Source organism: Aureimonas sp. N4 (assembly GCF_001463925.1).
GTDB classification, from domain to species: Bacteria; Pseudomonadota; Alphaproteobacteria; order Rhizobiales; family Rhizobiaceae; genus Aureimonas; species Aureimonas ureilytica_A.
This window is the reverse complement of the sequence record NZ_BBWS01000015.1, coordinates 1-91,318: the sequence shown is the minus strand read 5'-3', so window position 1 is coordinate 91,318 and position 91,318 is coordinate 1. Positions and strand designations below refer to the sequence as shown.

Annotated in this window: 86 protein-coding genes, 1 other RNA gene and 1 other annotated feature; of the genes, 75 read left to right on the top strand and 12 right to left on the bottom strand. The window is 65.9% G+C overall.

Features of this window, described 5'->3' with window-relative positions; translation table 11 throughout:
• The 30 genes from AUL28_RS05220 to AUL28_RS05075 form a co-directional block, all read left to right on the top strand.
• Positions 1–1,007: flagellin (locus AUL28_RS05220; protein ID WP_062230900.1), on the top strand; the 1,007-nt coding region annotated here is incomplete at its 5' end.
• Between the two features lie 264 nt (positions 1,008–1,271).
• Positions 1,272–2,975, top strand: coding sequence for a flagellar basal-body MS-ring/collar protein FliF (gene fliF, locus AUL28_RS05215; protein ID WP_062230911.1), 1,704 nt, complete (start codon positions 1,272–1,274; stop codon positions 2,973–2,975).
• A 3-nt stretch (positions 2,976–2,978) separates the two neighbouring features.
• Entirely contained in the window at positions 2,979–3,803 is an 825-nt protein-coding gene (locus AUL28_RS05210) for a hypothetical protein (RefSeq protein WP_062230899.1), read from the top strand.
• A complete protein-coding gene (locus AUL28_RS05205) occupies positions 3,800–4,942 on the top strand; it encodes a flagellar motor protein MotB (protein WP_062217412.1) in 1,143 nt (380 codons plus the stop codon). Before AUL28_RS05210 ends, AUL28_RS05205 begins: the two co-directional genes overlap by 4 nt.
• Positions 4,939–6,204, top strand: a complete 1,266-nt coding sequence (locus AUL28_RS05200; protein WP_156419891.1) for a hypothetical protein — start codon at positions 4,939–4,941, stop codon at positions 6,202–6,204. The genes AUL28_RS05205 and AUL28_RS05200 overlap by 4 nt, the downstream gene beginning before the upstream one ends.
• A gap of 5 nt (positions 6,205–6,209) precedes the next feature.
• Entirely contained in the window at positions 6,210–7,730 is a 1,521-nt protein-coding gene (locus AUL28_RS05195) for a flagellar hook-length control protein FliK (RefSeq protein ID WP_062230897.1), read from the top strand.
• A 238-nt stretch (positions 7,731–7,968) separates the two neighbouring features.
• Positions 7,969–8,640: a response regulator transcription factor gene (locus tag AUL28_RS05190; RefSeq protein WP_058600908.1), complete on the top strand. Its 672-nt coding sequence runs from the start codon at positions 7,969–7,971 to the stop codon at positions 8,638–8,640.
• A 179-nt stretch (positions 8,641–8,819) separates the two neighbouring features.
• Entirely contained in the window at positions 8,820–10,256 is a 1,437-nt protein-coding gene (locus tag AUL28_RS05185; RefSeq protein WP_062230896.1) for a flagellar hook protein FlgE, read from the top strand.
• 109 nt (positions 10,257–10,365) lie between these two features.
• Positions 10,366–11,820 carry a flagellar hook-associated protein FlgK gene (gene flgK, locus AUL28_RS05180; protein ID WP_058635621.1) on the top strand — a complete coding sequence of 485 codons (1,455 nt, stop codon included), beginning with the start codon at positions 10,366–10,368 and terminating at the stop codon, positions 11,818–11,820.
• 14 nt (positions 11,821–11,834) lie between these two features.
• On the top strand, positions 11,835–12,944 hold the full coding sequence (locus AUL28_RS05175) for a flagellar hook-associated family protein (RefSeq protein WP_062230895.1): 1,110 nt from the start codon (positions 11,835–11,837) through the stop codon (positions 12,942–12,944).
• 61 nt (positions 12,945–13,005) lie between these two features.
• On the top strand, positions 13,006–13,356 hold the full coding sequence (flaF, locus tag AUL28_RS05170; RefSeq protein ID WP_058600904.1) for a flagellar biosynthesis regulator FlaF: 351 nt from the start codon (positions 13,006–13,008) through the stop codon (positions 13,354–13,356).
• A gap of 2 nt (positions 13,357–13,358) precedes the next feature.
• A complete protein-coding gene (gene flbT, locus AUL28_RS05165) occupies positions 13,359–13,826 on the top strand; it encodes a flagellar biosynthesis repressor FlbT (RefSeq protein ID WP_058635619.1) in 468 nt (155 codons plus the stop codon).
• A gap of 2 nt (positions 13,827–13,828) precedes the next feature.
• Positions 13,829–14,251 (top strand): flagellar hook assembly protein FlgD, encoded by a 423-nt coding sequence (gene flgD / locus AUL28_RS05160; RefSeq protein ID WP_058635618.1) that lies wholly within the window; start codon positions 13,829–13,831, stop codon positions 14,249–14,251.
• A 2-nt stretch (positions 14,252–14,253) separates the two neighbouring features.
• Positions 14,254–14,520 (top strand): flagellar biosynthesis protein FliQ, encoded by a 267-nt coding sequence (gene fliQ, locus AUL28_RS05155; protein WP_058600901.1) that lies wholly within the window; start codon positions 14,254–14,256, stop codon positions 14,518–14,520.
• Between the two features lie 207 nt (positions 14,521–14,727).
• Entirely contained in the window at positions 14,728–16,818 is a 2,091-nt protein-coding gene (flhA, locus tag AUL28_RS05150) for a flagellar biosynthesis protein FlhA (protein WP_156418228.1), read from the top strand.
• Complete coding sequence (locus AUL28_RS05145; protein ID WP_058635617.1) at positions 16,815–17,570, top strand: flagellar biosynthetic protein FliR; 756 nt, start codon at positions 16,815–16,817, stop codon at positions 17,568–17,570. Before flhA ends, AUL28_RS05145 begins: the two co-directional genes overlap by 4 nt.
• The gene (locus AUL28_RS05140; protein WP_058635616.1) at positions 17,567–17,971 is read left to right on the top strand and encodes a hypothetical protein; all 405 of its coding nucleotides are present in this window, start codon (positions 17,567–17,569) and stop codon (positions 17,969–17,971) included. Before AUL28_RS05145 ends, AUL28_RS05140 begins: the two co-directional genes overlap by 4 nt.
• Before the next feature lie 26 nt (positions 17,972–17,997).
• A complete protein-coding gene (locus tag AUL28_RS05135) occupies positions 17,998–18,465 on the top strand; it encodes a rod-binding protein (protein ID WP_062230894.1) in 468 nt (155 codons plus the stop codon).
• Between the two features lie 192 nt (positions 18,466–18,657).
• Entirely contained in the window at positions 18,658–19,011 is a 354-nt protein-coding gene (locus AUL28_RS05130; RefSeq protein WP_058600896.1) for a flagellar protein FlgN, read from the top strand.
• Positions 19,008–19,523 carry a hypothetical protein gene (locus tag AUL28_RS05125; protein WP_058600895.1) on the top strand — a complete coding sequence of 172 codons (516 nt, stop codon included), beginning with the start codon at positions 19,008–19,010 and terminating at the stop codon, positions 19,521–19,523. Before AUL28_RS05130 ends, AUL28_RS05125 begins: the two co-directional genes overlap by 4 nt.
• A 97-nt stretch (positions 19,524–19,620) precedes the next feature.
• A complete protein-coding gene (locus tag AUL28_RS05120) occupies positions 19,621–21,756 on the top strand; it encodes a DUF1217 domain-containing protein (protein ID WP_062230893.1) in 2,136 nt (711 codons plus the stop codon).
• A gap of 90 nt (positions 21,757–21,846) precedes the next feature.
• A complete protein-coding gene (locus AUL28_RS05115; protein WP_153003775.1) occupies positions 21,847–22,107 on the top strand; it encodes a hypothetical protein in 261 nt (86 codons plus the stop codon).
• A 262-nt stretch (positions 22,108–22,369) separates the two neighbouring features.
• The gene (locus AUL28_RS05110; protein WP_192843403.1) at positions 22,370–23,158 is read left to right on the top strand and encodes a tetratricopeptide repeat protein; all 789 of its coding nucleotides are present in this window, start codon (positions 22,370–22,372) and stop codon (positions 23,156–23,158) included.
• 26 nt (positions 23,159–23,184) lie between these two features.
• A complete protein-coding gene (gene der / locus AUL28_RS05105; protein ID WP_058600892.1) occupies positions 23,185–24,594 on the top strand; it encodes a ribosome biogenesis GTPase Der in 1,410 nt (469 codons plus the stop codon).
• Positions 24,595–24,724: 130 nt separating this feature from the next.
• Entirely contained in the window at positions 24,725–25,861 is a 1,137-nt protein-coding gene (locus AUL28_RS05100; protein ID WP_062230892.1) for a cell wall hydrolase, read from the top strand.
• Positions 25,862–25,999: 138 nt separating this feature from the next.
• The gene (locus tag AUL28_RS05095) at positions 26,000–26,332 is read left to right on the top strand and encodes an AtpZ/AtpI family protein (RefSeq protein ID WP_244493417.1); all 333 of its coding nucleotides are present in this window, start codon (positions 26,000–26,002) and stop codon (positions 26,330–26,332) included.
• A gap of 118 nt (positions 26,333–26,450) precedes the next feature.
• Positions 26,451–27,200, top strand: coding sequence for a F0F1 ATP synthase subunit A (locus AUL28_RS05090; RefSeq protein WP_062230891.1), 750 nt, complete (start codon positions 26,451–26,453; stop codon positions 27,198–27,200).
• Between the two features lie 72 nt (positions 27,201–27,272).
• On the top strand, positions 27,273–27,497 hold the full coding sequence (locus AUL28_RS05085; protein WP_058600889.1) for a F0F1 ATP synthase subunit C: 225 nt from the start codon (positions 27,273–27,275) through the stop codon (positions 27,495–27,497).
• Positions 27,498–27,570: 73 nt separating this feature from the next.
• A complete protein-coding gene (locus AUL28_RS05080; RefSeq protein WP_058600888.1) occupies positions 27,571–28,179 on the top strand; it encodes a F0F1 ATP synthase subunit B in 609 nt (202 codons plus the stop codon).
• 12 nt (positions 28,180–28,191) lie between these two features.
• Positions 28,192–28,674, top strand: a complete 483-nt coding sequence (locus tag AUL28_RS05075) for a F0F1 ATP synthase subunit B family protein (RefSeq protein ID WP_058600887.1) — start codon at positions 28,192–28,194, stop codon at positions 28,672–28,674.
• A 145-nt stretch (positions 28,675–28,819) separates the two neighbouring features.
• On the opposite strand, the gene AUL28_RS05070 is transcribed toward AUL28_RS05075, so the two are convergent.
• Positions 28,820–29,509: a ribonuclease HII gene (locus AUL28_RS05070; protein ID WP_082640266.1), complete on the bottom strand. Its 690-nt coding sequence runs from the start codon at positions 29,507–29,509 to the stop codon at positions 28,820–28,822.
• Between the two features lie 212 nt (positions 29,510–29,721).
• Positions 29,722–30,879: a PA0069 family radical SAM protein gene (locus AUL28_RS05065; protein WP_058600886.1), complete on the bottom strand. Its 1,158-nt coding sequence runs from the start codon at positions 30,877–30,879 to the stop codon at positions 29,722–29,724.
• 132 nt (positions 30,880–31,011) lie between these two features.
• Between AUL28_RS05065 and AUL28_RS05060 the strand changes: the two genes are divergently transcribed.
• Positions 31,012–31,503 carry a hypothetical protein gene (locus tag AUL28_RS05060; protein ID WP_062230890.1) on the top strand — a complete coding sequence of 164 codons (492 nt, stop codon included), beginning with the start codon at positions 31,012–31,014 and terminating at the stop codon, positions 31,501–31,503.
• On the opposite strand, the gene moaB is transcribed toward AUL28_RS05060, so the two are convergent.
• From moaB to AUL28_RS05040, 4 genes are all read right to left on the bottom strand, one after another.
• Complete coding sequence (moaB, locus tag AUL28_RS05055) at positions 31,500–32,051, bottom strand: molybdenum cofactor biosynthesis protein B (RefSeq protein ID WP_062230889.1); 552 nt, start codon at positions 32,049–32,051, stop codon at positions 31,500–31,502. The genes AUL28_RS05060 and moaB overlap by 4 nt on opposite strands.
• On the bottom strand, positions 32,051–32,959 hold the full coding sequence (locus tag AUL28_RS05050) for a 4-(cytidine 5'-diphospho)-2-C-methyl-D-erythritol kinase (protein ID WP_062230888.1): 909 nt from the start codon (positions 32,957–32,959) through the stop codon (positions 32,051–32,053). The genes moaB and AUL28_RS05050 overlap by 1 nt, the downstream gene beginning before the upstream one ends.
• Before the next feature lie 8 nt (positions 32,960–32,967).
• Complete coding sequence (locus AUL28_RS05045) at positions 32,968–34,797, bottom strand: tetratricopeptide repeat protein (RefSeq protein ID WP_058600882.1); 1,830 nt, start codon at positions 34,795–34,797, stop codon at positions 32,968–32,970.
• Between the two features lie 163 nt (positions 34,798–34,960).
• Positions 34,961–35,986, bottom strand: a complete 1,026-nt coding sequence (locus tag AUL28_RS05040; RefSeq protein WP_062230908.1) for a polyprenyl synthetase family protein — start codon at positions 35,984–35,986, stop codon at positions 34,961–34,963.
• 132 nt (positions 35,987–36,118) lie between these two features.
• Between AUL28_RS05040 and AUL28_RS05035 the strand changes: the two genes are divergently transcribed.
• The 5 genes from AUL28_RS05035 (at position 36,119) to AUL28_RS05015 (ending at position 39,387) form a co-directional block, all read left to right on the top strand.
• On the top strand, positions 36,119–36,346 hold the full coding sequence (locus tag AUL28_RS05035) for a putative signal transducing protein (RefSeq protein WP_058600957.1): 228 nt from the start codon (positions 36,119–36,121) through the stop codon (positions 36,344–36,346).
• Entirely contained in the window at positions 36,324–37,112 is a 789-nt protein-coding gene (locus tag AUL28_RS05030; protein WP_082640265.1) for a tRNA1(Val) (adenine(37)-N6)-methyltransferase, read from the top strand. The genes AUL28_RS05035 and AUL28_RS05030 overlap by 23 nt, the downstream gene beginning before the upstream one ends.
• A 71-nt stretch (positions 37,113–37,183) precedes the next feature.
• Positions 37,184–38,065: a S49 family peptidase gene (locus AUL28_RS05025; protein WP_156419892.1), complete on the top strand. Its 882-nt coding sequence runs from the start codon at positions 37,184–37,186 to the stop codon at positions 38,063–38,065.
• A gap of 59 nt (positions 38,066–38,124) precedes the next feature.
• Complete coding sequence (locus AUL28_RS05020) at positions 38,125–38,316, top strand: hypothetical protein (protein WP_058600878.1); 192 nt, start codon at positions 38,125–38,127, stop codon at positions 38,314–38,316.
• A gap of 117 nt (positions 38,317–38,433) precedes the next feature.
• Positions 38,434–39,387, top strand: coding sequence for a glycine--tRNA ligase subunit alpha (locus AUL28_RS05015; protein WP_062230885.1), 954 nt, complete (start codon positions 38,434–38,436; stop codon positions 39,385–39,387).
• A gap of 64 nt (positions 39,388–39,451) precedes the next feature.
• Here AUL28_RS05015 and AUL28_RS05010 read toward each other — a convergent pair whose 3' ends face one another.
• Both AUL28_RS05010 and AUL28_RS05005 read right to left on the bottom strand, forming a co-directional pair.
• Positions 39,452–40,651, bottom strand: a complete 1,200-nt coding sequence (locus tag AUL28_RS05010; protein ID WP_062230884.1) for a lytic murein transglycosylase — start codon at positions 40,649–40,651, stop codon at positions 39,452–39,454.
• A 70-nt stretch (positions 40,652–40,721) separates the two neighbouring features.
• Positions 40,722–41,519, bottom strand: a complete 798-nt coding sequence (locus AUL28_RS05005) for a glycoside hydrolase family 25 protein (RefSeq protein WP_062230883.1) — start codon at positions 41,517–41,519, stop codon at positions 40,722–40,724.
• Positions 41,520–41,723: 204 nt separating this feature from the next.
• Here AUL28_RS05005 and AUL28_RS22980 point away from each other — a divergent pair, with 204 nt between their 5' ends.
• The 28 genes from AUL28_RS22980 to AUL28_RS04865 all read left to right on the top strand — a co-directional run bounded on the left by AUL28_RS22980 (position 41,724) and on the right by AUL28_RS04865 (position 73,583).
• Positions 41,724–41,951, top strand: a complete 228-nt coding sequence (locus tag AUL28_RS22980; RefSeq protein WP_058600874.1) for a hypothetical protein — start codon at positions 41,724–41,726, stop codon at positions 41,949–41,951.
• Positions 41,952–42,119: 168 nt separating this feature from the next.
• Positions 42,120–42,839 carry a J domain-containing protein gene (locus AUL28_RS04995; protein WP_062230882.1) on the top strand — a complete coding sequence of 240 codons (720 nt, stop codon included), beginning with the start codon at positions 42,120–42,122 and terminating at the stop codon, positions 42,837–42,839.
• Positions 42,836–43,591: a peptidoglycan recognition protein family protein gene (locus tag AUL28_RS04990; protein WP_244493416.1), complete on the top strand. Its 756-nt coding sequence runs from the start codon at positions 42,836–42,838 to the stop codon at positions 43,589–43,591. The genes AUL28_RS04995 and AUL28_RS04990 overlap by 4 nt, the downstream gene beginning before the upstream one ends.
• A 189-nt stretch (positions 43,592–43,780) precedes the next feature.
• Positions 43,781–44,341 carry a lytic transglycosylase domain-containing protein gene (locus AUL28_RS04985; RefSeq protein ID WP_153005440.1) on the top strand — a complete coding sequence of 187 codons (561 nt, stop codon included), beginning with the start codon at positions 43,781–43,783 and terminating at the stop codon, positions 44,339–44,341.
• Positions 44,342–44,389: 48 nt separating this feature from the next.
• An RNA gene (rnpB, locus tag AUL28_RS04980) (RNase P RNA component class A) lies at positions 44,390–44,779 on the top strand.
• 696 nt (positions 44,780–45,475) lie between these two features.
• Complete coding sequence (mraZ, locus tag AUL28_RS04975; RefSeq protein WP_058600870.1) at positions 45,476–45,937, top strand: division/cell wall cluster transcriptional repressor MraZ; 462 nt, start codon at positions 45,476–45,478, stop codon at positions 45,935–45,937.
• On the top strand, positions 45,934–46,965 hold the full coding sequence (rsmH, locus tag AUL28_RS04970; protein ID WP_062230881.1) for a 16S rRNA (cytosine(1402)-N(4))-methyltransferase RsmH: 1,032 nt from the start codon (positions 45,934–45,936) through the stop codon (positions 46,963–46,965). Before mraZ ends, rsmH begins: the two co-directional genes overlap by 4 nt.
• A gap of 8 nt (positions 46,966–46,973) precedes the next feature.
• Positions 46,974–47,333, top strand: a complete 360-nt coding sequence (gene ftsL / locus AUL28_RS04965) for a cell division protein FtsL (RefSeq protein WP_058600868.1) — start codon at positions 46,974–46,976, stop codon at positions 47,331–47,333.
• A complete protein-coding gene (locus tag AUL28_RS04960) occupies positions 47,330–49,051 on the top strand; it encodes a peptidoglycan D,D-transpeptidase FtsI family protein (protein WP_058635597.1) in 1,722 nt (573 codons plus the stop codon). Before ftsL ends, AUL28_RS04960 begins: the two co-directional genes overlap by 4 nt.
• A gap of 113 nt (positions 49,052–49,164) precedes the next feature.
• On the top strand, positions 49,165–50,616 hold the full coding sequence (locus AUL28_RS04955; RefSeq protein ID WP_062230880.1) for a UDP-N-acetylmuramoyl-L-alanyl-D-glutamate--2,6-diaminopimelate ligase: 1,452 nt from the start codon (positions 49,165–49,167) through the stop codon (positions 50,614–50,616).
• Positions 50,613–52,079 carry a UDP-N-acetylmuramoylalanyl-D-glutamyl-2,6-diaminopimelate--D-alanyl-D-alanine ligase gene (locus tag AUL28_RS04950; protein WP_062230879.1) on the top strand — a complete coding sequence of 489 codons (1,467 nt, stop codon included), beginning with the start codon at positions 50,613–50,615 and terminating at the stop codon, positions 52,077–52,079. The genes AUL28_RS04955 and AUL28_RS04950 overlap by 4 nt, the downstream gene beginning before the upstream one ends.
• 6 nt (positions 52,080–52,085) lie before the next feature.
• A complete protein-coding gene (mraY, locus tag AUL28_RS04945) occupies positions 52,086–53,168 on the top strand; it encodes a phospho-N-acetylmuramoyl-pentapeptide-transferase (RefSeq protein WP_058600864.1) in 1,083 nt (360 codons plus the stop codon).
• Between the two features lie 10 nt (positions 53,169–53,178).
• Positions 53,179–54,573: a UDP-N-acetylmuramoyl-L-alanine--D-glutamate ligase gene (gene murD / locus AUL28_RS04940; RefSeq protein WP_062230878.1), complete on the top strand. Its 1,395-nt coding sequence runs from the start codon at positions 53,179–53,181 to the stop codon at positions 54,571–54,573.
• 3 nt (positions 54,574–54,576) lie between these two features.
• Positions 54,577–55,743, top strand: a complete 1,167-nt coding sequence (ftsW, locus tag AUL28_RS04935; RefSeq protein ID WP_062230877.1) for a putative lipid II flippase FtsW — start codon at positions 54,577–54,579, stop codon at positions 55,741–55,743.
• A 5-nt stretch (positions 55,744–55,748) separates the two neighbouring features.
• Positions 55,749–56,852 carry an undecaprenyldiphospho-muramoylpentapeptide beta-N-acetylglucosaminyltransferase gene (gene murG, locus AUL28_RS04930; RefSeq protein WP_062230876.1) on the top strand — a complete coding sequence of 368 codons (1,104 nt, stop codon included), beginning with the start codon at positions 55,749–55,751 and terminating at the stop codon, positions 56,850–56,852.
• A 29-nt stretch (positions 56,853–56,881) separates the two neighbouring features.
• Entirely contained in the window at positions 56,882–58,294 is a 1,413-nt protein-coding gene (gene murC, locus AUL28_RS04925; protein WP_062230906.1) for a UDP-N-acetylmuramate--L-alanine ligase, read from the top strand.
• Positions 58,243–59,250: a UDP-N-acetylmuramate dehydrogenase gene (gene murB, locus AUL28_RS04920; protein ID WP_062230875.1), complete on the top strand. Its 1,008-nt coding sequence runs from the start codon at positions 58,243–58,245 to the stop codon at positions 59,248–59,250. The genes murC and murB overlap by 52 nt, the downstream gene beginning before the upstream one ends.
• 216 nt (positions 59,251–59,466) lie before the next feature.
• A complete protein-coding gene (locus AUL28_RS04915; protein WP_062230874.1) occupies positions 59,467–60,390 on the top strand; it encodes a D-alanine--D-alanine ligase in 924 nt (307 codons plus the stop codon).
• Positions 60,378–61,286 (top strand): cell division protein FtsQ/DivIB, encoded by a 909-nt coding sequence (locus AUL28_RS04910; RefSeq protein WP_062230873.1) that lies wholly within the window; start codon positions 60,378–60,380, stop codon positions 61,284–61,286. Before AUL28_RS04915 ends, AUL28_RS04910 begins: the two co-directional genes overlap by 13 nt.
• Positions 61,283–62,611: a cell division protein FtsA gene (gene ftsA, locus AUL28_RS04905; protein WP_062230872.1), complete on the top strand. Its 1,329-nt coding sequence runs from the start codon at positions 61,283–61,285 to the stop codon at positions 62,609–62,611. The genes AUL28_RS04910 and ftsA overlap by 4 nt, the downstream gene beginning before the upstream one ends.
• Before the next feature lie 122 nt (positions 62,612–62,733).
• Positions 62,734–64,341, top strand: coding sequence for a cell division protein FtsZ (ftsZ, locus tag AUL28_RS04900; RefSeq protein ID WP_062230871.1), 1,608 nt, complete (start codon positions 62,734–62,736; stop codon positions 64,339–64,341).
• A 320-nt stretch (positions 64,342–64,661) separates the two neighbouring features.
• Positions 64,662–65,603 carry a UDP-3-O-acyl-N-acetylglucosamine deacetylase gene (lpxC, locus tag AUL28_RS04895; protein ID WP_058635585.1) on the top strand — a complete coding sequence of 314 codons (942 nt, stop codon included), beginning with the start codon at positions 64,662–64,664 and terminating at the stop codon, positions 65,601–65,603.
• A gap of 231 nt (positions 65,604–65,834) precedes the next feature.
• Positions 65,835–66,752 carry an outer membrane protein assembly factor BamD gene (locus AUL28_RS04890; RefSeq protein ID WP_062230905.1) on the top strand — a complete coding sequence of 306 codons (918 nt, stop codon included), beginning with the start codon at positions 65,835–65,837 and terminating at the stop codon, positions 66,750–66,752.
• Positions 66,753–66,890: 138 nt separating this feature from the next.
• Positions 66,891–68,564 carry a DNA repair protein RecN gene (gene recN / locus AUL28_RS04885; protein ID WP_062230870.1) on the top strand — a complete coding sequence of 558 codons (1,674 nt, stop codon included), beginning with the start codon at positions 66,891–66,893 and terminating at the stop codon, positions 68,562–68,564.
• Positions 68,565–68,668: 104 nt separating this feature from the next.
• Positions 68,669–71,149 (top strand): NAD-dependent DNA ligase LigA, encoded by a 2,481-nt coding sequence (ligA, locus tag AUL28_RS04880; protein ID WP_062230869.1) that lies wholly within the window; start codon positions 68,669–68,671, stop codon positions 71,147–71,149.
• Between the two features lie 111 nt (positions 71,150–71,260).
• Positions 71,261–72,136 carry a 3'-5' exonuclease gene (locus AUL28_RS21990; protein ID WP_082640262.1) on the top strand — a complete coding sequence of 292 codons (876 nt, stop codon included), beginning with the start codon at positions 71,261–71,263 and terminating at the stop codon, positions 72,134–72,136.
• A gap of 443 nt (positions 72,137–72,579) precedes the next feature.
• Positions 72,580–73,287, top strand: a complete 708-nt coding sequence (locus tag AUL28_RS04870) for an AzlC family ABC transporter permease (RefSeq protein ID WP_062230868.1) — start codon at positions 72,580–72,582, stop codon at positions 73,285–73,287.
• Positions 73,284–73,583 carry an AzlD family protein gene (locus tag AUL28_RS04865; protein WP_062217311.1) on the top strand — a complete coding sequence of 100 codons (300 nt, stop codon included), beginning with the start codon at positions 73,284–73,286 and terminating at the stop codon, positions 73,581–73,583. Before AUL28_RS04870 ends, AUL28_RS04865 begins: the two co-directional genes overlap by 4 nt.
• A 70-nt stretch (positions 73,584–73,653) precedes the next feature.
• On the opposite strand, the gene AUL28_RS04860 is transcribed toward AUL28_RS04865, so the two are convergent.
• On the bottom strand, positions 73,654–74,640 hold the full coding sequence (locus AUL28_RS04860) for a Tim44 domain-containing protein (RefSeq protein WP_062230867.1): 987 nt from the start codon (positions 74,638–74,640) through the stop codon (positions 73,654–73,656).
• Positions 74,641–74,851: 211 nt separating this feature from the next.
• Between AUL28_RS04860 and AUL28_RS04855 the strand changes: the two genes are divergently transcribed.
• Positions 74,852–76,048, top strand: a complete 1,197-nt coding sequence (locus tag AUL28_RS04855; protein WP_082640261.1) for an MFS transporter — start codon at positions 74,852–74,854, stop codon at positions 76,046–76,048.
• Here the strand turns inward: AUL28_RS04855 and AUL28_RS04850 are convergent.
• Positions 76,023–76,691: a DapH/DapD/GlmU-related protein gene (locus AUL28_RS04850; RefSeq protein WP_062230866.1), complete on the bottom strand. Its 669-nt coding sequence runs from the start codon at positions 76,689–76,691 to the stop codon at positions 76,023–76,025. The two genes, AUL28_RS04855 and AUL28_RS04850, sit on opposite strands and share 26 nt — an antisense overlap.
• Positions 76,692–76,946: 255 nt before the next feature.
• Between AUL28_RS04850 and AUL28_RS04845 the strand changes: the two genes are divergently transcribed.
• Both AUL28_RS04845 and AUL28_RS04840 read left to right on the top strand, forming a co-directional pair.
• Entirely contained in the window at positions 76,947–77,567 is a 621-nt protein-coding gene (locus tag AUL28_RS04845; protein WP_082640260.1) for an SCO family protein, read from the top strand.
• 34 nt (positions 77,568–77,601) lie between these two features.
• Positions 77,602–78,480: a 50S ribosomal protein L11 methyltransferase gene (locus tag AUL28_RS04840; protein WP_062230865.1), complete on the top strand. Its 879-nt coding sequence runs from the start codon at positions 77,602–77,604 to the stop codon at positions 78,478–78,480.
• Positions 78,481–78,948: 468 nt separating this feature from the next.
• On the opposite strand, the gene AUL28_RS04835 is transcribed toward AUL28_RS04840, so the two are convergent.
• Positions 78,949–79,416, bottom strand: a complete 468-nt coding sequence (locus AUL28_RS04835; RefSeq protein WP_244493414.1) for a MerR family transcriptional regulator — start codon at positions 79,414–79,416, stop codon at positions 78,949–78,951.
• 271 nt (positions 79,417–79,687) lie between these two features.
• Between AUL28_RS04835 and AUL28_RS04830 the strand changes: the two genes are divergently transcribed.
• The 6 genes from AUL28_RS04830 to AUL28_RS04805 all read left to right on the top strand — a co-directional run bounded on the left by AUL28_RS04830 (position 79,688) and on the right by AUL28_RS04805 (position 88,247).
• The gene (locus AUL28_RS04830) at positions 79,688–83,650 is read left to right on the top strand and encodes a peptidoglycan-binding protein (protein WP_062230864.1); all 3,963 of its coding nucleotides are present in this window, start codon (positions 79,688–79,690) and stop codon (positions 83,648–83,650) included.
• Between the two features lie 118 nt (positions 83,651–83,768).
• Positions 83,769–84,698, top strand: coding sequence for a sulfite exporter TauE/SafE family protein (locus tag AUL28_RS04825; protein ID WP_062230863.1), 930 nt, complete (start codon positions 83,769–83,771; stop codon positions 84,696–84,698).
• The gene (locus AUL28_RS04820) at positions 84,695–85,504 is read left to right on the top strand and encodes a TIGR02186 family protein (RefSeq protein ID WP_062230862.1); all 810 of its coding nucleotides are present in this window, start codon (positions 84,695–84,697) and stop codon (positions 85,502–85,504) included. The genes AUL28_RS04825 and AUL28_RS04820 overlap by 4 nt, the downstream gene beginning before the upstream one ends.
• A gap of 4 nt (positions 85,505–85,508) precedes the next feature.
• Positions 85,509–86,003, top strand: coding sequence for a DUF3429 domain-containing protein (locus AUL28_RS04815; RefSeq protein WP_058600841.1), 495 nt, complete (start codon positions 85,509–85,511; stop codon positions 86,001–86,003).
• An 80-nt stretch (positions 86,004–86,083) separates the two neighbouring features.
• Positions 86,084–86,509 carry a thiol-disulfide oxidoreductase DCC family protein gene (locus AUL28_RS04810; protein ID WP_062230901.1) on the top strand — a complete coding sequence of 142 codons (426 nt, stop codon included), beginning with the start codon at positions 86,084–86,086 and terminating at the stop codon, positions 86,507–86,509.
• A gap of 37 nt (positions 86,510–86,546) precedes the next feature.
• Positions 86,547–88,247: an SDR family oxidoreductase gene (locus AUL28_RS04805; protein WP_062230861.1), complete on the top strand. Its 1,701-nt coding sequence runs from the start codon at positions 86,547–86,549 to the stop codon at positions 88,245–88,247.
• Here AUL28_RS04805 and pdeM read toward each other — a convergent pair.
• On the bottom strand, positions 88,211–88,930 hold the full coding sequence (gene pdeM, locus AUL28_RS04800) for a ligase-associated DNA damage response endonuclease PdeM (protein ID WP_058600839.1): 720 nt from the start codon (positions 88,928–88,930) through the stop codon (positions 88,211–88,213). The two genes, AUL28_RS04805 and pdeM, sit on opposite strands and share 37 nt — an antisense overlap.
• A 126-nt stretch (positions 88,931–89,056) precedes the next feature.
• Positions 89,057–89,109: a sequence feature (sul1 is cis-regulatory element that is thought to sense ions involved in sulfur or methionine metabolism; They are found in Alphaproteobacteria), on the top strand.
• A gap of 80 nt (positions 89,110–89,189) precedes the next feature.
• On the opposite strand from pdeM, the gene AUL28_RS04795 reads away from it, so the two are divergent.
• Both AUL28_RS04795 and AUL28_RS04790 read left to right on the top strand, forming a co-directional pair.
• A complete protein-coding gene (locus AUL28_RS04795) occupies positions 89,190–90,674 on the top strand; it encodes a SulP family inorganic anion transporter (RefSeq protein WP_062230860.1) in 1,485 nt (494 codons plus the stop codon).
• A 104-nt stretch (positions 90,675–90,778) separates the two neighbouring features.
• The coding region (locus AUL28_RS04790) for an HPP family protein (RefSeq protein WP_192843400.1) at positions 90,779–91,318 on the top strand (540 nt) is incomplete at its 3' end.

Genomic DNA, 91,318 nt, shown 5'->3' with positions numbered 1-91,318 from the left:
ACTCGACGGTCTATATCTCGACCGCCGGTGTGACGTCCGCCAACGCGGCCGCCGATATCTCGGCCTTCGTGACGAACGCTCAGGCGGCCGTTGATGCGGCTTTCGGCGCCGGCAAGATCGTCGTTGACAAGACCGGTGGCGGCAACCTGCGCTTCACCACCGTTGCGGTCGGCACGAACGCCACGATCACCGCTGCCAACGTTCGCGCTGTGGACGGTAACGGCGTGGTCTCCAATACGGCCGGTATGACCAACACGACGGCGGCCGGTCAGGCTGCGACCAGCCTCTCGGCGGCCACGCTGACGTCTGGTGCTGCCTTCGCCGGTCCGGTGACGTTCGGCGATCAGACCGTCTTGTCTTTCAACGTCTCGGTCGATGGTGGTACCGCGACCAAGGTGACGATCGACAAGGCGACCATCAACGCCGCCCTGAGCGCTTCGACGGGATCGACCGTCACGAACGGCACGATGACGAGCGCATCTGACTACCTCACGGTCGTCCAGAAGGCTCTTCAGAACGCCTCGCTGAACTCGGTTCTGACCGCGACGCTCGACGGCAGCAACCGTCTGGTCCTGACGAAGCAGACCCAGGGCGTCGGCTCCATCGCGATCGACCCGGCCTCGGTCGTGGCTTCGGCCGGTGCGGACTCGCTCTCGATCGATGGCATCGACATCAGCGATGCGACCCTGTCAGCCCGCGGCGTCAACGGAACCAACCGTGCGAACGTTCTCAAGGCCTACATCACGCTCGTCAACAACGCGATCACCAAGGTCACGTCCGCTGCCGCTGCACTGGGCTCCGTCGCCTCGCGCATCGACTCGCAGAAGTCCTTCGTGAACACGCTGATGGACACGATTGACAAGGGCGTTTCCAACCTGGTCGACGCCGACATGACCGAAGAGTCCACCAAGCTCCAGGCTCTGCAGGTCAAGCAGCAGCTCGGAACCCAGGCGCTCTCGATCGCCAACCAGTCCGCTCAGGGCGTTCTCTCGCTCTTCCGCTCGTAATTCGAACGGACGGGCCGGATCGGCGGGGCAACCCGCCGGTTCGAACTCTAGTCTCCAGCACCTCTCGGGCCGTAAGGCTCGGGAGGTGTTTTCGTTTTGGGGCGGGAACGAACACTGTGGCTCCGAGGCTCCGGGGGAGGGGATGCACCGAAACCGCAGCCTGCCGCAAACCTTGCCGCGCGGTTAAATTCATCACGCCCGCACAAGCTTAGCAGCCCAATGTCGGATCATCACTTCCCGCATCCGCAGGCGAACTCTATGGCGATGGTCGCTCGGGCCGAGGCCCAGAAACTTCTGTCCAATCTTCAGGCGCTCGGCGGCCGAAAGCTCGGCGCGCTGGCGATGGTTGGCATCGTGGCGGTGGCGCTGGTCAGTCTTGCCGCCTGGACCCTATCCAAGCCGACGATGGAGGTCCTGTATTCCGGCCTCGATCGGCAGGATGTCGCGCGCATCGGCGCGGCCCTGACAGAGGCCGGCATTCCCTTCGACGTGAACGCCACCGGCGACACGGTCTCCACCAATTTCTCCCAGACCGCCTCGGCGCGCATGTTGCTGGCCGAAAAGAGCCTGCCGCGCTCCGACAAGGCGGGCTACGAGCTCTTCGACACGATGGGCTCCATGGGCCTCACCACCTTCATGCAAGAGGTGACCAAGGTCCGCGCGCTGGAGGGCGAGCTGGCTCGCACCATCCAGACGCTGAAGGACGTGCGCGCCGCCCGCGTGCATATCGTCCTGCCGGAGCAGGGTTCGTTCCGCCGCGAACAGCAGCCGCCGTCCGCCAGCGTCGTGATCCGCACCGATAATGTCGAGGATTTCGCCAACGCACAGGCCATCCGCCACCTCGTCGCCTCGGCCATCCCCGGCATGAAGGTGGATCAGGTGACGGTGCTGAACACCGACGGCCGCCTTCTGGCCTCGGGCGACGACTCCACCAACGCCAATTCCACCAAGCAGCTCGGCATGGAGTCGATCGTCTCGACCTCGATCGAAGACTCGATCCGCCGCACGCTCGCCCCCTATCTCGGCGTCGGCAACTTCCAGTCCTCCGTCATCGCCCGGCTCGACACCGACCGCAAGCAGACGAGCGCCCGCAAGTTCGACCCCGAAGGCCGTGTCGAGCGCTCTGTGCGCACGGTCAAGGAAACCGGCCAGTCGACCGATACGTCGGGCAACAACCCGGCCACCGCCGGCCAGAACGTGCCCCAGGCCCAGCCGCAGGCGAACGCTCAAGGGAACAATTCCTCCGAGGCCAAGGACCGCCGCGAGGAACTGACGAACTACGAGATCAACGAGACCACGACGCAGACCGTGTCCGACGGCTACGACGTGAAGAAGCTCTCGGTCGCCGTGGTCGTCAACCGCGCCCGTCTGGCCGCAACGGTGGGCGAGAACGCCACCCAGGAGCAGATCGACGCGGCCCTGGCCGAAGTGCGCAAGCTCGTGGCCTCCGCCTCCGGCATCTCCGAGACGCGCGGCGACCAGCTGGAAGTGACGGCGGTGGACTTCGTGTCCAACGGTCAGGACCTCGAACCGGTGCCCGCTCCCAGCTATGCCGAAATGCTGCTCAAGCAGTCCGGCACGGTGGTCAACGCTCTCACCATCCTCGTGGTCGCGGTTCTCGTGATCTGGTTCGGCCTCAAGCCCGCCATTCGCGCCATCGCCGGCCCGGCCGCCAACGACAACACTGCCGCCGCCGGCGCACTCGGCTCGGACGATGCGATCGAGCTGCACAATCCCTCGCTCGACATGCCAGAGATCACGGGAATTCCTGGTGCCATGACCTTCTCGGAAGATTTTGCAGCCTCGCTCGGTTACGGCGACCCCGCCAGCTCCGACGACCTCCTCGACGAACTGACCCGCAACCGCGCCAACTCGCCCAAGGTGCGCCTCGAAAAGCTCGTCGAATTCGACGAAGCCCAAGCGGCAGCCATCCTGAAGCAGTGGATCCACGATAAAGAAGCGGCCTAATCCATGATCCCTCTCGCTCAGCTCCTGGCCGATCAGTCCGACGACGAATTCGTCCCCTTCCGCGCTCCGGCCCGCCGGCCCGCCCCGGCCCCGGTCGCCACCCGCCCGCTGCAAAGCAGCCTTCCTCGTATCACCGCGCCCGCTCCGGCTCGCGCCCCGGCCGCGCCCGCCAAGGCGCTCGCCGCCCCCAGCCGCCAGCAGGCCCAGCTGCGGCCCGTTACCGAGCCCCGCGTTCCCCTGCGCGAGCTGGAAGCCGAGCGTGAGGCCTGGGCGGCCGAGCGTGAAGCCCTGATCGAAGAGCGCGAAGCCGCGCTGGCCGATGCCCGCCGGCAGGCGGCCGAGGAGACCGAGACGCTGCGCCAGGATCTGGAGCGCGTGTCGGCCGACCGGATCGAGGAGCTTCGCCGTCAGCTCGCCGCCGAACATGGCGCCACCCTGCAGGACACCAGACGGAACTGGGTGGAAAACGAGGGCGACCGCCTGGCCGATCTCGTGATCCTGCAGATGGCGGTGTTCGAGGACGCGCTGAAGTCGACGCTCAACTCGCTGCTGCGCCCGCTCGTTCTCGACGCGCGCAAGCGCCAGACGGTGGACGAGCTGGCCGGCGCGGTGAAGACGATCGCCTTCGACGGCTCGTCGGTGAAGATCGCGGCATCGGGTCCGAGCGACCTGCTTCAGGCTCTGGAAAGCAAGCTCGGCGACCATGCCCGCCACGTGTCCTTCGATACGAACGAGACGGACACGGATGTGCGCATCGACGCCAACCAGACCGTGATCGAAACGCGCCTGGCCGCTTGGCTGAAGGCGGTTGAAGAGGCCCTCTCGTGAGCAGCGATTCCGCACACGATCACGGCAGCATCATCATCGTCCGCCGGGGTGGCGGCGATCATGACGGTCACCACGGTGGCGCCTGGAAGATCGCCTTCGCCGACTTCATGACGGCGCTGATGGCCTTCTTCCTCGTGATGTGGCTGACCGCCGTGTCCGATCAGGCGACGAAGAAGCAGATCGCGCAATATTTCAACCCGATCGAGTTGAACAGCGACGTCCCGCCGACGGACGGCCTGACCAAGACCGACGCGGCGCCCTCCGGCCCGCCCGAGCAGAAGACCGGCCCGAACTCGCAGCCCGGTCAGCCCGGCGGCAAGCCCGTGGGCGGGACGGCCGAAGGCGGCGAGGATCAGGCGCTGTTCCGCGACCCCTATGCGGTTCTCGCCGAGATCGTGGCCGAAGGTGGGCCTGCAGTGGAAAAGGGCACGGCCAAGGGCAAGCCCGATGGCACCGGCCTTCCGGGTCTGAACGGCGGCGACGCCTATCGCGATCCGTTCGACCCGACCTCCTGGCAGATGCAGCCGAACATGGTGGCAAGCGCCAACGATCTGGCCGACAAGCCGCTGACCGAGAACCTTCCGCCGCCTTCGGCCGATGAGTTCAAGACGGTGGCGACGGTCAACACACCGGCTCCGCCCAAGCCGGCAGCGGCTCCGCGCACGGCGCAGGAAGCGGACGCGGCCAAGATCGAGAAGGAAATCGAGGCCAGCGCTCCGGGCGCCGGGGCGGATGTCGCGGTCAAGGCCGGCGCTCCGGGCTCGGGCACGGTGACGATCTCGCTTGCCGACACGCTCGACACCGGCATGTTCCAGATCGGTTCGGCCCGCCCGACCGCCGATGCGATCCATCTCATGGAAAAGATCGCGGGCATCCTGAAGTCCCGGCCGGGCAAGATCGTCATTCGCGGCCATACCGACGCCCGTCCCTATGCTCAGAACAAGGGCGAGTTGGACAATTGGCGCCTTTCGACCGACCGCGCGCACATGGCCTATTACATGCTGATGCGCGGCGGGCTCGACGACAAGCGCGTCGAGGCCATCGAGGGCGTCGCCGACCGCCAACCCAGCAACACGTCCGATCCCGAGGCCGCCAGCAACCGGCGCATCGAGATCCTCCTGAAAGAGCCAGCAGCGTGAAAACAGTTCTCGGAGTGGCCCTCTGCGCCTTGATCCTCGGTTCCGGAGCCCTCCGGGCCGAGGACGGCGGACAGGCCGAAGCGGCCGCTTCGAGCGGCCACGAAGTTGCGGCGCCCGCCGAAGGGGAAGCCAAGGCGGATGCCGGGACGCAGGGAGAGGCCACCGCGCAATTTGCCACGACGCGCGCGCCCATGCCTTTCGACGTCATGCGCTCGGTGCAGTTTCTTCAGGATCAGGTCGCGCGCGGCAATGACCGGGCGATCCGGGTGCAGGCCCTTCTCCTGCGCCGTTTCGGGCGGACCTTCCTGGAGGCCGATCCAGCGGTCTGGCGCGATCCGCGCAATTTCCGCGCGGCGATCCTCTTCTCGCTGAGCGGCGGAACGCCCGACGTCCTCGACCGCCTGACGCGGGAAAAGCTTCTGGACGAGTCCCAGACGGCGCTGATCGAAGGCACGCTGGCCTATGTCCGCAACAATCTGGAAAAGGCCAAGAAGCGCCTTGCCGATGTGCCGCTCGCAGAGATGGAGCCGGTTCTGGCGGCCCAGTTGCATCTGGTGCTGGGTCAGATCCATCAGGGTGACAATCCCAAGGACGCCATCGCGCATCTCGATCAGGCCCGACTTCTGGCACCCGGCACCCTGATCGAAGAGGCATCCTTGCGCCTGGGCGCCATGCTGGTGGACGCCAGCGGCGACCATGCCCGCGCCGATCAGCTCGCGCGGCGCTATTTCGATCGCTTCGCCAACAGCTCCTATGCCGGCAATTTCGAGGCCCGCTTCAGCGCGATGGTGACGAGCCGCGGCTCGGCCAATGCGGAAGAAGCGCTGGCCGAAATGTCCGACGTGATCGCGGCCCTCTCGGGCCCGCGCCAGCAGACGCTTTATCTCGCGGCGGCGCGGCGCTCGTTGGTGGAAGGCAATCTCCAGTTCGCCGCCGCTTCGGCCGAAGCGGCGCTGGCGATCCCCGGCCTGTCGGGACCCGACCAGAGCCGAGCCGAACTCTACAAGACGGCCTCCTCGCTCGGCTCGCTGAAGCCGACCGAGGCACGCCAGACGCTCGACCGGATCGAACGCGCCGAACTGCATCCCGAAGACGCCACCCTGCTGGACGCCGCCTATACCGTGCTCGACCAGATCGACGCGACGCTGGCGGCCATGCCGGCGCCCGCCCTGAACGTCGCGTCGGCCAAGGCCGATGGGCCCGCCGTTCTGGCACGCGCGGAAGCCGCTCTCGCCCAATCCTCCCAAGCTTTGAAGCCTTAAGGTCCATGAAGATCGATCTCTCTCCGCCGATGCCGGATCGTGAACCGCCACTTCGGACCGCGCCACGCGACGACGATGCGCGCCGTGACCAGGGCCGCGCCTTCGACGCGGCCGTGCGGGATGCCAAGCCGCCGCAGCGCGACACGGCGAATGCCGACAATCGCGCGTCGGCCCCGTCCGCGCAGAGCGACGCGTCCGCCAAGCCAACGACGTCGCAGTACGCTTCGAGCGCGCGAGCGAGCGAGGCGAAAGCCGGCGAGGCGACGTCTGCAAAGCGCGATGCGGGGGATGGCAAGGACACCGATCCCAACAAGGATGCGGACGCCGCCGATTCGACGCAGGCCGAGGGCGCGGACAAGCGCGCGCTCCAGTCCCTCTTGGGCCTCTTGAATCATTCGGGCCAGCCCAGCGACGACAAGCGCAAGGCCTCCGAACAGGACGCCGCGACCCGAACGCTGGTGCCCAGCGGAGCGGAACAGGGGCTCGATCCGACGGGCGGGGAGGGGACAGGGGGCAAGAGCGTTCGCCTCGAAGTCCTGAAGATGGAAACGCATTTCGAGCCGCATCAGGACGGAATGGTTCTCGTTCAGGCGAAAGGCGACGAGGCCGCTCGGAAGGCGGCGGCGGATGCCAAGTCCGCGGGTGTCAAGACCACCACCGAATCGTCTGCCAGCGCGGTTCTGGCAAGCCTCAGCGACAAGGCCAAGGCCAGTTCGGAGCGCGTGTCCACCAAGGGCGCGGCGGCGACAGGCGACGGCCAGCAGCCAAGCGAGGCGCCGCTGCCTTTGCGCTTCGACGAAGCCCTGGCACGTTTGTCCGATCGCGGCCGTGCGGGCGCGGATCAGGGTGGCGAGCGGCGCAGTGATGCGCAGCGCGCGGCTTCGCTGGACGCGGCCAAGGGCAGCGATACCGCAACAGGCGGCAAGACCTTGACGGTCGATGCTCTGGCGGCGGGCGGCAGTGGAGCGGGCGGGCTCGGCATCGCCACCCAGATTGCCGACCGGATGCTCGAAGTTCTGGGCGAGCCCAACGCACGGCCCTCCAGCGCGGCGACGCCCGATCAGGATGCGCATCTGCGGATGCGGGCCGGCGGCGCGGCGCTGAAAACGCTTACGATCCAGCTCAAGCCCGAGCATCTGGGCACGCTGGACGTGTCCATGCGCTTGTCGGAAGGCAAGCTCACGGTGGAACTTGCGGCCAGCCGCGCCGATACGGCGGTGCTTCTGGCCGAGGATCGCGGGGCCTTGCGTCAACTCTTGGAGCGCGCGGGCTTCTCACTCGACGATGCCGCGATCACCGTGGTCGCCAAGGACATTCAGGCCAACGCCCCGCGTGCGGCCGATGGATCGACCGGTGCGGGCAACGACAATTCGAGCTCGAACGGAGCGTCGGGACAAGCTGCCAGAGACGGCTCCCCATCTCGCGACGAGCAGCCGAACGGGCGCCGTTCGCCCGAGACCCCGACTCGCGAGGGCACCGTATCGCAGGACGCTTCGCGCACTCGCCGAGCGTCCACCTATCTCTGAAAAACCATCTCGTTTCTGCAAAACAGACCAAGGGCGGAAAGGGTCTCCTTTCCGCCCTTTTTTGCGCCGCAAAAATATAGGCTCTGTGGCCTTGAAAGGGTTAACGAGTTGAAACTCCGTCGACTTTTATGCAACGCCCAAGCTTGCGTTAACCCTATAGTGATTTTTGGGGATAGGCCGATTCGAGGGGTGCAGGTAACTTTTCCCTAACGAAACGCAAGACATTCGGTGGGGCCAAATGATCGTAGTCGTGGATAACCGGGAACTCGTGACCAACGGCTACAAGTCGCTTTTCTCGCAGGAAGGCGTCTCGTCAGCGGGCTTTGGAGTGGACGAGTTCCGCGACTGGGTCGAGTCGGCCTCCGAGACCGACATCTCCGCCGTCGAGGCGTTTCTGCTGGGCGATTTTCCCGAGCGCAGCACCTTCACCCGCCTCGTGCGGAGCCGCTCCACCGCGCCGATGATCGCTCTGGCCGAGACCAAGGCCCTCAATTCCACGCTCGATCTGTTCGCCGCCGGCATTGACGATGTGGTGGCCAAGCCGGTCCACGTCAAGGAAATCCTGGCGCGCGTCGGCGCCATCCGCCGCCGCGACGTGGCGGTCGATCGCAACCGCAACGCGATCGACGAGATCTGCGTCTTCACCGATGGCCGCGACGCCGAAGTCGGCGGCGAGCCGCTGGTACTGCCGCGCCGCGAGCGCCGCATTCTGGAATATCTGGTCGCCAACAAGGGCCGCCGCGTGTCCAAGCAGCAGCTCTTCAGCGCGATCTACGGCATTTTCGACGAGAACGTCGAAGAGAACGTCATCGAAAGCCACATCTCCAAGCTGCGCAAGAAGCTCAAGATGCGCCTGGGCTACGATCCCGTGTCCTCCAAGCGCTATCTCGGCTACGGCATCGGCGTCTGATCCGCCTAAAGCTCAAGTATTAACAAAAACATTCAACCCGGCGCTTGCGTCGGGTTTATTTATATTTACTAATAAAAGATTAATTCCGTATCATCCTTTACACTTCGTAATGCAGTTTGACGCAAGCCAGTCCCGATACCTTTGCCACAATTCCCCGGTTTGGTATTGAAGGAGCAGGCATGAGCATCGGCGGACTAATGCGCACGAGCGTTTCGGGCATGGACGCGCAGGCCACGCGCCTCAGCGCCGTCTCGGAAAACATCGCGAACGCCAATACCAACGGCTACAAACAGACGACGACGGAGTTCACGTCGCAGATTCTGGCCCATGGTGCGAACCAGTATAATTCTGGCGCGGTGGAAGCCAATGTTCGCACGCTGGTCAGCGAGCAGGGCGGCATTTCCTATACGGCCAATTCCAGCAACTCCAAGAAGATCGATCTCGCCATCCAGGGCAACGGCTTCCTCGTCGTCAACGATGGCAGCACGAAGGGCGGCTCCTCCGGCAACTACCTGACGCGCGCCGGCTCCTTCACCCAGCAGGCCGACGGCACGCTGGTGAACGCGGCCGGTTATACGCTGATGGGGTATCCCGTTACGACCGGTGGGACCGACTACACGCTGAATGGCTTTGCCGGCTTGCAGCCCGTCAACATGCGGGCGTCGCTCTTGAGCGCAACGCCCACGACGAAGGGCGATTTGACCGCGAACCTGAACAAGGAAGCGGCAAAGATCGATCCGACCGCTGCAGGCGTGACCACGCCCGGCGAGATCACGACGACGCCGACCGCAGCCTCGAACACCGTGATTTCCTACACGTCCGCAAGCTCGATCACCACGTATGACAATACGGGCAAGGCGGTTCAGCTCGACGTCTATTATACGAAAATCGACAACAACAAGTGGGAAGTGGCGGTTTTCAATAAAGCAGACGCGTCGTCGACCACGGGCACGAATCCGTCCGCGACCGCGCCCTTCCCCTATGCTGCTGGAACGACCGCGCCGAAGGGGCCTCTGTATACGGGGACGATGACATTCGATGCGTCATCGGGCAAACTCGCGTCGATTACGTCGGGAGGCACCACGTCGACGGTCGATACCGCTGCGCGCAACGGCTTCTTGAACATCGATCTCCGCTCGACCAACGCCAATGCGATCAACGCGCTGAACGGCTCGCAGATCGCGCTGAACGTCAGCGATTTCACCCAGTATTCCAAGGATTACCTGCCGCTCGCCGCCACGGTGAACGGCAATCCGGCCGAAGTGATCGACAAGGTTTCGGTCGGTAAGGACGGAACCGTCTCCGCCACCTTCACCTCGGGCACCTCGCGCAATCTCTACAAGATCCCGCTCGCCATGGTCGCCGCCCCAGACAATCTGACGGGCGTTTCGGGCAACGCGTATTACGCGGGCGTAGAGTCGGGCACGATCCTGATGGGCTTCGGCGGCAGCGGTGGCCTCGGGACTCTTCAGTCCGGGGCACTGGAAAACTCGACGGTCGATCTGGCGAGCGAACTGACGACGATGATCGAATCGCAGCGCTCCTACACGGCCAATTCCAAGGTCTTCCAGACCGGTTCGGAAATCATGGACGTTCTGGTCAACCTGAAGCGCTAACGCCATCGGGGCATGATTTCGAGAGGCGCCGGCGGCGCTTCTCCCTGCGAGGGCGCGGCCGCGGATCGGCGGCCGGCCAACGATCGATTCTCCTTTGCGGACGCCCACCATGACCCTTTCGTCTGCCATCAACACGGCGACGTCGTCGCTTCAGGCCAGCCAGACTCAAACCGCTCTCGTTTCGCGCAACATCGCAAACGCGAATGTGGCCGGCGCGACGCGCAAATACGCCAATGTGGTGACCGGCGCGGACGGGCGGCTTGAAATCCGTTCGGTTTCGCAGTCCGGTAATACCGCTCTGTTTCGAAACGTCCTCAACGGCACCTCGGATGTCGCGAGGTCGGGCGTGGTGGCAGGCGGGCTCGACCGCCTCAACGAGGTGATCGGCGATACCGATGCGAAAGGCTCGCCCGCCGCGAAAGTGTCCGCCCTCGCAGACGCGCTGGTGAGCTACAGCAAGGCTCCAGCCAATGGCGAAGTCGGCCGGGCGGCGGTCGCCGCCGCACAAGCTCTCGCCACGTCGCTGAACGTCGCAAGCGATACCGTTGATCAGATCCGACAGGATGCCGACGACGAACTGGGGCAAGCCGCCAGTGATATGCGCAGCATTCTCAGCCAGATCCAGGATCTGAACCAACGGATCACGGCTGGCACTGTCGCCAACCGGGACGTCACGGACGAGGTGGATCAGCGCGATCAGCAGATTCAAAAACTATCCGAATATGTCGGCATCAACGTTCAGTCGCGTGGCGACAATGACGTGGTGATCTATACCGACAGCGGTGTGACACTGTTCGATCGTGTGGCGCGTAGCGTGGATTTCACGGCCACCCCGTCGCTCAAGCCAGGGCAGGCCGGTGGCGCTTTCCGTATCGACGGAACGGTCGTCACCGGACCCAACTCCTTCATGCCCGTCACGAGCGGCAAGATCGCCGGCTTGATCGAACTGCGGGACAAGGTGGCGCCGCAGTTCCAGACGCAGCTTGACGCCATTGCCAACAACCTGATCGATGTCTTCTCCGAAACCGGGGGAGCGCAGGGCCTCTTTCAGGACGCCAGCGCGACCGTCACCGGCGTTGCTGCCACAGGGACGACGCCTGCCAGCGCGAGTTCATCGCTCGCAGGGGCGGCGGGACGCATCAAGGTTGCCGCCAGCGTCCTGGGAGACCCGACCCTTCTGCGCGACGGCGGGATCAGCGGCGGCGCCAAGTACAATACCGACACCGCTGCAACGGGCTATACGACGCGTCTCACCAATCTTGTGACCAGCATTCGAACCGCTCGCGCCTACAGCGCGGATGGTGCCGATGCCACCGGGACGATCGCCAATTTCGCGGGCTCGTCGATGAGCTGGCTGCAGGGCACGCGCTCGACGACGCTGGCAACCAACCAGTATCAGCAGACGCTTCTCGATAAGACCCAGACGACGCTTTCGAATGAAACAGGCATCGACCTGAACACCGAGCTGACACGGCTTCTCGATCTCCAGCGTTCGTTTCAGGCCTCGTCCAAGATCATCACCACGGTGGACCAGATGATGGCCGCCCTTCTGCAAGCCATCTGAGGACGCTCGGCGCCATGTCGATTTCCAGCCTGACCTTAAGCAACTTCTCGCGCAGCACCATCCAGCGCGTGCAGACCCAAATCGCCGATGCGCAGAAGGAGTTCAACACCGGACGCCACGCCGATGTGGGTCGCACGCTCGGCCGCGTCACCGGAAACGCGATCTCCTACCATTCGCAGGAGGACACGTTCCAAAGCATGTTGGACTCCAACAAATTAATCACCAGCCGCTTTCAGCTGATGGACAATTCGTTGACGTCGATCCGCAACGCGTCCGACGACTATTCCAAGGCGCTGATCAACGGCACGGCCACGGGAACGGGCACGGCCGCTCTCATACAAAGCGCGCAGCAGGGCCTTCAGCAGGTTCTGGGCGCGGTCAATGTCAGCAGCGGCGGCGAATATCTGTTCGGCGGCACTCACGCGAACACCCAGCCGGTGAAAAGCGACAGCGCTACCTTGACCACTTTGTCGGGCAGCATCCAGTCGAAATTCCTTGATGCGCTCGGCATCACGGACGTTTCCCAAGCGACTGCAGACCAGGTGAATGCCTATTTCAGCGATGCCGGCTATACGAAATCAGGCTCCGCGACGGCTCGCAGCTTTTCGGTCGATTTCTTCGGCACCCCGGCTGTGCCGGCCAATGGCGCGACGCCGGCCGTTGCGGCTGTTCCCGGTCTCTGGGACGGCATCGCCGATTCCGGCGGCGCGGTCTCGTCCGCCTATATCTCGCGCTCCGAGCAGATCGACACGTCGGTCAACGTCAATACGCCGGCCTTCAAGAATACGGTCGCGGCCTATGCGATGATCGGCGCGCTGGGCGTGGACAAGATGGGCGATAGCGCCCGCCAAGCCCTGACAACGGCGGCGCAGGTGAAGCTGAAGTCGGGTCAGGACGGCATCGTCAAGGTTCAGTCGGACCTCGGCGTTCGGCAGAACCGCGTCGATGCCGCCAATACGCTGCTGACCAAGCAGAAGGATTTGGTGACCGCCGCGTATGACCGCCTCGAAGGCGTCGATCAGACCGAAGCCGGATTGCTGATCAACCAACTGAAGACGCAGCTCGACGCGACCTTCGCCGTCACCGGCAAGCTGCAGAATCTCAGCCTTCTCAACTATCTCTGATCCGGCCTCGCCGCCGAACCCGACCAAAGGGCATGAATGCCCGCCGCTTTGAGGAATGGGAATGTATCAATTCTCCTATGCCGAGGTTACGCAGGACAGCTCGGCAACGGCGCGCGAGCGCGAGCGCGAGGCGCTCGATCGCATGGTCGATGCGCTCAAGCACGCCGAGGCCGCGGGCCCGCGTTCGCGCGAGGCGATCGACGCCATCTACCTGACGCGCAATCTCTGGTCGGTGCTGGTGGAAGATCTCGCGACGCCCGGCAATGCGCTGCCGGACGAACTTCGCGCCAGCCTCATCTCGATCGGGCTCTGGATCATGCGCGAAGCCGAGGCGATCCGGCTCGGCCAGCGCGAGAGCTTCTCGACCATGATCGAGGTCACCACCATGATCCGCGACGGGTTGGGAGAATAAGGATGTCGACACTTCGCATCACCCTGCGAGCGGGCGAGCGCATCTTCGTCAATGGCGCGGTCATGCGCGTCGATCGCAAGACCCATCTGGAATTCATGAACGACGTGACCTTCCTTCTGGAAAGCCACGTGATGCAGGCTGAAGACGCGACGACGCCGATCCGCCAGCTCTACTTCGTGGTCCAGCTCATGCTGATCGATCCCGCGACGGCGAGCGAAACGCGCGTTCTCTTCGAACGCAGCTTCCCCGCCCTTATGGCCGCCTTCTCCTCGGCAGCCGTGCGCTCCGGGCTGCAGGACGTCGCCGAGCTGATCGAGCGCGACCGCGTCTTCGAGGCGCTGAAGCGCCTGCGGGCGATCATTCCGCTGGAAGACGCGATTCTCGCGGCAGCGGCCACCGAAGACGCACCCGCCCATATGGGTTCTGTTTCCTTGCCGGAGCGTGCTCCGGTTGCTGTTGGAGCTCGCTGATCATGGAAGTTTCCGGCGTTTCGACGCAGAACCAGACCACCAATGTCGGCGCTTCGACCGGCACGTCCTCGTCCACGGCCAGCGAGCTGAAGACGGGCCTCGACTACAACGCCTTCCTGCAGCTTCTCGTCACACAGATGAAGAACCAGGACCCGTTGAACCCGACCGATCCGACCCAGCAGATGAGCCAGCTCGCCTCGTTCTCCAACGTGGAACAGTCGATCAAGCTGAACCAGAAGCTGGAGGCGATGACGACGCTGAACGCGCTCACCAACGCCAACTCGCTGATCGGCCGCACGATCACCAATGGCGACCAGACGCTGAGCGGCGTGGTGAAGTCCGTGCAGGTCACCAGCGACGGCACGGTGGCCACGCTCTCCTCGGGCAAGACCATGACGCTCGGCAACGGCGTGAAGGTCGAGTAGCCATGAACGAGGCCGATGCCATCGACATCGTTCAGCACGCGATCTGGACGGTGGTTCTCGCTTGCGGCCCGGCCGTGGCCGGCGCCATGCTGGTCGGCATTCTGATCGCGCTCTTCCAGGCGCTGACGCAGATTCAGGAGGTCACGCTGACCTTCGTGCCGAAGATCCTCGCGATCTTCGTCATCATCGCGCTGACGGCTTCCTTCACCGGCGCGCAGGTCTATGCCTTCACGCAGGAAAGCTATTCCCGCATCGAACACGGGTTCTGAGCTTTCTCGTATTTTGATTTGATCGAGACGCCCGTCGGTTCGCTCCGGCGGGCGTTTTTGCTTGCGATATGGTCCGCATCGCGCCAGCCCGGCACCAGTGAGTCCTGAAATAAAGCGTTAAGGATTGTGCCGCGACCGGACCGTCGCGGGATCTGTGCCGAGCCGGGCTCCGTTTGCCCGCGCGCCGTTTTTCGGGGAATGCGCCGTATGTCGGTCGACACGCTCAAGATCGCGCCCAGCCTGCCGGGCAATTCACGCCGCGACATCGGCTTTGCCGTCGGCATCATCGCGATGCTGGCGGTTCTGTTCGTGCCCATTCCCGCCTTCCTGATCGACGTCGGGCTGGTGATCTCGATCGCGCTGTCGATCCTGATCCTGATGGTGTCGCTCTGGATTCAGAAGCCGCTGGAATTCTCGGCCTTTCCGACCGTGCTGCTCCTGGCCACCATGCTGCGCCTGTCGCTCAACATCGCGACGACGCGCGTCATCCTCAGCCATGGCGACCAGGGCCACAACGCGGCCGGCTATGTCATCGGCGGCTTTTCGCAGTTCGTCATGGGCGGCGACTTCGTCATCGGCATCGTGGTCTTCATCATCCTGATCACGGTCAACTTCCTCGTCATCACCAAGGGCGCGACGCGTATCGCGGAAGTCGGCGCGCGCTTCACGCTCGACGCCATTCCCGGCAAGCAGATGGCGATCGATGCCGATCTCTCGGCCGGCCTCATCGACGAGAAGCAGGCGCAGACCCGCCGGCGCGAACTGGAAGAGGAAAGCTCCTTCTTCGGTTCGATGGACGGTGCCTCGAAATTCGTGCGCGGCGACGCGATCGCCGGCCTCATCATCACGGCCGTCAACATCTTCGGCGGTATCATCATCGGCGTGACCCGCCACGGCATGGACGCCAGCCACGCGGCCGACGTCTTCGTGAAGCTGTCGGTCGGTGACGGTCTCGTCACGCAGATCCCGGCCCTGATCGTCTCGCTCGCAGCCGGTCTTCTCGTCTCCAAGGGCGGAACGCGCGGCGCCGCCGAACAGGCCATCATGACGCAGCTCGGGCACTATCCCCGCGCGCTGATGGTGGCCGCCGCGCTGCTCGGCGTTCTCTCGCTGCTGCCCGGCCTGCCCATGCTGCCCTTCGCGCTGACGGCCTGCGCGCTCGCCGGCATCGCCTATGTCATTCCGCGTCGCCGCGCCGAGGTGGAGCAGAAGGAGCAGGCCGAACAGAAGGCCGCCGAGGAAAAGGCGCTCGAAGCGGAACGCCAGTCGGTCAAGGAATCGCTGCGCATCATCGAAGTGGAGCTGGTGCTCGGCAAGCAGGTCGCCGCTCATCTCAACTTCTCGCGCGACGAACTGGCCAATCGCGTCGCCAAGATGCGCCGCCGCTTCGCCTCGCGCTACGGTTTCGTCATCCCCGAGATCAAGCTCTCGGACGATTTGGCGCTCGACCCGCGCTCCTATGCCATCAAGGTTCATGGCACGACGGTCGCCAGCCAGCCCATCCGCCTCGGCGATCTCTTGATCGTGCTCGGCGATGCGCCCGTGCCCGATATTCCGCACGATCTGACCAAGGAGCCGGCCTTCGGCCTGCGCGCCGCCTGGATTTCCGAAACCTTCGCGGCCGCCGCGCGGCGCTCGGGCTTCGAGCCGGTGGATACGCTGTCGATCATCCTGACGCATCTGTCGGAGGTGATCCGCAACAACCTCGCCCATCTCCTGTCCTACAAGGACATGCGCTCGCTGCTCGACCGGCTGGAGCCCGAATACAAGCGGCTGATCGACGAGATCGTGCCGGCCCATATGAGCTATTCCGGTCTTCAGGCGGTGCTGAAGCTGCTGCTCGCCGAGCGTGTGTCCGTACGGAACCTGACGCTGATCCTGGAAGCCATCGCGGAAATCGCGCCCCATGTGCGCCGTTCCGAGCGCATCGTGGAACATGTGCGCACCCGCATGGCGCAGCAGATCTGCGGCGATCTCCTGCACAATGGCCAGCTGGGCGTCCTGCGCCTGGGCAACCGCTGGGATCTCGCCTTCCATCAGGCGCTCAAGCGCGACGCCAAGGGCGACGTCATCGAGTTCGACATCGACCCCCGCCTCGTGGAGCAGTTCGCCACGGAAGCCACCAAGATGATCCGCGAGAAGACCGACCAGGGCGAGAACTTCGTGCTCGTCGCCTCGCCGGACGCCCGCCCCTATGTGCGCATGATGATCGAGCGTATCTTCGTCAATCTGCCTGTTCTCTCGCATCTCGAAATCGCGCGCGGCGTCGACATCAAGGCGCTCGGATCGATCTCGTGACCGCCGACGCGCAGGCGCTGATCATCGCGCTGTTCCTGATCTTCTGCCGCATCGGCTCCTGCCTGATGATGCTGCCGGGCTATTCCAGCGCGCGTATCCCGACGCATATTCGCCTCTTCGTGGCGATCGCGGTGGCCTTGTCCGTCGCGCCCCGGCTTCTGCCGCAGGTGCTGCCGCTGGTGCAGACGGCCAGCGACGACATGCGCATCTACATGACCGTCGGCGAAATCCTGAACGGGCTGCTGATCGGGCTTCTGGGGCGCGTCTTCATGCTGGCGCTGCAATTTTCGGGCAGCGTCATGGCCAACGCGATCGGCATGGGCCAGTCGCTCGGCGTGCCCCTGGAAGGCCACGAGGCCGACCCCGCGCTCGTTTCGCTGATCACGCTGACGGCGACGGTGATGATCTTCTCGCTGAACCTTCACGCCGAAATCGTCAACGCGCTGGTGGCGTCCTATAAGGCGATGCCGGTGGAACTCGGCTTCTCGATCCGCTCCGGCCTCAATTCGCTGGTGGACAATCTGGCGCAGACCTTCATGCTGTGCCTGCGCATTTCCAGCCCCTTCGTCGTCTATGCCGTGATCGTCAATTTCGCGATCGGCCTCGCCAATAAGATGACGCCGGCCATCCCGATCTACTTCATCTCCATGCCCTTCGTTCTGGCGGGCGGGCTTCTGCTTCTTTGGTTCAGCGCCGGCAATATCCTGTCGATCTTCGCGGGCGCCTATCGTCAATGGGTGGTCATGGGATGAGCGAAGGCAAACGATCCGACCGGCTGGCCCGCGTTCTGGCCGTGCAGGAGCGCAAGCGCCAGCAGGCCGAATGGGCGCTCGCCGAACTCGTGCGCGAGCAAAAGGGCCTGGAAGACACGCGCGACGAGCTGCTCGATACCTTGGGCGCGCAGTCGCTGATGCAGGGCCTGTTTCTCGACGCCAAGGTCTCCGCGCTCCGGCGCAACGATCTGGCGCTGGCGGCCGTCTCGGCCAAGCAGTTGGACGCACGCGAGCGCGTTCGGGCAGAGAACATGACGGAGAAGCGTGTCGAGCGCGCGGCGGAGGCGGCCCTCGTGGAGGACCGGATCGCACAGGACGCGGTCGAACTTCTCTCCGCCCTCGAAGATCATCTCGTCGCCCGCGCCGCAAGCCTGGAATAAGTGCGGCGCGCTAGAAGAAGAGTGACATGCGGCCCCAAGGTCGCGATCTCCTTTCGGACCATCACGCCATGACCGTGGACCCGCTTTCCTCCTTGTCGCCGACCGCTCAAACCGAGCGCAGTGCGCCCGCCTCCGCGGTGCCGACCGCGCCCGTCTCGGCGACGGACGCCGGCAGCTTTGCCGATCTTCTGGCCGCGCAGAACCTGCAAGGGGCCGCGCGCGCGCAGGAGGAGCGGGGCGAGCGCTTCTTCCATCAGTCGTCGCATAGCGGCGAGCTGAAGCCGCTCCAGAAGTTCGAGAGCTTCTTCCTGCGCAATTTCGTGGAAACGATGCTGCCGCAGAAGGACACGAGCTTCTTTGGCTCCGGTACGGCCGGCCAGATCTGGAAATCCATGCTGGCCGAGCGCATCGGCGACGAGATGGCCGCCTCTGGCGGCATCGGGATCGCCGACATGCTGGCCAAGCGCGAGCCGGGTGGGCCGGACAAAAGCTAACCTATCCGGGCTCTTGGGTCGTCGAGGGCCCGGAGCGCACCGATGACAGCGGCTCGTTCGTCTGGCGTGGGCAGGATGCGTCTGACCATTGCGAGGCACGAAGCCGTCAACGAGTTTCGCTTGCGCCCCCAATGGGATGAGCATGAGCGAGGCGAGAGGCGGCGAAGCCGCGACAGAAAAGGACATGAGCACGTGGAAGCGGTTCTCACTCAGGCCATCAATCGTCTGGAATCCGTTCTGGCGGGCGAAAGCCTCGCGCTGCGCTCGGGCGACAGCACGGGCCTCAGCGACATCAGCAATCGCAAGAACCAGAGCCTGTTCGAACTGACGCGCCTGCAGCGCGGCATCGAGCCGGCCTCGCTCAGCGCCGAGATGCGCGATCGCCTCGGCACCCTGCGCGAGCATCTGACGGAAAACAGCCGTCTCCTGCAGATCCATATCGAGGCGACCGCCGAGGTGGCCGACGTCATCACGCGCGCCATCGCCGCGGCCGAGTCGGACGGAACCTACGGCTCCAGCCTGTCCGGTGCGCGGGTCGCCAAATGATCAAGCTTCTCGGGATCGGCGTCTGGGTGATGGTCGTCACGCTGGGCTCGGGCTTTGCCATGGCCAAGCTGAGCGGCGGCGGCGAGGCGCCCGCGCCTAAGCAGCCGACCTATTTCGAAGGTCTCGACTACAAGAAGACCACCAGCATCGCCGTGCCGCTGATCTCGGAAAACGCGATCCAGGGCTATGTCCTGGCGCGCTTCGTCTACACGATCGACGGCAAGCTTTCCGCGACGCTGGCCGTGCCGCCCGATCCGATCATTCTGGATGAGGCCTTTCGCGCGGTCTACTCCGTCTCGGGCTTCGATTTCCGCCATCCCGAGCGCTACGACGTGGCTGCTCTCCTCGCCTCGATCAAGGAAACGGTCAACAAGCGTTACGGCCAGAAGGTGGTCGAGGACGTGATGATCGATCAGTTCGACTTCCTGCCCAAGAACCAGATGGGCGGGGCGATGGGCGGCAATCAGTCCAAGGGCGAGATCGAGCAGCTTCAGTCGCGCGGCAAGACCTGATCGAACCGGCCTTTACGGCATGGCAACCCTGTTTCGATAGACTTCTCTTCAGCGCCGGCCTCGCTCAAGCCGGCGTCTTCTCGTTTGGAGACCGGTGGTGATTTCGACTCTTCTCAACTATCGCCTCTACACGAACGACATGGCCAAGACGCTGGAGCGCTTGTCGAGCCAGGCGCAGGTCGAGCGCGACAAGGCCTATTACGACCAGAATATCGGCAAGGTCACATCGGTCGATCAGTTCCTCGGGAACTACAAGCTCTATTCCTATGCCATGAAGGCTTATGGTCTGGAGGATCAGATCAACGCCAAGGGCATCATGAAGAAGGTGCTTCAGAGCGACCTGACGGATTCCTCGTCCTTCGCCAACAAGCTGTCGGATCAGCGCTATCGCGACTTCGCGGCGGCCTTCAACTTCAATTCCGACACGACCCCGACCGCGCAGTCCACGTCGCAGACCGAGCGATTGGTCGAGGCCTATGCGGAGCGCGTCGATACGTCCGCGCCGATCGCGGCGAAGGCGACGAGCTATTACACCCAGAATATCGGATCGGTCAGCTCGATCGACGCTTTCGTGGCGGATCGTGGCCTTCTCGACGTCGCGTTGCGTGCGTCGGGCTTCTCCGACCCCAGCGCGATCTCGTCCGACTACGCCGCCTCGGTCCTGAAGGGTGACGTCAGCAATGGCGATGCCGCCTGGGCAACGCTGCGGACCCAGTTCAGCGCCGCTCCCACAGCCCCCGCCACAACGCGGACATGGATCGCCCAAACCGCTCAGATGGCGTCGAATACCGTCTATACCTACAATAACCTGACGGGCAACGCGACGAGCCCACAGGCCAAGCAGGCCAATATCGACTATCTCAATGCGTTCTTTTCGGCGAGCAACACGACCCAGACGGTTTCCGCGTTCACCAGCGACGAGCGTCTGCTGACCTTCGCGATGACGGCCATGGGCTCGGAGATCACCTACGCAGCGAGCGCGGCCGCGAGCTATCTTCAGAATCCGTCCTCTATTCCGAGCACGGTGTCCGATGTCGAGAAGGCGCGCTTCCAGGCGCTGCACGACGCATTGGGCGTTCAAAGCAACGGCACGATGTCGCCGCCCGCAACGAACGGGCTGGACAAGCTGATCACCGGCTATGGCAACAACTACAAGACGGCCTTCAACAAATCGGTCAATTTCGACACGACCGAGTTCAAAGCCGCGCTCGTGGACATCAAGTCCGTCACCGATCTGATGGCAACGTCTGCGGTTGACGGCAAGCGCCGCACGCTGAACTTCGTCTTGAAGGCGGTCGGCATTGATCCGGCGACGGCGAGCCTTACCAAGATTCGCGCTGTTCTGACCAGCGACCCGACGGACCCGAACAGCTATGTCTCCAGGCTGAAGGACGATCGCTACACCCAACTCGCAGCCGCCTTCAATTTCGATGAGAACGGCAAGCTGCGTCCCGAACGCCTGATCCAGGATGTGAGCGATCAGACCAAGATCGGCCAGCTCTATGCCGCGACTTTCGGCTCCAATCTGAGCAACGACAAGAAGGCCACCATCAAGGCCGACACCAAGGCCTATCTCGCCGCCGTCGGCTCAGCCGTTTCGCTGAACGATCTCCTGACCGACAAGAAGACGATCCAATATGCGCTGACCGCCTTCGGCGTGAAGAACAAGGATCTGTCGAAGGACGAGCTGAAGAAGATCCTGACCAGCGATCTCGGCGACCCGAAGAGCTACGCCAACACGCAAACCGACAAGGCCATCGCCAAGTTTGCCGCCGCGTTCAATTTCGAGACCGACGGCAGTGTGCGCAACAGCGAGACGGGCGGGCAGTCGGCCAAGGATCGTCTCGCCACCGACAAGCTCTACCTCCTGCAGAAGATGGAAGAGCAGGCCGGCGATACGAGCGAGGGCACCCGTCTGGCGCTCTACTTCCTGCGCAAGGCGCCGGGTCTGACCAGCTCCTATGGCATCCTCGCCGACAAGGCGCTCTATTCGGTGGTGCGCACCGCGCTCGCTCTGCCCGAGGGTATGGTGAACATGGATGTCGATCAGCAGGCTTCGATGCTGGACAAGAAGCTCAACGTGAAGGACTTCGCGGACGAGAAGAAGCTCGACAAATTCGTCGCCCGCTTCGCTGGCATGTACGACACCCAGAACGCCGACTCGTCCCCGTCCCCGATCCTCCAGCTGTTCGGTGGCTCTTCGGGCGGGTCGAACATCTTGAATTATCTCTGACGGCAGTCGCGGGTACTGACGATAGTCGCCAGCGAGGGAACAACGCTCTTGCTCGCGGCTTCCCATCCCAACACGGATGGGAGCCCTATGATGAGTGACAACGAACCGAACCGCCTGAACGACACCCGCCTCGATGCCGATGTCAGCGTTCTGGGCGATGATCGAGGCGGCGAACCCAAGGTTTCGCGCGTCGGCGGAGCCCCGGCTCCAGACGCGGCGGCGGGTCTGCGGGAGCAAACCGACAGCTCGCACGCGCAGCCCGAAGGCAACTCGGCGCAAGACGATCTCGAGCGCCAAAGGGCGACGGCGGACGCCCGACGCGATGTCGCGAGCCGTCTGCCGAAAAGCTGACCGGACCGATCCCGCCCTCGTTCAGGGCGAACTCTCTCGCAAAAGCCCGACGCCTGACCACGTCGGGCTTTTGCTGTTCCGATGCATGACAATTCGGGAATGGGGAGGGGACTTGTAGCCCAAGGAAAGCCGCGCCGATGGGGCGCTTGCACGCGTCCTGACTTTCGCTCTGGCGAAAAATCGTTAGAAAGCCGGATCAAGGCGAGCTCTATGCTCGTATCAATCCGTCCGTATCGCGCCTATTCGCAGGGTTCATCCGCTCATGAGCAACGACATCTTCATTCGCGAGGTGAACGAGGAGCTTCGCCAGGAGCGCGCCCGCGCCCTTTGGCTGCGCTATGGAACGATGGCCATCGTCGCCGCTGTCGTGATCGTGCTGGGTGTCGGCGGCTATGTCCTGTGGCAGCGCCATCTGCGCGGCGTCGAGGCGGCCGATGGCGACAAGCTTCTGTCGGCGACGACACTGATCGAAGATGGCAAGACCCAGGAGGGCCGTACGATCCTGGAGGGCCTGACGCAGACGGGCGTTGCCACCTATCCGGCGCTCGCGCGTCTCAGGCTGGCCGAACTGGATTTGGCGGATGATCCCGCCAAGGGCGTGGCCGCTTTCGACGCGATCGCCGGCGATGCGAGCGTTCCGCAGGATCTGCGCGACATGGCCGCGCTTCGCGCCGCCTACGCGCTGGTGGATCACGGGTCGCTGGCAGATGTGCGCCAGCGCGCCGAGCGCCTGACGACCGATGGCGAGCCGCTGCGCTACGGCGCGCGGGAGGCGATCGGCTTGGCGGCCTGGAAGGCAGGCGATGTCGATACGGCGCGCAGCTTCTTCACCGAACTCCAGGAGGATTTCGGCACCCCTGCCGGGATCAAGCGCCGCGCCGGGCTGATGGTGGAACTGATCGAAGCCGAGCATGGCGCCAAGGACGCGCCGGCCGCAGACGCGCCGGCCAAGCCCGTTGCCGACGATGCCGAGGCCAGCGAGGCTCAGAGCCCGCCGCAGCCGAGCGACGCGCCGCCCGCCGCCGCCAAACCCAACCAGCCCCCGGCCTGAACCGAAACAGGAGCGAGAACACTCTCATGGTGACCATCGCCATTATCGGACGGCCGAATGTCGGCAAGTCCACGCTCTTCAACCGTCTGGTCGGCCGCAAGCTGGCGCTGGTGGACGATCGTCCCGGTGTCACGCGCGATCGGCGCGAGGGTGACGCGACGCTGCAGGACCTGGAATTTCGTGTCATCGACACCGCCGGTCTGGAGGAGGCGAGCGCCGAATCCCTGGAAGGGCGTATGCGCGCCCAGACCGAGCGCGCCATCGACGACGCCGACCTGTCGCTCTTCGTGGTGGATGCCAAGGCCGGTATGACGCCGCAGGACGAAGTCTTCGGCGAGCTTCTGCGCCGCCGCGACAAGCCGGTGATTCTGGTGGCCAACAAGTCCGAGGCGCGGGGCTCCGACGCAGGCTTCTATGACGCCTTCAGCCTGGGGCTGGGCGAGCCCTGCGCCATTTCGGCCGAGCATGGCGAGGGCATGGCCGATCTGCGCCATGCGATCGTCGAGAAGCTCGGCATCGCGGCCTTCCGCGACGAGCGCGATGACGAGGATGGCGAAAGCGACGAGATCGAGTTCGACGAGGACGGCGAGCCCGTCCAGCGCTACGACGCCACCAAGCCGCTGAACATTGCGATCGTCGGCCGGCCCAATGCCGGCAAATCGACGCTGGTGAATCGTTTTCTGGGCGAAGATCGCCTGCTGACAGGTCCCGAGGCGGGCATCACACGCGATTCCATTTCCGTCGAATGGGAATGGCGTGGACGCCGCGTCAAGATGTTCGACACGGCCGGCCTTCGGCGGCGCGCCCGCGTTCAGGAAAAGCTCGAGAAGCTGTCGGTCGCCGACGCGCTGCGAGCCATGCGTTTTGCCGAAGTCGTGATCGTCGTGTTCGACGTGACCATCCCCTTCGAGAAGCAGGATCTGTCGATCGCCGACCTGATCGCGCGCGAAGGCCGCGCGCCGGTTCTGGCCTTCAACAAATGGGACCTCGTGGAGGATCGTCAGGCGGTTCTGGCCGACCTGCGCGAAAAGACCGATCGGCTCCTGCCGCAGATGCGCGGCGTCAAAGCCGTCACCGTGTCGGGCGAAACCGGCGACGGGCTGGACCGCCTGATGAAGGCCGTCGCGGAAACGCACGAGATCTGGAACAAGCGTGTCTCCACCGCCAAGCTCAACCAGTGGCTGGAGCGAATGGTGTCCCATCATCCGCCCCCGGCCGTGGCGGGGCGCCGCGTGAACATCAAATACATCACGCAGGTGAAGACCCGCCCACCGACCTTCGTTCTCTCGACCTCGCGTCCCGAGGCCGTCGGCACCGCCTATCTGCGCTACCTCATCAACGGGTTGCGCGAACAGTTCGGTCTGACGGGCATTCCGATTCGCATGACCATGCGCAAGTCGGACAATCCTTACGCGCATAAGGCGAAGAAGTTCTGAGGGCCGCTGGGCGTTAAAAGGGCAGTGGGCGTTGGTAAGGCGCTCTCTGCTCCCTCATGTCCGCCATTAACCACTCACTAAGGTTAATAGGAGATTGTCGGTTATCCCTGAAACCTTCGGGAAACCGACGATGGCTCCTGACGTCCGACCGCGCAAGCGTTGCCTCGCGCCTGCCGCACGCCGCCGCTTGGCTTTGCGCCGCGTGGTCGCGTCGTCAGTGCTGAGCCTCGCCTTCGCGCCGATCTTTCCTTCGCTCGCCCTATCGCCGACGCCCGCGCCGCTGGGCGATCTGGCTGCTTTGGTGTCGCCCGTTCCCGTGCCGGCCGCCCTGGCTCATGCGCTGGCTGTCCTGCCGCCGTCCGGCTCTGGCGATGCGCTCTATGTTCAGGACCCCAACCGCCGCATGGTCGCGGACAAGGGCGGGCGCGTCGCCGCCGCGCCCCTGCCGCCCGTGCAGCCCAAATTTGCCGCCGGCCAGATCGGCAGCGTCACCAGCCTTCTGCGGCCCGGTCTTGCAAAGGGGGACGAAACGATCCGCGAAGCGCTGGCGAAGCTGCCGGCCGATATGGCCCCGATTCAGATCGCCGCGAGCTTCGCCGTACCGGCCTCGCTCAAGCGGGGAGGGCAGGGGAGTAGCGCAAAGGGCGAGCGCGCCAACGTGGCGCTGGCTGCGCTTGCCGCGCCCGCACGAAACAGCCCTGCCTCCGTTTCGTCCGCGGCCGCCTATGCGGGAACCGATCGCCCCGCTTTGGCCAGCCTGTTCGACGCCGTTCTCGGACCTTCGCGCGGCTTCGTGCCGCCCAAGGGCGAGAACGACCATTCCTGGGTGGCGACGCCGCTGCCAGCCTCCGCCACCACGCCCTCCGAACAAACCTGCCTGGCGACGGCGATCTATTTCGAAGCGCGCGGCGAAACCGAGAAGGGGCAGGCCGCCGTTGCGCAGGTCGTGCTCAACCGGGTCCGCAATCCGGCCTATCCCAAGACGATCTGCGGCGTCGTGTATCAGAATCAGGACTGGTTCGGTCGATGCCAGTTTTCCTTCGCCTGCGATGGGGTGAAGGACATCATCTGGAACAAGCCTGCCTACGCGCTGGCCGAGCGAATCGCTCGCCAGACGACGAACGGCGAAATCTGGCTCCCCGAAGTGGGCTCGGCCACGCATTACCACGCAACCTACGTCCACCCGCGCTGGGCAAAGACGATGGAGAAGGTCGACAAGATCGGCCTTCACATCTTCTACCGGACCTTCGGTGGGGGCTGGCGCTAGCCAGCCCTCTTCGTTTCAGCGTGAGAATGCTTATGTTCGAGAGACGCGCGCCGGGAAGCTCGGCGAACACGCAAACTTGAACCGCCTTCGTTTCGCCACTTCCGGGAGGAAACGATGCGCCCTGTGGAACCGATGTCGATGAGCGATCCCCATTCCCGAAGCGACGCGGAACTGGCCGCAGATCACCGCAAGCTGCAGGAGCGGATCGCCAAGTTGAAGGCGGCGACCGCCGAAGAGCCCGTGCCCGAACAGGGCCAGGCGAGCATGCAGGGCATGGCGAAAGGCCTTAAGATCGCCAGCGAATTCATTGCCGGCATCATGGTCGGCGGGGCGATCGGATACGGGATCGATCGATTTTTCGGCACCACGCCGTTTGGGATCATCATCTTCCTGATGCTGGGCTTTGCGGCGGGTGTTCTCAACGTGGTTCGCTCGGCGCAGGGCGAAACAGGGCCTCCTCCCGGAGCCTGAACGAGAGATCGTTCGGAAAGGACAGGTGCAATTCGACGTCAGGGAGTTGCGAAGCGCGGAACGGGACGCTATGGCAGTGGCGCTCTCAAAGGGCTCCGCATTAAGAGGACCAGACGTTTTGGCGAACGATCCGCTTCACCAGTTCCAGATTTCTCGGCTCGTTCCGATCGAGATCGGCGGCCTTGATCTGTCGTTCACCAACTCGTCGCTGTTCATGGTGGCGACCGTCGCCGTCGCGACCGGCTTCCTGTATTGGTCGACGCGTGGTCGCGGTCTCGTTCCGAACCGCGCCCAGTCGGTCTCCGAACTCTCCTACGAGTTCATCGCGAAGATGCTGCGCGACGCCACCGGCTCGCACGGAATGCAGTTCTTCCCCTTCGTGTTCTCGCTGTTCCTGTTCATCCTGACGGCCAACCTGATCGGGATGTTCCCCTATTTCTTCACCGTCACCAGCCATCTGATCGTGACCTTCGCCCTGGCGTTGCTCGTGATCGGAACCGTCGTCGTCTACGGCATTCGCCATAACGGCCTCGGCTGGTTCAAGGTCTTCGTGCCGTCGGGCGTTCCGGGCGCCGTTATGCCCTTCGTGGTGCTGATCGAGGTCATCTCGTTCCTGTCGCGCCCGATTTCGCTCTCGGTTCGTCTCTTCGCCAACATGCTGGCGGGGCACATCACGCTCAAGGTCTTCGCCGGTTTCGTGGTTTCCATGGGAAGCCTCGGTGCGGTCGGCGTCGTTGGCGCACTTCTGCCGATGCTGATGACGGTCGGCATCACCGCGCTCGAATTCCTTGTCGCCTTCCTGCAGGCTTACGTCTTCGCGATCCTGACCTGCATGTACCTCAACGACGCGGTTCACGTTCACCACTGACCGCTCCGTCCTTTCGCGGTCGCTCAGGCCTGCGAATCCTACCCCCGCACGATCCAACCAAAGGAGTTCTCCATGGACGCGGAAGCTGCACGTTACATCGGCGCTGGTCTCGCTTGCTTCGGCATGGCCGGCACCGCTCTCGCGCTCGGCAACATCTTCTCGAGCTTCCTCTCGGGTGCCCTGCGCAACCCGTCGGCTGCTGATGGCCAGTTCGGCCGTCTCGTGTTCGGCTTCGCCGTGACGGAAGCTCTCGGCATTTTCTCGCTCCTGATCGCGCTCCTGCTGCTCTTCGTCTAAGCACGCGCTTCAAGGGATTGTGCAGCCGGCCGCCCCTGCTGGGGCGGCCGGACCCGTATCATCGGAGTCCGACATGTTCGTCACTCAGGCATTAGCCCAGGTCCAATCCCCAGATGCAGGTCCGACCCTGATGGAAACCCCCGTTCCGCCGACCGGCGAAGCGATCGCAGTCGATCCCGGCCACCACGAGGAAGCCGGCTTCCCGCCGATGAATCCCGAATTCTTCGCGTCCCAGATCCTGTGGCTCGCGATCACGTTCGGCGTGTTCTACTACGTCATCTCGAAGACGATCGTGCCGCGCATCTCCACCGTTCTGGAGAATCGCCGCGACCGGATCGCTCTGGATCTCCAGGCCGCCGAACGTATGCAGGCCGACGCCGACGAGGCGCAGGCCGCCTATGAGCAGGAACTCGCGTCCGCTCGCAAGAATTCCACGCGCATCGCCACCGAGGCCCGCGACACGGCTCGCGCCGACGCCGATGCGCAGCGCAAGACGATCGAGGCCGATCTCGATTCCCGTTTGAGTGCGGCTCAGGCGCGCATCGAAGAGGTGAAGGTCCGCGCGCTCGCCGAGGTCGATACGATCGCGGAAGACGCCGCCGAGGCGATCCTGACCGATCTGGCCGGCCTGAACGTGTCTCGCGAGGACGTCGCGCGCGCCGTCCGTTCCGTTCGTTCCTAAGAGGGCGTCGTCATGGCTTTCGACAATACGTTCTGGGCTCTTGTCGGCCTGATCCTGTTCCTCGCGCTCGTCATGTATCTGGGCGCGCCGGCGATGATGACGAAGGCGCTCGACAAGCGCGCCGCGCAGATCCGCAACGAGATCGACGAAGCACGCCAGCTCAAGGAAGAGGCCAAGCAGCAGCTTGCCGAATACCAGCGCCGCCGCCGCGAGGCCGAGGCCGAGGCGCAGGATATCCTCGCCATGGCGCAGCGCGAAGCCGACGCCATCGTCAACGAAGCCCGCGTCAAGAGCGAGGAGTATGTCGCTCGTCGCACGCAGGTCGCCGAGCAGAAGATCGCCCAGGCGGAAGCCGAAGCCGTTTCCGAGGTTCGTGCCCGCGCCGTCAACATCGCGATCGACGCCGCCACGCAGCTGATGGTGGAGCGCAACGTCGCCGCCGACCCGCGCGTCATCGACCAGTCGATCGCGGAAGTCCGCCGCCGTCTCAACTGACGCTGGCCGCACAATTCGAATGATTTGAAAGGTCGGCGCGAGCCGGCCTTTTTTGTTGCGCTAGGTCCATGGCCGGCTCCGAGCAGGTGTGCGCCTTCTCTATGGTGGACGTCGATTTTTGCAGGAGGTTGCGAGGCACCGCGCTTTACAACAACGCCCGGACGGGGCCGAACGTCCGGCGATGATGCGGCCCCGGGCCGTGGACTTTGAGCGCTTCGACATGAGCGGCCGTGGGGTAGCCCATATGCTGGCGAAACCCGTAGCGCGGGTCGCAGGTACAAAGCTCCGTCATAATCCGATCTCGCGTCACCTTGGCGACGATGGACGCGGCCGCGATGGAAAGGCACAGCGCGTCCCCGCCGATCAAAGCCGTTGCGGCGACCAGGCAGCCGGTAGGAATGTCCCGCCCGTCGACCAGAACATGGTTCGGCTCGTTGGCGAGCGCCGAGATTGCGCGGCGCATGGCGAGGAACGTCGCTTGCCGAATGTTCACGTGGTCGATCTCGGCGGCGCTGGCCGTCCCGATGCCGACTTCGGCATCCGCGAGAATGGCTTCGAACAGTTCTTCGCGCTGCCTGGCGCCGAGCTTCTTGGAATCGTCGAGACCAGCCGGGATGCGATCTGGCCGGAGAACCACGGCCGCCGCGACGACGGGGCCGGCCAGAGGGCCACGACCGGCCTCGTCCACGCCGGCGATCCGGCCACCACCACCCTGATGCCACGCGGCTTCGCGCGAGAAGTCAGGGCCGGGCGGCTTGGTGCGCGCCGGGCGAGGGGAGGATAGGGAGGGAGAATCGGAGGAACGGCGAGCCATGGTGCGGCGAGACTCGCTCATTCTCCGATTCTCCTCAAGCTCGCGAACCAAGGTGCGGATGGTGCACGAGCGATCCGGCGTCGGGGACATACGCCGGAAGATGGGCTCTGGCTTCAAAGCCGTTCCGGATGCACCGGAGCGCCGATGGGGATTGAAGCTCTGGCGCGGTCTGCGGTAGCCGAGCCGTTGGCGTAGGACGCCGGCTCCCGCGAATGCTCAGACGGGTGCAAGCCTTACAGCAAGGACAGTTGAACACCGGCACCCTTCGGCGCCTTGAACAGATCGGTGCGCAGCTGCGTGCGTTCGAGATTGAGATGGAAGCGACGCGCGGCCATCTCGAACCGATGCTTGATCTGCGTGGCATAGGGACCGCCGCCGGTCATGCGCTTGCCCCATTCGGGATCGTAATCCTTACCGCCGCGCATGGAGCGCAACAGAGACAAGACGTGGCGATACCTGTCGGGATAGTGCTGAAGCAGCCAGTCCTTGAAGAGCGGCGCGACCTCCAGCGGCAGACGCAGAAGCACGTAACCGACTTCCCGCGCCCCGGCCTCCGAAGCGGCTTCCAGAAGCCGCTCAATCTCCGAATCCGTCAGACCAGGAATAATGGGCGCGGTCATCACCATGGTGGGAATGCCGGCCTTGGTCAGCTCACGCACTGCTTCCAGCCGCTTTGTGGGTGTCGCCGCGCGAGGCTCCATGGTGCGGGCCAGACGCCGATCCAGCGTCGTGATCGATACGGCCACCTTGGCCAGTCCCTTTGCGGCCATGCGCGAGAGGATGTCGAGATCGCGCAGCACGAGCGCTGACTTGGTGACAATGCCGACCGGATGGTTGGCCGCCTCCAACACTTCCAGCATCTGCCGCATGATCCGGCGTTCGCGCTCAATCGGCTGATAAGGATCGGTGTTGGTGCCGATGGCGATCGGTCGGACCTCGTAGCCGGTCTTGGCGATCTCTTCTTCCAGAAGTTCCGCCGCGTTCGGCTTGGCGAAGAGCTTGGTCTCGAAATCAAGGCCCGGCGACAGGCCGACATAGCTGTGCGTCGGCCGCGCGAAGCAATAGATGCAGCCGTGCTCGCAGCCGCGATAGGGGTTTACCGAGCGGTCGAAGGAGATGTCGGGCGAGGAATTGCGCGTGATGACGCTGCGCGCCATCTCGGTCTGCACTTCGGTCTTAAGGCTCGGCAACTCGTCCAACGAGGACCAGCCGTCATCGAAGGCCGAGCGCGCGAAGGGCTCGAAACGTCCTGTCGGGTTCAGGCCCGCCGCGCGGCCGCGCCGACGCTCGAACCCGATGCGCAGACCGGACTGAGCCACCACATGCTGGGCCATGTCGATGCCGTCGCGCTGCGAGAAGGCGATGCGGTCGGCGGTGTTGATCTCGTGCATGGGACAACCTTCCGTCCGGTTGTTCGCGTTGTGACCATAGTCCTATTCATCATTTGAGAACATTTCAAGAACAAACTTCGCAACCTCTGAATCGCTGGTCACGCCCGCGCGTGTCGGCTATGGCGATGGACCATGCTGAGCGTTCTGGTTTTCGATGCCGACGAGCCGATGGACCTGACCATCACCCTATCCTCCCTCGTGGCGGGGGTGGTGGAGGGCGTGCTGCGAGAGGTTGTCGTGGTGGAGCCGCAGGGCGAAGCCGCGCTGAAGGTGGCCGACCACGCGGGATGCTCCGTCCACTCCCGTGCGGAGCTTGGGCATACACCGCTGGCTCTGAAGGGGGATTGGCTGATCCTGATGCGCGCGGGCGACCGCCTGCCCGCCAACTGGCCCGAGCGGGCCACCCGCCATGGCGAGGATCAGTCACGGGCGAAAACGCCGCGGGGCGGACGCTTCGTTCTGCCCACGCGCGAGGCGAGGGGATGGCGTCGATGGCTGGCACGGCGCCAAAGCGCTTATCTCGTGCCGAAGGCCCATGCGATGTCGCGCCTCTCGGCGGGCGCCCCTTGGCAGGGCGTTGCCAAAGGCATCGGCCTAGACCGTTTGGCTGATCGCGAGGCCTAAGCGGACGCGCCGCCCGTGCGCCGCAGGTGCTCGTCCAGACGCGGCATGATTTCCACGAAATTGCAGGGCTTGTGCCGATAGTCGAGCTGGGCTTTCAGAATATGGTCCCAGGCGTCGCGGCAGGCGCCGGGGGAGCCTGGCAGCACGAAGACGAACGTGGCGTTCACCACGCCGCCCGTCGCACGGGACTGGATGGTCGAGACGCCGATCTTCTCGAAGGAGACGCGGTGGAACACGGCGGAGAACCCGTCCATCCGCTTTTCGAAGATAGGCTCCAGCGCCTCGGGCGTCACGTCGCGGCCGGTGAAGCCGGTTCCCCCGGTGGTGATCACCACATCCACCTGCGCGTCGCGCGACCAGCCGAGAACCGTGTCGCGGATGGCGTCGCGATCATCGGGTACGATGGCGCGGGCGGCGAGGCGATGGCCGGCCTCCTCCAGCCGGGCCACCAACGTGTCGCCCGACTTGTCGTCCGCGAGGGTTCGCGTGTCGGAGACGGTGAGAATGGCGATGCCGAGCGGAAGGAATTCTCGGTCCGGCGATGTCATCACGCCTCCCCCATCGGCTGGATTTCGGTGGCCGCGACCCACCAATGCGGCTGGCGCGTTCGCAGCCTCGTCGCCGCCGCATCCGCCTGGCTTGTATTTTCGAACAGAGCGAAGACCGTGGCCCCCGAGCCGGACATGCGCTGAAACGCCGCGCCCTCATCGGCCAGCGCGCGGGACACGGCGGCGATCTCGGGCACGATGCGCAGGGCCGGCGCTTCCAGATCGTTTCGCGTGTCTCGGAGGTAGGAGACGAGCTGCTCGAGATCGGCGAAGCCGCCCGCCGGCAGCGCGGGCAGGGGGGGATTGTCGCGCCTCTCCAAGCCGGAGAAAGCCGCCGGCGTCGAGACCGGCGCGCCGCAATTCACCAGGACCATGGCAAACCGGCCGAGGCGCGCGACCGGGGCCGAGACTTCGCCTATGCCGCGCACGCGGGCCGCACGGCCGGCCCAGCACATAGGCACATCGGCCCCGAGGCTCAGACACTCCGCCGACAGCCTGTCCGCCAGCACGGGATAGGCATCGGCGATCCAGCGCAGAAGCGCCGCCGCGTCCGCCGAGCCGCCACCGATGCCGGAGGAAAGCGGCAGGTTCTTCTGGAGATGGATGTGAACAGGGGGGAGATCGATCCCGACGCGCGCGGCCAGCGAGCGTGCCAGATCCAGCGCGCGCAGAACGAGATTGCCGCGATCGAGCGGCAGGCCGGCGGCAAAAGGGCCCTCGATCGTCAGCTGATCCTGATCGGCCGGGGTGATGGTCAGATGGTCGCCGTCCCGTGCGAAGACGACGAGACTGTCGAGGTCATGATAGCCGTTCTCGCGCCGACCGGTGACATGCAGCGCGAGATTGACCTTGGCGGGGGCCGAGACCGCTCCGCCAAGAGCGGCGCGGTGAGCTGCGAGCGCGTCCACGCCCCCGCTCAGTTCGGCTGCGTGGCCGCCGGGGCCTCGTTGGCTGCGCGCTGGGCGGCGGGCGGCTCATTGGCGGAGGCCGGCGACACGGCGTCGAGGCCTTCTGCGAGCTTGCGCTTGATCGTATCGACCTGCGCCTGCTCGGGCTTGGGCTCGCCCGTGAGGGCACGGTTCCATTGGAACTTGGCCTCGCGGGTGCGTCCGACGCGCCAATAGGCGTCGCCCAGATGGTCGTTGATGGTCGGATCGGCCGGGGTCAGGAGAATGGCCCGCTCCAGCTGCTCCACCGCGTCGGGATAGCGACCCAGGCGGTAATAGGCCCAGCCGAGCGAGTCGATGATATAGCCGTCGTTGGGGCGCAGATCGACGGCGGTGCGGATCATGTTCAGCCCCTCGTCGAGGTTCTTGTTCATGTCCACCCAGCTATAGCCGAGATAGTTCAGCACCTGCGGCTGGTCGGGCGAAAGCTCCAGCGCCTTCTTGAAGTCGGGCTCGGCCTTGTCCCATTCCTTCAGGCGCTCATAGGCGATGCCGCGCTGGTAATAGATGTTCCAGAGATTGGGCGCGTCCTTGGGCGCCAGTTCCAGCGCGCGGTCGAGAAGCTTCACCGCCTCGCCATAGGATTTGTCGGCGGCCAGCACGTCGGCAAAGGCCAGATGCGCCTGAAGGTCGTTGGGGTAGTCCTTCACGGCCTTGCGAAGATGATCCTTGGCCTGATCCTTGCGGTCGGCCTGCCAGAGGTCGAGGCCCATCTGAAGCTCGGCCGTGCGGTGATAGGGCGAAGCCTTGGGGATCTGCGCGTAATAGGACAGCGCGAGGTCGATCTGCTGCGTGCGATCGGCGACGCCGGCCAGCGCCGTCAGAAGCTTCGGATTGGGCGTCGGCGACACGGCCTTGGCGAACTGGAAGTAGAGAAGCGCCACGTCCTGCCCGTCGCCCCGGTTGATGGCCTGACCGAGAATATAGAGCGTTTCAGCCGCGCCTTCCTGGGCGCTTTCGATGGGCGCGGCGATCTTCTTGCCGGCCTCGACCTCGCTGCGCAGCTGCGTCAGCGGCTCGTAGCCGGGGGCGAGTTCCAAGCCCTTGTCGATGGCAGCCAGCGCATCGGCCTTCTTGCCGGCGCGCGCTTCCAGGCGGCCGAGCGCCTCGGCACTGGCAAGGAAGGCGTCCACCGAGGTCTGCGCCGAGGCCTGATCGGAGATGACGCTGTTCAGCGCCGTGCGCGCGGCCGGCAGGTTGCCGGCGAGGCCTGCGAGGAGACCGGCCTGATACTGGTTGAACACGGAGAACCAAGAGGCACCCGAGAGACCTTGAATACGCGCCAGCGCCTCGCGCGAGCGACCGGCGCCAAGCTCGGCCCAGGCCGAGAGATGGCCGATCAGCAGCGTGTCGAGGTCGCTCGTGTCTTCCAGCTTGAGCTGGCCGATGGCCGCATCGAAGCGGCTGGAGCGCAGCGCATCGAGCGCCAGTGCGATATGGGCGACCTTGCCGACATCTTCGTTGCCCGCCAGCTTGGTGGCGAGCTTTACGCCTTCCGCGAAGCGCCCGTCCGCGAGATAGGCGAACATCGCCTCCTGCTGGAGTGTTTCGGAATTGGGGTCGAGCGATAGCGCCTTGGCGTAGTAATCCGCCGCGATGTCGGGCTGGCGGTTCTCGCGCGCCTGCTTGGCGGCGAGATAGGCGCCCGAAAGGGTGTTCACCTCGATCGGCGGCTTGCCGCTGGCGGCGGCCGGAGCCGGCTCGACCTTCTTCGCCTGCGCTTCGGCCACGCCGATCGCCATCATCGAGGCCGCGAGGGCTGCCGCCAGAGCGATCCGCGAAATGCGCGATGTATCCACGTCGAATTCCTTTGCGAAGGACGAAAGCGGCCCGAAGCGGCCGTCGCAGGCGAGACCTCTAAAGATCGTCGCCGCTGAGCGGGCAGCAAGCGCCGACCCGTTCCCTTGTCAAGCCAGCTTGTTCATTTTACGGCCGGGCGCAAGTGCGGGCGCGAAACGCGCCTCACGAAATCCGGTCGATGCAGAATTCCACGACCGCCTCCAACGCGTCCCGCGCCGGGCCGGGCGGCATGGCCGACAGAGCGTCCGATGCCAGCCGGCCTTCTTCGCGGGCGCGCTGTTTGGTCGCTTCCAGCGCGCCATGGCGCTGCATGATCGAGCGCGCGCGCGCCAGCGCCGCGTCGTCGTTGCGACCTTCTTCCATGGCCTCACGCCAGAACTGGCGCTCGCTCTCGTCGCCCGCCGCATGGGCGAGGATGACGGGCAGGGTGATCTTGCCTTCTCGGAAGTCGTCGCCGACATTCTTGCCGAGATCGTTGGCCGAGCCACCATAGTCGAGAACATCGTCCACGAGCTGGAACGCCATGCCGAGATGCATGCCATAGGCGCGCATGGCGCGCTCGGCCGCATCGCCCGACTTGGCGATCACGGGGCCGACTTCTGCGGCGGCCGCGAAAAGCTCGGCCGTCTTGGCGGCGATCACGGCGCGATAATCGGCCTCGCTGGTGGTCATCTTCTTGGCGGCGGAGAGCTGCCAGACCTCGCCTTCGGCGATCACGGCCGAGGCGTTGGACAGGATCGCGAGGGCACGCATGGAGCCGACCTCGACCATCATCTTGAAGGCCTGGCCGAGCAGAAAGTCGCCGACGAGCACGCTCGCCTGATTGCCCCAGATGGTGCGCGCGGTCTTGCGGCCCCGGCGCAGGTCGCTTTCGTCCACCACGTCGTCATGCAGGAGTGTCGCGGTATGGAGAAACTCGACGCTGGCGGCGAGCTTCACGTGACCTTCGCCCTCGTAGTCGAAGAGCAGCGCCGAGGCGATCGTCAGCATGGGGCGCAGCCGCTTGCCGCCGGACGAGATCAGATGGTCGGCGATCTCAGGGATCAGTTCGACATTCGACCCGGCCATGGCCAGGATCATGTCGTTGACGCGGTTCATATCGACGCGCGTCAAACCGAGGATCGGATCGATCGAGGCGATGGGCCTGACGGTACCCACGGGGCTGGCTAGGCTCACGATATCCTCCATTCGGTTGCCGGGGCAATAGCGGGGCGGGCGGCGTGCGGCAAGAGCGAATGGCATGACAAGATCGGTCATGGAGGGTGAAAGGGCGCGAACGCGGCCCTTGCGGCGCAGCCGCGTTTCACGCCAAGTCAGCCCATGATCGAACTTGTGCGTTCCAACGACCCCGTTCTCCTGTCCTTTCTCTCCGTGCTCCTGAAGGATGCCGGGATCGCGCATTTCGTCGCGGATGGCCATATGAGCATTCTCGACGGCTCGATCGGCGCCATCCCGCGCCGGCTTCTGGTGGACGAAGGCGAAATCGACACGGCGCGCCGACTCCTGCACGACGCGGAACTCGGCCATGAACTCTCCGACCCCTCCTGAGGTCGCTCCGCCAGCAGCGGAGGACATCTCGAAGGACGCCTTTCTCGGCGGGGCCTTCCACCTGCTCCAGCCCCGACGAGGCGGGTTTCGCGCCGGGCATGACGCGCTGCTTCTGGCGGCCACTGTGCCGAGAAACGCTGCGGGCCACGCGCTCGACATGGGAAGCGGGGCGGGGGCCGTTGCGCTGGCGGCAGCCGTGCGCGCGCCCGGCCTGTCGCTCGTACTCGCCGAGCGCGAGCCGAGCATGGCGGCGCTGGCGCGCGCCTCTATTGTGCTTCCCGAGAACGCCGCGCTCGCCCCCCGCCTCGACGTGGCGGAACTCGACCTCCTGGCCCCGCGCCCGGTGCGGGAGGCGGCGGGACTGGCAGATGCCCGCTTCGATCTCGTCCTCTCCAATCCGCCCTTTCATCCCGCCGGTGGGCGCCTGTCACCCGACGCAAGGCGCGGCGCGGCGAAATCCCTGCCGGAGCCGGGATTCCTTGTGCGCTGGCTGGCGGTGGCGGGCGCGCTGTCGAGGCACGGGGCGCGGCTCACCATGATCCTTCGGCCGGACAATTTGCCTGAACTTCTGGAGGGCATGGAGGGGCGCTTCGGGGCGCTGTCCCTCCGTCCGGTGCATTCCGCGCCGGGCGATCCCGCGATCCGGCTTCTCGCTTCAGCCATTCGGGGCTCGCGAGCGCCGCTTCTCATCCGGCCGCCGCTCATGCTGGACGAGGGTCTTCGGCGCGCCGTCTCATCGGGCGAGGCGGAGATTTCGGTTTCGTAACGGGGGCGCTTTCTTCCGCGCCCGGCTCTTCCTACATGGAGGCCACGATTCGCGACCCCGAGGTTTTGCCCGTGCCCAACCGCCTGAAGAAGCTCCTGCCCAAGCGCTTTCGCTCCGAGGCGACCGTCATTCCGGTCGTGCGGCTTCAGGGTGTCATCATGGCCGGCGCGTCGGGTCCGTTCCGCCAGTCCATCTCGCTGGCTTCGGTCGCCCCGCTTCTGGAGCGCGCCTTCGCGATGAAGGATGCGCCGGCCGTCGCCATCTCGATCAACTCGCCGGGTGGCTCGCCCGTCCAGTCCCGTCTGGTGTTTCAGCGCATTCGTGATCTCGCCGAGGAAAAGCGCAAGCATGTCATCGTTGCCTGCGAGGATGTCGCGGCGTCGGGCGGTTACATGATCGCCTGCGCGGGCGACGAGATCGTGGCCGATCCCTCCAGCGTCGTCGGCTCGATCGGCGTCGTGTCGGGCGGCTTCGGCTTCGTGGAGCTGATCCGCAAGATCGGCGTCGAGCGGCGCGTTCACACGGCGGGCCAGAACAAGGCGACGCTGGACCCGTTCCGCCCCGAGCGGGCCGAAGATGTCGAGCATCTGAAATCGCTCCAGCTCGACGTCCACAAGACCTTCATCGACCTCGTGCAGTCCCGGCGAGGAGCGAAGCTCGCCGATCATCCCGATCTCTTCACGGGCCTTTTCTGGTCGGGCGTGCGCGGGCTGGAGCTTGGCCTCGTGGATCGCCTGGGCGATCTGCGCACCGTCCTGCGCGGCCATTACGGCGACAAGGTCAAGCTGCAGGTGATCGGCCCCAAGCGCGGCTTGTTCTCGCTTCGCGGCTCGGGCGGCGGGGCGAGCCGGCTGGCGGGCAGCCTCGACCTGTCGCAGGCCGGCGCGGGTTTCGGCGGCGCTCTGGTGGAGGCAGCCGAGGAGCGCGCGCTCTGGGCGCGCTACGGCTTGTGATCGGCGGCTTATGCCTTGCCTTTGCCGGGTTTGACGACGAAACTTGAGGCGGACGAACCATGGCGGATCTGATGCCCATCTTTCTCTTCGGCCTCGTCGGTGCGGCGGCCTATTTCGGATACCAGCAGATGCAGCGGGACGCCGCGCGCGTCTCGGAGCGCAACCGCCGCTCGGAAGCGGAAATGCGCACCGGCGCGCAAGGCACGCTCGTGCGCGGCGAGGACGGGGTCTTCCGTCTACAGGAGGACTGAGGGCGGGCGAGACGCGGCAAGGCTTGACCCTTCCCGCGCCGGCGTGGCAACTCCCGCGCCAAAGAGCGGCTTCGCCTTCTGGCGGGCCGCGACGCTGCTTGGCCGGAAAGGCACGACATGTCCGAACTCGCCCCCCATATGCGGCCCGAACGCTCGTTTCAGGGCCTGATCCTGGCGCTGCATCGCTACTGGGCCGATTATGGCTGCGTCGTGCTCCAGCCCTATGACATGGAAGTCGGCGCGGGCACGTTCCACCCCGCCACGACGCTGCGCGCGCTCGGCCCCAAGCCCTGGAACGCGGCCTATGTGCAGCCCTCGCGCCGGCCCAAGGACGGGCGCTATGGCGAGAACCCGAACCGGCTCCAGCACTATTACCAGTATCAGGTTCTCCTGAAGCCCAACCCGCCCAACCTTCAGGAACTCTATCTCGGCTCACTGAAGGCGATCGGCATCGACACGGGTCTGCACGACATCCGCTTCGTGGAGGACGACTGGGAGTCGCCGACGCTGGGCGCCTGGGGCCTCGGCTGGGAATGCTGGTGCGACGGGATGGAAGTCTCGCAGTTCACCTATTTCCAGCAGGTCTGCGGTATCGAATGCGCGCCGGTGGCGGGCGAGCTGACCTATGGTCTCGAACGCCTCGCCATGTATGTCCAGAATGTCGACAATGTGTACGACCTGAACTTCAACGGCCGCGAGGGCGACGAGAAGGTCACCTATGGCGACGTCTTCCTGCAAGCCGAGCAGGAATATTCGAGGCACAATTTCGAGTTAGCCAACACGGCGATGCTGCTCAAGCATTTCGAGGATGCCGAGGCTGAGTGCCGCGCGCTGCTCCAGGCCGGCGCGCCGGTTTCGGGTGGCAACCAGAGTCTGCACAAATGCGTGCTGCCGGCGTACGATCAGGCGATCAAGGCCAGCCATGTCTTCAACCTGCTCGACGCGCGCGGCGTGATCTCCGTAACGGAGCGCCAGAGCTATATCCTGCGCGTGCGCACGCTGGCCAAGGCCTGCGGCGAGGCCTTCCTGCAGACCGAGGCGGGTGGGCTGAACTGGAAGGCCGTCGCCTGAGCCTTCGAACCTAAAATTCTGATCGACATAAGAAGGGCGGCTCGAAGGCCGCCCTTTTTTCGTATCAGCCGAGCTTCGCGAGAAGCTCGGTCGTGGGCCAGCCGTCCGGCGCCATGCCGTGCTTCTGCTGCTCGGTCGCGACGGCGGCGCGCGTGTTGGCGCCCAGAATCCCGTCCACCTTGCCGACATCGTAGCCGAGCGACACGAGGCGCTGCTGAAGGCGCTTCATCTGCTCGCCGTCGAGGCCCGGCTGCGGATCGCCGACCGCAACCTCCGGCCCGCCCGCCAGCCGCGTGCCGAAATAGCCGGCGGTCAGCGAATAGGTCAGCGAATTGTTCCACTTGAGATAGACGTCGAAATTCGGGAAGGCGAGGAAGGCCGGGCCGCCCTTGCCCTGCGGCAGGATGATCGAGGCCATCATGCCGTCGCGCTCCAGCGGCGAGCCGTCCGACTTGGTGACGCCGAGCTTGGCGAATTCCGAGCGCGGCTCCTTGTTGACGAGCGCGGCCCGGTCATAGGGGAAATCGGCTGGCATACGGATGGCTTCCAGCCAGGGCTCGCCCTTGCGCCAGCCCATGGACTGGATGAACTTGCCGGTCGTCATCAGAACGTCGGGCACGTCGGTCAGGAGATTGATCGTGCCGTTGCCGTCCTGGTCCGTGCCGAAGGCGATATAGTCCTCGGGCAGGATCTGCGTCTGGCCGAGTTCGCCGGCCCAGGCGCCCTTCATCTGCTCGGGCGTCAGGTAGCCGCGATCCACCAGCTCGATCGCGCCGAGCAGATGCGGGCGGAAGATTTCCGGGCGGCGGCAGTCATGGGCGAGCGTCGCCAGCGCCGACAGCGTGTCGAAATCGCCGAGCACCGCGCCGTAATCGGTCTCCAGACCCCAGAAGCTTGCGATCACCGGGCCCGGAACGCCGGTCTTGGCCTCCACCTCGCGGAAGGTCGAGGCGTATTTCTGAAGGTTCGCCTTGCCGCGCGCGAGCCGGTCCTTGTTGACCATGCGGCCCTGGAAGCGCAGCCATTCCTGCTGGAACACGGCCTGGCCGCGATCGCGCGCCAGCACCTTCTCGTCCTGCCGGACATGGGCCAGCGCCCGGTCCACGCCGTTCTGCGACAGGCCCTTGGCCAGAGCCTCCGCGCGAACGCCTTTCAGGAAGCTGTTCCAGTCGCCGCCGCACTGCGCGCCCTGCGCGGCGGCCGCGCCGACGCCCACTAGCAGCAGCGTGGAAGCAAGAAGCAGAGGTTTCAGCGAAAGGGTCATGGTCGGTCCGTCATAGAAAAGGGATGCGTCGCCCTAACAGGCAAAGTGCGGCGCTTTGAAGAAGAGGTGGTCAAGAAGCCGGTCGATGCGCCTTCAGCCAGGTGTCCCAATCGGCTTTCGTGCCGGAAAAGGCATTGCGATCGACCCCGCCCGGGACGCCCGGCACGGTGCCCGTCGCCGTCCATTGCCAGAAGCGCCAGTCGCGGCCGGGATAGTTCTCGCTCGGATGGTCCTTCACGCCGCGCAGCCAGAACTGGTGCTTGGGGAAGGTGCCGATCAGCCGATCGCGGTGAATGTCGATCGGCGCGTAGATGATCGGGCGCACGCCGTAATAGCGCTCCACCGCGTTCAGGAAGGCGCTCATCTCGCGCACCATCTCCTCGCGCGGCGGGCGGCGGGTGCAGGTCGGCGAATCCGGCGTCCATTCGACGTCGAGCACCGGGGGGAGGGCGTCGGGGTCGCGCGGCACGTTCTCGATGAACCAGCGCGCCTGCTCGAGGCCCGGCCGGCACCAGTAGAAGAAATGATAGGCCCCACGCGGCAAGCCGGCGGCCTTGGCATATTTCCAGTTGCGCGCGAAGGCACCGTCGATCCGGTCTCCGCCTTCGGTGGACTTGATGTAGGCGAAGGCGACCCCGCCCGCGCGCGCCGCCTCCCAATCCACCTCGCCTTGGTATTTGGACACGTCGATGCCGTGGACCGGGTAATGCTCGGGCTTCGATCCCTTGATGCCGACAAGGCCCAGCTCGGTCGCATCCAGCGAAACGGACCGGCAGCTGGTGAGAGCGAGGCAGGCGAACAGCGCGAGGGCCAGCGCCCGGCCGGCCGAGGCGAGCGGCGCGCGATCCGTGTTCGGTGATGATCGCATCGGTTCCGTATCCCTGCCATGGCGTCCCATGCGGCGGCAAAGTGCGCACGGGACCTTACGCCGGGCTGGCGTTGCCCTTCGCATCGCCGGAGCGTGATCTGGCGCAGATGTGACCGATGAAATGCAGCGTGAACAGGAAACGGGCGAACCGAACCCCATCTAGCTCGTTGTAGGGGCAGCAGACCAACAACAGGACCGTATCTCATGAAGACGATCTCTCTTGCTCTTAGCGCCGTCGCCCTCCTGGCGCTGACGGCCTGCTCGGACAACAAAAGCAATTCGAACACGACCACGCCGGCCGCCAGCACCACGACCGCTCCGGCGACGGGAACCACCACGACCACGCCGGCCACCGGCACCACGGGAACGACTGGCATGACCGCGACGCCGGGTGCCACGGGTACGACGGGCACGACGACCACCACGCCGTAAAGGCAGGGGCGGTCCACAGCGCCACTGACCGGGCCCGCGCCACCAGCGCGGGCCTTTTTCGTCGAGAGAGGGGCTGGCGGCCGCCTGCTTTCGCTGTCGCGACAGAGCGCGCTGCGATAAAGTGCCGAGTCGGGCGCCCTTGGCGGCGCGGCGGAAACGAAAGAAACCATGTCGATCTTTTCGAGCCTCGCGCAACTCGTGCGGGATCTCGCGGCCAGTGGCGCGGCCACCGTCGAAGCTCTGGTAGAGCGCATTCGCTCGGCCTTCGAGGCCGATCGCGAAACGCGAAAGCGCGTCGCTTTCTCCGTGGCGATGATCGCGCTGTCAGCCAAGATGGCAAAGGCCGATGGCGTTGTGAGTCAGAACGAAATCAACGCGTTCCGCCGTATCTTCGACATTCCGTCCGAGGAAGTGCGCAACGTCTTTCGGCTCTATGACCTCGCCAAGCAGGACACGGCGGGCTTCGAAGCCTATGCGCTGCGGATGCGCGGATTGTGTGGCAGCGGCGAGCGCGACTGCGCGCTCCTGACCGACGTCCTCGACGGCCTATTCTTCATCGCCGGGGCGGACGGATTCGTGCACGATCGCGAACTCGCCTTTCTCGAGCGCGTGGCCGAACTCTTCGAGATCAGCGAGGCGCAGTTCGAGCGCCTCAAGGCCCGCCATATTATCGGCGGCGAAGCTGGGGCCTATGCGGTTCTTGGCGTCGAGCCGAGCGACAGTCCCGAGACGATCCGGCGGCGCTATCTCGAACTCGTCAAGGAAAACCACCCGGACCGGCTCGTGGCGCGCGGCGTGCCGCAGGAGTTTCTGGCGATCGCGACCGAGCGCATGAAGGCGATCAACGCCGCCTGGGCGACGCTCGGCAAGATGGCGCCCGCCGAGTGAGCCCCGACAGTCCGCTCGTGTCGCGCTGCGTGCCATCGCCCAGCCATAACGAGCGGCGGGGGCAGGCGGGGCCGGACATGCTGTTGCTCCACTACACAGGGATGCGCACCGGCGCGGCAGCGCTCGCGCGCCTGACCGACCCGGCGAGCGAAGTCTCGGCTCATTATGTCGTCGAGGAAAACGGCGAGATTATTCAGCTTGTGCCCGAAGCGCGCCGCGCCTGGCACGCAGGGCGGGGCTCTTGGCAGGGGAGGGAGGACGTGAACTCCCGCGCCATCGGCATCGAGATCGTCAATCCCGGCCATGAGCATGGCTACCGACCATTTCCGCAACGGCAGATCGATGCGGTCATCGAATTGTGCAAAGATTGTGGCAACCGCTGGTCAATCTTGCCACAATTGGTCTTGGCGCATTCCGATATAGCGCCTGCGAGGAAGGAAGATCCAGGCGAGTTGTTTCCTTGGGATCAACTTTTTTCAGCCGGTGTCGGCCTTTGGTTTGCCAGCAAACATAAGCAAAACAAAGCTTTTCTGGCCGCGGGGGATCGAGGCGCGGCGGTCGCCGCCTATCAAAGCCAACTCGCGGCCTATGGTTACGGCATCCGAAACGACGGAATCTTCGGGCTTGAGACGGCCTCAGTGACCCGCGCCTTTCAGCGTCATTTTCGGCCCGTTCGCGTCGATGGATGTGTCGATCAGGAAACGGGTGAGGTGCTGACGCAACTCCTCCAAGCGGTACAAACTGGAGGCTGAAAGTGCGCGGACCAGAGGTTTGTTCGAGCGCGTTTTGTTTCAGTCATTAATATTCCGTTACTGAGGCGCCGCTTTCCGGTTCGATTTTTCGGGCAAAAGGAGGGGGTACCGCCGCTGCGCATCTGCGGCCGAGAGGGGACGACGGAACCGGATTGTTAGGCCGGGAGCGTCGAAGACCACAGGACCGAAATGAGACGACTGCCTGCCATGGCCACCGCCGTGACGCTTCTGCTTGCGCCTATGACCGCCGCCGACGCCGACACCGCCTCTTCGACTTCCACTGCGCCTATCGAGAAGACCTCGACCGATCAGGATTTGACAGACCCCGCCGCCAGCCAGATCGATGCGGTCGATGATGAGGCGGCCCGCCTCGCCCAGAAACCCTTCGCCGACATTATCGAGCGGGAAGCCAAGGCCAATGGTGTGCCGGTGGAACTCGCCCATGCCATCGTCTCCGTCGAAAGCCACTACCGCGTCGACGTCACTGGCCGGGCCGGTGAGATCGGCCTGATGCAGATCAAGCCCGCCACGGCCCGCGACATGGGCTTCACCGGCGATGCGACCGATCTCTACAATCCGATCGTCAACATCAAATACGGCATGAAATATCTCGCCGGCGCCGAGCGCCGGGGCGGCGGCACGCTGTGCGGCACGATTCTCAAATACAATGCCGGCCATTATTCCAAGCGCATGAACCCGACCTCGGCCCGCTATTGCGAGAAGGTGAAGCTGGTTCTAGCCTCGCTCTGAGCCGACCGACGCTTGACAGCGGACCCCCGGCGCGCGAGACCACGCACGCCAGCCGGCCGGGCGGCCGCTCCCGTCCTATGTCGAAAGACGGCGGGGGAGGAAAGTCCGGGCTCCACGGAGAAACGGTGCCGGGTAACGCCCGGCGGGGGTGACCCCAGGGAAAGTGCCACAGAAAACAAACCGCCTTCGGCTTCGGCCGAAGGTAAGGGTGAAACGGTGGGGTAAGAGCCCACCGCGTTTCCAGCAATGGCGACGGCAGGGCAAACCCCACCGGGAGCAAGACCGAATAGGAACGACGCGGCGGGAAACCGCCAGGCCTCTCCGGCCCTGTCGTTCGGGTGGGTTGCTTGAGGCGTCGCGCGAGCGGCGTCCCAGAGGAATGGTCGCCGGGCGGCGAAAGCCGCCGCACAGAACCCGGCTTATAGGCCGGCTGGCCTTCGACCATCGACACGCCCCACTATGATCGGCGCCCGCCGAAGCGTTCGGCACTCAAGCCGAGCCTGTCCCTCGACATGGGACGCGGGATGGGATGAAGCTCCACCACGCAATCCCCGATTCTCCGCCGATCCACTCGCCTGCCTTCGGGCGCAGCACGACTCGAGCCGGTCGCGCTTAGATTTCCTGTTTTACCAAAAGTTCAAGAGCGGCTTTCGCGCATTTTACGCCGGCCTTGGGCAGGCCTAAGAAAATGGAGACCCTTAGCAGTTTGGGTCGGCCGCCTGCCGTCTACCCTTTGTAAATGCTGGATTCAAAGACCCGCGCGCCGGGCTGCGATGGCCCTTCGAGCCACGTTGAGCGCGTTCAACCGAGCGCAGAACCGATCGTCTTAATATCCTGTTAAATCATATTAAAATCATGTCGTGCTGCAAGCCTGCAACAGGCTGCCCGCTCCCGCTTGGCCGGGCCGTTCCCATTGACCCCCATGGGAGCCCATGATATCCCAATTCTCATCCTGAAGGCCCGGTTTTGGGTCGAATTCGAACATTGGCGAGCATCCGTTTCAGCGTGTTTTGGCTGGGGCGACGTCGGCTGTTGTGCTGCCGGCGGGTGAGTTTGTGTGCTGAAATTCGGCGTTGAGCGTGGGCGAGGGTGTCGTGGCAAAGCGAGGGATCAGAGGGGCGGTCGGCGGCGACGATGGACCGGTTTCTCTCCAACTCGGTCAACAATATCGACGCCAAAGGCCGGGTGTCGGTGCCGGCCCTGTTTCGTCAGGTCTTGGCGGCGCGCGGGTTTCGCGAGCTTTACGCCCTTCAGGCGATCGGGCAGCCGGCCATCGACGTCGGCGGCATGGATCTTCTGGAGCGCTACGAGGCCCGCATGGCGGATGCGGACCCTTTCAGCGAGGACTATTCGGACATGTCGCTCTTTGCCTATGGCGATGGCGCCTTTCTGAAATTCGATGCCGAGGGGCGCATCATGGTGTCGGACTTCATTCGCTCTCACACGGGCATCACCGATCGCGTGACCTTCGTGGGGCGCAATCATTTCTTCCAACTCTGGGAGCCATCCCGGTTCGAGGCCTATCGAGCGGAGGCGCGCGCGCGTTTGACGGCGCGTCGATCCAGCCGAGGCATGTCCGAGGGTGCGCCGGAATGATGACGGATCACGGCATGGTTGAGGAACCTGCCGATGGCGGACCGGTTCGTCACATTCCGGTGCTCCTCCGGCCTGTGCTGGAGGCGCTCGACCCTGGCTCCGGCGATCGGATCGTCGATGGGACCTTCGGGGCGGGCGGCTATTCGGCCGCCCTTCTCATGTCGGGCGCCAGCGTTCTGGGTATCGACCGCGACCCGACCGCCATCGCCGCCGCCGCGCCCATGTTAGCGGCGCAGCCGAATCTGCGTCTCGTTCACGGTCGCTTCGGCGATCTGGAGGAGATCGTCGCGCGTGAGGCGGGTGGCTCGGTCGATGGCGTCGTGCTCGATATCGGCGTCTCCTCCATGCAGATCGACGAGGCGGAGCGGGGCTTCTCCTTCCAGAAGGACGGCCCGCTCGACATGCGCATGAGCCGCTCGGGGCCGAGCGCGGCCGATGTGGTCAATCGCCTGAAGGTCGGCGATCTCGCGCGCGTCCTGAATTTCCTGGGCGAGGAGCGACAGGCCGGGCGCATCGCGCGCGCCATCGAGGCGCGCCGGGCCGAGCGTCCGTTCGAGCGCACGCTGGATCTGGCGCAGGTCGTCGGCCGCGTCGTCGGCCGGGCCCCCAAGGATCGCATCGATCCGGCCACGCGCACCTTTCAGGCGCTGCGCATCTACGTGAACGACGAGTTGGGCGAACTGGCGCGTGCGCTGGTCGCGGCCGAGCGCGTCCTGAAGCCCGGCGGCCGGCTGGCGATCGTCACGTTTCATTCGCTGGAGGATCGGATCGTCAAGCGCTTCCTGCGCGATCGATCGGAAGCGGCTTCGACCTCGCGCCATTTACCAGATGTTCAGCATAAGGACCGCACATTCGAATCTCGTAACCGGCCGGTGACGGGTGATGAGGACGAAATCTCGTCCAACCCTCGCGCTCGTTCCGCCAAGTTGCGTTCCGCCGTCCGCACCGACGCGCCCCCGCGCCCGGAAAGCGAGGCGACGGATTTCATCGATCTGCCGTCGCTGGCAGACTTGCCGTCCGGAGCTTGAACCGTCCCATGTCGAAGACGCTCGACGTTCTCCTCGTCATCCTCATGCTCGGCGCCGCCGCCTGGACCTTCGGACAGAAGTATCAGGCCGAATCGGTGGAGCATCAGATCGCGCTTCTCGACCGCAAGATCGCCCTGGAAAAGGAGACGATCCAGCTGCTCGACGCGGACTGGAGTCTTCTCAATCAGCCCAATCGTCTGGAGCAGCTCGCCAAATCCTTTCAGGACACGCTGAAGCTCAACCCGACCGCTCCCGAGCAGATCGTGGAGCCGAACCAGCTTCCTTCGCCTCCGCTGCCGGTCGTGCCCGAAACCGACCAGAAGAACCGCGAACGGTTCGCCGCCGTGGACGGGAGCAAGTCGCGATGATCGATTTTCGCCGTAACCTGAACTTCCTGCGGCGTCGCGGTGCATCCGAGACATCGGCCACCGGATCGCTGCGGCCGCGCCGCAGCGAAGCGCCGCGCAACAAGGCGCGATTCATCATCGCCACGGGCCTTTTCTGCTCGATCTATGGCGTCATCGGCGCGCGGCTCCTCATGTGGGGCGCGATGGCCGACCCCAATGACGCCTATCGCGCGATGGCCAATGCCGGCCCCGTGACGCGGCCCGATATCGTGGATCGCAACGGCGAAGTGCTGGCGACCGACATCAAGACCGCTTCGCTCTTTGCCGAGCCGCGCCGCATTCTCGACGCCGACGAGGCGACCGAGGCGCTGCTGACCGTGCTGCCGGATCTCAACCCGAAGGTCCTGCACGATCGCCTGTCGTCCAAGGCGGGCTTTGCCTGGCTCAAGCGCGAGCTGACGCCGCGCCAGCAGCAGGAAATCCTGGCGCTCGGCATTCCCGGTATCGGCTTCCGCACCGAGAAGCGTCGTTTCTACCCCGGCGGCCCGACGGCGGCTCACATTGTCGGCTTCACCAATGTCGACAATCAGGGCATTGCCGGCATGGAGAAATACGTCGACGACAGTGGCTTCCGGGCGCTGCAGTCGAGCGGCTTCGCCTCGAACGACAGCCTGGAACCGGTGAAGCTTTCGATCGACCTGCGCGTCCAGCACATCGTGCGCGACGAGCTGGTGCTCGCCATGCAGAAATACCGCGCCGTCGCGATCGGCGCGCTGGTGCTCGATGTGAACACGGGCGAAGTCATCGCCATGGCCTCCATGCCCGACTTCGACCCCAACAGCCCCGGCGACGCGCTGAAGAAGGAAAATCTCAACCGCTTCTCGGCCGGCACGTTCGAGATGGGATCGACCTTCAAGATCTTCACCACCGCAATGGCGCTCGACTTCGGCAAGGTGAACATCAATTCGATGGTCGACACCCGGCCGTTCTTCGTGGCCGGCCATACGATCAAGGAATTCCACAACAAGGGCGCTTCGCTCTCGGTGCCCGACATCTTCAAATATTCGTCCAACGTCGGCTCGGCCCGCGAGGCGGATATGGTGGGTCTCGAAAACCACCAGGAATTCCTGACGCGGCTGGGTGTTCTCAGCCGCCTCAAGACCGAGCTGCCGGAAGTCGCCATGCCGACGCAGCCGAGGACCTGGAAGAAGATCAATTCCATGACCATCGCCTTCGGCCATGGCGTGTCCACGACGCCGCTGAACACGGCGGTCGCCGCAGCCGCCGTGATCAATGGTGGCTTCCTTATTCCGCCGACCTTCCTGCCGCGCACCCAGGCGCAGGCTGACGAGGTCAAGCATCGCGTCCTGCAGGAAAAGACCTCGCTCGACATGCGCACGATTTTCCGCATCAATGGCGAGGAAGGCTCGGGCCGCGCGGCCAACGTTCCCGGCTATCATGTGGGCGGCAAGACGGGCACGGCCGAAAAGGTCATCAACGGCCATTACGCCAAGGACCGCCGGTTCAACGCCTATGTAGGCGCCTTCCCGATCGAGAAGCCGCGCTACATCGTCATGTCGATCGTGGACGATCCGCAGATCGAGCCGGGCAAGCCCAACGCGCAGGCCGGCTGGAACGCCGCGCCGCTGGTGGGTAACATCATTCGCCGAGCCGCGACTTTTCTCAACGTGAAGCCTGATTTCGGCGACGCGGGCAAGCAGCTCCTCGTATCGTACTGACGCCAAAAGGCTTCAATCGTCGGGCAGGGTGCTCTAAGAAGCCCGCCGAGACGATCCAATTCGAAAGCCGGCGGCGCGCCGCCGGCTTTTTTCTGCGACGTGGAAGATGGTGAATGAAGCTTTGCGACCTCGCCGGTGAGTTCGAAACCGGACCAGACGGAGCCCATATCGACATCACGGGCCTGACCTCGGATTCCCGGCGCGTGGAGCCCGGCTTCCTGTTTGCCGCTCTCGCCGGCACCAAGGCCAATGGTGAAAGCTTCCTCGCCGATGCCGAGCGGCGGGGCGCCGCCGCGCTTCTCGTCTCAAAAGATGCCACCATCGACAGCCGCCTGCCTCTGGTGCGGGTGGACGATCCGCGTCGCGCCCTGTCATTGATGGCGGCGCGTTTTCATGGCCGGCAGCCGGGCTGCGTGGTGGCCGTCACCGGAACCAGCGGCAAGACCTCGATCGCCGCCTTTGCGCGCCAGATCTGGGCCGCCGCCGGCCTCGCCGCCGCTTCGATCGGCACGACCGGCGTCGTCTCGCCCAAGCGCAACGATTACGGCACGCTGACGACGCCCGAGCCCGTCGCGCTCGCCAAGCTCATGGCGGAACTGGCCGACGAGGGCGTCACGCACGCTTCCATGGAGGCATCCAGCCACGGGCTGGACCAGCGCCGGCTCGACGGCATCAGGCTTTCGGCTGCGGGCTTCATCAATCTCGGCCGCGACCACATGGATTATCATCCGACGGTCGAGGATTATTTCCGCGCCAAGATGCGCCTTTTCGACACGCTGCTGCCCAAGGGCGCGCCGGCCGTGATCTTCGCGGACGACGAATGGTCCGTGCGCGCCGCCGATGCGGCTCGGCAGGCCGGCGCCGACGTTCGCCTCGTCGGGCGGGCAGGGGACTTTCTGGTTCTCAAACGCCTGGAGCATGAGCGTCATCGCCAGATCGCCGAGATCGAGGCGGCCGGGCAGATCCATCGCATCGTCCTGCCGCTGGCGGGCGAGTTCCAGATGGCGAATGCGCTGGTCGCCGCCGGCCTCGCCATCTCAACGGGCGTCGAGGCCGCTGTCGCGCTGCGCGCGCTGGAAGGACTTCGCGGCGCGCCGGGCCGGCTGGAACTCGCAGGCACCACGGGCGAGGGCGTGCCGGTCTTCGTGGATTACGCGCACAAGCCCGAGGCGCTGGAAAACGTGCTTCAGTCCGTGCGCCCCTTCACCACGGGCCGGGTCATCGCCGTGTTCGGCTGCGGCGGCGACCGGGATACGGGTAAACGCCCGATCATGGGCGAAATCGCGTCGCGTCTTGCCGATGTCGTGATCGTCACGGACGACAACCCGCGCTCCGAGGTTCCGGCGACGATCCGCGCCGCCATCCTGGCCGCGGCACCCGGCGCGCGTGAGATCGCCGACCGGCGCGAGGCTATTGCGACGGCCATCGCCATGGCCGAGGCGGGGGATACGGTGATCGTGGCCGGCAAGGGGCACGAGAACGGCCAGACGATCGCGGGCGAGACCTTCCCCTTCAGCGACCATGAGGAAGTTCGGCGCGCCATCGCCGACAAGGAGAGCGCATGACCACGGTGCTCTGGACCCCGCAGGAGATCGTCCAGGCGACGGGCGGGCGGCCGATCGGCACCATGCCCAATGGCATTTCCGGTCTTTCGATCGATACGCGCACGCTTCAGCCGGGCGACGCCTTCTTCGCCATCAAGGGCGAAAGCTTCGACGGCCACGCCTTTCTGCGCCAAGCCATCGCGGCGGGCGCGGCGCTGCTGGTCGTCGCCGAAAAGAAACTGCCGGCGCTCGGCAGCGTCACGGTTCCGCTGCTCGTGGTGGATGACGTGTTGAAGGCGCTGGAGCGCCTGGCGCTTGCGGCGCGCGCCCGGTCGAAGGCGCGCATCGTCGCGGTGACGGGCAGCGTCGGCAAGACCACCACCAAGGACGCGCTGCGCCATATCCTGGAACGCCAGGGCGAGGTGCACGCTTCAATCGCCTCCTTCAACAATCACTGGGGCGTACCGCTCACGCTGGCGCGCCTGCCGGCCGACGCGCGTTTCGCCGTGTTCGAGATCGGGATGAACCATCCGAACGAGATCCGGCCGCTGGTCAAGATGGTGCAGCCGCATGTGGCTGTGATCACGCTGATCGCGCCGGCGCATCTCGGTTTCTTCCGCGACATCGACGAGATCGCCGACGCCAAGGCCGAGATTTTCGAGGGGCTGGTGCCCGGCGGCACGGCGGTTCTGAACGCCGACGATCCGCAGCTGCCTCGCCTGACGGCGCGCGCCGGCGCCGTCGGCGTCACGCGCATCACCACCTTCGGCGAAGCGCCGGATGCCGATTATCGCCTGACGGCCCTGCGCTCCACCGGAGCCGGGCAGCGCCTGGCCGCGCGCATCGACGGCACAGATGTGATGACGGAGATCGGGGCGGGCGGGCGCCATATCGCGCAGAACGCGCTGGCCGTTCTCGGCGCGGCCGACCTGATGGGCGCCGATGTCGAAGCCGCCGCAGCCGCGCTCGCCGACTGGCGCGCCAGCAAGGGGCGCGGGGCGCGCCATGTCCTGCCGCTGCCGGGCGGCGGAACCTGGACGCTGATCGACGAAAGCTACAACGCCAACCCCGCCTCCATGCGCGCCTCGCTTTCGCTGCTGGCGCAATGCGCGCCGGGGCCGGAAGCGCGCCGCATCGCGGTTCTGGGCGACATGCTAGAACTCGGCGCCTTTTCGCGCGCGATGCATGTGGAACTCGCCGCCGCCGTTCTCGACGCCCATCCCGACCTCGTGCTTCTGGCCGGAACCGAGATGACCGCGCTCGACGCGGCGCTGGAGCGCTTGGTGCGCCACGAGTGGCATTCTTCGACCGGCGAGCTTCGCGCAAGCTTGGTGCGCCACCTTCGGCCGGGTGACGTCGTGATGATCAAAGCGTCCAAGAGCATCGGCTTCTCGAAAATGGTGGACGATCTCGTCGCCGAGTTTGCGCCGCCCGCCCCATCCATGGGCGAACCTGCCCCATCCCAGTCCTGGCAGGGAGCCTGACGCACCATGTTCACCTATCTGGCCGCGCTGACCGAAGACGCGCAGGTCTTCAACGTCTTTCGCTACATCACCTTCCGCACCGGCGGCGCGATGATCACCTCGTTCATCGTGGTGTTTCTGTTCGGCCCCGCCATCATCGCCAATCTGCGCATCCGGCAGGGGCGGGGGCAGCCGATCCGCGCCGACGGGCCGCAGACCCATTTCAAGAAGGCCGGCACGCCTACCATGGGCGGGCTGATGATCCTGGCGGGCTTTCTGGCCGCGACGCTGCTCTGGGCCGATCTCAGCAATCTTTATGTCTGGACGGTGCTGCTCGTCACGATGGGCTTCGGCGCCATCGGCTTCTATGACGATTATCTGAAGGTCACCAAGCAGAGCCACAAGGGCTTCTCGGGCAAGGCGCGCCTCGCCATCGAGTTCGCGATCGCCTTGGTGGCGGGCGTCCTCATCATCATGGCGCAGTCGGGCAGCTTCGCGACATCGCTCTCAGTGCCCTTCATCAAGTCGCTGCTGATCGATCTCGGCTGGTTCTACGCGGCCTTTGCGGCGGTGGTCGTGGTCGGCGCGGCCAATGCCGTGAACCTGACGGACGGTCTCGACGGGCTCGCCATCATGCCCATCATGATCGCCTCGGCGGCCTTCGCGCTGATCGCCTATCTCGCGGGCAATACGAATTTCGCCAACTATCTCCAGATCCACTATGTCGTCGGCACGGGCGAACTGGCCGTGGTCTGCGGCGCGGTGATCGGGGCGGGGCTGGGCTTCCTCTGGTTCAACGCGCCGCCCGCCGCCATCTTCATGGGCGACACGGGCTCGCTGGCGCTGGGCGGCCTCGTCGGCACCGTCGCCGTCGCCACCAAGCACGAGTTGGTTCTGGTCGTGATCGGCGGCCTCTTCGTCATGGAGGCGCTGTCGGTCATCATCCAGGTCGCGTCCTTCAAGCTCACCGGCAAGCGCGTCTTCCTCATGGCGCCGATCCACCACCATTTCGAGAAGCTCGGCTGGACCGAGAGTCAGGTCGTCGTCCGCTTCTGGATCATCGCCCTGATGCTGGCTTTCGTCGGCCTCTCGACGCTCAAGCTGCGCTGAGGAGAGAGCCATGATCCCGGCGACGAGTTTTGCGGGCCAGCGGGTCGCGCTGTTCGGTCTCGGCGGCTCGGGCCTTGCTACAGCGCACGCGCTCCAAGCGGGCGGGGCCGAGCTGACGGCCTTCGACGACAACCCGAAGAGCGTGGAACTCGCCGCCTCGCAAGGCTTGCCGACCGGCGATCTGCATGGGCTCGACTGGTCCGGGCTGGACGCGCTCGTGCTGTCGCCCGGCGTGCCGCTGACCCATCCCAAACCGCATTGGGCGGCGGAACTGGCGCGCGAGGCGGGCGTGCCCGTGATCGGCGACATCGAAATCTTCGTGCGCGAGCGCGCCGCGCTCTGCCCGCGTGCGCCGTTTGTCGCCATCACCGGCACCAACGGCAAGTCCACCACCACGGCGCTGATCGCCCATTGTCTGCGCCATGCCGGGCGCGACACGCAGCTCGGCGGCAATATCGGCGTGGCGGTTCTGACGCTGGAGCCGCCCGCGCCCGAGCGGCACTATGTCGTGGAATGCTCCTCTTACCAGATCGATCTGGCGCCCTCGCTGGCTCCCACCGTCGGCATTCTTCTGAACCTGACGCCCGATCATCTCGACCGGCACGGGACGATGGAGAACTATGCCGCGATCAAGGCCCGCCTCCTGAAGGACGCCGGAACGGCCGTGATCGGCGTCGATGACGATTACGGTGTCGGCATCGCCGACTGGCACGAAAGCGAAGGCAATGTCGTGGTGCGCATTTCCAAAGAGAAGGCGCTGGACGACGGGATCGTGTATCGCGATGGCACGCTGCTTTCGATGCGGGACGGGCGCGTGGAAGCCGAGTTTCCGCTGGCCGGCATCGGCTCGCTGCGCGGCCGGCACAACGGGCAGAATGCCGCCGCCGCCGTCGCCGCGCTGACGGCGCTGGGTCTCAGCGCGGCCGAAATCCAGGCTGGCCTTGAGAGCTTCCCCGGCCTCGTGCATCGCATGGAGCAGGTCGGGCGCGCCGGCCCTGTCCTCTTCGTCAACGATTCCAAGGCCACCAATGCCGACGCCGCAGCCCCCGCACTGGCGAGCTTCGAGCGCATTCACTGGATCGCGGGCGGCCTGCCCAAGGAGGGTGGAATCGCCTCGCTGGAATCCCTGTTCCCCCGCGTCGCCAAGGCCTATCTGATCGGCGAGGCCGCGCCGGCTTTTGCCGCGACTCTTGGTGAACGAATTCCTTACGAAATATCAGGTACACTAGACGTCGCGGTCGAGAATGCGGCGCGCGACGCCGCCCGCTCGGGGGCCGAGGAGGTCGTTCTCCTGTCGCCCGCCTGTGCGAGCTTCGACCAGTTTCGCAATTTCGAGGTCCGGGGCGACAGCTTCCGCCAGCTGGTGGAAGCGCTGCCCGGAATCGACGTCTTCCGCAAGGGATAGAGCATGGTCAGTCGCGCTCAGAAGGGCCTCATCACCGACTGGTGGCGGTCGATCGACCGCTGGTTCCTTGCCGCCTTCCTGATCCTGATGATCGGCGGCATGGTCCTGTCCTTCGCCGCCAGCCCACCGGTGGCCGAGCGCATCGGCCTGGAGCCCTTCCATTTCGTCAAGCGCCACGCCCTGTTCCTGTTTCCGAGCATTGCGGTGATGCTTGCGACCTCGCTACTCAGCCCGCGCGGCATCCGCCGCATGTCGGTGGTCATGCTCTGCGGCGCGCTCGGGCTCATGCTGCTCGCGCTGTTCTTCGGAACCGAGGTGAAGGGCGCGCGGCGCTGGGTCGATATCGGCCCGCTCAGCATTCAGCCCTCCGAATTCATGAAGCCGGCCTTCGTGGTCGTCTGCGCCTGGCTCTTTGCCGAGCATTCGCGGCGCAAGGACATTCCGGGCAATCTCTTCTCGATCCTGATCCTGATGGTGGTCTGCGCGCTGCTGGTCGCCCAGCCCGATCTCGGCCAGACGATCCTGTCCAGCTCCGTCTGGGGGGCGCTGTTCTTCATGGCGGGCCTGCCCTGGATCTGGATCGTCATGCTCGGCAGCATCGCGCTTCTCGGCTTCTGCTCGGCCTATTTCGTCTTCCCGCACGTCGCCTCGCGTATCGACCGCTTCATGACGGGCGAAGGCGATACGTTCCAGGTGGACACGGCGCGCGAGGCCATCATGCGCGGCGGCTGGCTCGGCCAGGGGCCGGGCGAGGGGACGGTCAAGCGCATCCTGCCCGACAGCCACACGGACTTCGCCTATTCCGTGATCGCGGAAGAGTTCGGCATCATCTCCTGCATGGCGCTGACCTCGATCTTCGCCTTCATCGTGATCCGGGGCCTCTCGGTCGGCTTCCGCCAGCGCGACACGTTCAACCGCTTGGCGATCTCCGGCTTGGTCATGCTGTTCGGCCTCCAGTCGATCATCAACATGGCGGTGAACCTCCATCTCATGCCCGCCAAGGGCATGACGCTGCCCTTCATCTCCTATGGCGGCTCGTCCATGATGGCCGTCGCCATCACGGCCGGCTTCGTTCTGGCGCTGACGCGCAAGCGCGCCGAGAACGTCTCGCAGACCGACCGTCTGGTGGACCGCACGCTGTTCTTCCAGAACGCCGTGAACGCGCGGTGACAGGCATGGCAGGACCGATCCTTCTCTGCGCCGGCGGCACGGGCGGCCATCTCTTTCCGGCCGAGGCGCTGGCGCATGAGCTTCGCGCGCGGGGCTTCACCGTGCATCTGGCGACCGACGAGCGGGCTGGGCGCTATGCCGGCAGCTTCCCGGCGGATGCGACGCATGTGATCCCGTCGGCCACCTTCGGCTCGAAGAACCCGATTGCTGTCCTGCGCTCCGGGCTGAAACTCCTCAACGGCTACCGGCAGGCGCTGCGCCTGATGCGCGAGATCAAGCCCGCCGCCGTGATCGGCTTCGGCGGCTATCCGACCGTGCCGCCGATGCTGGCGGCCGTGAAGGCGGGACGCCCGACGCTGATCCATGAGCAGAACGCCGTGATGGGCCGCGCCAATCGCTTTCTGGCGAGCCGCGTGAAGGCCATCGCCGCCGGCATTCCGCAAAGCCATGCCGACCCCGCCATCGCGTCGAAGATCACCGTGACCGGCAATCCGGTGCGCCCGGCCGTGCTCAAGGCCGCCGAGCAGCCCTATGTCGCGAGCCGTGGCGCGGAGCCGTTCAACCTCGTCGTCTTCGGCGGCAGCCAGGGCGCGCAGTTCTTCTCCAAGGCGGTTCCCGCCGCGATCGAGCTTTTGCCCGCGCCGCTTCAGGCCCGGCTGCGCGTGACGCAGCAGGCGCGCCGCGAGGACGAGGCGGAGGTGTGCGCCTTTTATGAGCGCATGAGCATTCCCGCCGATGTCTCGCCTTTCTTCGGCGACATGGCGGATCGGATCGGCCGTGCGCATCTCGTGGTCAGCCGGTCGGGCGCCTCGACCGTTTCGGAAATCTGCGTGATCGGCCGGCCGTCCGTTCTCGTGCCGTACCCTTACGCGCTCGACCACGATCAGGCGGCCAACGCGGCGCGGCTGACCGAAGGCGGCGGCGCGGTTCTGGCCCAGCAATCCGAGCTTTCGCCCGAACGCCTCGCCCAGCATATTCGCGATGTGGCCGAAGACTCGGTCTCGGCAGAAGCCATGGCCACCGTCGCACGCTCGGTCGGCATTCCCGACGCCGCCGCGCAGCTCGCCGATCTTCTCGCGCGCCTCACCGGCGCTGCCCCCGCACGATGATTCCAACCAACGACAAAAAGGAGCGTCTCATGAAGATGCCGCCCAATATCGGCCCTGTGCATTTCATCGGGATCGGGGGCATCGGCATGAGCGGCATCGCCGAGGTGCTCGTCAATCTCGGCTATACCGTGCAAGGGTCGGACGCGGCCGAGAACGCCAATGTCCAGCGCCTGCGCGAAAAGGGCGTCACCGTCCATATCGGCCATGCCGCCGAGAATCTGGGTCTGGCCGAAGTGGTGGTCGTCTCCACCGCCATCAAGCGCACCAATCCCGAGCTGTCGGCCGCCCGCGCCCGGCTTCTGCCGATCGTGCGCCGCGCCGAGATGCTGGCCGAGCTGATGCGCTTCCGTCAGGCGATCGCCATCGGCGGGACGCATGGTAAGACGACGACCACCTCCATGGTCGCGACCTTGCTCGATGCCGGCGGCATGGACCCGACCGTGGTCAATGGCGGCATCATCAACGCCTATGGCACCAATGCCCGCATGGGCGCGGGCGACTGGATGGTGGTGGAAGCCGACGAGTCCGATGGCACCTTCCTGAAGCTGCCGGCCGACGTCGCGGTCGTCACCAATATCGACCCCGAGCATCTCGACCATTACGGCACGTTCGATAAGGTGCGCGCAGCCTTCCGCGCCTTTGTCGAGAACGTGCCCTTCTATGGCTTCGCCGTCATGTGCCTCGACCATCCCGAGGTGCAGACGCTGGTGGCCGAGATCGAGGACCGGCGCATCATCACCTATGGCGAGAACCTTCAGGCCGATGTGCGTTTCCAGAACCTGCGCATGGAAGGCGCGCGCTCGACCTTCGACGTGACCATCCGCGACCGTGTGACAGGCCGGGTCGAGGAGCTTCCCAATCTCGTCCTGCCCATGCCGGGCCGGCACAATGTGTCGAACGCGACGGCGGCGGTCGCCGTCGCCCATCGCATCGGCCTTTCGGCGGAGTCGATCCGCAAGGGGCTCGGGGCCTTCGGCGGCGTGAAGCGGCGCTTCACCCATACGGGCCAGAGCCATGGCATCGACGTCTATGACGATTACGGCCACCACCCGGTCGAAATCCGCGCCGTGCTCTCGGCCGCGCGCTCGGCCGCCTCGGGCCGGGTCATCGCCGTCGTCCAGCCGCATCGCTATTCGCGCCTTCAGAGCCTGTTCGCCGATTTCGCCGCCTGCTTCAACGATGCCGATACGGTGATCCTCGCGCCGGTCTATGCGGCGGGCGAAGAGCCGATCGAGTTGGTGAATTCGGAAATGCTGGCGGAGCGCCTGCGTCTGGGCGGTCACCGCGACGCGCAGCTGATCGACGGGCCGCAGGATCTGGCCCCGCTCGTCCATCGCATCGCGCAGCCGGGCGATATGGTCGTGTGCTTGGGCGCCGGCTCCATCACGCAATGGGCCTATGCGCTGCCCAAGGAGCTGGATGCGCTGGGCGCGCGCGCGTGAGCGAGCTCGCCCGCCATCTGTCCGACCCCGCTCTCGCCCTGCGCGGCAAGCTGGCCGAGCGGGCGGACCTTTCCAAGATCACGTGGTTCCGCACCGGCGGCCCGGCCGATCTCTTCTATCAGCCGGCGGACGAGGCCGATCTCGAAGCCTTCCTGAAGGCGCTGCCGGCCGATGTCCCGCTGACCGTGGTCGGCATCGGCTCCAATCTCCTGATCCGCGACGGCGGCGTCGGTGGCGTGACGTTGCGCCTGCCGGCCAAGGGGTTCGGCGAGGTGGAGCCGGCCGGCGAGGGGCGTCTTCGGGCGGGTGCTGCGGCAAGCGATAAGCGCCTCGCCGCCGTCGCGCTGGAGGCCGGGCTGGGCGGCTTTCACTTCTTTCACGGCATTCCCGGCTCGGTCGGCGGCGCGATCCGCATGAATGGCGGGGCCAATGGCGTCGAAACGGCCGAGCGGCTGGTCGAGGCCGTGGCCTATGACCGTGCGGGACACCGCCATGTCCTGAGCCGCAAAGACATGGGCTACAGCTACCGCCACGCGGACGCGCCCGAAGACCTGATCTTCGTGTCCGCACTGTTCGAAGGGCCGGCGAGCGATCGCGAGGCGATCCGCGCGGCGATGGACGAGGTGCAGCATCACCGCGAGACCGTGCAGCCGGTGCGCGAGAAGACGGGCGGCTCCACCTTCAAGAACCCGCCGGGCAACTCCGCCTGGAAGGAGATCGACCGCGCGGGCTGCCGGGGGCTTCGCATCGGCGGGGCCGAGATGTCGGCGCTGCACTGCAATTTCATGATCAATGCCGGCGAGGCGAGCGGGCAGGATCTGGAGCTTCTGGGCGAGACCGTGCGTCGGCGCGTCTTCGAGACATCCGGCATTCTTCTGGAATGGGAGATCAAGCGCCTCGGCCGCTTCGAGCCGGGGCGGGAGGTCGAGCCGTTCCGAACTCCGCTGGCTAGCTGACACAAAAGGGCGCCCTCTCGGCGCCCTTTTTTCATGATCGTTTGGGGTAAGGCCCGCGAGAATCCATCGCGCAAAAGCCACAGCGCGCAAAGGTTAACGCCCGGTTCGGAAACGCCCTTACGATTTTCTTTCAACGCGGCGATTCGATTAACCAACGTTTAACCAAACCGGCCGCAAGAATGGTCCCTGAAATTCGGTTGATGGGATCGTGGGTCTATGACCTTGCATGTGGCGGTGCTGTTGGGTGGCTTCTCGTCGGAACGGCCCGTAAGCCTGAACTCCGGCGCGGCCTGCGCCGAGACGCTGGAGGCCGAGGGCTTTCGCGTCAGCCGCGTCGATGTCGGCCGGGATGTGGCGCAGGTTCTCTCCGAGCTTCGCCCGGATGTCGCGTTCAACGCGCTGCATGGGCCGTTCGGCGAGGACGGTGCCATTCAGGGCGTGCTCGAATTCCTGGAAATTCCCTACACCCATTCGGGCGTTCTGGCCTCGGCCCTCGCCATGAACAAGGTGAAGGCGAAGGCTATCGCCCGCACGGCCGGCGTGCCGGTTCTGGAAACGCTGGTGGTGGAGCGCCGTCGCGTGGCAGAGGCTCATGTCATCGCGCCGCCCTATGTCGTGAAGCCGATCGCGGAGGGCTCGTCCTTCGGCGTCCTGATCGTTCGCGAGGATCAGGCCCATCCCCCGCAGCAGCTCCATGGCGCGGACTGGAGCTTCGGCGAAGAGGTCATGATCGAGCGTTTCGTGCATGGGCGCGAGCTGACCTGCGCCGTCATGGGCGACGTGGCGCTGCCGGTCTGCGAGATCACGACCGAAGGCCACGCCTTCTACGACTACGATTCCAAATATCTGCCGGGTGGCTCGCAGCACATCATCCCGGCCAATCTGCCCCCGCAGGTGACCAAGCGCGTGCAGGAAGCGGCTCTCGCCGCGCACCGCGCGCTCGGCTGCCGGGGCGTGACGCGCTCGGACTTCCGCTATGACGACCGGTTCGGCGAGGGCGGCGAGCTGATCTGGCTGGAGATCAACACCCAGCCCGGCATGACGGCCACCTCGCTCGTGCCCGATATCGCGCGCGCGGCCGGCCATTCCTTCGGCGAGCTGTTGAGCTGGATGGTGAGGGACGCCTCATGCAAGCGCTGAACCACCGTCTTTCGCTGACCGATTTCGAGCGGATGCATCCGATCGTCCTGCGCGCGCAACGTCTGGCGCGCAAGCTGATCGTCTGGATCAAGAACCTGCGCGAATTGTCGCTGCCGCGCTTTCGCACGCTCTCGATCGGGCTTCTGGGCTCGACCGCGCTCTACGGCATGGTTCTCGGCGGCCATACGGTGAAGGTGATCGACACGATCTCCGAGCCGCTCGGCCTGTCGATCGATCGGGTGGATGTCGCCGGCTATCGCGAGACCAGCGAGATCGACATTCTTCAGGAGCTTTGGGCGACGGGGGCGACGACGCTCCCCGCGCTCGATGCCGAGGCCGCCCGCAAGGCGATCGAGGCCATGCCCTGGATCGAAAGCGCCAAGATCGAGAAGGAATATCCCAACCACGTGAAGATCACGCTGGTGGAGAAGAAGCCTTTCGCCCTCTGGCAGCGCGACAAGGATCTCTGGATCGTCGATCGCGACGGCAAGGAAATCGTGCCCTACGCCACGACGCGCTTCACCGATCTGCCCTTCGTGGTGGGGCCGGGCGCGGCGCGCGAGGCGACCGACATCCTCGACAAGATGGCGCTGGTTCCCGAACTCGACCAGCGCATCAAGGCCTATGTGCGCGTCGGCGACCGGCGCTGGGACCTGCGCCTCGACAATGGCGTGGTGATCCGCCTCCCCGAACTCGACCCGATCGAGGCGGCGGCGGCCGTGATGCGGCTCGATCGCGACAACGGCCTTCTGTCGCGCGACATCGAGTCGGTCGACATGCGGCTCGAGGATCGCATCGTGATCAAACTGACGCCGGCGGCGCAGGAACGCCGCCTCAAGGCGCTCAAGGAACGGGACAAGATCGTGAAGCAGGCCCGCAAGGAGAAGCCGGTATGACGCTGTTCTCCAAACCCGTGGACCAACTTCCGCGCATGAAGAAGCCCTCGGACCGCCGCCCGCGCACCATTTCGGTGCTCGATATCGGCTCCTCCAAGGTGACCTGCCTCATCGCCAAGCTGAAGCCGCGCCCCGAAAGCGAGATCCTGCCGGGCCGCACCCATGTGGTAGAGGTCATCGGCATCGGCCATCAGCGCTCGCGCGGCGTGAAGTCGGGCGTGGTGGTGGATCTGGAAGCCGCCGAGAAGTCGATCCGCTACTGCGTGGACGCCGCCGAGCGCATGGCCGGGCTGACGATCGAATCCTTGATCGTCTCGGTCTGCGCCGGGCGCCTCAAGAGCCTTCGCGGTTCGGCGCGCGCGCAGGTCGAAGGCACCGAAGTGTCCGAGCTGGACTTGAAGCGCGTCCTCAACCAGGCCGCCCGCACGCCGATGCGCGAAGGGCGGGTCGCGCTGCACCGGGTTCCGTTCGATCTGATGCTGGACAACGAGACCGGCCTGGAAAACCCCGTCGGCATGACCGGCGCGGAGCTGGGTGCGGAGCTGCACATCCTCTCGGCCGAGGAAACGCCGCTGCGCAACCTGGAAGCGGCGATCAACCGCGCGCATCTCGTGGTCGAAGCCTTCGTGGCGACGCCCTATGCCAGCGGCCTGTCGACGCTGGTGGACGACGAGGCCAAGATGGGCTCGGCCTGCATCGACATGGGGGCGGGGTCCACCACGATCTCGATCTTCCAGAACGGCCATTTCGCCTATGCCGACGCCGTGGCGCTCGGTGGCCATCACATCACGATGGATCTGGCGCGCGGCCTGTCGATCCGGCCCGAACAGGCCGAGCGCCTGAAGGTCATGCATGGCAACGCGCTGCCGAGCATGATGGCCGATGGCGACACGGTGTCGGTCGAGCCGCTCGGCGACGAGGGCAACGAAGCGACGATTCAGGTCTCGCGTTCGCTGATCGCGCGCATCATTCGCCCGCGCGTCGAAGAAACGCTGGAGCTGATTCGCGACCGGTTGAACCAGTCCAATCTCGGACATGTGATCGGCAAGCGCGTGGTGCTGACCGGTGGCGCCAGCCAGCTTGCGGGCCTGAACGACGCGGCCCGCCAGATTCTCAACCGCAATGTGCGCCTCGGGCGCCCGGTCGGCGTCGCCGGCCTTGCGGCTGCCAACAAGAGCCCTGCCTTCGCCACGTCCGTGGGGCTCCTGATCTACCCCCAGGTGGCCATGCTCGAACATGTTCCCGAGCATTCCGCCCTCGACTTCGCCTTCGACCGGCGCACGCGGGTCGGGCGCTTCGGCTCCTGGCTTCGGCAGAGCTTCTGACAAGGTTCGTGTGGGACACTGACCAACGACCATTTCGCAACCGGCGCCTTGCGTGCACCGGGCAGGTTTCAAAACTTCAGGCGGGCGCGGCGGCGGCCCAGCCGACCCCGAAAGGAAACGAGATGAGCATCACCTTGCAGAAGCCCGACATCACGGAGCTCAAGCCCCGGATCACCGTGTTCGGTGTCGGCGGCGGCGGCTGCAACGCCGTCAACAACATGATCAACGCCGGTCTCGAAGGCGTCGAGTTCGTGATCGCCAACACGGACGCGCAGGCCCTTCGCTCCTCGCGCGCCGAGCGCGTGATCCAGATGGGCGTTGCCGTCACCGAGGGTCTGGGCGCCGGCTCGCAGCCCGAGGTCGGCCGCGCGGCTGCCGAGGAATCGCTGGATGAAATCTGCGATCACCTCCTCGGCTCGCACATGTGCTTCGTCACCGCCGGCATGGGCGGCGGCACCGGCACGGGCGCGGCCCCCGTCGTCGCCCGCGCGGCGCGCGAAAAGGGCATCCTGACGGTCGGCGTCGTCACCAAGCCCTTCCACTTCGAAGGACAGCGCCGTCTTCGCATCGCCGAGCAGGGCATCGAAGAGCTGCAGAAGAATGTCGATACCCTCATCGTCATTCCGAACCAGAACCTCTTCCGCATCGCCAACGACAAGACGACCTTCGCCGACGCGTTCGGCATGGCCGATCAGGTTCTCTACTCGGGTGTCGCCTGCATCACCGACCTGATGGTCAAGGAAGGTCTCATCAACCTCGACTTCGCGGACGTTCGCTCCGTGATGCGCGAGATGGGCAAGGCGATGATGGGCACGGGCGAAGCGTCCGGTGAGGGCCGCGCGATGGCCGCCGCCGAGGCCGCGATCGCCAACCCGCTTCTGGACGAAACCTCGATGAAGGGCGCCAAGGGCCTCCTCATCTCCATCACCGGCGGGCGTGACCTCACGCTCTTTGAGGTGGACGAGGCCGCGACCCGCATCCGCGAGGAAGTGGACCAGGACGCCAACATCATTCTCGGCGCGACCTTCGACGAGAGCCTGGAAGGCGTGATCCGCGTGTCGGTGGTCGCCACCGGTATCGACAAGGCCGCCATGGAAGTCTACGGCCGCAACGCCGAGACGCAGCTTGCCAGTGCCCGCACGCCGGCACCTGTCGCGGCTCAGCCTGCGCCGCAGCCCGCTCCGGTTCCGGTCGCGCCTGTTCTGCAGCCGGCCGCCGCCGCGCCGCAGCAGCCCGCCTACCAGGCGCCGGCCTATGCCGCCGCCCCCGTGGCCGCTTCGGCTTCGCACGACATGGAGGACGACTTCACCGCCGCCCTTCAGGCCGAGATCGCTCAGGTTCAGCCCCGCGCCGCCGCGCCGCGCCAGCAGCCGGTGACCCAGGCCGCCCAGACCCGTATGCCCCGCGTGGAGGACTTCCCGCCCGTGGTGCAGGCCGAGATCGAGCGTCGCAGCGCCGGTGGCGAGACGGCCAGCGAGGATCGCGGTCCGATGGGGCTTCTGCGCCGCCTGACGACCGGACTGTCGCGCCGCGACGAGGACGAGGCCGTGCTGGGTGATCCCTCGCGCGTCCAGCGCCAGACCACCGAGCGCCGCCCGGCCGAAGCCAGCCCCTATGCGCCGCGCCGTCAGGCCGCCGATTCCGCAGCCCGTCCGCAGACGGCGACGCGCCCGGTCGGCGAGGAAGACCAGCTCGAAATCCCGGCCTTCCTGCGCCGCCAGTCGAACTGATCTTCACAAACCCGTCGCAAAAGTCTTAACGAGCCCGCCCCATGGGGGCGGGCTCTTTCGTTTGTGCACCAGGGATCGAGGCCTAAACCCTTTCATTAACCGGCTTTCCAGTAACATCGGGTAAGAAAGCGTGATTTGGCCACATTCGGTCCCCGACCTAGTTTGATCTCAGGTTCGATCGTCCCGCGCGACGTATCGGTCCGCCCGGCTGGAAGGCGGGGTGAACCGCTTGCGAGGGGATGTGTAGCCGAGCCTCGGCATCCTGTCCGTCCGGATGGGCCCCATCCCGAAGCCTCGGCATTGAGTAGGATTTGAGTCACGTGGTCACGAAGCAGCACACGATTGGCGCGCGGATCGGGTTCGAGGGCGTGGGGGTTCACACCGGCGCCACGGTCGAATTGTCCCTGCATCCGGCCGAGCCCGATACCGGCATCGTGTTTCATGTCTTCGAACCCTCGGGTCTCATCCACGAGATCCGCGCGGTTTCGGCCAATGTGTCCTCGACGGATCTGTCCACGATCGTGGGCGATCTCAAGGGGCCGCATGTCGCCACGATCGAGCATCTGATGGCCGCGCTCTACGCGATGGAGGTCGACAATGTCGTCGTCCAGATCGAGGGTCGCGAAATCCCGATCATGGATGGCGGCGCCGGCGCTTTCGTGCGCGCCATCGAGGCGGCCGGTCTTGTCGCCCAGCGCGCCTCGCGCCGCTTCATTCGCGTTCTCAAGACCGTGCGCGTCGAGCGCAATGGCGGCTTTGCCGAGTACCGCCCCTACGAGGGCACGCGCTTCGAGGTCGAGATCGAGTTCGCGACGGCTGCCATCGGACGCCAGAGCTTTGCCGCCGACCTGACGCCGACCCTGTTTCGCGACGAACTCGCCAATGCGCGCACCTTCGGCTTCATGAAGGATGTGGAGCGTCTTTGGGCTTCCGGCCACGCGCTCGGCTCCTCGCTCGAGAACTCCGTCGTGATCGGCGACGACGATAAGGTCATCAATCCGGGCGGCCTGCGCTACACGGACGAGTTCGTGCGCCACAAGACGTTGGACGCGATCGGCGACCAGTCGCTGGTGGGCGCACGGATCCTCGGCTGCTACCGCTCCTTCCGCGGCGGTCATCGCCTGAACGCGATGGCGCTGGAAGCGTTGATGGCCGACCGCTCGGCCTATGAGATCGTCGAGGGCGCGCAGCGCGGCACGCCGCTGCGCCAGCCGCCGCTGGTGGCCGCCGCCGCGCCGGCCTTCGGCCCGCAGGTTCTCTGAACTGCCCATTCGGCATTCCCGATCAGGCGGCAGGGGCGCAGTTGGCGCTCCTGCCGTTTTCGTCTCGAGAGGGGAGACGGCGCTCATGGCGCTGGATGCCACAAAAAAGGCGTGTTAACCCGCCTTGAACCGTTGTATGCGCTGTCGCCCGCGCGTTAGTAGGGGCGGGGGCGGAACGCTGTGTTAGAGGCGTTCGAAAGCCAGGGGGACTTGAGTTCGATGGGTATCAAGATGCCGCTGTTCGGCCGTGGTCGCGCGGCCCCAATGGTTCTGGCTCTGGCCACATCGACGGCGCTGCTCTCGGGCTGCATGTCGTCGAAGGACAAGGACATCGACGCGCTGGCGCTCGCCTCGCAGACCGAGCCGGCCGACAAGCTCTACAATCAGGGCTTGGCCAATCTGGAAGCAGGGCGTCTGGGGGAAGCTGCCAAGAAGTTCGAGGCCATCGACAAGCAGCATCCCTATTCGGAATTCGCCCGCAAGGCCCTGGTGATGCGTGCCTTCGCCAGCTACCGCAAGGGCGACTATGACGACGCGATCAGCTCCGCCCGGCGCTATCTCGCGACCTATCCCGGCTCCAGCGAGGCGGCCTACGCCCAGTACATTATCGGCCTGTCCTATTTCCGGCAGATCCCCGATGTGACGCGCGACCAGACCGACACGGCGCGCGCCGCCGCCGCCCTGCAGGAGGTGGTGGATCGCTACCCGCAGTCCGAATATGTCGAGGACGCCAAGTCCAAGATGCGCATTGCCCGCGACCAGCTCGCCGGCAAGGAGATGCAGGTCGGGCGCTATTATCTGGAGCGCCGCGAATACATCGCCGCGATCAACCGCTTCAAGAACGTGGTGGACACCTATCCGCAGACGCGCCACGTCGAAGAGGCTCTGGCGCGCCTGACGGAAGCCTATTACGCGATGGGCCTGACCCAGGAAGCGCAGGCGGCGGCCTCGGTGCTCGGACAGAACTTCCCGGAATCGCAGTGGTACAAGGATTCCTACGCTCTGCTCCAGAGCAAGGGCCTGGAGCCGCGCGCCGGCGCCGGCACCTCCTGGTTCGGCAATGCGACCCGGCTCATCACGGGAGCCGGCCGCGATCAGGTTCCCGATGCGCAGGCCGCCAAGGGCGAGGTTCGCCCGCCCCGCGCCTGATCCACGCGCACGAGATCGAGGCCGGCTTCGCGCCGGCCTTTTTCATGTCTGGGGCTTGAGCGCCTCTTCCAGCGCTCGGGTCTCGACCATATCTTCGCGCTTGCCTTGCGTCCCAACACGGACTAGCCCTTCGCGCGCATGCTTGTTCACCTTTCGATCCGCGACATCGTTCTTATCGATCGGCTCGACCTCGGGCTGAATCATGGCCTGTCCGTGCTTACGGGTGAGACCGGCGCGGGCAAGTCGATCCTGCTCGACGCCCTGTCGCTCGCGCTGGGCGGGCGGGGTGATGGCGGCCTCGTGCGCCATGGCTCCAAACAGGGCGAGGTTTCGGCGGTCTTCGACCTGTCGGCCACCCATCCCGCGCGCCGCATCCTGTCCGACAACGGCTTCGACGATGATGGCGACGTCATCCTGCGCCGCGTCCAGAGCGCGGACGGGCGCACCCGCGTCTTTATCAACGACCGGCCCTCCAGCGTCTCCCTGATGAAGGAACTCGGCGCAACCCTGGTCGAAATCCACGGCCAGCATGACGACCGCGCGCTGGTGGACCCCGAAGCCCATCGCCAGCTTTTGGACGAATATGGCGGGCTCGGAGCGGAAGCGGCTTCCGTTGCAGAAGCCTTCGGGGCCTGGCGCAAGGCCGAGAGCGAATTATCGCGCCACCGCGCGCGGGTGGAAGCCGCCGCCCGCGAGGCCGATTATCTGCGTGCCTCCGTCGAAGAGCTGACCGCGCTCGCCCCTGTTGCGGGCGAAGAAGAGGAACTGGCCGAAAAACGTCAGACGATGATGCGGTCGGAAAAGATCGCGACCGACGTCAACGACGCGCATGAGGAACTCTCCGGTCCGCAGTCGCCCATTCCCGGTCTGGCCAGCCTCCTGCGCCGGCTCGACCGCAAGAAGGACGAACTGCCCGGGCTTCTGGATGAGGCCTTGGCGCGCGTCGAGACGGCGCTGGACGCCTTATCGGATGCGCAGATGAGCCTTCAAGGCGCGCTGCGCACGCTGGAATTCGATCCGCGCGCGCTGGAGCAGTGCGAGGAGCGCTTGTTTGCGCTGCGCGCCGCGGGCCGCAAGTTCAACGTGCCGGTGGACGATCTCGCGGCGCTCACGGCCAAGATGGTGGCCGATCTCGCCGAGCTGGATGCGGGCGAGGAGCGGCTGGTGAAACTCAGCGCCGACGTGGCCGAGCGGCGCGCCGTGTTCGATGAACGCGCCGAGGCTCTGTCGGTGAAGCGTGTCGAGGCCGCCAAGCTTCTGGAAGCGGCCGTCATGGCCGAACTGCCCGACATGAAGCTGGAACGCGCCGCCTTTATCGTGGAGCTGACGCGCGATCCGAACGTGCGCGCGGCAAGCGGCATCGACACCGCCGAGTTCTGGGTGCGCACCAATCCCGGCACGCGCGCCGGCCCGATGATGAAGGTCGCCTCTGGCGGCGAGCTGTCGCGCTTCCTCTTGGCGCTGAAAGTGGCGCTGGCCGACAAGGGCTCGGCGCCGACGCTGGTCTTCGACGAGATCGATACGGGCGTCGGCGGGGCCGTGGCGGATGCGATCGGCCGCCGGTTGGCGCGGCTCGCCGGCACGGTGCAGGTTCTCTCCGTCACCCACGCGCCGCAGGTGGCGGCGCGCGCGACGACCCATCTTCTGATCTCCAAGGCCGAGACGGTGCCGGGCGACGAGCGCCTGTCGACGCGCGTCGCGACCATCGACATCCCGGCCCGGCGCGAGGAGATCGCGCGGATGCTGGCCGGCGACATCGTGACCGACGAGGCGCGCGCGGCCGCCGCGCGGCTGATCGGCGTGGCCGGCTAAGGCGCGCAAAGATCGCAGGGCCGGGAAAGGGATTTTCCGGCCGGGCGCCTGCGAATCGGTGTATCGCTGCGCGTCTATTTCGTTTGCTTTGAGTGCGATCCGCCATGTCCGAATTTCCCGAACTCGACGTGATGACCGAGGCTGAGGCGGCGGCCGAGCTGGAACGGCTCGCCCTCGAAATGGCCGAGCATGACCGGCGTTATTACGAGGACGATGCGCCGGACATTACGGATGCCGAGTTCGACGCGCTGCGCCGGCGCAATGCCGAGCTGGAGCGCCGCTTTCCAGGTTTGGTACGGGCGGACTCGCCCTCGGTGAAGGTCGGCTCGGCGCCGTCCTCGAAATTCGCCAAGATCCGCCATGCCGTGCCGATGCTCTCGCTCGACAATGCCTTTTCGGACGAAGACGTGGCGGATTTCGCTCGGCGGGTGCGCCGCTTCCTCGGCCTGTCCGAAAGCGCCAAACTCGCCATCACGGCCGAGCCCAAGATCGACGGCCTGTCCCTGTCGCTGCGCTATGAGAAGGGCAAACTGGTGTCGGCTGCGACGCGCGGCGACGGGCAGGTGGGCGAGGATGTCACCGCCAATGCGCGCACGCTGGACGATATCCCGGACGAACTGACGGGCTTCCATCCCGATATCTTCGAGGTGCGCGGCGAGGTCTATATGACCCATGCCGATTTTGCCGGCCTCAATGCGCGGCTTCTGGCGGAGGCCGGCGAGGGGGAGGGTGCAAAGGCCGCGCGCCAGTTCGCCAATCCGCGCAATGCCGCCGCCGGCTCGCTGCGCCAGAAGGATGCCGGCGTCACGCGCCAGCGCCCCTTGCGCTTCTTCGCTTATGCCTGGGGCGAGACGAGCGAACTGCCGGGCAAGACGCAAAGCGAGGTTGTCGCCGCGCTCCAGACCATGGGCTTCCAGACCAACGCCGTGCCGCAGAACGGTCGTGCCGAGCCGCTGATGCGGCGGCTCGAGACAGTGGAAGGGTTGATCGAGCATTACCGCCGCATTGAGGCCGAGCGGGCGGGGCTCGGCTATGACATCGACGGCGTCGTCTACAAGGTGGACGATCTCGACCAGCAGCGCGAACTCGGCTTCGTCTCGCGCGCGCCGCGCTGGGCCATCGCGCACAAGTTCTCCGCCGAGCAGGCGACCACCGTGGTCGAGGACATCGTCATCAATGTCGGGCGCACAGGCAAGCTCGCGCCGCTCGCCAAGCTGACGCCGGTGACCGTCGGCGGCGTCGTCGTGTCCAACGTGACGCTGCACAACGAGGACTATGTGGCCGGCCGCGATGCCGACGGCGATCCGATCCGGAGCGGGCGCGACATCCGCATCGGCGACACCGTGGTGATCCAGCGTGCGGGCGACGTCATTCCGCAGGTCGTGGATGTCGTGATCGAGAAGCGGCCCGAACGTGCCGAGCCCTTCCGCTACCCCGACCATTGCCCGATCTGCGGCTCCAAGGCCGAGCGCGAGATCAATCCGCGCACCGGCCGCTTGGACTCGGTGCGCCGCTGCACGGCGGCCATGACCTGTCCGGCGCAGGCCAAGGAAGGGCTGAAGCATTTCGTCTCGCGCAATGCCTTCGACATCGAAGGGCTGGGTGAGACCTTCGTGGAAGAGCTGTTCGACGCCGGACTCGTGCGCCAGCCCGCCGATCTCTTCCGCATGGCCTTCGAGCCGTTGCGCGAGGTGATCGAGGCGCGGCGCAAGGCGCTCTCCGAAGCGCGCCGGCAGGCCGAGGGCAAGAGCGAGCCGGTCAAGCCCGCCAAGAAGGGCGAAACCACCAAGGCGATCGACAATCTTCTAGCCGCGATTGAGGCGCGCAAGAGCGTCTCGCTCGACCGTTTCATCTTCGCGCTCGGCATTCCCGAAATCGGCGAAGCTTCGGCCAAGGCGCTGGCGAAGCATTTCGACGATGTGCGCGCGCTGATCGCGGGCATCGACGCCGCGCGCGACGGCCAGCCCTCGGAGGATTGGGCGGAACTCAGCGCCCTGCACACGATCGGCGGCGTGACCTTCGAGCGGCTGATGGCGGTGGACGAGGCCAAACTGGCCGATCCCGCCTGGAAGCCGCTGCGCGACGGCGAACTCGGCCTCAAGGCCAATCAGCGCGTGGCGCTGCGCGAGCGCTATGGCGAAGAAGCGGAGGGCTTTGCCGAGGCCCTGCGCCGCGCCAAGGCCGGCGCGCCGGGCGAGGCCTTCCTGCGTCTGACGGGAGACAGCGACATCGGCACGGTGGCGACGCTTTCGCTCATCCATTTCTTCGACGAGACGCATAATCGCGAGGCGGTGGAGGCCTTGTTGGAGGCGGGCGTCTCCACCACCAACGAGCGCGCCGCGCCGCCGCCATCCTCCTCGCCGGTCAAGGACAAGATCGTCGTCTTCACCGGCACTCTGGAGAAGATGACGCGCTCGGAGGCGAAGGAGCGGGCGGAAGCCTTGGGTGCGAAGGTCTCGGGCTCGGTGTCGAAGAAAACCGATCTCGTGGTCGCCGGACCAGGCGCGGGCTCGAAACTGGCCGACGCGCAGAAACATGGCGTCAAGGTCATTACCGAGGACGACTGGCTGGTGCTGATCGGCTGATCGCTTTCGAGGGTTCGCCGCGCCACAGGAAGCGGTCAGCTCAGGCACCGCGCGCCTTGCTCCCGCCCCGATGAGAGGGATAGGGTGCGTGCAACCCGTTGAAAGACCTGCATGACCATCCTTGCCATCGATTTCGAGACCGCCACCAGCGAGGCGGCGAGCGCCTGTGCCGTCGGGCTCGCTTTCGTGGAGGGCGGGCGCGTCACGAAGCAGGCCTATAGCCTGATCCGCCCGCGCGACCTGCGCTTCGACCCCGGCAATATCCGCGTTCACGGCATTCGCCCGCACGATGTTCTGGACGCGCCGAGCTTTGCCGACATCTTCGCCTCCTTCGCCGCCGAGATGGATGGCGCGCTGGTTGTCGCGCACAATGCGAGCTTCGACCTCAAGGTGCTGCGCGAGAGCTTGGCGCTGTACGGGCTGGCGCAGCCGCGCTTTTCCGCGCTCTGCACCGTCGCGCTGTCGCGCCGTCTTTGGCCGGACTCGCCCAACCACAAGCTTTCCACCATGGCCGCGCGCTTCGGCCTCGGCTTTCGCCATCACCATGCCGGCGACGATGCCTATGCCTGCGCCCATATCGCGCTGGAAGGCGTCGTGGCCTCCGGTGCGCTCGATATCTCAGACATGGCCGATCGCTTGAGCCTGCGCCGCGCGGTCGCCTCGCAGCCGGCGCGGCGGCAGGGCGGCGTAGCCGAGCGCGCCCTGAAGGCGCAGGTGCGCCCGGCCGGCGCGGGGCAGGGGAGCTTCCGCTACACCGTGCGTGGCTCGCGCGGCACGCCCTATGACGTGCTGCTCGCGCCCTTCGGCCGAGCGGGGGCTTGGCGGCTCGCCTGCTCCTGCCCCGGCGCGCGCTTCCGGGATGAATGCCGCCATGTGCGCGCCCTGCACGAGGGCGACTTCACCGATCTTCTGCCGGTCGAAGCGCAGGCCATGGCGCGGCTCGAACGGTTCGTGACGGAGAAGGCGGGGCTCGGAGAGCCTGTCTGACAAAGCCGCCGGGTTCACCCCGCAGTCTTTTCCGCTCGCGGTTTTCGCGGTGAGCGCAAGCCGGATGTTACGTCCATCCCGCCGTGCTTTCTCTTGATACGGGGAACCAGGGAAGCGCCTCGAAAGCCGGCCGGCTTTTGCCATCCAAGATCTTTGCGCCGGTCTGGCCCCGCCAAGCCGCTTTTTGGCTTGGCATCTCGGCAGCAACGAAACGTCCTTACCGGTTCTCCGCCGCGAGGTTGGGTCCACGAGTTCTGAGTTCCGATCGGTTGCGCAAGGCAGCTCACACTGCGCGCCTCGCGATCAACAACTCCATCAGTGCCCGGCCGAGCGCGCTGGATGGGCAGCCATGAGTTTGAATCGCCACGCCGCAGCATGAGGCTTGTCCCTGCGTCGTGATAGCCTCTAGAACGGGTGGATCACACCCGTTCCGGTTTCCCGCCTTGTCCCGTTCTTCCGAATTTCGTGCCGGCCTTGCCCATTCGGTGCCGCTGCTCTTGGCCCTCGTGCCCTTTGGCGGCGTCTACGGGGCCCTGGCCACCCGCATGGGTCTTTCGCTGCCCGAAACACTCGGCTTCTCGCTCAGCGTCTATGCCGGCTCCAGCCAGTTCCTGGCGCTTCAGATGATCGGCACGGGCGCGCCGGTCTGGGCCATTCTGATCGGCGTCTTCGCCATCAATTTCCGGCATGTCCTCTACTCCGCGTCGATCGGTCGGCATCTTGGCCGCTTCAACGGCTGGGAAAAGGCGCTGGCCTTCTTCCTGATGGTGGATCCCTCCTTCGCGGCGGCGGAAGCGCGCGCCTCGGACGGCGTGGTGCGCAAGACCTATTACTTCACCTTCGCGCTGGTCCTCTATGTCGGCTGGGCCTTGGCGACGCTGCTCGGCGCGCTGTTCGGCCGGCTCATCGAGAACCCGGAGCGTTATGCGCTGGACTTCGCCCTGCCGATCTATTTCCTGGCGCAGACCATGGCCTTTCGCCATCGCCGCCAGTTCTGGCCGGTGGCGGGGGCGAGCGCGCTGGCCGCCGTCATCGCCTACGGAACGCTCGGCTCGCCCTGGCACGTCACGCTCGGCGGCCTGGCCGGCATTCTCGTCGCCGTGTTGCGCACACCGGCAGGCGGCGAGCCGGCAGAGGGAGAGCGCGCATGAGCGAGACCTGGTTTCTGATCCTCGCCTCCGCCGTCCTCACCTATCTCACGCGCGTCGGCGGCTATCTTGTGCTGGCGCGGCTCGAGCGTGTGCCGCCCCGGCTGGAGGCCGCGCTCGATGCCGTGCCGGCCGCCGTGCTGACGGCCATCGTGATGCCGGTCTTCATCGATGGGGATATGGCCGAAAAGGTGGTGATCGTGCTCTGCGCCGTCTTCGCGCTGCGCCTGTCCCTCCTATCGACCGTCATCGTGGGGACCGTTCTCGTGGCGCTCGCCCGCGCGGCCGGGCTGGCCTGATAGGGGTGCCATGAAAAAGGCCGCCGGAGTGATCCAGCGGCCTTTTGTGTTTCGGCAATGGGGCGAAAGCTTACGCTTCCTGAATGGCCGACAGCTTCCAGGCGCCGCCACGCTCGCGCACGAAGGTCCAGACTTCGGTGGACTCGACGCGCGTGCGCTCGTCGCCTTCCACGATGCGGCCGGACTGGCGGTCGCGCACCACGTCAATCATGCCGTAGCGCATCGCGACGGTGGCATAGTCGCGCGGGCCTTCGCGCCAGCTTTCGGACACGTCGCCTTGGAGAAGCTCGACGTCGCGCGCCTCGTTGCGCACACCGCGCGCCGCGTTCTGCGCGAGTTCCTGGCTAAGATAGGACACGACTTCCGGCGTCGCGATCTCTTCCAGCGCCTTGTAGTCCTCGCGGCTATAGGCGTCCTGTAGCGCCTTCAGCCGGCTTTCGAACATGCCGAGATCCTGCTGCGTCACGCCGATCTCGTCGCGGCCGACGCCCGCCTTCGGCGCGGCGGCCGAACGGCTGCCGAGGCCCGAACCATAGGCGCCGTTGCCGGCATTGGGGTTCTGCCCCTGATAGGCGCTGCGCTGCTGGTTCAAGGGCGATGCGCCATTGGCCGAGGCCGTCTGGCCGGAGCGCGAGCGGAAGAAGCGCAGCGCCAGCATGACCAGAAGGCCGATCAGCGCGACCTGCACGAGAAGGCCCAGCATGCCGGCGAGGCCGCCGAAGCCCGAGCCCATCAGAAGGCCGAATAGACCGCCGATCAGAAGGCCGCGCATCATCGCGCCGCCGAAGCCGCCGCCGAACAGGCCGGAGCGCTGGCCGGCAGCCGGGCGGGCGGCGGCCGCCGCACTGGACGCTTGTCCGGGCGAGGTCATGGAGCGCTGAACGGGCGCTGCGGCCGGCGCGGTGTTGGTGGCGGGCGCGGACTGGTAGGTCCGGCCACCTCGGCTGCCGAAGCTGCCGCCGCGCCGCGCTTCGGCATAGTCCACGACCATCGTCGAGAAGACCAGCGTCAGCACGGCCAGAAGCGCCGTGAAACGTCCGGTTCGGGAGGGGTTCATGGAGAAGTCCTTCGGCAAGCGTTGAATATCTGCACTCTCATATAGGAAGAGGGTAACGGGCCTGAGAAGCAGTGACCGACCACGATCCGGGGATGAGCGATCAAGATTTCGCCATCTCGCAACCGCGAAGGGCGCCGCACCCGCTTTCGCTGCTGCAAGCGTGGCCCTATAAGCAGCCCATTGCGCAGCTTACCTGACGGATCGGGGCGCCATGACCTTGCCAAACCTTGCCGAACCCCAGACGCGGCCCGCCCTGTCGGGCCCGGCGGCCTTCACCATGGCCCTGTCGGCCGGGGCGCTCGCCGCCAATCTCTATTACGCGCAGCCCATCGTCGCCCTGATCGGAGCCGATCTCGGCATGGACCCGGCGCTGGAAAGCACGATCGTCACGGCCTCGCAGATCGGCTACGCGCTGGGGCTGGTGCTGCTCGTGCCGCTCGGCGACGTCTTGGAAAATCGTCGGCTTATTCTCCTCACCATGAGCGCTGCCGTGCTTGGGCTGATCGGCTTGGCCCTGACGCCGAGCCTGCCGCTTCTCTTCGCGCTGACGCTTCTGGTCGGCATCGCCTCCACCGCCGCGCAGATGATCGTGCCGCTGGCGGCGAGCTTCGCCCGGCCGGAGGAGCGCGGGCGCATCGTCGGCAATATCATGACGGGTCTTCTGGGCGGCATCCTGCTGGCCCGGCCGCTGTCGAGCTTCGTTGCCGGGTTCCTGGGCTGGCGGGGCATCTTTCTTCTCTCGGCCGTCTTCATCGCGCTTCTGACGCTGGCCGGGTCGCGAGCCTTCCCGAGCCGCCAGTCGGAAGGGCGCGAGCGTTATGGCGCGCTGATCCGCTCGCTCGGCACGCTCTTCGTTCGCGAGCCCGTGCTCCGCCGCCGCGCGCTCTACCACGCGGCGCTCTTTGCCGCCTTCGGCATCTTCTGGACCGGCGCGCCGATCCTCCTCCTGCGCGAGCCCTACAATCTTTCGCCGCAATGGGTGGCGCTGTTCACGCTGAGCGGCGCGCTGGGCGTTCTGGCCGCGCCGGTGGCCGGCCGCATGGCCGATCGCGGCCATTCCCGGCGCGGCACGCTCATCGCCATTTCGCTGGCGCTCGGAGCCATGGCGATCGCGTTTCTCGGCACGCACTCGCTCATCGCCCTGGTGCTCGCCGGCATCCTGGTGGATCTCGGCGTGCAGGCCAATCTCGTCATCGGGCAGCGCGAGATCTTTCAGCTGGATGCCGCGATCCGCAACCGGCTGAACGCCGTCTACATGACGACCTTCTTTCTCGGCGGCGCGCTCGGCTCCAGCCTGACGAGCCCGGTACTCGAGCATTTCGGCTGGCATGGCGTGGCGCTGATGGGTTGTTTCTTCCCGGCCTTGGCGCTCGTCTATTTCCTCACGGGCGAGCGGCGTCCGGGTTGAGCGCTCGCTCCTCCCAACGCAGGAGAAACGCCTCGACCGCCAATCCCTGCATGTCGGGGATGGCGTCGAACAGCCAGTCGCGCGGCCAGTCCCACCAGGCGAGCTTGAGAAGCCGCGCGGCGATCTCGGGCGGGAACCGCATCCGAAGCAGCCGGGCGGGAACGCCGGCGACGATCGCATAGGGCTCCACATCGCGCGTTACCACCGCGCCGGCACCGATCACCGCGCCGGTGCCCACGGTGACGCCCGGCAGAATCACCGCGCCATGGCCGATCCAGACATCGTGGCCGATCATGACGCGCCTCGTTTCGCGCCGCTCGCGAAAGTCGTGGTCGACGCCGAGGAAACGAAAATACTCGTTGGGCCGATAGGTGATCTTGTGCGTCGTGACGCGCTCGACGGGATGCTCCAGCGCGTTGATGCGGACATGGGCGGCGATCGAGCCGAATTTGCCGATATCGGCCTGCGTGGCTTCGCCGCCGCGCTCGAAATAGGTGTAGTCGCCGACGCTCACGTCCCGAAGCTTCACGCGCTGGCCGATCTCGCAGAAGCGGCCGAGCTTGACACCCTTGAGTTCCGCGCTCGGATGCTGCTTGGGCTCGTCGTCGCGAAAGCGCAGGTCCGGCGGGACGGGGTCGGTCATTTCGGTGGCCTTCGGCGGAAAGGAGAGGGGACGGCTTTGCCGCCCGGCGCGGCTGATGTATCGCAGGTGCTCAAGAGCGCCTAACGAAACCTCGCGGGGTCGGCTTGTCGGGTCTTTTCGCCCGCCACTTTGTTGCGAATGCTCGCCGATGCCGCCGGCATCGACTGTGCTTCGCTCCGCGTGGACTGACGAAAATTCCTCGACCAGCCTCCGCCCGGAGGTTTTGTTAGGCGCTCTAGGACAGGAGCAAACATCATGGCCAACACGCCTCACAAGCCGAGCCGCCGTACCGTCGCGCTGCGCTATGCCCTGTGGTTTCTGGTCGCCGCCGTTCTGGCCTTGATGGTCCTCGTCTTCGCGCTGGGCCGGAAGGAGGCCGAGGGCGTGCTCAGCGCGGGGGCCTATGGCGGGCCGTTCCAGCTGGTGAACCAGGCGGGCGCGCCGGTGACGGAAGCGGTTCTGCGCGGTCGGCCGACCGCGTTGTTCTTCGGCTTCACCCATTGCCCCGACGTCTGCCCGACGACCTTGTATGAACTGGCTGGCTACCAGAAGGCTCTGAAGGCGGAAGGAAAGGATCTGGGCATCGTCTTCGTGACCGTCGATCCCGAGCGCGACAAGCCCGACACGTTGCGCACCTATGTCGGCGCCTTGTCGGACGATGTCACGGCGCTGACCGGCGACCCGGCCTCGGTGGAATCCATGCTGAAGAGCTTCGGCATTTATGCCCGCAAGGTTCCGCAGGGCGACGATTACACGATGGACCACACGGCCTCCATTCTGCTCCTCGACCGGCAAGGCCAGTTCAAGGGCACGATCGCCTATGGCGAAGACCCGGCCGCCGCCAAGGCCAAGCTGGAGCGCCTCAGCGCCTCCTGACCTTTCGACCGTCAACATCAGGAAGGAACCGCCCTTGGGCCAGGTTCGATATTTCGCCCGCTCGCACCGGCAGGCCACGCAAGCGCTCTATGACAGGCTGGACGCCGCCTTCGCCGACGAGGGCTGCCCGATCGCCCATATCGAAATCGACGAGGCCGCCGACATCCATGAGACCTCGGTCTATTTCGAGGATGCTGACGCCGTGGACGAAGACGCCGTCGCGGCGGCCTTCGCGCCGCTGACGCCGGAGCGCGAGGACTTGCCCGAGATCGACTGGATGGCGCAGGTCCTGGCCGACCTCAAGCCTGTGCGGGCCGGGCGCTTCCTGGTGCATGGCGCGCATGACCGCGACAAGGTTCGCGCGCACGATCTCGCCATCGAGATCGAGGCGGGCCAGGCCTTCGGCACGGGCCACCATGGCACCACGGCGGGCTGCCTGTCGATGATCGAGGAAGTGGTGCGACGCCGCCGCCCGTTGAACGCGCTGGATCTCGGCACGGGTAGCGCGGTTCTGGCCATCGCCATCGCCAAGCTCGCCCGCATCCCGGTTCTGGCGACCGATATCGACCCGGTGGCGACCAAGGTGGCGCGCGAGAACATCCGGGCCAATGGTGCCCACGCCTTCGTGCGGGCCGAAACGGCTGTTGGCTTCGAAGGGCCGGCCTTCGCCGCCTATGCGCCCTTCTCGCTGATCGTTGCCAATATTCTCGCCCGGCCGCTGATGCAGCTCGCGCCCGAGATGGCGCGCCAATTGGCCGTCGGGGGCGATCTCGTTCTCTCGGGCATTCTGGCCAAACAGCGCGACGCCGTGCTCGCGGCCTATCGCGTTCAGGGCCTCTATCACCGCAAGACCTTGCGCCGCGACGAATGGGTGACGCTGCACCTCACGCGCAACGACCGGCCTCTGGCCTGATCTCGGCTGAAACGAAACGAGCCCGGACGCGGAAAGCGGCCGGGCTCGCGGAGAGGGAAGGGGTGCCCGTTCGCGGGGCGCGGGCCTCAGAAGCGCTGGGGCGCTGAGGCTTCGAACATCGAGCCGCGAGCGCCCGACAAGCTGGCCAACGGGTCAGCCTCGAGAAACACGGCTCGGCCGCTCTGGATGGAGCGGTTGGAGGGACGCGAACGGTCTGCGCCGAAAGGGCGGCGCGGGGAGTAGCCGAGATGAGCCGGCATGGCTCCAAAGCGTTCGGTAGGGGCGGTCATCATAAGAGCCTCGATACGGTCTGGGGATTTTTTCGATCTCCCACATTCCATATGATGCACTGCAGCAAGAACTGCCATGCCTCGCCTTGCATAGGTCGCCTGAGCATAATGCAAGGCTATTTCGGCAAAATCTTCATACTTCCTTCATGAAGAGACGATGCCGCCGAATGCGGCCCGATCAGTCCGCGCCGCCCAGCTTGGACAGGCAGTCGCTGACGAAATTCGTCGTCAGGCGCATGGCGTCGAGCGATTCCTCGATCTCGCGCCGCTGCTCCTCCAGAATTTCGCGCTGTTCCTCGAACCGAGATAATGCAACTTTTAACTGCTTGCGCTGGCCGTCGGGTTGGTGGTAAATGTCGATCAGCTGCTTGGCTTCCGTTAGGGAAAATCCAAGTATCTTTGCGAGCAGAACCAGTCGAAGCCGCATGCGATCCCGGCGCGAATAGATGCGCGTCGTTCCCCTCCTTTCGGGGGAAAGAAGGCCGCGATCTTCATAGAAGCGTAGCGTACGCAGCGTGACGCCGAACTCGCGCGAGAGATCGCCGATCCGAAACTCGGCGCGCTTTTCCTCGCTGGACTCGGTGTCCAGTCGCAGGAGCTGCTCGGCCGTGATCCGGAATTCCTGCTCGCTTCCGTCCTCGTTCATATTCGTCATTCTCTTTCACGCCGAAAGCGTGCCTGCCGATTCGTGACTGCGATGGCCTTGTCGCTCGCAAGGATCGCTCGGGATTGTTCGAATATTCCCTGATGTCGCACAAGGCGACGCTCAAAGCAAAATCCAGCTTCAATCCCGCTTGTCTTTATATTCCCTTAACGATGAGGTTCGATCTTAACGGATCGCCAACCCAGCGGCAGCGCTTCTGGCCCATCGCAGGCCCTTGTCAGCCGCTCGCTTGTTGGACGAAGGGGAAGACGGCATGTCTCGCAACGATCCGCAGCTGAAGGCCAGGGCCGATGTCGACGCGCCCGCGGCGGAAGGGTCCTTCACGTCTCTATCCAAGACGCTGGAAGACCTGGAAGCCCGGCTGACGCGGCTTTCGATGGGTAAGCGTCCCACCGAGGACGCCAAGGAGGCCGTGGCCATCGAGGACCATTCGGCCCAGGACGCCGCGGCGCGCCTGCGCGCCATTTCGGCGCAGCGCCGTGCCGCGCGTCCCGCGCTCGGCGCGGGCACGTCCAGCATCGCGCTGGAGCGCCAGATGGATTCCGACCCCGCCTCCGGCCAACCCGCGCCGCGCCCCCGGCCGGCTCCGCGCGCGCCAGCGCCTTCGGTCGAGAAGCGTCTTGGCCATGTGGCCGGCGAAGTCGAGCAGCTGCAGGCGCAAGGCGCGACGCTCGCCGCCGTCAAGAGCTTGGCGAAAGACCTCAGCACGCTCCGCAGCGAGATTCACGAAAGCGTGGCCGACGCCCAGTTGTCGCTGCGCTTCGAGGACATGCGCAAGTCGCTGGGCGAGATCAAGCGTCTGGTCGGCGAGTCCAAGGGCGCCGACAAGATCGGCGCCGAAATCTTCTCCATCATGGAACAGCTCACCGAGCTGACCGCCAGCAATGCCGATCAGGCTTCGCTGATGGAGCTGCGGGTCGAGCTCGACACCGTGTCCTCGCTGGTGGCGCAGATGGCGCGCGAGGAATCGGTTCAGGCCGTGCAGCGCCGCTGGGACGAGTTCGAGGCGCGCATCGCGGCCCGGATCGAGCTCGACAGCCAGGCCCAGCGCGACCTGCGTGTCGAGCTGGAGCGCCTGCGCGGCTCGCTCCGCTCGCTGTCGACCGAGGAGCAGATCCTCGCCGTCCAGCAGCGCTGGGAAGAGTTCGAGGCGCGCTATGTCGATACGGTGCGCAGCCAGACCGAAGAAACGCTGACGCGCATTCTCAAGGGCGAGCTGGACACGCTGCGCTCCAAGCTCGACGCTCTGGCCTCCGAAGCCAGCGGAGCGGCGATCGAGGCGCGCTTCGAGGCGGTCACGGCCAAGCTGCCGATCCGCGATCTGGAAGCGGGCATCAGCCGCCTGTCCGAGCGCATGGGCGAAGTCGAGCGCGCGCTGGTGGGCCTGCCCGAAATCCTCCAGCTCGACCAGATGGAAGGCCGCATTCAGGCGCTGGCGAGCAGCATCGAGACGCTGGCGGCCGAAATCCGCGAGCCCGACCTCAGCCATTTCGCGCTTCTGGAAGAGCGTCTGGACGAAATCTCGGCCGCGATCCTCAATGGCGGTCTGTCGGCGTCGGGCGAGATGGCGGCCGCCCCGCTTCAGCGCATCGAAGCGCGTGTCATGGACCTGGCGGCCCGCGTCGATCAGATCGCGGAAGCGGGCGATGCCGAGCTTCTGTCGGCGCAGATCGCCGCCATGTCCGCTCAGATCGAAGAGCTTTCGGCCCGCCCCGCCGCCGACGAACTGGGCTCGCGCATCGACCGCCTGTCGGAGCGCGTCGAGCGTCTGTTCAAGACCACCGGCGGCGAGATCGCCTCTCACGCGCTGGAGGCTCGTCTTCAGGCCCTGGCCGAGCGTCTCGAACAATCGGCCAGCGCGGTCGGTGTCGATAACGACGTCATCCGCTCGCTTGAAATGCAGATCGGCCGTCTGGCCGAAATCCTGGCGGGCGCGCCGGCGCTTCTGGAGTCGGACTCGTCCGAGGTCGCCCAGCGTCTGGAAGCCCTGGAGCAGAAGTTCGACCAGGATCGCGACAGCGTCGTGGCCGCAGCCCGCGCCGCCGCCGAAGAGGCCGTGCGCCGGATGCAGGCCGGCGAGAACGATCGCCAGAACGCCTATGTCCGCGATCTCGCCGACGATCTGCGCCGCTTGGAAGAACTCTGCCGCCGCTCCGACGAGCGCGCGGTCGGCGTATTCGACGCCGTTCACGCCACGCTGGTCAAGATCGTCGATCGGTTGACCACGATCGAGGGCGACCTGCGTCTGGAGCGCGGGCAGGCGGCTTCCAAGCCCGCCATGACCCCGAGCCCTGTCGCCTTCGTCGACACGCCGGTCGCCGCTGACCCGACGTTCGAGACGGTGGCCGAGATCGACCCGATCGAGGACGAGACCGAGCAGCAGGAGTCGCGCGGCCTGCGCGGCGCGCTTGCTCGCCGTCTGCGACGCGCCGAGAAGCCGGTAGAAGCCAAGCCGAGCTTGGCCGACCGTATTCGCCCGCAGCCGGAAGCCGTTTTGGTTCCCCCGCGCGCCGAGCCCTCGCTCGAGGTCGAGGCCCCGTCGCTGGACGCCGCCGACAGCTTCGTCGAGCGTGAGGCCGATCGCCCGCTGGAGCCCGGCTCCGGCGTGCCGGACATCGCCGCCCTGATCGAGCGCGTTCGCACCCAGCAGCGCGCCGGTGCGGAAGCCTCCGATCCGGTCGCCAAGGCCGATTTCATCGCGGCGGCCCGCAAGGCCGCCATGGCGGCGGCGGCGGAAGCCGAGGCGCTGAAGTCCGATGCGTCGATGGCCGATCCCGAGGTCGATGGCGCGAGCCGCCGTCGCAAGCCGATCCTGATGGCGGTCGGCGCGGTTCTTCTGGCGCTGATGGCGATCCCGCTCGGCCAGCGTTATCTCGCCTCGCACAATGATGCGGTGAACAACACCCTATCCGTTCCCGCTCTCGAGCGTCCGGCCACCGGCTCGGCATCCGAGATCATGCCCGCTCCGACCATGGCGGCTCCCGCGCCCGAGGCTCCCGCCGAGACCCCGGCCGAACAGGCCAGCCCCGAGCGCACCGGCGAGATCGTGACGCCCGTGTCCGAGCCGCAGGTTGCCGCGATGGCGACGGAAACGAGCGCGCCATCGGCCGAGACCGCGCCCGCGCCCGTCGTGGAAGCCTCGATGCCCGTTGCCGAAGATGCGTCCGTGGCGAAGGTCGAGGACGCAGCCGTAACGGTCGCGCAAGCCGATACGTCTCCGATCGAAACCGCGTCCGTCGCGCCGGCAGCGCCCGCCGCCGACGTTGCGCCCGCCGCCGACGCGACGAACGCTGGTTCGGCGTCGCCGCTTCTCGCGGCCGCTCAGTCCAAGCTTCCCGCCAATGCGCAGGGCGCTCTGCCGACATTGCCCGAGAAGATCGGCCCTGCGGCGCTGAAGACCGCTGCGGTCGAAGGCGAGCCGATGGCGCTGTTCGAGGTGGGTCTGCGCGTCATGGAAGGCCGCGCCGCCCCGTCCGACCCGAAGGCCGCCATGGCCTGGTTCGGTCAGGCGGCCTCGCGCGGCTATGCGCCGGCGCAGTACAGCGTCGGCACGCTCTTCGAGAAGGGCAATGGCGTGGCGCGCGACACGGGCGCGGCGCGCGACTGGTATCGGCTCGCAGCCGACCAGGGCAATATCCGCGCCATGCACAATCTCGCCGTTCTCTATGCCACCGGCATCGAAGGCGCGTCGGACCCCAAGGCTGCGGCCGGATGGTTCCTGCGCGCCGCCCAGCACGGGATGCGCGACAGCCAGTACAATCTCGGCATCCTGTATGCGCGCGGTGTGGGCGTCGAGCCGAATCTCGGCGAGTCCTATCGCTGGTTCCGCATCGTCGGCGCGGCCGGTGACAAGGACGCCCAGAACAAGATGGAAGAGGTCGGCAAGAGCCTCGCTCCCGAACTCCGCGCCCAGATCGACGCCGAGACCGCGGCCTGGAAGCCCGAGCCGCGCATCGACGCCGCCAACACGGTCGATATCCCTGCGAGCTGGAACGAGAAGTCGGGCCAGACCGCCTCGGTCGACATGAGCAAGGCGATCCGCAACGTGCAGGCCATTCTCCTGAAGCTCGGCTACAATCCGGGCCGCCCGGACGGCGTGGTCGGCGAGCAGACCACCGCCGCCATCCGCAAGTTCCAGGAGAAGACCGGCCTTCAGACCACCGGGCAGATCGACGAGCCGCTGATCCGCGCCCTTCTGGAGCGTAAGGACAGCTGATCGCGAAAGGGCTCGACAGCCCGGCGCAATCGATTTGACTTGACGGAAAGGGCGGCCCAAAGACAGGGCTGCCCTTTCTTTTTGCCCGTGCGCAACCGACATCGGCGAGCCGACCTCCGTGACGCTGTATCTTCCGATCGCCGAAATCTCGGTCAACATCTTCATCATCGTCGGGATGGGGGCGGCCGTCGGCTTCCTGTCGGGCATGTTCGGGGTGGGTGGCGGCTTCCTGATCACGCCGCTTCTGATCTTCTACAACATCCCCCCCGCCGTCGCGGTCGCGACCGGCGCCAATCAGGTCATCGCCTCCTCGGTGTCGGGCGCGCTCGCCCATTACAAGCGCGGCACGGTGGATTTGAAGCTGGGCTTCATGCTGATCCTCGGCGGCGCGGTCGGGTCCGGCCTCGGCGTCTGGCTCTACTCGCTCCTTCGGCGTCTGGGGCAGCTCGATTTCGCCGTCTCGGTTCTCTACGTCATCCTGCTCGGAACGGTGGGCGGGTTGATGCTGGCCGAGAGCCTGCGCGCGATCAGGCGGGTCAAGGGCGGCGGCTCGGGCGAAATCCGGCGCACCGGCCAGCACAGCTGGGTGCATCGCCTGCCGTTCAAGATGCGCTTCAAGCGCTCCAAGCTCTATGTCTCGGTCGTGCCCGTGCTCGGCCTCGGCTTTGCGATCGGCGTGCTCGGCTCGGTCATGGGCGTGGGCGGCGGCTTCATCATGGTGCCGGCCATGATCTATCTTCTGCGCGTGCCGACCAGCGTCGTGATCGGCACGTCGCTCGTTCAGATCATGTTCACGGCGGCGGTGACGACCGTGCTCCAGTCCGCCAGCAACGGCACGGTGGACGTGGTGCTGGCTTTCCTCCTGATGATCGGGGGCGTCATCGGGGCGCAGTTCGGCGCGGAAGCGGGGCGCAAGCTGCGCGGGGAGCAACTCCGCGCGCTTCTGGCGCTCCTGGTTCTGGCCGTCGCGGTGCGTCTGTTCGTGGAACTCGTGGTGGTGCCGGGCGAAATCTTCTCGATCAGCCTGCCGAGTGGAGAAAGCGGATGAGGGGGCGCGCGCTACTTTTTGCGCTTTCGCTTCTTGTCGCGCCGCTGGGTGCCGTCGCACAGTCCGCGCCGGCACCCAGCGATCCGCCGCCTGTGCCCGAAAGCTTCCAGATCGGCCTGTCCACGGAGACGATCGCGGTCGGCGCCTCGTCCGGCGGGCAGCGGCTCGTGGTCTTCGGCGCGCTCGACAATGCCGATCCGCGCGTCATGCGTCAGGGCCGCTACGACATCGTGGTGATCCTGGAAGGGCCGCGCAGCAATCTCGTGGTGCGCGAGAAGAAGCGCACCTTCGGCATCTGGATCAACCGGGGCTCGGAGCGGTTCGAGGCTGTGCCCGCCTCCTATGCGCTCGCCTCCACGCGGCCGATCCGCGACATCGCCCCGGCTGTGACGCTGCGCCAGCTCGGCATCGGCACGCGGAACCAGGCCTTCGAACGCACCCCGCCGACCAAGGGGCAGCGCAGCGACACGCAGCAATATGCCGACGCGCTGTTTCGGCTGAAGACCGAAAGCGGGCTCTACAGCGAAACATCAGGCGCGATCGAATTCGTCAGCGCCACCTTGTTTCGCGCCAATCTGGCGCTTCCGGCCGACCTGCCCGTGGGCCGGCATGTCGCGCGCGCTATTCTCTTCCGGGAAGGGTCTTTCGTTCGTGAGCGGTCGGAGGATCTTTGGGTGGTGAAGACCGGGATCGAAAACCAGATTTCGGTGTTTGCCGCCCGCAACGGCGCGCTCTACGGCCTCGTGGCCGTGATGGTCGCCGTCTTCACCGGCTGGTTCGGCCGCCTCATGTTCAAACGGGACTGACCACATGCAGACCAATTCTCACGACGCCCCGCTTCGCTCGCGCGCCGACCAGTTCGTTCGCGCCGCCTGGATTCTGGGAGTCGGCGGGCTCGTGCCCTTCGTCGTGGGATCGCTCCTGATCGCGACCTATTCGGAGATCGCGGACCCGTCCTATCTCTGGCTGGCCGTGTCCGCCTGGGCGGCGGTCATCCTGTCCTTCCTGGGCGGCGCGCGCTGGGGCGCGGCGCTGAACGAGACGCCGCGCAAGAGCCCGACGACGCTGGCGCTCTCGGTTCTGCCGGCGCTCGCAGGCTGGGTCTGCATCCAGCTTCCCCAGCCGTGGAACTTCGTCGGCTTTGCCGTCGCCTTCTGCGTGCAGGGCGTCTGGGACTATACCGCGACGCGCGAGGGGCGCATTGCCGCGCCCTGGTACGCGCAGCTTCGGCTGGTGCTGACCGTCGTCGTGGTGCTCTGCATGGTGGCGGTCGCCTTCGCCACGAGCCAGCCCGTCGCCTTCTAAGCGGCTGGAACCGCCATTCACCGCAGCGAAATGGAGCGGGGCGACTCCATTTCGCCGGCGGAATGGACTACAACTCCAGCATGATGTCCTCGCCCCGCTCCCCCGGCGACAGCGCCGGTCCGATCATCCTGTTCGACGCCGAATGCGTTCTCTGCTCGGCCAATGCGCGCTTCGTTCTGGAGCGGGATCGCCGGGCTGTGTTTCGCCTGGCTTCCATGCAAGGGGAGGTGGGGCAGGCGCTCTATCGCCAGCACGGCATGGACCCGAACGATCCCTCCAGCATGATCATCGTGGAGGGTGAGCGCATGAGGCGGGACAGCGACGCCGTGCTCAGCATCTATGAGCGGCTCGGCTATCCCTGGAAGCTCGCGGCGCTCTTTCGGATCGTGCCAGCGGTGATCCGCGACCCCGTTTATCGCTTCGTCGCGCGCCATCGCTACAGGATCTTCGGCAAGCGAGACACCTGCTGGATTGCGCCTGCCCATATGCGCGATCGCATCCTGTGAGGCAGCGGCCCGTTCGCCTTTCGCGAAGCCTGTTCGCATGAAGGTTCTGATCCTCGGTGGCTACGGCACCTTCGGTGGGCGGCTGGCGACGCTTCTCGCCGATCTCGAAGCGCTCCATCTGCTGATCGCCGGGCGCAGCCTCGTGCGGGCGGAGGCCTTCTGCGCGGCCTATCGAGGGGCAGCCCGGGTCCAGCCTCTCGCGATCGACCGCGCGCAGATCGCGGACGCGCTCGCCGCGCACCGGCCCGATCTCGTGGTGGATGCGTCCGGCCCGTTTCAGGATTATGGGGACGACCCTTACCCCGTCATCGAAGCCTGTCTCTCGGCAGGCGTCGATTATCTCGACTTCGCGGACGCCGCCGATTTCGTCTTCGGCGTGTCGCGCTTCGACGCGCGCGCCAAGGCGGGCGGGGTTTCCATCCTCTCCGGCGTCAGCAGCTTTCCCGTTCTCACCGCCGCCGTTCTGCGCGAGATCGGTCGAACCATGGAGATCCGCTCCGTCGAAGGCGGTATCGCGCCATCCCCCTTTGCCGGGATCGGCCTCAATGTCATGCGCGCGGTGGTGTCCTATGCCGGCGGCCCGGTGAAGCTGCGCCGGGGCGGTCGTCCGTTCGTGGCCAAAGGGCTGACGGAAAGCCGGCGCTTCACGATCGCCGTTCCCGGCCAGCTGCCGCTTTATAGCCGCCGCTTCTCGCTGGTGGACGTTCCCGATCTTCAGGTCATCCCGCCCGAGCATCCCGGAATGTCCGATATCTGGATGGGCGCGGGGCCGATCCCCGGTTTGCTCCATCGCATTCTGAATAGCCTCGCCCGCGCTCGGGCCCGTTTCGGCCTGCCCGCCCTGACGCCCCTGTCGCCACTCTTCTACGCCGTCCTGAACCGGATGCGCTTCGGCGAGCATCGCGGCGGCATGATCGTGCGCGTGACGGGAACGCGGGAGGGGCGGGAACTCGTCAAGAGCTGGCATCTTCTGGCGGAAGGCGATGACGGCCCGTTCATCCCGTCCATGGCGATCGAAGCCTTGGTCCGCAAGCGCCTGAAGGGCGAGCGGTCCGCGCCGGGCGCGCGCTCGGCCGTTCATGCGCTGGACCTCGCCGATTACGACGCCTTGTTCCAGAACCGGGCGATCACGACGGGCTTTCGCGAGGAGCGAAGCTGCGACACCATCTATCGCCGCGTTCTGGGGCCGGCCTTCGACACGCTCCCGCCCGTGATCCGCGCCCTGCACGAGGGGCGCGTCACGAGCCGCTGGGTTGGCACTGCCGAGGTGCACCGGGGACAGGGGTTCGCGGCGCGGCTGATCTGCGCCCTCACAGGCTTTCCCCGAACGGGGGACGGGGTGCCGGCCTCCGTGACCTTCGCGCCCGATGGCGAGGTCGAGCGCTGGACGCGCCGGATCGGCGGCAAGACCTTGCGCTCGGTTCAATGGGCCGGAACCGGGCGGGACCGCTTTCTGCTGATCGAGAAATTTGGAATCGCCCGCTTTTCCGTGGCGCTTCTCTGCGAAGGGGATCGGCTGCGTCTGGTGCCGAGGCGCTGGACCCTCGCCGGCCTGCCCATGCCCGCCTGCCTTCTGCCGGGGGGCGAGATGATCGAGACGGCGCGGGACGATTGCTTCGTCTTCGACATCAATATCCGCGCGCCCTGGATCGGGCCGATCGTCCATTATCGCGGATCGCTGTCACTCGAAGCGCCGAGGGCTCAGCCCGCCGAGAGCGCGCGAAACGGGATGGGGTAGATGCGCGCGGTGCCGATCACATAGGCTTTCGCCTGTTCAGGCCGGAACAGCCCGTTGAAGGCGCGATCGAGGACGTTCAGCCCGCCCGTGGTGACGCCGAAGGAGGGCATGATCATGCGCTCGCCGTCCGTCGCAAAACACGCCCCGCGCACAGAGCGTCCCCTACCGGACACCCGCGCCACGGGGTGGAGATGCCCTGCGATTTCGCCGGCGCACGGGCGGGGCGAGGGCTCGTGGCGGAGCGTCCAGGGGCCGAGTTCGATCGTCTCGGCCGTGTCGCCGCTCAGACCCGCCGGGGGCTCGGGATCGTGATTGCCGGAAATCCAGGTCCAGCGCCGGCCTGCCATCAGCGCGCCCAAGCGCTCGCGGAAGGGCTCGGGCATGTGAGCCGCTCCGTGCCGGTCGTGAAAACTGTCGCCCAGCGCCACGACATGGCGAGGGTTCAGACGCGTGATCGTGCCGGCAAGCAGCGCCAGCGTCGCCGCCGTGTCGTAGGGCGGCAGCATCATGCCGCGCCGGGCGAAGGCCGCGCCTTTTTCCAGATGCAGATCCGACACGATCAGCAGGCCGAACTCGGGCGCAAACAGCGTGCCGCAGGGGTGGCAGACCAGGCGCCCGCCATTCACCGTGGTCTCCACGCCTTCGCCGCTCGCCTGTCCGAAGCGCCGGTCGATCATGTTCATGCGCGTCTGCCTGACCCGTTCTTCTCTTGTTCCCTTGTGATTCCACATCCATGGCAAAGACAAGGCGGTGCGGCATTCGGGCTCGGCTTGATTCGTCCGGCGAAATGAGGCAGTCATGGTCGCGCACAAGGACTTGGGTCACCAAGTGGCTATGCCGGGCGCCTATCCCTCGGCCCATCCAGACGACGTTGATAGTGTGATGCGACCGCCGCGCGCCTGATATGGCCGGTGGGACGTCGTCGAGATTTCGTTGTTCCCCATGTTCTCAACACGCAATTGGCGTGCCGAATGGTTCGGCAATGTCCGGGGCGATCTCCTGTCCGGGCTGGTCGTGGCCCTGGCGCTGATCCCCGAGGCCATCGCCTTCTCCATCATCGCGGGCGTCGATCCGAAGGTCGGCCTCTACGCCTCCTTTTCCATCGCCGTTCTCATTTCCATCTTCGGCGGCCGGCCGGGCATGATCTCGGCGGCCACCGCCGCGACCGCCGTTCTCATGGTCACGCTGGTGCGCGACCACGGCCTCCCATATCTCTTCGCCGCGACCATCTTCGCCGGCCTCATCCAGATCGTCGCGGGCTTCTGCCGGCTCGGCGATCTCATGCGCTTCGTCTCGCGCTCGGTCATGACCGGCTTCGTCAACGCGCTGGCGATCCTCATCTTCATGGCCCAGCTGCCCGAGCTGATCGGCGTGCCCGCCATGACATATGTCCTCTGCGCGGGTGCGCTCGCCATCATCTATCTCTTCCCCCGGATCACCAAGGCCGTGCCGTCACCCCTCGTCGCGATCGTCGTGATCACCGCCGTCTCGCTCGCCTTCGGCATCGAGGTGCGCACGGTCGGCGACATGGGGCAATTGCCTTCCAGCCTGCCGGTTTTCCTCCTGCCGGATGTGCCCTTTACCTTCGAGACGCTGCGCATCATCGCGCCCTATTCCGTGGGCATCGCACTGGTCGGCCTTCTGGAATCGCTGATGACCGCGCAGGTTGTGGACGATCTCACCGACACGGGGTCGGACAAGAACCGCGAATGCGTGGGGCAGGGCATCGCCAATTCCGTCACCGGCTTTTTCGGCGGCATGGCGGGCTGCGCGATGATCGGCCAGAGCGGCATCAATATCCGCTCGGGCGGGCGCGGGCGTCTGTCCTGCTTCTTTGCCGGCGTCGCGCTTCTGTTCCTGATCGTCGTGCTGGGAGACTGGGTCGCCGTGATCCCCATGCCGGCGCTCGTCGCCATCATGATCATGGTCTCGATCGGCACGTTCGACTGGGGCTCGCTCAAAAGCCTCGTCACCCATCCGCGCCGCTCCTCCGTCGTCATGGTGGCGACGGTGGTGATCGTGGTCTGGACGCACAATCTGGCGCTCGGCGTCTTTGCGGGCGTGCTTCTGTCCGGCCTCTTCTTCGCCTCCAAGATCGCGCAGATCTTCGCCGTCTCGTCCGAGCTATCGGCCGATGGGCGGACGCGGACCTACCGTGTCGAGGGGCAGGTCTTCTTCGCCTCGGCCGGGCGCTTCATCGAGAGCTTCGATGTGAGGGAGAAGCTGGGGCGCGTCGTGATCGACGTGACGCACGCCCATATCTGGGATCTCACGGGCGTCGGCGCGCTGGACAAGGTGGTGCTGCGCTTCCGCAAGGCAGGTGTCGAGGTGGAAACCGTCGGCCTGAACGAGGCCTCGCGCACGATGGTCGACAAGCTGACGATCCAGAACCGGGCCGACGCGCTGGAGCTGACGGCCGGACACTGACCGCAGGGTCTTGATCCCCGTCGCTCGCTGCGCTCCGGAGCAGCGGGCGACGGTTCTTTCGTGGCCTCTTGGCACGGTTTCACGTCCCGTTGATAAGGGGCGCCATGAGTGTCTTCGCGTCCTTTCTTCCATCGTCCCCACCGGTCAGCGTCAAGGAGCGGCTTCGCTCCGCTTTCGGCGCGCTGATCGGCATTCTCCTGACCGGCATCGTGTGCCGTCTCGCACTCGGACCCGGCAGCGCGCTGCCCGTCTTGATCGCGCCGATGGGCGCTTCGGCCGTGCTGCTCTTCGCCGTGCCGGCCAGCCCGCTGGCCCAGCCCTGGTCCATCATCGGCGGCAATCTCGTCTCCTCGCTGGTCGGGGTCAGCGTGGCCTTGCTGGTGCCCGATCCCTTTGTCGGCTCCGCGCTCGCTATCGGTATCGCCATCGCCCTGATGATGGGCCTTCGCTGCCTGCATCCGCCGAGCGGCGCGGTGGCGCTGACGGCCGTGCTCGGCGGCCCCGGCATTCACACACTCGGCTATGGTTTCGTTCTCTGGCCCGTCATGGCCAATTCGCTTCTGATGGTGATCGTTGCCATCGCGTTCAACCGCATGGCGGGGCGCACCTATCCGCACCGGCCGCTTGCGGCGGTGCCAAGCCGA

What these genes read in the sequence shown, in the direction of transcription:
- der (WP_058600892.1), top strand. Translation starts at nt 23,185, where the DNA reads ATGGTGACCATCGCCATTATCGGACGGCCGAATGTCGGCAAGTCCACG.
- AUL28_RS05020 (WP_058600878.1), top strand. Translation starts at nt 38,125, where the DNA reads ATGGCGGATCTGATGCCCATCTTTCTCTTCGGCCTCGTCGGTGCGGCG.
- AUL28_RS04810 (WP_062230901.1), top strand. Translation starts at nt 86,084, where the DNA reads ATGATGTCCTCGCCCCGCTCCCCCGGCGACAGCGCCGGTCCGATCATC.
- AUL28_RS04805 (WP_062230861.1), top strand. Translation starts at nt 86,547, where the DNA reads ATGAAGGTTCTGATCCTCGGTGGCTACGGCACCTTCGGTGGGCGGCTG.
- fliF (WP_062230911.1), top strand. Translation starts at nt 1,272, where the DNA reads ATGGTCGCTCGGGCCGAGGCCCAGAAACTTCTGTCCAATCTTCAGGCG.
- AUL28_RS04850 (WP_062230866.1), bottom strand. Translation starts at nt 76,691, where the DNA reads ATGACCGACCCCGTCCCGCCGGACCTGCGCTTTCGCGACGACGAGCCC.
- AUL28_RS05135 (WP_062230894.1), top strand. Translation starts at nt 17,998, where the DNA reads ATGCGGCCCCAAGGTCGCGATCTCCTTTCGGACCATCACGCCATGACC.
- murD (WP_062230878.1), top strand. Translation starts at nt 53,179, where the DNA reads ATGATCCCGGCGACGAGTTTTGCGGGCCAGCGGGTCGCGCTGTTCGGT.
- AUL28_RS05125 (WP_058600895.1), top strand. Translation starts at nt 19,008, where the DNA reads ATGATCAAGCTTCTCGGGATCGGCGTCTGGGTGATGGTCGTCACGCTG.
- AUL28_RS05075 (WP_058600887.1), top strand. Translation starts at nt 28,192, where the DNA reads ATGGCTTTCGACAATACGTTCTGGGCTCTTGTCGGCCTGATCCTGTTC.
- AUL28_RS05095 (WP_244493417.1), top strand. Translation starts at nt 26,000, where the DNA reads ATGAGCGATCCCCATTCCCGAAGCGACGCGGAACTGGCCGCAGATCAC.
- murG (WP_062230876.1), top strand. Translation starts at nt 55,749, where the DNA reads ATGGCAGGACCGATCCTTCTCTGCGCCGGCGGCACGGGCGGCCATCTC.
- AUL28_RS05065 (WP_058600886.1), bottom strand. Translation starts at nt 30,879, where the DNA reads ATGCACGAGATCAACACCGCCGACCGCATCGCCTTCTCGCAGCGCGAC.
- AUL28_RS05005 (WP_062230883.1), bottom strand. Translation starts at nt 41,519, where the DNA reads ATGCGATCATCACCGAACACGGATCGCGCGCCGCTCGCCTCGGCCGGC.
- AUL28_RS05030 (WP_082640265.1), top strand. Translation starts at nt 36,324, where the DNA reads ATGAACTCTCCGACCCCTCCTGAGGTCGCTCCGCCAGCAGCGGAGGAC.
- flaF (WP_058600904.1), top strand. Translation starts at nt 13,006, where the DNA reads ATGTATCAATTCTCCTATGCCGAGGTTACGCAGGACAGCTCGGCAACG.
- ligA (WP_062230869.1), top strand. Translation starts at nt 68,669, where the DNA reads ATGTCCGAATTTCCCGAACTCGACGTGATGACCGAGGCTGAGGCGGCG.
- AUL28_RS04815 (WP_058600841.1), top strand. Translation starts at nt 85,509, where the DNA reads ATGCAGACCAATTCTCACGACGCCCCGCTTCGCTCGCGCGCCGACCAG.
- AUL28_RS04890 (WP_062230905.1), top strand. Translation starts at nt 65,835, where the DNA reads ATGCCGCTGTTCGGCCGTGGTCGCGCGGCCCCAATGGTTCTGGCTCTG.
- AUL28_RS04910 (WP_062230873.1), top strand. Translation starts at nt 60,378, where the DNA reads ATGCAAGCGCTGAACCACCGTCTTTCGCTGACCGATTTCGAGCGGATG.
- AUL28_RS05190 (WP_058600908.1), top strand. Translation starts at nt 7,969, where the DNA reads ATGATCGTAGTCGTGGATAACCGGGAACTCGTGACCAACGGCTACAAG.
- AUL28_RS04830 (WP_062230864.1), top strand. Translation starts at nt 79,688, where the DNA reads ATGTCTCGCAACGATCCGCAGCTGAAGGCCAGGGCCGATGTCGACGCG.
- AUL28_RS05070 (WP_082640266.1), bottom strand. Translation starts at nt 29,509, where the DNA reads ATGAGCGAGTCTCGCCGCACCATGGCTCGCCGTTCCTCCGATTCTCCC.
- flhA (WP_156418228.1), top strand. Translation starts at nt 14,728, where the DNA reads ATGTCGGTCGACACGCTCAAGATCGCGCCCAGCCTGCCGGGCAATTCA.
- AUL28_RS04835 (WP_244493414.1), bottom strand. Translation starts at nt 79,416, where the DNA reads ATGAACGAGGACGGAAGCGAGCAGGAATTCCGGATCACGGCCGAGCAG.
- AUL28_RS05195 (WP_062230897.1), top strand. Translation starts at nt 6,210, where the DNA reads ATGAAGATCGATCTCTCTCCGCCGATGCCGGATCGTGAACCGCCACTT.
- AUL28_RS05060 (WP_062230890.1), top strand. Translation starts at nt 31,012, where the DNA reads ATGCTGAGCGTTCTGGTTTTCGATGCCGACGAGCCGATGGACCTGACC.
- AUL28_RS04860 (WP_062230867.1), bottom strand. Translation starts at nt 74,640, where the DNA reads ATGAACCCCTCCCGAACCGGACGTTTCACGGCGCTTCTGGCCGTGCTG.
- AUL28_RS05110 (WP_192843403.1), top strand. Translation starts at nt 22,370, where the DNA reads ATGAGCAACGACATCTTCATTCGCGAGGTGAACGAGGAGCTTCGCCAG.
- murC (WP_062230906.1), top strand. Translation starts at nt 56,882, where the DNA reads ATGAAGATGCCGCCCAATATCGGCCCTGTGCATTTCATCGGGATCGGG.
- AUL28_RS05010 (WP_062230884.1), bottom strand. Translation starts at nt 40,651, where the DNA reads ATGACCCTTTCGCTGAAACCTCTGCTTCTTGCTTCCACGCTGCTGCTA.
- AUL28_RS05035 (WP_058600957.1), top strand. Translation starts at nt 36,119, where the DNA reads ATGATCGAACTTGTGCGTTCCAACGACCCCGTTCTCCTGTCCTTTCTC.
- AUL28_RS05210 (WP_062230899.1), top strand. Translation starts at nt 2,979, where the DNA reads ATGATCCCTCTCGCTCAGCTCCTGGCCGATCAGTCCGACGACGAATTC.
- ftsW (WP_062230877.1), top strand. Translation starts at nt 54,577, where the DNA reads ATGGTCAGTCGCGCTCAGAAGGGCCTCATCACCGACTGGTGGCGGTCG.
- AUL28_RS05185 (WP_062230896.1), top strand. Translation starts at nt 8,820, where the DNA reads ATGAGCATCGGCGGACTAATGCGCACGAGCGTTTCGGGCATGGACGCG.
- AUL28_RS04820 (WP_062230862.1), top strand. Translation starts at nt 84,695, where the DNA reads ATGAGGGGGCGCGCGCTACTTTTTGCGCTTTCGCTTCTTGTCGCGCCG.
- fliQ (WP_058600901.1), top strand. Translation starts at nt 14,254, where the DNA reads ATGAACGAGGCCGATGCCATCGACATCGTTCAGCACGCGATCTGGACG.
- AUL28_RS04960 (WP_058635597.1), top strand. Translation starts at nt 47,330, where the DNA reads ATGATCGATTTTCGCCGTAACCTGAACTTCCTGCGGCGTCGCGGTGCA.
- AUL28_RS04845 (WP_082640260.1), top strand. Translation starts at nt 76,947, where the DNA reads ATGGCCAACACGCCTCACAAGCCGAGCCGCCGTACCGTCGCGCTGCGC.
- AUL28_RS05015 (WP_062230885.1), top strand. Translation starts at nt 38,434, where the DNA reads ATGTCCGAACTCGCCCCCCATATGCGGCCCGAACGCTCGTTTCAGGGC.
- AUL28_RS05115 (WP_153003775.1), top strand. Translation starts at nt 21,847, where the DNA reads ATGAGTGACAACGAACCGAACCGCCTGAACGACACCCGCCTCGATGCC.
- flgK (WP_058635621.1), top strand. Translation starts at nt 10,366, where the DNA reads ATGACCCTTTCGTCTGCCATCAACACGGCGACGTCGTCGCTTCAGGCC.
- recN (WP_062230870.1), top strand. Translation starts at nt 66,891, where the DNA reads ATGCTTGTTCACCTTTCGATCCGCGACATCGTTCTTATCGATCGGCTC.
- murB (WP_062230875.1), top strand. Translation starts at nt 58,243, where the DNA reads ATGGGCCTATGCGCTGCCCAAGGAGCTGGATGCGCTGGGCGCGCGCGC.
- flbT (WP_058635619.1), top strand. Translation starts at nt 13,359, where the DNA reads ATGTCGACACTTCGCATCACCCTGCGAGCGGGCGAGCGCATCTTCGTC.
- AUL28_RS04855 (WP_082640261.1), top strand. Translation starts at nt 74,852, where the DNA reads ATGACCTTGCCAAACCTTGCCGAACCCCAGACGCGGCCCGCCCTGTCG.
- AUL28_RS05085 (WP_058600889.1), top strand. Translation starts at nt 27,273, where the DNA reads ATGGACGCGGAAGCTGCACGTTACATCGGCGCTGGTCTCGCTTGCTTC.
- AUL28_RS21990 (WP_082640262.1), top strand. Translation starts at nt 71,261, where the DNA reads ATGACCATCCTTGCCATCGATTTCGAGACCGCCACCAGCGAGGCGGCG.
- AUL28_RS22980 (WP_058600874.1), top strand. Translation starts at nt 41,724, where the DNA reads ATGAAGACGATCTCTCTTGCTCTTAGCGCCGTCGCCCTCCTGGCGCTG.
- AUL28_RS05080 (WP_058600888.1), top strand. Translation starts at nt 27,571, where the DNA reads ATGTTCGTCACTCAGGCATTAGCCCAGGTCCAATCCCCAGATGCAGGT.
- AUL28_RS05140 (WP_058635616.1), top strand. Translation starts at nt 17,567, where the DNA reads ATGAGCGAAGGCAAACGATCCGACCGGCTGGCCCGCGTTCTGGCCGTG.
- AUL28_RS05100 (WP_062230892.1), top strand. Translation starts at nt 24,725, where the DNA reads ATGGCTCCTGACGTCCGACCGCGCAAGCGTTGCCTCGCGCCTGCCGCA.
- AUL28_RS04915 (WP_062230874.1), top strand. Translation starts at nt 59,467, where the DNA reads ATGACCTTGCATGTGGCGGTGCTGTTGGGTGGCTTCTCGTCGGAACGG.
- flgD (WP_058635618.1), top strand. Translation starts at nt 13,829, where the DNA reads ATGGAAGTTTCCGGCGTTTCGACGCAGAACCAGACCACCAATGTCGGC.
- mraZ (WP_058600870.1), top strand. Translation starts at nt 45,476, where the DNA reads ATGGACCGGTTTCTCTCCAACTCGGTCAACAATATCGACGCCAAAGGC.
- AUL28_RS04995 (WP_062230882.1), top strand. Translation starts at nt 42,120, where the DNA reads ATGTCGATCTTTTCGAGCCTCGCGCAACTCGTGCGGGATCTCGCGGCC.
- AUL28_RS04950 (WP_062230879.1), top strand. Translation starts at nt 50,613, where the DNA reads ATGACCACGGTGCTCTGGACCCCGCAGGAGATCGTCCAGGCGACGGGC.
- mraY (WP_058600864.1), top strand. Translation starts at nt 52,086, where the DNA reads ATGTTCACCTATCTGGCCGCGCTGACCGAAGACGCGCAGGTCTTCAAC.
- AUL28_RS05040 (WP_062230908.1), bottom strand. Translation starts at nt 35,986, where the DNA reads ATGGAGGATATCGTGAGCCTAGCCAGCCCCGTGGGTACCGTCAGGCCC.
- rsmH (WP_062230881.1), top strand. Translation starts at nt 45,934, where the DNA reads ATGATGACGGATCACGGCATGGTTGAGGAACCTGCCGATGGCGGACCG.
- ftsL (WP_058600868.1), top strand. Translation starts at nt 46,974, where the DNA reads ATGTCGAAGACGCTCGACGTTCTCCTCGTCATCCTCATGCTCGGCGCC.
- ftsZ (WP_062230871.1), top strand. Translation starts at nt 62,734, where the DNA reads ATGAGCATCACCTTGCAGAAGCCCGACATCACGGAGCTCAAGCCCCGG.
- AUL28_RS04985 (WP_153005440.1), top strand. Translation starts at nt 43,781, where the DNA reads ATGAGACGACTGCCTGCCATGGCCACCGCCGTGACGCTTCTGCTTGCG.
- moaB (WP_062230889.1), bottom strand. Translation starts at nt 32,051, where the DNA reads ATGACATCGCCGGACCGAGAATTCCTTCCGCTCGGCATCGCCATTCTC.
- ftsA (WP_062230872.1), top strand. Translation starts at nt 61,283, where the DNA reads ATGACGCTGTTCTCCAAACCCGTGGACCAACTTCCGCGCATGAAGAAG.
- AUL28_RS04955 (WP_062230880.1), top strand. Translation starts at nt 49,165, where the DNA reads ATGAAGCTTTGCGACCTCGCCGGTGAGTTCGAAACCGGACCAGACGGA.
- AUL28_RS04795 (WP_062230860.1), top strand. Translation starts at nt 89,190, where the DNA reads ATGTTCTCAACACGCAATTGGCGTGCCGAATGGTTCGGCAATGTCCGG.
- AUL28_RS05175 (WP_062230895.1), top strand. Translation starts at nt 11,835, where the DNA reads ATGTCGATTTCCAGCCTGACCTTAAGCAACTTCTCGCGCAGCACCATC.
- AUL28_RS04865 (WP_062217311.1), top strand. Translation starts at nt 73,284, where the DNA reads ATGAGCGAGACCTGGTTTCTGATCCTCGCCTCCGCCGTCCTCACCTAT.
- pdeM (WP_058600839.1), bottom strand. Translation starts at nt 88,930, where the DNA reads ATGAACATGATCGACCGGCGCTTCGGACAGGCGAGCGGCGAAGGCGTG.